Consider the following 115,343-nt stretch of genomic DNA (forward strand, 5'->3'; position numbering starts at 1 on the left):
GTGACCTGCGCTTTGTCGGCCGCGCCGTACCCGGTCACCGCCGCCTTCACTTCGTTCGGCGTGTACATCGCGACAGGAATACCGCGGGCCTGCGCCAGGTACACGACGACCCCGCTGATCTGGGCGACGCCCATCCCACTTGGCAGGTTCCGCCGCGCGAACACGCGCTGGATCGCAATGGCGTCGGGGCGACCGCCGTCAAACAACCGCTCAAGTGAGGTTCCGAGCTGGTGCAGGCGCTGCGGCAGCTCCCCGCCGGCCGGGCTCGTGAGTACCTCGACGTGTTCGAAGGTGAGCTTTCGGGATCCCTCTGAGCTCACCACACCGACGCCAAGACGTGTCAGCCCGGGGTCTATTCCGATTACACGCATGTCGGCTCCCTCCGGCTCCCAGAGTCTGACGTGTGGAGACGCGAAGGGCCCGGGGTTGCCCGGGCCCAAACGCAACTACTTACTCGTCGTTTGCGAGTTCCGCCTGGACCTCGTCGGAGAGGTCGAAGTTCGCGTAGACGTTTTGCACGTCATCGCTGTCCTCGAGAGCGTCGATGATGCGGAATACCTTGCGCGCGGTGTCTGCGTCGATGTCGACCTTGAGGTTCGGCACGAACTCGGCCTCGGCCGAGTCGTAGTCGATCCCGGCGTCGACGAGCGCGCCACGGGCCGCTGCGAGCTCGGAGGCGTCAGTGATGACCTCGAAGGCCTCGCCGTTCGGGGTCGCGTTGACCTCTTCGGCTCCGGCTTCGAGTACGGCCATGAGCACGTCATCCTCGGTCGTGCCCTCTGCGGGAACGGTGATGACGCCCTTGCGCTCAAAGTTGTACGCAACGCTGCCGGGGTCGGCCAAGGTTGCTCCGTTGCGGCTGAGCGCCGTGCGCACCTCAGCTGCCGCGCGGTTCTTGTTGTCCGTGAGGCACTCGACCATGAGGGCTACGCCGTTCGGGCCGTAGGCCTCGTACATGGTGCTGAAGTACTCGATCGACTCGCCGGTGAGGCCAGCGCCGCGCTTGATTGCGCGATCGATGTTGTCCCCGGGTACCGAGTTCTTCTTGGCCTTGTGTACGGCCTCCGACAGTGCCGGGTTGCCAGCCATGTCGGGCCCGCCGATGCGAGCGGCGACCTCGATCACCTTGATGTACTTTGCAAACGCCTTCGCGCGACGCGAGTCGAGAATTGCCTTCTTGTGCTTAGTGGTTGCCCACTTGGAGTGTCCGGCCACGGGTGCTCCTTCTTCCTACGAGATGTCTCTACGATCCTATTGTTTTGGGCGGCTGCGGGTGCGCAGCGCGTTCACGCAACGTCGGGTGGATCAGCCCACGCGGCGGCAATGAGGTCGCGGACCTCGCCGAGCAGCTGCGGCATCGCCTTCGTCTGCGCGATGATGGGAAAGAAGTTCGAGTCTGACGCCCAGCGCGGCACGATGTGCTGGTGCAGGTGCGCAGCGACGCCCGCCCCGGCGATCTCACCCTGGTTCATGCCGAGGTTGAAGCCGGCGCAGTTCAGCGCTGTGCGCGCTGCCCGCATGCCAGCCTGCGTGAGGGCGCCGATCTCGGCGACTTCCTCGGGCGTTGCGTCTTCGTAGCTGGCGACGTGCCGATACGGGCAGACGAGCATGTGCCCGCTGTTGTACGGGAACAGGTTGAGCAGCACGAAGGCGGTCTTGCCGCGGTGCACGATGAGCGACGATTCGTCGTCGTGCTCGGGCGCCGCGCAAAACGGGCAGTCGGTGTGGTCAGCCTGCTTGTGATCGGCAACGTACGCCATGCGGTGCGGCACCCAGAGGCGCTGCAGCTGGCTGGGCACCCCTACGGTGCCCAGCTCTCCTGGCGCCTCTGCGCGCTCGTCTCCGACGGTTACCATCGGACTACTCCGACCACGCCGTCGACACCTGCTCGTGGCTCTGGATCGCCGCCGTGATGCGCGCGATCGCCTCGTCGACGGGCACCCCATTGAGCTGGGTGCCGTCGCGGAAGCGGAAGCTGACTGCGCCCGCGGCGCGATCCTCTTCGCCTGCGATGAGTTGGAACGGCACCTTCAGTTTCGTGTGGGTGCGAATCTTCTTCGGCATGCGGTCGTCTGAGTGGTCGACGCGGGCGCGCACGCCCTCGGCACGGAGCCTGCTGATGATCTCGTCGAGATAGTCACCGTACTCGGCGGCGACCGGGATCCCGACGACCTGCTCGGGGGCGAGCCACACTGGGAATGCGCCGGCGTAGTGCTCGAGGAGGATCGCGAAGAACCGTTCGATCGAGCCGAGCAGGGCGCGGTGGATCATGATCGGCTGCTTGCGCGTACCGTCTGCCGCCGCGTACTCGAGTTCGAAGAGCTCTGGCTGGTTGAAGTCGAGCTGCACGGTCGACAGCTGCCACGTGCGGCCGATGGCGTCGCGCGCCTGCACGGAGATCTTCGGGCCGTAGAAGGCGGCTCCGCCCGGATCGGCGACGAGCTCAAGGCCCGACTCTTCGCCGACCTCGCGCAGCGTCTGCTCTGCGTCTGCCCACTGCTGCTCGGTGCCGACCGACTTCTCGGGATCGCGCGTCGAAAGCTCAAGGTAGAAGTCGTCGAGGCCGTACGCGCGCAGCGTCGCAAACACGAACTCGAGCTGCTTCTTCAGCTCGTCCTTCACCTGCTCGTCGGTGACGTAGATGTGCGCGTCGTCCTGCGTGAGGCCGCGCACGCGGGTGAGGCCCGAGAGCGTGCCCGACTTCTCGTAGCGGTACACCGTGCCGAACTCGGCAAGGCGCAGCGGCAGCTCGCGGTAGCTGCGGGCGCGCGAACGGAAGATGAGGTTATGGAACGGGCAGTTCATGGGCTTCAGGTAGTAATCCTGGCCCTGCTTCGTGACGTTGCCCTCGGCGTCCGTGACCTCGTCGAGGTGCATCGCCGGGAACATGCCTTCCTTGTACCAGTTGAGGTGCTGACTGGTCTCGAAGAGTGTGCCCTTGGTGATGTGCGGGCTGTTCACGACCTCGTAATCGTTCTTCAGCAGCTCGCGACGCATGAAGTCTTCGATCTCGTGGCGGATGATGCCGCCCTTCGGGTGGAAGACCGCGAGGCCCGATCCGATCTCGTCGGGGAACGAGAACAGGTCGAGCTCGACGCCAAGCTTGCGGTGGTCGCGCTTCGCCGCCTCCTCGAGGCGGGTCTGGTACGCGCGCAGCTCGTCCTTGGTGGGCCAGGCGGTGCCGTAGACGCGCTGCAGCATCGGGTTCGCCTCGCTGCCGCGCCAGTACGCGCCGCTCGAGCGCATGAGCGCCCAGCCGTTGCCGATCATCTTCGTGTTCGGCAGGTGCGGGCCGCGGCACAGGTCGCTCCACATCACCTCGCCCGTCTTCGGGTCGACGTTGTCGTAGACGGTGAGCTCGGCACCCCCGACCTCGACGTTCTCATTGTCGGAGCCTGCGTCAGCCCCGCCCTTGAGCCCGATGAGCTCGAGCTTGTACGGCTCGTTCGCGAGCTCTGCGGTTGCGTCGTCGTCGCTCACGACCCGGCGCACGAAACGCTGGCCCTGCTTGACGATCTTCTGCATCTCTTTTTCGAGCGCCTTGAGATCTTCGGGGGTGAACGGCTCGCTCGTGTCGAAGTCGTAGTAGAAGCCGTCGGTGATGGGCGGTCCGATGCCGAGCTTCGTCTCGGGGTTCACGCGCTGCACGGCCTGCGCGAGTACGTGCGCGGCTGAGTGGCGGAGAATGCTCAGCCCATCTTCGGAGTCGATGGTGACCGGCTCCACTGTGTCTGTGTCAGTGACCTCCCACGCGAGATCGCGGAGTTCGCCGTTGACGCGCATAGCGACAACGGAACGGTCAGTGAACAGTGAAAAGCCGTCGGCCACTGCGGTTCCCTTCGGAGACAATATAAAGACTCCGCAATTCTATCGGGTCGCAGTGGCCGGCGGCTCACTGAACAGGATTCTCAGCCGTTATGCGCCTGCGCCGCCCGACTTCAGCTGCGCGAGACGCGCGTCGACCTCGCTGAGCGCGCCAAGATCGTCGAGCTCATTGAACTGTGCGTCGAGCGTCGACGCTGCAAGCTCTGCCTGGCCGCGCACCATCGCCTCCTGGCGCTTCACCTTCTCCTCGAAGCGGCCGAGCTCGCTCGTTGGGTCGAGCACGTCGAGGTTCTTCACCGCGTCCTGCACCTGCGACTGCGCATCGGCGACCTTGCCGCGCGAGACGAGCTCGTCGCGCTTCGCCTGCAACTGCACGAGCTTCTCGCGCATCACCTGGAGACCGGTCTTGAGCTGGTCGACTACCTGCTGCTGAGCAGTGACGCTCGGCTCGGTCGCGGAGACCTCCTTTTCAAAGGAGATCTGCTTCGAGAGTGCGACGCGTGCAAGGTTGTCGAACTTGTCGGCACCAGCGGCGTCACCCGACGTGCGAAGCTTCTCAGCCTGCGCCGAGGCCGCAGCGGCCTTCGAGCCCCACTCGGTGACTGCCTTGCGATCCTCTTCGAGATCAGCTTCCATGAGACGCAGGTTGCCGATGGTCTGGGCGACCGAGCTCTCCGCGTCGGCGATGCTGTTCTTGAAATCGCGCTCCATCTGGTTGAGCATCTTCTCTGGATCCTCGGCGGAGTCCAGGAGCGCGTTGATGTTTGCCTTGGCGAGCTGCGTAATACGGCCAAGGATGGATTGCTTTGCCATGTTGGCTTCCTTTCCTTTTGTTCCACCGAATCAGCTCGGAGGAGGTGTTCCCGCTGCCCCGGACGGGGAGCGAAGTCTGTGATGCCCTACGGGTATTGCAAGGGAGTTCGCGAGCTAAAAACGGCCGCCTCCCCCGCGGCGTCCGCCACCGCCGCCACCGATGGATCCGCCGCCGCCCCAGCCGCCGGTGAAACCGCCGTTCGAGCCGCTCCAGCCACCGCTGGATTGTCCGCCTCCCCCGCCGCCGAGCAACCCGCCAAGGATCCCGCCGAGCACGGCTCCACCGAAGCTCCCGTTCGATCCGCCACCGTAGCCGCCGCCGTGACCGCCGCCACCGCCCCAGCCAGAAACGTCATTCACGGCGAGCTGGTACGCGGCGCGCGCATACTGGGTGGCCTGCTGCGCGGCTTGGTAGGACTGCATGGGATCCAGCTGCGCATAGTGCTCAGCCAGCTGCAGTTGCCGCTTTGCTTCAGCGAGGCGCGTGCGAGCTGGGGTGCCGACAGCGCCGCGCCTGGTCTCGATGAACTGCTCGGCCGCGAGTACCTCGCTGCGCGCAGGCACGAGTGCCTCATCACGCGCAGCGACCGCACGGCGGAGCCGCTCGGAGTTCTCGCGGGCGGATCCAATCGCGGTATCGATCTGCACGTTGGCTGCAGCCGCTGCCGTGAGCGCGGAGACTGGGTCCCCCTGGGCGCCCTGCGTCAGCACAGCATTCACCTGGTCGGCAGCACGCTGGAGGGCTTCGCGGTCGGCTGCACTTGCCGACCCGAAGAGTTGCGCGACAACTTCGAGGTCCCCGCGCAGGTCTGCCGCCGCCGCTTCAAACTGCTGGACGCTCTCCGCGAGCTCGCCAGCAAGCACTTCGGGAGACTGCGCCAGTGTGCGAGCTTGGTCGAGTGCGGCCTCGCCCGCGCGAAGCGAAACCGCGGCTGCTGACTTCTCTCCCGCGGCGAGCTCTTGCGCCGCGGAATCGACGCATTCGGCAACGAAGGTGAGCCGAGCCTCCGCCTCCTCGAGGTTGGCTTGCATCTGAGCGACGATCGCTGGAGCGTAGGTGGCAGCCAGTCCTGTCGCGCTCAGACGCGCGGCTTCGAGTTCCTGCTGCACCTGCGGCAGGAGCGAGCGAAGCTGTTCGAGCACCTCGGGCCCACGGTGCTCGACTTCGCGCAGCTGTGAGAACGACTCGGTGTGCTCGTCGAGGGAATTCTTCGCCCCTGAGCACCGCTGAATGATTTCAGCAAGCCAGGCACGGCGATCCGCGTCGGTGTCAGGGACGTTGTCGTCGAGTTTCTGTCGCAGTGCGAACGCTGCAGCAAGTTGGTCGCGTGCATCGCTGATGGCTGCCGCAAAGGGTTGAGCAGCTGCCGCACCAAACTGGGCCTCGGCAAAGCCGAGCTCCTGCTCGCTACTGCGGAGGTCGTCGTCAACGCGAACGAGGAGGGCACTCGCTTGGGCCTCGAGCTCCTCGATAGTCGGCTCTGAGTCGGCGGCTGCTTCCTCGCGATCCTTTTTGCGCTTCCGAGATATCGCTACGCCGGCGGCGACTCCCCCGACCACAACGATGCCCCCCACCACAGCAACCGCAATCCCAGTGCCGTTGGTGCTCGGGTTGAGTACGGTCTGATCGATTCCCGTCAGCGTGGCCCGACGAGCCCCTTCCAGTCGCTGCTCTTCAGCGCAGGCAGCACGTGGTCGCTCACGAGCTTGCCGTACTCTGCGTCGGTCATGAGCGCCTCGGGCGCGTTCAGATCGTACAAGCGGTCTTCCACCGCGACGCTCAGGAGAATGCCGTCATCGCCGAGGAAGTTCTTCTGCGCCGTTGCTGCGCCCCACTCCACGGGGTCCGCCGGCGCACTGAACGTGTCGACGTAGACGACGAAGAGTTGCACACCGTGTTCAGCGGCGAACTCGCGTACGTCGTCTTCAAGCGCTGCGACGTCGGAACCAATAACAGAGTCACTGGTTCCGTCAAGCACATACTGGCCGGCAAAGGCGGGCGGTGGCGTCGCAATTGCGGCGGCGGGCGCGATCCACGCCAACGCGGCGACTGCTGCACTCACAAGAATCGTTCCGACCCGCTTCATTCACGATCCCCTGTCTGCAAGGCCGCGCGGCAAGCCGCGCGTCTGAGTTAGCCACAGTTTATGAGGCGGTGCCGACCAAAGCCAGTGGTTTCCATGTGTTCCGTATGAAATCAGGCATTGCGTGGCGCTGCCAGCAGTGCAACGTCGCTCGTTCGACCGATCATATGGACTCTGCGGAACATAGGCCGCTGCGGAGGGATCCGGCACTATCTACGGGAAATCTCAGATCTCACGTGTCGGCAGTGGGCTTCGAGAGCGTCCCGCTGCGGGAAGCACTCGGCCGAATGCAAAAAACCCCCGGTTTCCCGGGGGTTTTGTCTGTGCGCGATACTGGGATCGAACCAGTGACCTCTTCCGTGTCAGGGAAGCGCGCTACCGCTGCGCCAATCGCGCCTACTAGTGAGGCTATTCAGTTTTGGTTTCGAGGTGGCGACGGGATTCGAACCCGTGTATACGGCTTTGCAGGCCGCTGCCTCGCCTCTCGGCCACGCCACCGTATTATGTTTGCCACCAAAAGCGGCCGAGATTACTCTCGGCCACTAGAGCGGATGACGAGATTCGAACTCGCGACCCCAACCTTGGCAAGGTTGTGCGCTACCAGCTGCGCCACATCCGCATTTTCGCCGCCGTGTTGGCGACGTGTATAACTTTATACAGGCCGACGCCCAGGCGCAAATTCGGCCCCTACAGCCGGGCGCGTCGCCGCATCGTTACCGCTTGGAAACGTTGTATCCAGGCGGTTTTTCGGGCTTCGAAGATACGATGACCTGTATGGCAGGAACCATTGGGAAGCGCATCGGTCAAGGTGTAGCGATCGCGCTGACGCTCGCAGTGGCCGCCGGTGGGATCATCGCTTACTCGTACCGCGAAGATATTCGAGACCATTTCCTCGCGTCGTCGTTTGCGCCCTCAGCCCGAGTGCAGCAGGTTCAGGAAGAGATCGAGCTCAACCCGAGCGGCGACCGGATCTTCCTCGCGTCGCAACCGACAATTGGTGGCCGTGAGGAATTCAATCGCTGGTGCGCGGGGGTAGACCACACAGAGGAGGGTCACGTCCTCGGCTGCTTCGCTGATCGGCGCATTCGCCTCTTCGAGGTCACCGACGAGCGACTGAACGGTGTTGTCGAGACCACCGCTGCCCACGAGCTGCTTCACGCAGCGTGGGTTCGCCTCAGCCAAGACGAGCGAGCATCGCTCTCACGCACACTCATCGCCGAGTATGACGAACTCGCTGCGCAGGACGAGTCCTTCAAGCAGCGAATGAGCGTCTACGAGAGCCTGCCCCGCTCGGCTTTCGCGAATGAGCTGCATTCGGTGTTCGGCACCGAAGTGCGCGAGCTCTCCCCCGTGCTCAGCGAACACTACGCGCGATGGTTCGTGGATCGGTCAGCCATCGTCGACCTCTACGAGGGGTACCATGGCGTCTTCGTCGAACTCAAACAGGAGGCTGACCGCCTGAGCGCGGAGCTTGAGGCGCTCCGCGCAGACATCGAAACCCGGAGCGCGAACTACGACGTCGCAGTGCAGCAGTTCAATACCGACGCTGCGGACTTCAAACAGCGCAACGAGCGGTACGAGTTCTCCGGAAAGAAGGACCTGTTCGACTCGATACGGGCACAGCTTCTCGACCGGCAGGCAGGCCTCGATCTCGTGCGCCAGGAAATCCAGGCGGACACGGATCGCTTCAATGAGATCCGCGCACACCTTCTGGAGCTCAACGACGTCAGCCTCGAGCTCAACGACGTGCTCGACAGCACACTCTCTGAGCCCACAGCCCCAGTGGAGACTGCGTAGTCGACGACTCCCGATCGCCTGTGGCGGCTCGCCATGGGCGGATCGATGTGCGTTCGAACCTGACACTGTGTATGCTTATCGAGTCGCCGCAGCACTTGCGGATCGGGCGTTTGGCGCAGTTGGTAGCGCGCTTCCTTCACACGGAAGAGGTCGTCAGTTCGAGTCTGGCATCGCCCACAAGTAAAACCCCCGGATATCCGGGGGTTTTCTGGTTTGCGATGGCAAGCACTCAAGCAGGCTTCCGGTCCAGTGCCGGTGCGGAACGCTCTCGGGCAGGTCGGCCCAACGGTACAGACCTGACCCTGGACAATCGCGACCACAGCTGCATATGCTTTCCACATGGAAAGTAAAGATCGTTTGGCCAACGCTTCTGAGCAGCTCGACGAACTCGCTCGAATGCAAGGAGGCGTCCGGCGACGCAGCCCTGCGCGCGGGTACTGGCTACTCACGCTGTGGTCGGCGGTCTTCATGGCTGCGTATTTCGGTGCCTTTCTGTTGCTGCACGGCGGGTTCACGCCGGCGGAAGCTGGCTCGCGGGCTGGTGGCTACACGGGCGCGTGGGCGTTCATCGCTCCGGTGCTGCTCTTCAGTTCGCTTGCGAGCGGGGCACGTGAGCGATTCAGCATCCAGGCCAAGCCCTCCCGCGTCCAACGCCTGGGCTATCTCTGCATGATGCTGGGCTTCGTCGTTCTGATTGGGCTGAGCTTTGCAGACATCAGCTATCCCAGCTGGCTCAACGCTGCACTCCCGCTCGTGATGCTCCTCATCCTCGCGACAGGACCTGTCCGCAACCTTCTGGCAACACCTCGGGACCCCGCTGAGGTTTGGGGCAATGCACCGCTCCCGAAAGAAGTCAGGATCATGACTGCGGGCGTCGGGCTCGTCATCGGCGTATTGCTTGCCACTGCGAGCGCTCCTCTGGCGGCCTCGATTACGGGTTTCGTGGTCTTCCTCTGCCTGTCGTTCGTCCTGCTCGCGCGAAACTCACGGTTCGGCCTCCCGCGAGTCGGCTTCGAATGGGGTTCCATCCAGTGGGCCGCATTTGGGGTGTGCGCCGCGATCGCCTTTCTGAGCATCACCCTCGGCGACATCGCGTCGTGGTTCTCACCGGGATTCAGCGTGGCCGCGGGCGCGACGGTCCTCGTCATCATGTGTGGGGTAGCAGTCTTTCCGCGTGGCCGCTCAGACTGGGATGCGTGATGGCTCATCCTCGCCACGAATTGGATTCGGCGTTTCAGACACCGCTGCGGTTTTCACTGATGGCAGCGCTGGGTGGCAGTGCTGTCATCGACTTTGGCACACTCAGAGACCTTCTTGAGTCCGAAGATTCGCCGCTGAGTAAGTCGATTGCGCACCTTGAAGCGTCAGGCTACGTTAAGGCAACCAAGGGGTACGTTGGCAAACGTCCACGCACGTGGGTCGAAGCAACACCGAGGGGCGAGCGGGCTTTCGCGCGTCACCTTGCTGCGCTCCGCGCGATTGCGGCCGGGGAGGTTGCTGGCTGACGCAGGTGGCTCGGTCATTCGCATGCGAGCCCATCGCCATCACCGTCACCCCGGTGCCCGGTGCCGTGCGCAAACCACTCGTACGCCGCTGCTTCTTCAGCGACAGTGACATTGAACGGGCCGGCAGGGTGCCCGACCGTATTGCGCTTCAGTGCGGCGCAGGAAGGATACTGTCGCCACCAATCCCCCGAGGAGCTATGCGCGATCTCGGGCAGATCGTCGCTACCCGCATGTGGTCGCACTGATCCGCCATCGCTATTGCATCGGGTGCTGACCACGGAACCTGTCTCATCGAGCGTCGCGAGTTGCGCTGCGTGGTAGGCGGCTTCGCGGGGGTGCGCAGGGTAGCCGTCGGTGGAATCGTAGCGGGCGACCGCGTGCCCCGCCTCGAGCTGCGCGAGTCCAAGGTCAGTGGTGTCGTCCGTGTGGACGTATCGGAGGAGCCGCTGATAGCGGTCGGTGTCCCGCTGCCCTGGCGGCAGCGTGAGCGTGACGCTATCGCCCGCCGCGAGGAGCGAGCGAACAGCGGCGCTCGCGTCCGCATACCCGCATTCGCCGCGCTCCGGAGTGTCGATGCCGATGAGCCGCACGGTCCCGAGGTCGGTGCGGATCGTGTCACCGTCCACCACCGAACGAAACACGGTCTGCTCCCCCACGGCAGGTTCGGGGCTGGGTTGCTGCGTCTCCGAGCTGGGCGGATCCGTGGCCCCTGGGATCACCGCGGCGCCGTCGACAGACTCGTCTGAACCGAGCACTGCGGACCACAGCGCCCAGAGGCCTACACACGCAATGAGCAGCGCCAACCATCCCTTACCGCGGCGATGCATTCCGCGAGCAGATCTCCCCATACGCACATCATATGGACCAGGCGGCCCGGCCCTGCACTGACGAGCGACTACGCTTGACGACATGCCGCAGCTCTCAACATCCCAAGTGATCATTGTTGGTGCGGGAGTACTTGGCGCCTCGATTGCCTATCACCTTGCGGCATCGGGTCGGGCGGTGACCATCGTCGAACGCGGCACCGTCGCCTCGGGAGCAACGAGCGCCTCGTTCGGCTGGGTCGGGCTCGCCAAAAGCGCTGCGCACGCGTACCAGGATCCGTTACGTGCGGAAGCTGCGGAGCACTTTGCCAGGCTTCGCCGCGACCTCTCGCACGAGATCAGCGTGGTCGGCGATGGCGCGATCTCGTGGGAGAACTCCCCTGCCGAGACGCGTGCCTTCGTCGAGGAACACCGATCGATTGGTCACGACCTCGAACTTGTCACCAGGGCTGAAGCGTTGGAGCGTGAACCCATGCTGTGCGATGCCCCCGAAGTGGTGGCGCTCGCCCGAGGTGATGTCGCTGTCAACGCTGCGGATCTCACGCGGGGCCTGCTGCGTGCCGCTGCCTCGCACGGCGCACGCCTGCTCCAATCCACGGAGGTCACCACGCTCATTCGGGACGAACGGCGCGTGACCGGGGTGCGAACCGCCGCGGGCGACATCGCCGGTTCGACCGTGGTGCTCGCCGCAGGAACTGCAACCGCAGCACTCGCTGCGCCGCTTGATGTCGCAATTGAGGTCGAGGCCTCGCCAAGCTGCTTGCTCACGTTCACCGCCCCGGGCCCGATACTGCGTGGCATTCTCTCCACGCCTGAGTTTGAGATTCGTCAGCCTGCCCCGCACCTACTGCTCGGCGCCGAGGATGTGCCGATCGGCTTTGCTGGCTCGCCGCGCGACCTGGCTGCTGAGACACTCGCCGCGATCGGCTCCGGCCTGCGTGGAGGAGATCGCGTTGCACTCCTCGACGCACGGATTGGCCGTCGACCGGTGCCTCACGGCGGGGCACCACTGGTTGGCTTCGCGGAGCGGATCGACGGCCTGTACCTTGCAGTCGCGCATCCGGGGGTCATCTTGGCTGGGGCAATTGGTGCACGCGTCGCGGGAGAACTCGCCTAGCTGACTCATCCGTGTCGGCACGGCCTGTCCCGAGCGGAGCACCGCTTTGTAGACTGGAGAAACATCCGTCCAGCGGACCGTCCGCCGAGCAAAGGAGTGTCGCATGCTCACCCTCGCCGATCTCGAAGCGGCGCAGCACCGCACCGCCGGATACGTGCGCCGCACTCCCCTGGTTCCGGCAGACCCGGCGCGCGGCGCGGACGTATGGTTCAAAGCCGAATACATGCAGCGGTGCGGTGTCTTCAAGACACGCGGCGCGTTTAACCGTCAACTCCGAGCGCAAGAACTCGGCGAGCTCGACCCCGAGGTGGGCATTGTCGCGGCATCAGGCGGCAATGCTGGGCTCGCGAACGCGTATGCGGCTTCCGTGCTGGGTGTGCCAGCCACCGTGTTCGTGCCCGAGAACGCGCCGGCGGTCAAAGTGAATCTGCTCCGTGGCTACGGGGCCACGGTCGTGCAGCAGGGCACCGAATATGCGGAGGCATACGAAGCTGCCCAGCAGCATGTCGCTGACAGCGGGGCGCTGTTCTGTCACGCATACGACCAGCAGGAGATTGTCGCGGGCGCCGGCGTCATTGGTCTCGAGATCATCGAAGATCTGCCGGACGTCGACACCATCATCGTCGCCGTCGGCGGTGGCGGACTGTATGCGGGCATCGCCGCGGCCGCCCGCGCGCACGGCGTCAGCGTCGTGGCGGTTGAGCCGCGAACGATTCCGACGCTCCGCTCTGCGCTGGAAGCGGGCCGACCGGTCGACATCGCCGTTTCCGGCATTGCACAGGACTCCCTCGGCGCTCGCCGCATCGGCGCGCAGGGCTGGGAGGCCGCGGAGGCGACCGCACCGGTGAGCGTACTCGTCGAGGACGAGGACATCGCCCATGCGCGACGGGCGCTGTGGCAGGAGTACCGCATACCTGCGGAGATGGGGGCGGCTGCGGCCTATGCGGCGTTGGCCTCCGGCGCATACGCCCCGGATGCGGGCGAGCGAGTCGCCGTCATCCTATGCGGGGCGAACACCGACCCGGCGACGCTGGATCGTCTCCCGGCTACGGTGCTCCGGTAACCAGACAGCGGCCTCGTGCTCCCCGCGAGGGAGAGCACGAGGCCGCTGCCGTTCGATCGGTTGCCCGAACTGAGAGGTGGTACTACTTCTCGTTGCCGAAGGAATCGTCGAGCTTCTGCTTGATCTCGTCGACCTTGTCAGCGTGCGAGCCGCCAGTGATCTTGTTGGCGACGTCCGCAAGCGAACCGAGCACCTTGTCGCTGAGCTCCTCAGCCTTGTCGCTGCTGAGTGCTTCCTTGACCTTGTCAGCGTTCTCAGCCATGAATTCCTTGGCCTTGCCGGCGCTGTCAGTGACGAAATCCTTCGCCTTGCCAGCGGCTTCGGACGCCTGCTTACCCAAATCTTCGTTCGCCATATGCTCTTCCTTCCCCAAGAAGCACTGAGCAGTTCAGCGCTTTGATTGAATTATGCCTCTAGATTCATAGCAACTTCAAGCTTTTGGTTGCCTCTGGGCCTGCCCGAAGCCATTACCCTGTGCTCTGATAGCGTTAACCGTGTTCAGCTGCGTCGCTGCTCTCACTCCACGCCGGGCAGTTCGGCGGGCGCCCAGCGCGGAGGATCAGCACACACGCTCACCCATGATGCATCGCCCGCGGTGCGACGTTACGGAGCTGTCGACGACGGCACTCCTCGGAGAAGGGACAGTGCAGTGCAAGAGACAGTCGACCAGCACGAACTGGAAAGCCGCATTGTGAAGCTGCTCGCTGAGGAAGACCTCAAGGAGCTCGGCCACACGGTGCAGGACGTCGCTCCCGAGGACATCGTGCTCATCATTGAGCGGCTGACCGCGAAGCAGCGGGCGATCGTGTTCCGTTTGCTGCACAAGGACGAAGCGCTCGAGGTCTTTGAGGCGCTCGATCCTTCCGTGCAGAGTGATCTCGTCCGAAGTCTCCGCGATACCGAGGTTGCCGAGATCTTCGAGGGGCTCGATCCAGATGACCGCGTGTGGCTCCTCGACGAGTTGCCTGCGACCCTCACCCCGAAGTTGCTCCACGGCCTCTCCGAACGCGAACGCCGACTGACCTCGGTTGTACTGGGCTACCCACAAGCCTCAGTCGGCCGGCGCATGACGCCGGAGTACGTCACGACCCGCATGGACTACACCGTGGCGGACACGATGGCGCGGCTCCGCGACCGGATCGAGGACGCGGAGACGATCTATCTCCTTCCCGTGCTGGACGACGCGCGTCGCGTCGCCGGGGTGGTGAGCTTGCGCGATCTCATCGCTGCCGAGCCTGAGACGATCATCGCCTCGATCATGAACGAGGCGCAGAGCGTCCAGGCGAGCGACGACGCCGAGCGCGCTGCGCGTAAGCTCACCGAGGCCGGTTTCGTGGCGATCCCGGTCGTCGACCGCGAGCGCAGGCTTGTCGGCCTCCTCACCTTTGACGACGCGATGCGGATCATCGAGCACGAGGAGAGCGAAGACTCCGCGCGACAGGGCGGCGTGGAACCCCTGCGCCGGCCGTACTTCGCGACTCCCATCATGCAGCTTGTCCGCTCTCGGGTGGTGTGGCTGCTCGTGCTCGCTGTCGGCGCGACCCTCACGGTGCAGGTGCTTGACGTCTTCGAGGACACACTTGCGCAGGTGACGGTGCTCGCACTGTTCGTACCGTTGCTCATCGGCACAGGTGGCAACACTGGCAACCAGGCTGCGACGACCGTCACCCGCGCGCTCGCACTCGGGGACGTCCGGGCGCGTGATATTGCGCGTGTGTTGGGCCGTGAGGCGCGCGTCGGGCTCATGCTCGGCCTGTTGCTTGGCACGCTTGGCTTCGGCATTGCGGGCCTCGTCTACAGCTGGGAGATCGGCGCAGTGATCGGGCTCACGCTGGTAGCAATCTGTACGGTCGCGGCAACCATCGGGGGCATCATGCCGCTCATCGCCCGCTGGGTGAAGGTCGACCCCGCTGTCTTCTCCAACCCGTTCATCTCAACGTTTGTCGATGCGAGCGGCCTCATCATTTACTTCCTCATTGCCCGAGCCATCCTCGGGCTCTAAGCACCGCCAGCGACGAGGTCTCGCAGCCGAGCGCGCACCGCGCGATGGCTGTCTGCAGGAGATTCCTGTTGCCCGCCAGTCGGCTGACCGGTCCATCGCACCCAGCCGTGCCGCCAGGTCGTCACGCCCAGGTCGGCGATGAGCTCGAGCTCGTTCATCGGCTGCCCAGGCATGAGCTCGGCGAGGCGATCACGCAGCACATCCGCAATGTCGCGATCCTGAGCGACGGCGTACGATCGGATCGCTGGGTCTCCCGCGATGAGGGCCTGGATCCGGCGATGCTCGGCCAGGTCGGGCTGCGCGTCCTCCGCGAGCACCGCATCGCCAACGGCTTCAATCGCTGCGAGTGCGTCCGCGGGGCTGCTGACCCGCAGCGGATGGGCCTGGACCGCTTCGTAGTAGCGGGTGTGGCCCGCGAGCACCGCGTCCTCCTTGTTGCGGAAGTAGCGAAAAAACGTGCGTCGTGACACGGCGGCTGCGGCAGCGACCTCGGATACCGTCACGGCCGAGCAGCCTCGAGACTCCGCCAGCTCGAGCGCGGCAAGGTGAATGCGCTGACGGGTCTCGCGCAGATGGCGCTCGCGCACCCCGGTCTCGCATGCCAAGGCTCCGGTACCTGCGTCTCTGGACACACTCTTCCCTTCATCGAGCGCCATCACCACTGCGAGGCGCTTCCCCGGTTCGACGATACCGGGAGAAGAACCGAATTACGAAATACTGGCACTGTGTGCCACAATCTACTGTTGGCCAAATGTCGCCGACCGGAAAGCGATTACCCCACGTGACTTCTCCCCAGACCGGCAGCATCCCCGTGCCGCCCCCCGCAAGCGATCAGCCCGAAGAGCCGAGCACCCGGACCATTACGGCGGTTATTGCGATCCTCGCGATTTCTGCGTTTGTCATGATCCTGAACGAGACCGTGCTGAGTGTTGCCCTGCCACCCCTCATGGCTGAGTTCGGCGTTGGCGCCACGACGATCCAGTGGCTCACCACCGGCTTCCTGCTCACCATGGCAGTGGTGATTCCCACCACGGGCTACATGCTCAGTCGCTTCTCAGTCCGCACACTCTTCATCGCGGCGCTCGTCCTGTTCCTCATTGGCACCGCCATCGCAGCGATCGCGCCGAACTTTGGGGTCATGCTTGCAGCCAGAGTGATTCAGGCCGGCGGCACCGCGATCATCATGCCACTGCTCATGACCACGACGCTCACCCTCGTGCGGCCGCAGTATCGCGGCACCGTGATGGGGCTGAACTCCATCGTCATCTCAGTCGGGCCAGCAATCGGCCCCACCCTGTCGGGCGTCGTTATCGAGGCGCTGAGCTGGCGGTGGGTCTTCGGCCTCATGGTCCCCGTTGCGATGATCGCTCTCGTAATCGGACTGTTCCTCATGCCCAAGTTGGGTGGCGGCACACGTGTGCGGCTCGATCTGCCCTCGGTCGCGCTCTCGGTGCTTGGCTTTGGCGGCGTGATCACCGCGGTTTCCTCGGCCTCGGAACTTGCTCACGGTTCACTCGTGCCGCCGGCGGCGCTTGCCATCGGCGTTGTGTCGCTGGTGATCTTCACGCTGCGTCAGAAGAAGCTCCAGGCGGCCGGTGATGCAGCGCTGCTCGATCTCTGGCCGTTCAAGGAACGAAACTTCAGCCTGTCCGTGACAATCCTCACGATCGCCTTCGGCGTGATGCTTGGCTCCGTCGTCGTGTTGCCGATCTACGCCCAGTCGGGGCTCGGGCTCACCGTGCTAGCGACCGGATTGATCATGCTGCCTGGCGGCATCACGCAGGGCGTTCTCTCACCCGTTGTCGGGCGTCTCTACGACTTGCTTGGGCCGAAACTGCTGGTGATTCCAGGCGTACTCATCCTCTGTGGAGCGCAGTGGTGGCTGAGTACAATCTCGGCGGACACAACCACGGGGCAGCTCATCGCGATGCACGTGACCTTCTCGGTTGGCATGGCGCTCGTGCAGACTCCGATGATGACCCATGCCATGAGCTCGCTCCCGTTGCCGCTCTATGGGCACGGCAGCGCGATCCTCAACACCCTGCAGCAGCTTGCTGGCGCGGCGGGCACGGCCGCCCTGATCGGAGCGCTCGCCATCGGTGCAGCGTGGGCGGGCACCGGAGATGCCGCGGCCCAGGTAGCTGGGGCAAAGCTGGCATTCGCGGTCGGTGGGGCCATCATGGTGGTGGCGGTCGTGTGCGCCCCGTTCCTCACCAAGATTCCTCGTCGGTAGCGCGTACCGCTAGTTACTGAGGCGATGGTAGGCGAGCACACCACGCACGGCTTCGGTGAAGCGCTCGCGGGCGACGACTGCGCCCTCGCGACGCATCCCGCCGTGCGTGACTCGGAGGATCCGCTCGGGCGAAACGAAGCTCTCTCGGCCTTGGGAATCCCACGCTCCGCTCCCGATGGAGATAAAGTCGCGGTGGAATTTCGAGCTGACGTAGCAGCCGAAGACGGTCGTGGCGTCGATCCGCCCGATGATCAGCACGGGTCGGTCTTTGCCGCGGCCGTCGTTCTCAACGTACGGCACCCAGGTCCAGACGATCTCGCCCGGATCGGGGTCGCCGTCCATGCTCGGCGCGTATTCGAGTTTCGCACCGCGCAGTTCACTCGCCGCGACGTCGCGCGTCGCCCCCTCGCCAAACTGGCCAGGGCTTGATTCGTACCCGCGGTCGCCGCCCGAGGACTGCGACCCGGCTGTGGGCCGCGCGGAGTCGACGCGTGGGCCGCCGGGCCTGGGGCCAACCTTCGGCTTGAGCGTTGCCGTCGGCCCCTGCGCCCGCGGCGGCGCTTGTGCCCCGCCCCGCTTGTCGAGCCCAAGGATCGACCGAAGCGCGACGCCGATCTGATACCAAATGCTGTTGTTGGCCACGGCTACCCGATTTCGTGCGAGGTGAGCGCATTCAGTCGTGATTGGCAGCGCTGATACTTCTTCCGGTAGCCGCCGTCGATCATCCCGCCACCGAAGATCTCGGTGAGCGGCAACCCAGTGGACCGGATCGGAATCTGCGCGTCGTAGACGCGGTCAATGAACGCAACGAATCGGAGGGCCGCCGACTGGTCAGTGAGCTCGTGCACACCTCGCAGGCCGATGGTCTGCACGCCCTCGAGCAGCCCGATGTAGCTCGACGGGTGCACCGTCGCAAGGTGAGCGATGAGCTCGTCAAAGCCGTCGTCGGTCATGCGCAGACCGGAAGCAGCGACGTCGGCAAGTGCGAACTGGTACTCCTCATCGGACAGGGCGACTGCCTCGCCCTGCAGATCGCGCTGGCGGTAGTCCACGCCGTCGATGCGGATCGTCGTGAACCGGTCGGACATCGCCTGAATCTCGCGCATGAAGTCAGCGGCGGCGAAGCGGCCCTCGCCGAGCGCGTTCGGTGGCGTGTTCGACGTCGCGACGAACTTCGAGCCGGTCTTCGTCAGATCCCCGATGAGGCGTGTCATGAGCATCGTGTCGCCCGGGTCGTCGAGCTCAAACTCGTCAATGCAAATAAGCTTCGCGCCCTGCAGCACGCTCACTGCGCCCGCGTATCCAAGCGCCCCAACGAGCGCGGTGTACTCGATGAACGTACCGAAGTACTTCCGGCCCTGCTGTGCGTGCCACGCTGCTGCGAGCAGGTGGGTCTTGCCAACTCCAAAGCCGCCGTCGAGATAGACGCCCGGCTTCGAGGCTGCAGCGGGGGCCGCTTCGGCTTTCTTACGGCCGAAGCCGAAGAAGCCGCCGCTCTTGCCGTTGCCGTTGCCGCGCGGTGACACGAAGGCCCGCAGCAAGTCGCGGGCTTGGGCCTGCGAATCATAGTTCTCATCGGGCACGTACGAGTCGAAGCTTGCGTTCGCGAACTGGGGCGGGGGCACGAGGGTCGCAACGAGTTCGGTGCCCGAGATCCGCGGATTGCGGTCGACAAGGCTCGCGAAACTGTGCGTTTGGGTAGCAGACATCCGCTCTAGTCTAATGCCCTCGCCAGCCCGGCTGAGGGAGTGCCGACACGAAGGTGAGCACGGTCTGTTCCCAGCGCTCAGGGTCGGCGTTCCACAGTCGCACATGCCCGCCCTCCGGGATGCTCACCAGCTGCACGAGATCGGGCTGTTCGGCTGCGATGACCTGCGAACCGTGCCACGGTACGAAGCGGTCGTTCGGGCTCGCGAGGACAAGCACAGGGACGTCGATCCCCTGCGCGAGGACCTCTGGCCGGAGGTCCTCGAAATCGACGCCCTCAGCTTCGCCCGAAGCAACGACACCGCGTGCGAGCAGCTCCATGCCGACGTCGGCGATGAGGCGCGGCAAGCCCGCCTGCCGCGCTTTGTCGCGGAGGATCCCTGGCCAGTCTGCGCCGGGCGACTCGAGAATCACGCCGTCGATGATGTCCCGGTGTGTGCCGCGCGCCAGACTGATGAGGCTCGCAGTGCCACCCATCGACCAGCCCATGAGTGTGACGCGTTCCGCACCGCGAGCCCGGGCAGCAGCGATCGCGGCATCGACGTCGCGGCTCTCGGAAATTCCCATGCCGTAACGGCCGTTGAGGCCGGCTGGCTGGCCGAGGTCGTTGCGATACTGGATGATCATGCTCGTCACGCCTGCGCGTGCGAACGGCTCTATGCCGCGGAAGGTTTCAGCGGGTGATGCCCCGCGACCGTGGACGTGGATCGCCCAGCGCTTCTTGCGTTTCCGCTTGGGATGCACGATCCAGGCGTCCATCGGGCCGTGCTCAGACTCGTATGTCGTCTGTTCGACGCGGTACCCAAGCTCCTCGGGTGACGTGTACCACCAGCCGACCATGCGGCCGGAGGCGCCAGGCACGAGTTCGCCGCTGTCGACGCCCACAACGGCGCGCAACACGTCTCGTCCGTTGCGGCCGATCACCGGCCCGAGACGGGCATGGCCCGTCGGGATCGCGCCGGTGCCTCCCCCAGGCGTGGCGCCAGGGGGATCAAAGAGCAACGAGTGCTGACCGCGGGCGCCCGATCCCTCGCCGCTGATCCACACGAGCGGCGTCTCCCCTGGCACCACGCGGCGTACCTGCACTGGGCGTTCGAGCCCTCGATCCACAGTGACCGAGAGCCGCGCCAGCATCGCGGCAAGTCCGGCGGAGATAGCCACCGCCCCGACCGCGACTCCGACAGCAGTAGCCCCCGCCACAGCGAGTGCCTGTCTCGTTTTCATCCCGACTCCGTTCGAGGGTGCGCGTATATTTCGGCTGGCCCGGCGTGGCAGCACGTCAGGGCACAACGGAAACTCTAGTCTTCGGATGTGTCCACACCGCCCACGGCGCTCCCCGCCGAATTTGCTAGCGCAGCCGAAGAGCTTCGCGGCGCAACGCTGCGTAGTGACCTCGCAGTGCGCGAAATTGCCCCGCCCGACCGCATCGCACCGCACTCCATCGCGTTTGCTGCGGGGGTGCGTGAGGCGACCGGCCCCGATCCGGAGTCGGTGCTCGACTCCCCCGCCGGCGCCGGTCGATTCGTGTTGATGCACGACCCAAACTCAGCTGACGAGTGGGGTGGTGACTTCCGCATCGTCTGCTACGCGCAAGCGCCGCTCGAGCTCGAGATCGGTGTCGATCCGTTCATCTCTGACGTCGCCTGGTCGTGGCTTGTCGACGCACTCGAATCGCGCGAGGCAACCTACAGCTATATCTCTGGCACCGCCACCAAGGTGCTGTCGAGCAGCTTCGGGGCGTTAGAAGCGCGCGGTGACGGTGCGCAGATCGAACTGCGGGCCTCGTGGACCCCGCTCGGCGGCAGCTTCGCCGCCCATGCCGAAGCTTGGTCAGAATTGTTGTGCTTGCTCGCAGGCTTGCCGCAGCAGGAGGGTGTCGCATCATTAACCCAACAGCGAGTCCGCGCGCAGCGCAGCGCGGTGACCTCATGAGCCCGGACAGCTGGACGCTCGTTACGGACGACGCGGGGCTCGCACAGGCGAGCGCCCTCATCGCCGCGGGTGACGGCCCGTTCGGCGTCGACACCGAGCGTGCCTCAGGCTTTACGTACAGCAACCGCGCCTACCTCGTTCAGGTGTTCCGGCGTGGCTCAGGCACCTTCCTCTTCGACCCCGTCGACATCACCGATTTCTCGCCGCTCGCGGCGGCACTCACCGGCGACGAATGGGTGCTGCACGCCGCTGATCAGGATCTTCCGAGCCTCGCGGAGATCGGACTCATCCCAGCACGGCTATTTGACACCGAACTCGGTTCGCGTCTACTCGGACTTGATCGAGTCGGGCTCGGCTCGGTGACCGCGGAGCTGCTCGACGTTGAGCTCGCGAAGGCGCACTCCGCGGCAGACTGGTCGACGAGGCCACTGCCCGAGCCGTGGCTCGAATACGCGGCCCTCGACGTAGCGTTGCTGCCTGATCTGCGTGACGCTGTCGCTGCGCGTCTGCTTGAGGCGGGCAAGCTCGATTTCGCCGAACAGGAGTTCGAGGCCGTGCGCGTGCGCCCGCCGAAGCCCAAGGCGCTTGAGCCGTGGCGCAAGCTGTCCGGCGGGAACCGAATGAAGGCCCCGCGGCAGCTCGCGATGCTGCGGGAGCTGTGGATTGCCCGCGACGAGCTCGCGCAGGAACTCGATGTCGCGCCAGGCCGACTCCTGCCGGACTCGTCGATCGTTGCGGCAGTGACCGCGAACCCGCGTTCGGCTGGTTCCCTCGCATCGATGAAGACATTCCGCGGCCGAGCGAGCCGCACTGAGCTCGACCGTTGGTGGCGCGCGATCCTGCGCGGGAAAACCACGGAGGATCTCCCCGGGCCAAAGAAGCGCGAGCCGGGCACGATCCCGAGCCATCGCGGTTGGTCGCAGCGCCATCCCGAGGCCGCGGATCGCCTTGCCGAGCTGCGCGCTGTGGTCACCGCGGAGGCGGAGCGGCAGCATATGCCTCCTGAGAACCTCATCGCCCCGGCGCTCGTGCGCGAGCTCGCGTGGCAGCCACCCGCAGATCCCTCTCCCGAGGGCGTCGCGAATCGGCTCGCGGACCTCGGCGCCCGGCCGTGGCAGCTTGCACTTGTTGCACCAATTCTCTCAGTCGTTTTTGTAGACTAACGCCAAGTTTTTGGAAACCTCGCGCCCCGCAGCGCGCGATCCGCGCACCCGAACTGCGCTCCCAAGGCTGACTTCGTAGGATGAGAGCATCCAACACACCACATGATGGAGGCGAAGTGGCCACAATGAGAGAAGTCGTATTCGTAGACGGGGTACGAACCCCATTCGGACGCGCCGGAGAAAAGGGCATGTACGCGGGAACCCGCGCCGATGACCTCGCCGTTAAGGCGCTCCAGGGACTTGTCGAGCGAAACCCAGAGGTTCCGCTTGACCGGATCGACGATGTTGGCATCGCAGCAACGACGCAGCAGGGTGACCAGGGGCTTACGCTCGGGCGCTCCGTTGCCATCCTTGCGGGCCTCCCGAACACCGTGCCGGGCTTCGCGCTCGACCGAATGTGCGCGGGAGCTATGACCACCGCATCGTTTATGGGCGCAGCAATTGGCGCGGGCCAGTACGACCTCGCGGTCGCCGGCGGCGTCGAGCACATGGGCAGGCACCCGATCGGTGAGGGCGCGGATCCCAACCCGCGCTTCGTCGCCGAGAAGATGGTGAGCCCCGACGCACTGAACATGGGCATGACGGCGGAGCGGCTCCACGATCGCTTCCCGCAGCTCACCAAGGAGCGCTCGGACCGATTCGGCATGCTCAGCCAGCAGAAGGTGCAGGCTGCATACGATCGCGGCGACATCCAGCCGGATCTCGTTCCGGTCGCGGTGCAGTCCGCGGCAGGCTGGGGCCTCGCTACAGAGGACGAGGGTCGTCGACCCGAGACCACGCTTGAGGGCCTCGCGACGCTGAAGACCCCATTCCGCCCGCACGGCCGCGTCACCGCCGGCACTGCATCCCCGCTCACCGACGGCGCAACGATGTCGCTGCTCGCCGGGGGCGACACCGCGAAGGAGCTCGGCCTGAAGCCGAAGATGCGCCTCGTCTCGTTCGCCTTCGCTGGCGTCGAGCCAGAGGTCATGGGCCTGGGCCCGGTCCCCTCGACGGAGAAGGCTTTGAAGAAGGCCGGTCTCTCGATCGCTGACATCGGGCTCTTCGAGCTCAATGAGGCGTTCGCCGTGCAGGTGCTGTCGCTGCTTGATCACTTCGACATTGCTGACGATGATCCCCGCGTCAACATGTGGGGCGGCGCCATCGCGGTCGGGCACCCGCTCGCGGCGACTGGCGTTCGCCTGATGATCCAGCTTGCTCGCCAGTTCGAGCAGCGCCCCGACGTGCGCTACGGCGTCACTGCAATGTGCGTTGGTCTCGGCCAGGGCGGCACCCAGATCTGGGAGAACCCCCACTACAACGGCAAGAAGGGTAAGTAACCGATATGACTGACTACTCGAAGATCGACTTCTCGCCGATCGTAAGCGCTTCCGACGACGAGGTTGTTACCGAGTCCTTCGTTCGCGACGTGAAGCTCCCCTCTGGCGGCACACTCGCGCTCATCACGCTCGACAACGGGCGCGACTACACGCGCCCGAACACCTTCGGGCCGCGCACCCTGCAAGGCCTCGGCGAGGTGCTGGATGCGCTCACGCAGCGCGCAGCAGCTGGCGAGATCCAGGCCGTAGCGGTGACCGGGAAACAGTTCATCTTTGGTGCAGGCGCAGACCTCTCAAAGGTGTCGACGCTTGCCACCGCTGAAAACGCACGCCTGATGGCACAGGCGGGGCACTTTGTGCTCGGCAAGTTCGGCAAGATCGGCGTTCCCTCGTTTGCGTTCGTGAACGGCCTCGCGCTCGGTGGCGCACTGGAGATCGCACTGAACTGCGATTACCGCACGCTCGACTCGTCGACCGCAGCGATCGCCTTCCCCGAGGTCTTCCTCGGCATCATCCCCGGCTGGGGTGGCGCGACACTGCTCCCGAACCTCATCGGCATCGAGAACGCGCTGAAGGTGATCGTCTCGAACCCGCTGCAGAACAACCGGATGCTCAAGCCCGAGCAGGCATACGAACTTGGTATCTTCGACACGATGTTCGGCGCGGCGAGCTTCCTCGAGCAGTCCATTGCCTGGGCCGACAGCGTCCTCACGGGCAAGACGAAGGTCGAGCGCCCGAACGAGCCAGGCAAGATCGAGCGCATGACGAAGTGGCCCATCGCGATCAAGGTCGCACGGGACACCGTAAAGTCACGGCTCGGCACTGCAGCGAAGTCGCCGTACGCGGCGATCGATCTGCTCGCCGCCGCAAAGGACAACGACATCGAGGCTGGCTTCGCCCGTGAGGATGAGGCGCTCGCCGAACTCATCTCCGGCGATCAGTTCGCTGCGTCGATCTACGCATTCGACCTCGTCCAGAAGCGCGCCAAGCGTCCGGCCGGCGCACCCGACAAGGCGCTCGCAAAGCGCGTGCAGAAGGTCGGCATTATCGGCGCGGGCCTCATGGCAAGCCAGTTCGCCCTCCTGTTTGCGCGCAAACTGCGCGTGCCCGTCGTCATCACTGATCTCGACCAGGGACGCGTTGACAAGGGCGTCGCCTACATTCACGGCGAGATCGACAAGATGCACGAGAAGGGCCGTCTGTCGACGGACGACGCGAACCAGGTTAAGGGGCTCGTGACCGGCACCACCGACAAGTCGCTCTTTGCTGATTGCGACTGGGTCATCGAGGCCGTGTTTGAGGAGCTCACGGTGAAGCAGCAGGTCTTCGCAGAGATCGAGCAGATCGTCTCCCCCGAGGCGATCCTCGCAACGAACACCTCCTCGCTGTCCGTCGAACAGATTGGGTCGAAGCTTGCGAACCCCGAACGGCTCGTTGGCTTCCACTTCTTCAACCCGGTCGCGGTTATGCCGCTGCTCGAGGTCGTGAAGAGCCCTGCAACGAGCGACGAGGCGCTCTCGACCGCGATGATCATCGCGAAGCAACTCGGCAAGAGTGCCATCATCACGGCAGATCGTCCGGGCTTCGTCGTGAACCGCCTGCTCGCGAAGGTCATGGGCGAGGCTGCGCGCGCGCTCGACGAGGGCACTCCGCTGCCCGTTGTCGAGCAGTCGCTGGCTCCCATCGGCATCCCGATGGGTCCGTTCGAGCTCATTGACCTGGTGGGATGGAAGGTCGCCGCCCACGTGCAGGACACGATGGTGGCCGCGTTCCCCGAGCGCTTCTACGCGTCACCGAACATGCACGCCATGTCGGAGCTCGAGGAGCCGCTCGTGAAGAACAAGATCGGCAAGGTCGAGGACCTCTCGAAGGCAGCAAAGAAGGCCCTCAAGTTTGGCAAGACCCCGGTCGCGCCAGAGGAGATCCTGCGCCGCGTCGAGGACGAACTCGCCAACGAGATCAAGATCATGCTCGACGAGGGTGTTGTCCACGCCGCCGAGGATATCGACCTTGGTCTCATCCTGGGTGCCGGCTGGCCGTTCCAGGCAGGCGGCGCGACACCGTACCTGGACCGCGTCGGCGCATCCGAGCGTGTCTTCGGCGGAACGTTCCACGATCCCCGGATCGCTGCGAAGAGCTAGTCCCTCTCGCTGAAACCACGAAACGCCCTGCAGCCTCTCACACGAAAGGCTGCAGGGCGTTTTACGTGACGGCTGGCGTTATTCGGGACGTGCAGTCGGTACGCGCTCTCCCCGCACCTGCTCAGCAACCTCCGCTGCGATCTGAGGTGCGGTCAGCCCCGCGTCCTCGAGCAGCTCTTCGCGCGTGGCGTGCTCGAGGAACTCATAGGGCGTGCCGAGCTCGCTGACGCCGGTGTCAACGCCGGCCTCGCGCATTTCTTGCCTGATCGTCGTGCCGACACCACCAACCCGAAGGCCGTCCTCGATACTCACAACAAGCCTGTGCGTTGCAGCGAGTGCGACCACGGACTTCGCGACGGGAATGACCCAGCGTGGATCGACCACTGTCGCGGTTATCCCCTGCTCGGCTAGCAGCGCAGCCGCTTCGAGCGCGATGCGGGTCATGGGGCCGACTGCAACGAACAGGACGTCCTCGTGCACGTCAACGGCACCGCCTGCCGGTTGCGATGTTGCCGCTCCGGCGTGGAGCACGTCCACCCCGTCCGCCGTGCGCCACAGCTGAGGAAGCGGCTCCCCCACGGCGCCCTTCGGATACCGGATCGCAGTGGGTGCATTATCGACAAGGACGGCCTCGCCAAGCGTTTCGCGGAGCGTCGCCTCGTCGCGAGGCGCGGCAATTCGGATGCCGGGAACGATCTGCAACATGGCCAGATCCCAAACCCCGTTGTGACTCGCACCGTCTGGGCCCGTAATGCCCGCACGGTCGAGCACGAGGGTGACGCCCGCGTTGTGCAGCGCGACGTCCATAAGGAGCTGATCGAAGGCACGGTTCATGAAGGTCGCGTAGATCGCGACGACGGGGTGGAGGCCGCCGTATGCGAGCCCGGCGGCGGTAGTGACCGCATGCTGCTCCGCGATCCCGACGTCGTAGACCCGCTGCGGGAACGCCTCAGCAAAGCCGTCGAGTCCTGTCGGGCGGAGCATGGCCCCGGTGATTCCGACGAGCTTCGGGTGTGTGTGCGCGAGCGCAACGATTTCCTCCCGGAAGACTGACGTCCAACTGCGCTCAGAAGACTTCGACAGCGGGACTCCGCTCCCGGGATCGATCTGACCGATCGCGTGGAACTGATCCGCCTCGTCATTGACCGCAGGGGCGTAGCCGCGCCCCTTCTCGGTGATGACGTGCACGAGCGCTGGGCGACCGTACCCCTTTGCCTGCTTGAGTGCGGTTTCAACCGCAGCCAAGTCGTGCCCATCGACGGGGCCAACGTACTTAATGTCAAGGTTGGCATAGAGGTCTTGGTTGCCCGAAGCGCGGCTCACGAAGCCACGGAGCGCGCCTCGCGCGGCACGGTAGACCGTGCGCCCGGCGGTGCCGAAGTTGTTAAAGAGACGCTCGCTGCCCTCCTGCAGGTCGCGATAGCCTCCCGTGACGCGCACACCGTTGAGGAAGCGGGCCATGCCGCCGATCGTCGGAGCGTACGAGCGCCCGTTGTCGTTCATGACAATGATGAGGTTACGGTCGTTGTCGTCCGTGATGTTGTTGAGCGCTTCCCACGTCATCCCGCCGGTGAGGGCACCGTCACCGACAACGGCAACAACGTGCCTGTCTTGCTTGCCCGTAGCGCTAAAAGCACGGGAGATACCGTCTGCCCAGCTCAGCGAGCTGGAGGCGTGCGAACTCTCGACGACGTCGTGCTCACTTTCCGAGCGCTGTGGGTAGCCGGCGAGACCACCGCGCTTTCGGAGGTCGGTGAAGTCTTTACGCCCGGTGAGGAGCTTGTGCACGTAGCTCTGATGACCCGTGTCCCAGACGATCGGGTCGTTGGGTGACTCGAACACGCGGTGAAGCGCGATCGTCAGCTCGACGACGCCAAGGTTCGGGCCCAAATGCCCGCCCGTCTTCGACACCTCGGCGATCAGGAACTCACGGATATCAGCCGCGAGCTCAACGCATTCCTCGAGGCTTAGCGCGTCGAGATCGCGCGGTCCAGTAATTCGCTCAAGCACCTCCCTAGTCTACTGAAGAAAGCGAAGACCCCCTCCGCTTCCCGAGTGTTCGCGGGAAGCGGAGGGGGTCTCTAGGCAGACGCCGGGCGTGTGCTACTTCGCGAGCGAGCGAAGCACGTACTGCAGGATGCCACCGTTGCGGTAGTAATCTGCCTCACCCGGGGTGTCGATACGCACCACGGCATCGAAGGTGACGACGCTGCCGTCCTCCTTCGTAGCCTTGACCGCGACGGTCTTCGGCGTGACGCCCTCGTTGAGCTGTGCGACACCTGAGATGTCGAACGTCTCGGTGCCGTCGAGGCCGAGCGAGTCAGCGCTCTTGCCGACGGGGAACTGCAGCGGCAGCACACCCATACCGATGAGGTTCGAGCGGTGGATCCGCTCGAAGCTCTCGGTGATGACTGCCTTCACACCGAGCAGGCTCGTGCCCTTGGCTGCCCAGTCACGCGACGAACCTGAGCCGTACTCCTTGCCGCCGAGCACGACGAGCGGGGTACCGGCTGCCTGGTAGTTCTGCGACGCGTCGTAGATGTACGACTTCGGGCCGCCCTCCTGGGTGAAGTCGCGGGTGAAGCCACCCTCGACGTTGTCCAGGAGCTGGTTGCGCAGACGAATGTTCGCGAACGTACCGCGGATCATGACCTCGTGGTTACCGCGGCGTGAGCCGTAGGTGTTGAAGTCACGGACAGCGATGCCGTTCTCAACGAGGTACTGACCTGCGGGGGTCTCGGCGCGGAAGCTGCCAGCAGGGCTGATGTGGTCGGTCGTGACCGAATCGCCAAGCTTTGCGAGTACGCGCGCGCCAGTAATGTCCTCGACGGGAGCGGGAGTAACCTGCATGCCGTCGAAGTAGGGAGCCTTGCGCACGTAGGTCGACTTCTCGTCCCAGGCGAAGGTGTTGCCCTCGGGCGTCGGAAGCGACGTCCAGTGCTCGTCACCGTCGAAGACCGTTGCGTACTTCTCGCGGAACATATCCGAGTCGATCGAGGCGTCAGCAATCTTCTGCACCTCGGTCGGATCGGGCCAGATGTCGCGGAGGAACACGTCGTTGCCCTCGGAATCCTCGCCGAGCGACTCGGTGTCGAAGTCGAAGTCCATCGTGCCGGCAAGCGAGTACGCAACGACGAGCGGGGGGCTCGCGAGGTAGTTCATCTTGATGTCCGGGTTGATGCGACCCTCGAAGTTACGGTTACCCGAGAGCACAGCGGTCACTGCGAGGTCGTGGTCATTGACCGCGGTCGAGATCTCGTCGTTCAGCGGGCCGGAGTTACCGATGCAGGTCATGCAGCCGTAGCCAACCAGGTAGAAGCCGAGTGCTTCGAGGTCGGTGTTCAGGCCCGACTTCTCGTAATAGTCGGTAACAACCTTGGAGCCCGGCGCGAGCGTGGTCTTGACCCACGGCTTTGCCTTGAGACCCTTGGCGACCGCGTTGCGTGCGAGCACGCCTGCCGCGAGCATCACCGAGGGGTTCGAGGTGTTCGTGCACGACGTGATCGACGCGAGCGTGACTGCGCCGTGATCGATCTCGAACTCGCGCCCCTGATCGTCCTTCACCTTGGCGGGATTCGATGCCTCGGTGTAGTTCTTCAGGTCGACCTCGAACTGCTCCTTGGCGGAGGTGAGCTCGATACGATCCTGCGGGCGCTTGGGCCCAGCGATCGACGACACCACGGTGCTGAGATCGAGCTCAAGGTACTCCGAGAAGACGGGCTCGACGCTGGGGTCGTGCCACATGCCCTGGGCCTGCGTGTAGGCCTTGACAAGCTCGACCTGCTCCTCGGTGCGGCCGGTGAGGCGCATGTAGTCGAGGGTGACCTCGTCGACGGGGAACATTGCAGCGGTCGAGCCGAACTCGGGGCTCATGTTGCCGATGGTTGCACGGTTCGCGAGCGGCACTGAGCCGACACCCTCACCGTAGAACTCAACAAACTTGCCGACAACGCCGTGCTGGCGGAGCAGCTGGGTGATCGTGAGTACGACGTCCGTAGCTGTGACGCCAGCGGGGATCTTGCCGGAAAGCTTGAAGCCGACGACGCGCGGGATCAGCATTGAGATGGGCTGGCCGAGCATGGCAGCCTCTGCCTCGATACCGCCGACGCCCCAGCCGAGCACGCCAAGACCGTTCTGCATGGTCGTGTGCGAGTCGGTACCGACCGAGGTGTCCGGGTACGCCTGAGTAACGCCGTCAACCTCGCGCGTGAACGTCACGCGAGCGAGGTGCTCGATGTTCACCTGGTGCACGATGCCGGTCCCCGGGGGGACAACCTTGAAGTCGTCAAATGCGCCCTGGCCCCAGCGGAGGAACTGGTAGCGCTCCCCGTTACGCTCGTACTCCATGGCGACGTTCTTCGCGAACGCCTCCTTGTTGCCGTACGAGTCCGAGATCACCGAGTGGTCGATGACGAGCTCTGCCGGCGCGAGCGGGTTGATCTTTGCGGGGTCGCCGCCAAGATCGGTGACGGCCTCGCGCATGGTAGCGAGGTCGACGATGCAGGGCACGCCGGTGAAGTCCTGCATGATGACGCGCGCCGGGCTGAACTGGATCTCGGTGTCAGGCTCAGCTGCAGGATCCCAGTTGCCAAGCGCCTCGATGTGCTTGGTTGTAACGTTTGCGCCGTCTTCAGTGCGGAGCAGGTTCTCGAGCAGCACTTTCAGGCTGTACGGGAGCCGCTCGCTTCCAGCGACTTCTGAAATCTTGAAGATTTCGTAGTTCTTGTCTCCGACTGCAAGCGTGTCGCGTGAGCCGAAGCTGTTGATCGATGCCATGAGGTCCCTCCAAAGTCTCTCGATGTCAAGATAAATCCTACACCCTCACGGCGTTCGCCGCTGTCACCCGGACGGGGTGTTCTCCCCCGAGATTACGCCCTTTTTGCCTGGCGAATCATCTGATGAAGATTGCAGACGGCGCACGACGAACCATGTCACAACGATGATCACTGCGAAGAGTGGCACCCCCATCACGATCCGGGCCACCCCGAGCGCCTCGACGCGTTCCGCCAAATACATCGGAAGCTGCACGGCGAGGCGCGCAACGAAGAGGCCGAGCCACATGACGGTGAGCCAGAGTGCTGTTCGCCGAACCTTCGGACTCTTCCGCCAACCACGCATGTCGCCGTTGAGCATGCCGATCAAGAGGCCCACAGCAGGCCAGCCAACGAGGATAGAGATGAGGAGCCCGGCTCCCCACGCGATGTTGACGATGAACCCGGAGAGAAAGTAGTCAACGCCGCGCCCGGTGATGAGCGTGATGATGACGGCAATGCCAACGCCCAACACTCCTGAAAGCGCCGAAACGATGGTCTCGCGCTGCACAAGCCGCATGATGACGAGCAGCAGAGCAAGACCACCGGGAACGAGCGCGGACAGCCGCGCATCCTTCGTGATGACGAACAGGACGACGAAGAGCAGACTGGGAACGACGGCTTCCATGACGCCGCGGACACCGCCGATCGCGTTGAAAACGCTGGCCGCAGAGAGATCCTCCCCCTCGGCACCCGCCCGAACAGCGCGAGCAATCCCGCCGTTGAGTGCCGCGAGACGCGGGTGAGGCGCACCCTCAGGCTGCTCGGGAGCGTGCTGCTCGTCGGCTGGCTCGTCGGGGCGCACGGTACTCACGCCTCGGTCACGCCTGGGTTCTGCGCTCCCGGCTGCACGCCAGCCGGAACTTTCAGCGGCAAGAGGTCGCCGGGAGGCATGGGCAGGTCGCCGCGCACAACGACGATCTCGCGGAAGAGCTCAATGAGCTGTTCGCGCGCGGCCGCGTCGACCGCGGCCTTCCCCATGAGGATCCCGCGCAGGATCCAGCGGGGGCCGTCCACGCCAATGAACCGTGCTGCGCGCGTGCCACCGCCCTGTTCCGCTGGCACAGGCGTTGCCGTCACGATCTCCTGACCGAGCACTCCGGCTTCTTCACTCACCTCGGCGCCTTGCGACGCGAGCTGGGTCGTGAGATCACGCCGGATCTGGTTCCACATGCCGCTGGACTTCGGTGCGGAGAACGCCTGCACCTGGAGCAGCGATTCCGCATATTCGAGGGACACCGCGACCACGCGCTGGGCCCGTTCGTCAACCTCCAGGCGCATCTGCAGCCCCTCACGCGGGGCGATCTTGATGCCCCCGAGGTCGACGTATGGGCGCATCGCGGGCACCTCAGCGAAGTCGAATGGGCCCGCCGTCTCGCGATCCGCGGGGGCAGACTTCGCCGTGTCCACGGGCTCTGCGCTCTCCGCCGATTCTGCCGACGGGGTTTCGTTCAGCTCTTGCTCGCTCATGTTCCTAGTCTCCTTGATTCTTGCGCTGCGGGCGACTCAGGCCGCGCCGCTGACTCCGGTCGAACCGAATCCTGCTGCACCGCGAACGCTGTCGCTCGGCAATTCCTCAACGGGCACAAATACTGCTCGGCTCACCGGCATGACAATGAGCTGAGCGATGCGATCGCCGACCCGCACCTCGAAGGGCTCCGCAAGGTCGGTGTTCAGGAGCGTGATCTTGATCTCACCGCGGTAGCCAGCGTCGATGGTGCCCGGTGAGTTCACGACGGTGATCCCCCGCTTTGCGGCGAGGCCACTGCGCGGCACAACGAAGGCCGCATAGCCCTCGGGCAGGGCTATCGCTACACCGGTGCCAATGAGCGCACGGTGCCCGGGTGCAATCGTCAGCGCCTCGGCAGCGCAGAGATCTGCTCCCGCGTCGTCGGCATGGGCGTATTGCGGCATCTGCTCCGCAACGATGGGTACACGTACTACGTCAGTCACCAGCACAGGCTATCGGATGAGAACACGAACGCGCGCGGACTCGCGAGGCGGGAAGCAAGTGGCGATTCACACAGCTTCCCCCGCCGATCCGCGAGATAATAGGGGCATGACCGCACAGACTACGGCAGTTCGCTATCGCGAGCGCCTACTTCCCGGGTTCGGATTCTTCGGCGCCTGGCTGCTTCTCATCCCTGCGACGGCACTCATCATGATGCCCATCAACAAGCAGGCTGCGATCCCCGTGGCGATCGGCATGTATCTGCTCGTCGCGCTCATCTTCGTAGCGCTCAGCCCGGTGGTCGAGGTGCGAGACGGAACGCTGCGTGCCGGTCGGGCGAGCATTCCAGTCGATTTGGTCGGCGACATCACGCCGTTGGGTTCAGACGCGCTCCGGGACGCTATTGGCCCCGGAGCTGACGCCCGAAACTACATGGTGGTGCGTGGGTGGATCCATCGCGGGCTCAAACTCGAAATCACTGATGTGGACGATCGGACCCCGCACTGGATCGTGACGAGCCGAAAGCCTCTTGCGCTCGCAGAAGCACTGAAGGCCGGCGCGTAGGCCTGGTTAGGCGTCGCACTCCACGCAGATGGGGCCGAGGTCGGTGTCGCGTGAACGCTGCGAACGGTGTCGCACCAGGAAGCAGCTCACGCATGTGAACTCATCCGCCTGCTGCGGGAGTACGACGACGTCTAGCTCGACATCCGAGAGGTCAGAGCCGCCGAGATCAAAACTCGGGTTGTCTGCATCCTCGGAGTCAAGTGACGACGTGCCCTTAGAGGGGCCACGCTCTTTGAGCGCTTCAATCGACTCGGCTGTTTCGTCGTCATTCTTACGAGGGGCGTCGTAATCGGTTGCCATGTTTCTCCTGCATTTCGTCGCGGCTGGCTTGGGGAGCGGCCATAGTCTGCCCGATAGATCGTTCGAACGCAAACCAATCTTGCTGAGAGCGGACAGCAATCCTGATTATCCGCCCACTCGCCAGTCTCAATACCCGCGCCGCTGCTGAAGCTGTGGCACGCTTGAGCGAACATCGAAGGGATCTGCAATGGATGAACTGCGCGTACTACGGCGCGAGGAGGGTTCCCTCATCCTCGCGAACGAGCTCGGTGAGGAGTTCCGCCTCGTCGTCGACGAGGGGGTCACCCAGGAAGTCAGGCTCGCGACGCCGCGCGCCGCGAGCGCGGTCAAGGTGCGCCCGCGCGAGATCCAGGCGCTGTTGCGTGCCGGGAAGAGCCGCGCAGAGGTCGCCGCTGAGACTGGTCTCGAAGAGGCCGACGTCGAGCGCTTCGAGGAGCCTGTTCGCGCCGAGCAGCGCTACATGCTTGACCTGGCGCACGCCATCACCGTGCGAACGGATCCAACGCAGCCTGCGTCAGGCACCGCATCAGCAGACGACGAGCAGCGGTTCGGCCAGGTCGTCTCTGAGCGACTCATCGGCCTGGGCAACAGCACGAGCTCCTGGCGTTCCTGGCGGGACGAAGAGGCTGGCTGGCTCATTGGGCTGACGTTTGATTCTCGCGATGGTGACCACGACGCCGTCTGGAGCTTCGATCACAAAAAGCGTGTTCTCAGCCCGCTCACGCCCGACGCCACCAACCTGTCAAAGCTCGGCGAAATTGGCGACCGCCTCATTCCCAAGCTCCGGGCAGTCGACAACGACCAGCGTGAGCGCTCGGACTCGGAAGCATTCGATCCCGACGGCCTCTTGGCTCCGACCGCCGAGGTACAGCCGCTCCCCTCCCAGATCTCCAGCGACAGCCCGCTCGTTGACGAGCCAACCGACAATCCCGACGCAGAGTACGAGCGCCGACGCGAGATCGACCAGCTCGCGGTGAACACTCCGATCGACGGGGAGGAAGACCTCAGCCAAACTGCGGATCTTCTTGACGCACTGCGCAGGCGGCGCGGCGAACGCTCGCTCGAGGCCGAAACCGCGGCAGACTCGGGCGAGGCAGCTGGCGAAGCAGCCCCGAACACCGACTCAGTGCGGTCTCCGGCCGCAGAGCTTGGGCTCGCACCGCGCCCCGCTGAGAAGCGTCGCACGGGCGCAGCAGCGAATATCTGGGGAACGAGTGGCGTTTCTGGGGACGGTGACAGCGCGTCGAAGTCACCGTTGTTGGACGACACCGCCCAGCTGCGCGTCGTTCCGCAGCGCCCGCCGCAGGATCGCCGCGATGACGGCCAGGCCCCAGCAGGCAAGGACAATCGTGGCGCCGATTCCGCGGGCGAAAGGGCGGAGGATCGCTCAGCGAAGGCTCGAGAGTCTGCACCCCAGCGCGATGCGAAGGGCGCAAAGCGTGGCCGCTCGTCGATCCCCAGCTGGGACGACATCCTGTTTGGGACGCGCAGCGACGACGACCCGGCCTAGCTACCGCCGGGCCTCTGCCACGAGCTCGACGGCGCGACCGAAACCGGACCCGGCAAGCGCGCCGCCAAGCAACAGCGGGATCCCCCGCTCTTCGTCGGTCCAGGAGCCATGCTGCCCCACCAGGTCGAACGAGGCCGGTTCGTCGTCGGTCGTGTAATACGCACACTGCCCTCGAGCGGCGATGATCACGTCACCGATGCGTTCGCGAACCCCTGGCCCGTAGACGTCGCCAAAGACACCGGCCGCGAACGCTTCGTCTCGGGTCGCAACCCACGCCCGTTTTCCCTGTGTGACATCGAGCCATGCAGCGAAACGCTGTGGATCCGCGCCATCCTCAAGAAAGAACGTGCGGAATCGTGGCTCGCCCGCGACTGCAACAACGTCGTGAAATTCTGGCGTGGTGAGGTCGAAGACGATCTGCTGGTGAGCTTCGACGTCGACCATCCCGTGATCGGCGGTGACGATCACGCCCACATCGGCCGCGAGCCCCGTGAGGAAGTCCGCGAGCGCGCCGTCCAGCTGCTCGAGTCGCCTCGACCAGGCGTCACTCTGCCAACCACTCTGATGTCCCGCCCGATCCAGCTCGTCCACGTACACGTATGCGAGCGTGGGCTCCCCCGAGGCGAGGTCTCGATGTGCGGCCGCGAAGCGGTCCGCTATGCGATCCCCTCCCCGATAGTCGGCGCCAGTGAGGATCGCGCGAGTGAGCCCGCTCGTGGCGTGTGCGGGCCGACCGTAGGCGCGTGCCCGCACGCCGAGCTGCTCAGCCAGGGCGAACAACGGCTCCGCGAGCTGCCAGTCACGAGGATTCTCGATGCCGTCCCAATCACGCAGCGGTGAAATAATGCCCTGCGTTGGGTGCTTGATGCGGTATCCGATGAGGCCATGCTCGGCAGGAAGTCGGCCCGTCGTCAGCGAAGTGAGAGCGGCGCCGGTCGTCGACGGCGTAACCGTCGTGATGCGTCGCTGTGCGAGCGACGAGAGCGTCGGAGCGTGCCCGCGCCTGGCCTTAAGGTTCGAGCTGCCGAGCCCGTCCACGACGAGAATCACGAGTGAGCGAAGTGGCGGCAGCAGAGAGATCGCCGGCTTGAATCGCGACGCTGAATCTTCGGAAATGGCGGCACCAGTGGCGGTCGCAAGCACAGATTCTGCGGAATGGTCGTGGCCGAGCGCGAGCGCGGCGAGCCCAGTCGGGATTATCGCGGCAAGCCTCCCGCCGTTGTCGGTGGCAGTCGGTAGCATGAACCCATTATGGCCGACGTAACCGATATGGATACTCCCGGAGCAGCACACGAGGCGCCCGGTGAACGCATTGAAGACATTGACATCTCGCAAGAGATGGAGGGTTCCTTCCTCGAGTATGCCTATTCGGTGATCTATTCACGCGCGCTTCCCGACGCGCGCGATGGCCTGAAGCCCGTACAGCGACGCATCCTCTACATGATGACCGATATGGGCCTGCGCCCCGACAAGGGCCATGTGAAGTCAGCCCGCGTCGTTGGCGAAGTCATGGGCAAACTGCACCCGCACGGCGATTCATCGATTTATGATGCACTCGTTCGACTCTCGCAAGACTTTGCGATGCGTCTGCCGCTCGTTGACGGCCACGGAAACTTCGGCTCCCTCGACGACGGTCCCGCTGCCTCTCGGTATACCGAGGCGCGGCTCGCCGGCGCCGCCCTCGGGATGACCGAATCACTCGAGGAAGACGTCGTCGAGTTCGTCCCGAACTATGACAACCAGCTCTTGCAGCCGGAGGTCCTGCCGTCTGCGGTTCCCAACCTGCTCGTCAACGGCGCCAGCGGCATCGCGGTCGGCATGGCGACAAACCTCGCACCCCACAACCTCATCGAGGCTGTCGAGGGCGCGAAGCACCTCCTGTACCATCCAGACGCTACCGTCGAAGAACTCATGGAGTTCATTCCGGGGCCCGACCTCCCTGGCGGTGGCACCATCGTCGGATTGGACGGCGTCACCGACGCGTACCGCACCGGGCGCGGCGCGTTTCGCACGCGGGCCAAGGTGTCCGTCGAGCAGATCGGGCCGCGGCGCACCGGACTCGTCGTGACCGAGCTGCCGTACCTGGTTGGCCCCGAGCGAGTGATCGACAAGATCAAGCAGGGCGTCGAAGCCAAGAAGATCACCGGGATCACGGACGTTGTCGACCTCAGCGACCGGAAGAACGGCCTGAAACTCGTCATCACGCTCAAGACAGGTTTCTCCCCCGAGGCCGTGCTCGAGCTCCTGTACAGGTACACGCCGCTCGAGGATTCGTTCAGCATCAACTCCGTCGCTCTCGTCGACGGCCAGCCGCAGACCTTGAGCCTGCGCGAAATGCTCAGGGTGTTCCTCGACCATCGGATCTCGGTGGTTACCAGACGCAGCGAGTTCCGACTCCGCAAGCGGCGTGAACGGCTCCACCTCGTTGAGGGCCTGCTCATCGCGATCCTCGATATCGACGAGGTGATCCAGGTCGTCCGCACGAGTGACGACGCTGACGAGGCGCGCACGCGGCTGCAGCAGGTGTTTGATCTCTCCGAGTTGCAGGCCGAGTACATTCTCGAGCTCAGACTACGGCGCCTCACGAGGTTCTCCCGGGTCGAGCTCGAGGCCGAACGCGACGAGCTGCAGGCCGAGATTGCTGCACTGCTCGAGATCCTTGGCAGCAAGGAGCGCCTGCGCGGCGTCGTCTCGACCGAGCTCGACGCTGCCGCGGCGGCCTACGGTACGCCACGCAGAACGCTGCTCACCGGTGCGGTGGCTCGTCCCGCCCGCACCGCGACCACCCCAGACGCCTTGCAGGTTGCCGACAGCCCCTGCACGGTGCTGTTCTCGGCAACCGGACGCGCGCTGCGTGTCGATCGTGACCCCGACGCGCCGGAGGGAACCCGAGCCGCACCACGGGCCACCAAGCATGGAGCTGTCGCCTCACGTATCGCGACCACCGTCCGTGGCGAGCTTGGCGCGATTCTCTCGGACGGCACACTGCACCGCTTCACCCCGGTGGATCTTCCGCTGGTTCCCGCAGCTTCCATTGCCTTCTCGGCTGGCGTGAAGCTCGCCGAGTACATCGGGCTCACGAACAAAAAGCTTCGAATTGTCGGCATCGTTCCGCTGGACTCAGAGGTTCCCGTTGGCCTGTTTACCGCCCAGGGCGTCGTCAAGCGTGTCGTGCTCACGGATCTTCCGGCCCGGCCCGAGTTCGAAGTCATTTCACTGAAACCGGGCGACACGCTCATGGCTGCCTTCCCGGCCCCTGATGGGACCGAGTTCGCCGCTGTTTCAAGCGATGCTCAGCTGCTTCGTTTCTCGGCAGACCTCGTGCGGCCGCAGGGCCGTCCGGCCGGGGGCATGGCCGGAATGAAACTTGCCGCGGGCGCTGCGGTGATCTTCGCCTCTGCAATTGCGGAAGATGCGGAAGCTCGGGTCGCGACCGTCGCCGAGGGCTCCGATGAGAACGCACTCCTGTCCGCGCTCGTGTCCTCGGCGAAGGTTTCCGACTGGGCCGAGTTCCCCGCCAAAGGCCGCGCGACAGGCGGCGTCCGCGCGCAGCGCTTCCTGCGTGGTGAGGACCGGCTGGCGGCCGCCTGGGTCGGCTCCGGTGAGCCGCGAGCGCTGGCGGCGGATGGCGCTGCACGCAAACTCCCTGAGGAGCTGGGCAAGCGCGACGGCTCGGGCACCCCGCTCGAGAGCGCAATCGTACACATTGGTGAGGCGCCGTAACGCGACACCACGGGCAGTCTCGGGTGCGGCGTTACAGCTCGTCTGCGGCGCGAATGGCTTCCCGACGGCTCGCGACGCCGAGCTTTCGGTAGATGGACCTGATGTGGGTCTTCACCGTGGGGTAGGCAATCTCCAACTGGCCGGCGATTTCCTGCGCCGTGAGCGTCGTGCGGAGCTGTGTGAGAATCTCGCGCTCCCGGTGCGTCAACAGGCCCGACACAAGCTGCGCGTGGGCGTCGCGCGCCGCAAAGATCGCCCGGAGGAATGTGTCGTGCGGTGAAGCACGTCGGGCGTGTGCCGAGAGCAATTCGCCGATGGGGCCCTCTGTCGAGAGGAACGGTGCAAGCACGTGTTCCCCCGCCGCGTCGCCCAGTGCGCGGTCGAGGAATTCGTGCGCCTGCGGCCCGCGACCAGCCATCGCGCTCAGACTGGCAGAAGTCACCAGGGTGCTCACCCGGGCATAGCGCGGCGCGGTCGTGACTGCGACGAGCTGCAATGCTTGGCCAGCAAGTTCGGGTTCGCCGAGCCGCTGGAAGAGCTCAGCAAGCAGTGCATGGGCCACGGGCGCCCCACTTCGCATGAGCGCGGGAGCCGCGACTCGCCTCGCGGCATCATCCTTGCCCTCCGCATGGGCGAGAATCCCCAGCGAGACGCTGCGCAGCGTGCCCCAGGGCACCCCGTGTTTATCGTCTGCGCTGATCCCGAGGAGGAGTTGCTGCGCTTCGCGATACCGGCTCTTCCGCTGCAGGGCGACGAGCGACAGGACGAGATAGAGGCGGGCGTAGGCGGCGAAGTTCGTTCCGGTTCCGCCGGCGGCAACGCCTCCATCGAGTACGCTGACTGCCCCTGCAAAGTCTCCTCGCCAGTACGCAATCGAGCCGCGTGTCGACTCGGGGAGGCCGCCCTCGAATCGGTCCCAGTCGCTCGCTTCAGACGGGTACGGGAGCTCGTCCAACAGCTCCTCGGCTTCGGTGAACCCGCCGGCCTGGGCGAGCGCGAAGGCGAGATTCGCCTGGGCGAGGCGGAACGTTTCGGCCCGCCCGTGAAGCCGGGACTCCTCGCTTGCAGACCGGAGGAGCGCGATCGCGTCGGGCAGGTTTCGGCGCAGCCGCACCTCGGCCCAGCCCAGCAAGAACAGCGCCGACGGGTAGTCGTCTTCTGGCCCGCAGGAGGCGAGCGCCAGGCGCGCCTCGTCCGCGATCGCTGACTTCGTTGGCGTGTCACGAGCAAGCAGTAGGTTCGCGAAGCACGCAACAAATTGGCCGCTCTCACCGAGCGAGCCCTGTCCGCGCAGGAACTCGGCGCCGTGCTGATCTCCTGCGAGGTCACGGCAGCATGCACGGATGAGCAGCAGGTTCGCGTCGCTCGGCTCAGGAAACGAGACGCAGAGCTGCTCAAGCTCGGCTGTGCGGGAGTCGAGAATCAGGGTGAGCCAGTGCCTCCTGAGCAACCGACGAGCCTCCTCGTGATCGCCCCCTGCGAGCGCTCGTTGGATGGCATCGATCATGTCTCACAGAATACTGCTGGGCGGGCCAAAGGACTACGCTTCAGTCGCGAACAGGTTGGGCTCCTCATCCGAAAGGGATGAGAGCACCGCACGTACTCCTCGCTGTCGGCGACGATAGCGGTAATGAACCAGCTACTGGCCGGCCTGCACCGGCGAAACATTGGACGCGAACTCCTTGCGGGGGTCACGCTGATTGCGATCGCGATCCCGCTGAACATCGGGTATGCCCAGATCGCCGGACTGCCAGCGACTGCGGGGCTCTACGCGCTCATTGTGCCCACGCTCATCTGGGCGTTCATGACGTCATCACGACAGCTCGTCGTCTCTCCCGACGCCGCTGTCGCAGCGCTCGTCGCGTCCTCCCTTCGGCGGCCTCGCAGCAGCCGGCTCTGAGAACTACGCGACGATGGCGCTCGCCCAAGCGATCCTGTGCGGCGCGCTATTCGCAGCGATGTCCGTGTTCAAGCTCGGATTTCTTGCGAACTTTCTTTCCAAACCGATCCTCGTGGGCTTTGTTGGCGGATTGGCGCTTGACATCCTCGTCTCCCAGATTGCTAAAATGCTCGGCATCTCCATCCCGGCAGGGGCTGAGTTCACGGAGAAAGTGGTGGGTGTGGTCGCTGCCGTCGGCCAGATCAATGTGGCCTCGACACTCATCGCAGCGGGTGGCGTCGCTGTCCTGCTCCTCGGAAAGCGACTGGCGCCCGCAGTTCCGTGGGCGTTGGGAGTTATGGTCCTCGCAACCGTCATCGTCGTGCTCACCCACGCAGACGCTGCCGGGGTGAGAGTCCTCGGGGAGATCCCGGGTGGTCCTCCCGTGGTGACCTGGCCCGTGCTCTCCTGGCACCAGTGGCTTGCGCTCGTGCCGTCAGCGCTTGCGCTCACACTCGTCACGTCGGCAGAGGGGCTCCTCGTAGCACGATCGTACGGCGAGACACGCGGGTACCAGACCAAGCCGAACCGCGATCTGCTCGCCCTCGGCGCCGCGAACCTCGCTGCCGGTGCAAGCGGATCGTTTGCCGTTGGTGCCTCGACGAGTCGCACCGCAGCGATGGATCAGACCGGCTCACGCACCCAGCTCCCGTCGCTCGTGTTGGCCGGAGGAACACTGCTCTTTCTGCTGTTCGGCACGGGTCTCCTCGCCAGCATCCCGATGCCAGCCATCGGCGCAATCGTCGGCGTCGCCGTGCTGCCGCTCCTCGGGATCGGTGAGTTCCGTGGCCTCTGGAGGCTGTCCCGCAGCGAATTCTGGATCGGGATCGTCTGCTTCGTCGTCACGCTTGTCGTCGGGGCAATCGCCGGGATCCTCGTCGCGTTTGTGCTCGCGCTCATCAACCTTGCACGCCGCGCCGCACGCCCGGCCATTGATGTGCTCGCGCACACCAGCAACCCCGCCGAGTCGTTACTCGACGGGCTGCCCGTGGAGCTGCTCACGTCCGATCACGGCGGCGACCCTGAGTCCTCGCGTACGGCAACCCTGCTGGGGAGCACTGGCACGCTCGTCGTGCGTATGGCGGCTCCCCTGTTCTTCGCAAACGGCGTGGTGTTTGTCACAGCCGTGAAGCAGGCAGTGGGTGAGGCTGGCGGCGCCGGCACTGTCAGGCGGCTCATCATCGATATGGAAGCCGTCACCGACGTCGACGTCACGGGAGCCGAGGCGTTCGCTGGGCTTCGCTCTTGGCTCAGCGCGGAGGGCATCGCCCTCGAGTTCAGCCGGGTCCGTGCCGGGGCGCGTGCTCGGTTCACGCGACTCAACGTGATTGACATCACCGATCGTGTCTCGGCGACGAATCGCGGGGCCGTTGCCGAACCAGCAGACGCAGCACCGGTTCCCGGCGCACGGCCCTCCCATGATCCTCGACCAGAAGGGGCCTAACGTGCTCACCACCATCATCGGCGACATCCTGCCGCTCACCCTCGGGATCGCCATCAGCCCGCTCACAATCGTCGCGGTCATGCTGATGCTGCTCTCGCCGCAGGCCCGGCGCACCGGGCCCGGGTTTCTCGTCGGCTGGGTGGCAGGCACAGCCATCCCCGTGAGCCTGTTCGTCTTCTTCGCTGGGCTGCTCCCGCCGCATGCTGACTCCACCGGCCCAAACGTCGTGCAGGCGGTGATCCACTTCGCACTCGCCCTGCTGCTCATCCTGCTTGCCGTGAAGGAATGGCGCGGGCGTCCGCAGCACGGTGAGGCAGCTCCGTTGCCAAAGTGGATGGCGGCGATCGACTCGTTCACCTTTGGCCGAGCGCTTGGCCTTGGCCTGGTGCTGTCGGTACCACGCCCAAAGAATCTGCTCATCGCAGCAAGCGCGGGCGTGCTCATTGGAGGCGCCGGGCTCTCAACCGGAGCCGAGGTCGCGGCCGTCACGGTATTCGTGCTGTGTGCCGTGTCGACGGTGCTCGTGCCGGTGGTCGCGTTCTTCGCCGCCGCGGATCGCCTCCGGGCTCCACTCGAGGCCGCACACCAGTGGCTCGCACGGGAAAACGCGGTGATCACCACTGTGCTCCTCACCGTGATCGCCGTCATCATGCTCGGCAAGGGCATCTCAGCACTCTAACTTCCGTCGCAGGCACCGTGCTTGCGACCACAGACAAAGGAACAACACATGGATTTCTGGGCAATTCTCACCTCAATGCTCTGGGCGGTCGTCTTCATCAGCTACCTCTTCGCGCTCTTCGCAATCATCACTGACCTGTTTCGTGACCATACGCTCAGCGGCTGGTGGAAGGCCCTGTGGGCGCTGTTCCTGATCTTCCTCCCGTTCGTCACCGCACTGGTCTACCTCATCGCTCGCGGCGAGGGCATGGCGGCCCGCAGCCAAGCAGCCGGCCGCGACGCCGAGGCAGCCGCAGCGACCTACATCCGCGAGACCGCAGGCAAGAGTCCCGCGGCAGAAATCACTGCGGCCGCTGAACTCCTCACCGCGGGCTCGATCACGCACAGCGAGTTCGAGGCAATCAAGGCGAAGGCTCTCGCCTAACCAGTCAGCAGCCCCGTCGTCGCTACCCCATCGTTTGAAAGGACACCCCCTTGTCTCAGATCCCCGTTAACGTCATGAACTTCAACCGCGCCGAGAGCGACGTTATGTTCTCCCGCCTCTCCGCAGGTCGTAACCTCGGCGAGTGGAACCACACGTACGAGCTGAAGCCGCTCGATGATCAGCCCATCATTCGGCAGAATCGGGACACGCTTTACAGCAGCGTTGTCGTCGACGTGCGTGACGGCGTCACGGTAACCCTCCCCGATGCCGGTGAGCGCTACATCTCGGTGTGGGTGATCAACCAGGACCACTACGGGCCGTTGATCCTCCGTGAGAGCGGCGAGCACGTCCTGACGCGGGAGATCGTGGGAAGCGACTACGCGGTGCTGGTTGCACGCATCCTCGTGGACCCCGCGAACGCCGCAGATATTGCCGAGGTGAATCGGCTCCAGAACGCGTTGGCGGTTGCCGGCGGCGGTACTGGCCAGTTCCAGCTCCCAGAGTATGAGGAGCACTCCCATACGGAGACTCGGGAGGCGATCCTCACGCTCGCGCGTGGCGTCAGCAAGTACGATCATTCCTTCGGAACCGAGGCTGAAGTCGATCCGATCATGCACCTCCTCGGGACTGCATCGGGCTGGGGCGGCCTGCCTGAGTATGAGGCGACGTACATCAGCGTGAACGAGAACCTGCCCGTCGCCGAGTACGCGCTCACGCTCACCGACGTTCCCGTTGACGCGTTTTGGTCAGTGTCCCTCTACAACGCAGCCGGCTATTTCGAAGAGAATGACCTCGGCGTGAACAGCATCAACAGTCTGACCGCGCACAAGGACCAGGACGGCGGCGTCACCGTCCGCTTCGGCGAGCAGGTTGGCGACGCCCCGAACGCGCTCCCGATCATGCCGGGCTGGAACTACGTGCTTCGGCTGTACCGCCCCCGCCCCGAGGTGCTCGACGGTAGCTGGGTCGCGCCGCGACCGGTGCAGCTGTGAGCGATGGGTTGGTGGTGCGGAGCGCACCCAATCTGCGTGATCTCGGCGGGATTCCCACCGCTTCCGGCTCGGTGAAGCACGGCGAACTCTACCGCTCCGCGACCCTCGCTGGGCTCTCTGACGCAGACGCGGTCGAGCTCGGCTCGCTCAGCGTTCGGACCGTGTACGACCTGCGTACCGCCGACGAGGCTGCACAGTCCCCCGATCGCCTGCCGACGGGCGCGCAGGCTGTCGCCCTCGATGTGCTCGCCGACAGCTCACTGAGTGTCGCCGCCACGCTCGGCGATCTCGAAACCGATCCACAGGGGTTCGCGGCCAACCTCTCGGGCGATACGGCCGTGCGGTTATTCGAGGACACCTATCGCGACCTGGTTCGCCTTCCCTCGGCGCTTGCCGCCTACCGTGCGTTCCTGCTCGGGATCGTGGACGAACGCCGTGAGGGCGCCGCGCTCTTCCACTGCACCACGGGCAAAGACCGGACGGGCTGGGCGGCGGCACTCGTCCTGTCGCTGCTCGGAGCCTCAGAGCAGGAGATCTACGCCGACTATCTGCGGACCAACGCCGATTTGTTGCCGGCCTTGGCGCCGGTCTTTGCACGGCTCGAACAGCAGGGTCTCAGCCGCGAGTCGTTGCTGCCGGTCCTCGGCGTCCGCGAGAGCTATCTCACGGCAGCGTTCGAGCAGATGCGTGCACAGTTCGGCAGCGTTGAAGACTACGCCGTGGTGGGACTTGGCTTGTCATCGGGTGAACTTGCTGCCCTGCGTGAACGTCTGACGTGAAGGTGAGCCAGACGGCGCCGGGCGGACGTTACATACCGATGAGGACAACACCACAGACAACGACCACGGCTGCGGTAAGCCGCAGCCCTGGGTTGTTCTCGTGCGAGCGAAACGCGCCGTAGAGACCGACGAGAACAACGCTGAGCTCGCGCATTGGAGCGACCAGAGAGAGCGGCGCCATGGTCGCAGCGGTAAGGACGAGGATGTAGGACAGGGGCGACAGCACACCAAAGACAAGTAACCTGCGCCAACTGACACGCAGTTCTCCGCGCAGACGGCGGATCGCCCCAGCGCCGTCCGCATCGCGGCCCGCATCGCGGCCCGCATCGCGGCCCGCTCGAACGCTTTGGGCGCCCAGCATTCCACCAAATACCACTGCCTGTGCCAAGCTCGTGCCCACCATGAATGCAACCGGTGCCAGGCCGAAGCTGTTCACCATATAGACGTCCCACAGTGTGTACACAGCGATGGCCACGCCCGTGAGAAGTCCGAATACAATTGCGGGATCCCATCTGCGGGCGCTACCAGCACGTGGTGGGGCTGCAGCGCCCGCTGCTCGGCGGCGCCCAATGAGCCCAAACGCGACGACCCCCGCTATGACGAGCGCAACCCCGCCGAGCGACACCGCACCGGGTCGCTCTCCAAACAGCACGATTGACACGAGGACGGTCAACACGGGGCCGCTCCCCCGGGCTGTCGCATAGACAGTGCTGAGCTCTCCCGAGCGATAGCCCCGTTGCAGCACGAGCATGTACAACACATGCAGCAGGCCGGAGACGACGACCGCGAGGAGGAACGGGCCGGGCCCCGAGCTTCCGATTCCCCCAGTGAACGGGACCGCAACGCCCCAAATGAGGGTGCTCAATACGGCGCCCCAGAAGAGGAACGGTACGCCCGATCCGCTGGACTTCGCTGCGACGATGTTCCAGATCGAGTGCGCGACAGCTGCCGCGAGAACGAGGACGAGCGCTGTGAGCGTCATGCCGTAAGGGGCTAAGCGTCGATGCGCTCGCGATCGAGATCATCGGCGTTCTCGATGATGAACTCTTTCCGGGGCGCAACCTCGTTGCCCATGAGGAGCTCAAACATCTGCGCCGCTGCGTGCGCGTCTTCAAGACGCACACGCCTGAGCGTGCGATGCTCACGATCCATGGTGGTCTCAGCCAGCTGATCCGCATCCATCTCGCCAAGACCCTTATAGCGCTGGATAGGCTCCTGGTGCTTCTTGCCGCGCTTCCGCAGATCAGCGAGGAGCGTCTGCAATTCTCGTTCGCTGTACGTGTAGATCACGTCGTTGGGTTTCCGGCCCGCATTCTGCACGATCACACGGTGCAGTGGCGGCACGGCGGCGTACACGCGGCCGGCCTCGAGCATCGGTCGCATGTATCGGAAGAACAGCGTCAGCAAGAGGGTACGAATATGTGCGCCGTCGACGTCAGCATCGCTCATCAGGATCACCTTGCCGTACCTGGCCGCATCGAGGTCGAAATCACGGCCTGATCCGGCCCCGATCACCTTGATGATCGCGCCGCACTCGGCGTTCGAGAGCATTTCGGCCAGAGAGGCCTTCTGTACGTTGAGAATCTTGCCGCGGATGGGAAGCAGTGCCTGGTATTCGCTGTCGCGCGCGGGCTTGGCAGTGCCGAGCGCGCTGTCACCCTCGACGATGAAGAGCTCGGAGTTCGCGACGTCTTTCGAGCGGCAGTCAATGAGCTTTGACGGCAGCGAGGAGCTCTCAAGGGAGCTCTTGCGTCTAGCAGTGTCCCGCTGCGTTCGCATTGCAATCCGAGACTTCATCTCGGACACCATCTTCTCAAGCAGCGTCCCGGTCTGCGCCTTGTCGTGCTTCTTCGGTGACTCATAGCGCTCAGCGAGCGCCTTCGTCACCGCCTTCGACACGATCTGACGTACGGCCGCGGTGCCGAGTACTTCCTTAGTCTGACCCTCAAACTGGGGCTCGGGCACCCGCACGGTCACGACCGCGGTGAGCCCCGTCAGGATGTCGTCCTTCTCAGGCTTGTCGGACCCGGCCTTCAGCTTGCGAGCGTTCGTTTCGATCTGCTTGCGGAAGAACTTGGTGAGCCCCTGCTCAAAGCCCGCAAGGTGCGTACCACCCTTGGGCGTCGCGATGATGTTGACGAAGCTCTGAATCTCCGTGTCATAGCCGGTGCCCCATCGCAGCGCGATGTCGACCTCGCATTCACGCTCCACCTCGCGAGAAACGAGGTGCCCGGTCTGCTCATCCATGACGGGAACCGTCTCGGAGAACTTGCCGGAGTCATTCACGCGCCAGGTGTCTGTGACGGGAGCATCGACGGCGAGGAAGTTCACGAACTCCGCGATACCGCCCTCATAATTGAAACTGTGGATCGTCGGGGCGCCCGACTCGTCGAGCGACTCGGGCCGCTGATCCTCAATGTCGATGGTGAGGCCGGTCACCAAGAAAGCAGTCTGGCGCGCGCGGGCAACCAACGAGTCCGCCTCGAAGCGCGCGGTGGGCAGGAAGATCTGCGGATCCGCCCAGTAGCGCACGCGGGTTCCCGTGACACCCTTCTTGACCTTGCCGATCGACTGGATGCCAGTCGCGCGATCAAACGGCGTAAAGTCGCTGTCCGGCCCCTCGCCGGCGAAGACTCCCGGCTCACCGTGCCGGAAGGACATGGCCCATGTCTTGCCGTCACGGTCAACTTCAACATCAAGACGGGACGACAGTGCGTTTACCACGGAAGCGCCGACACCGTGCAGCCCGCCCGACGAAGCGTAGCCGCCGCCGCCAAACTTACCGCCAGCATGCAGCTTCGTGAAGACGAGTTCCACGCCACTCAAGCCACTGCGTGGCTCAATGTCAACGGGGACACCACGCCCATCATCGGCAACGGTGACGCTACCGTCTGCGTGAAGAATGATTCGGATACTGCTGCCATGGCCCGCAAGCGCTTCATCGACCGAGTTATCGATAATCTCCCAGAGACAGTGCATGAGCCCGCGTGAATCGGTCGTGCCGATGTACATGCCGGGTCGTTTGCGGACTGCTTCAAGCCCCTCGAGGACAGTGAGGTGCCTGGCAGAGTAACTGGATTCAGCCACGTGAAAGTACCTGCTTTCTAGGAGACTCCCCCACTGTATGGCACACCACCGACACGGCGTGCGACCCGGCCCGGCGAGTGAGAAACCCCAGGCCATTCGCGCCGGCAACGTACGCGGTCAGCGAAACAGTGGTGGCAAACAGCGAATTATTGCAGGAGTGATGATTGGATGGAACCAATTGAACTACCGGGAGGTGGCCATGAGCACACTCGAACACACCGCTGAAGCAGCGGAAGCGTCTGCAGCGGATCGCCCGCTGAGCGGACTTGACCGCTGCGACAGCTGCGGTGCACAGGCGTATGTACGCGCCACGCTGAGCGGCAGCGAGCTGCTGTTCTGCGCACACCATGCGTCAAAGCACGAGGAAAAGCTTCGCCCTATGGCTGAGGCGTGGCACGACGAAAGCCACAAGCTCTCGGTGTAAGTCTTCGTCACTCAAACTCAGGGGTGTTATCGGCAAGTGCCGATAACACCCCTGAGTCGTTGTTAGCCCCCGAGAGGTTCTTCTCCGGGGGCCGCAGGCGGATAGACCCTGTTGTATGCGTCGAGCCACTGGGGAAGATCTGCCTTGCAGAGGTAGCTGACTCCGGCAACCATTTTCGCGGCACTGTTGCGTTCTCCGGTCCGGCGCTGCTCGCCGACGACTTCGTCGGGCACAAGAGCAGCAAAAAGCGGACTCGTTGCCAGGTGCAACATGAATAGCTCAGCGGTGATCTCGTGACCCTGCAGAATGGAGGCCTCACACGCGTCCAGGGCCAACGCGAGGTACATGGTCTCCGCTTCCTGTGACCACGCGAGCCCGTTCGACTCCACGAACTCCTTCTCGCTCAAGATGAAAGCCTGCTGCTCGTCCGTCTGGGCGGTAAGCGGACTTCCATCAAGTGGCTGCATTTGATCCGCAAAGAACTGGTCTCGCTCAGCAAACGCCGCTTCCAGGTCGACGCTTTCATCGGCCTGCCCTGTGGCCGGAGGGGACGTCACCGCCGGAGGCAACGACGTCGCCTCCGGCCGCGTCCCGGGCGAGCAGGCGGCCAACAGCAACGCTGCGATCAGAAGCACTCCACAGGACCCAGTCACCCGTTTGACGACGTTCATGCCTATCTCCTCCGCATTCGGCGTACCCACGCACCCTGCGGCAACGAGAAGACGCGGCGACCCACCAAGCATACACCTGTCGCCCAATGCGTGCGCGAAACCTGCAACACAAGGCCGGACAACAAAGGACCCGTGGTCCGACATGAATGTCGGACCACGGGTCCTCGCAACCGGCCGGCCTCCGACTCCTTGCCTCCTTCGGTACTCAGGCGAGGCTGCTGACCCCGCTACCTTCCTTGCCAGCACAACTCACGACCCCGCCTAGCGTCGGATATGATCTCCTACACAAGCACATAGAAAGAGCATAGGAGCAGTCCACTTGACGAGTGAGCCCAACAACGATCTCCATGACAGGAGCACTGTCCCATTTGTGCCCGAGGGCAATGTCCTACAGACGCCGCCTGCCGGCCTTAGCGGCAAGCGCCCTAGACGGCAGATGGGTCCGTCAAAGCGCGTGTGGATCGTTGCAGTTTCACTAGTCTCGACACTCCTAATTGTTGCCGCCATCGTAATAGTTTCAACCCTGATGCAAGAGGCGGCCGCAGAAAGAGAAGCCCTCGAAGCGCATTACTTACAGGAAGTCGAAAAACACGACGCTGCGCTACGTGATCTCGAGGATGCCATCAGATCGTCTAACAAGTACCTTCTGACCCTGGACGAGGCAGATGTCCCGGCGCCTTACGATCGACGGGAGTTCGCAATGCTAGCAAGTGTCGCCACAGGTACTCGAGATAAATTCTCATTCGATTCGCCTCCAGTTGCCGAGCTCACCAACGAAGAAACTACTCGATGGATTTCCAAACTCGAGAGAGGCTTCGCATCGCTGTCTCGCGCCAGCTCCGAACTGCAGACTACTCAAGACGAGCTAGAAGAAGCCGTGCAGACAAAACGCGAGGCCGACGAGCTTGCAAAACGCGAGGCCGAAAACGCCGCGAAAAAGGCATCTGCAAAACCCATCTCTTTCGAGGAACTATTCCGTGCCGGCAACTCGCTCTCCGGAACGTACTTTCAGTTCGAGGGCAAGATTATTCAAGATGCAGGCTCAGGGACATACCGTGTCAGCATCACGAGAACTCCGGGGTACTCTCGTGACTTCTGGGAGGACCCCATCCTCCTAGTAGTTGAGGGTGACACAGAATTGCGTCTTCTGGAGGACGACATCATTACATTCGTGGGGGTCTCAGCCGGAGTGCAGAGCTACGAGTCGATTTTCAAGCAAACTATCGAGCTACCCTTGATCATGGCCAGTTCAGAGGACACCACAGTAACAGGGCGAGACTAGAAAAGTCCGCTAATGCCAAAAAAGTGGGTGCCGACAGAGAAAATCTGTCGGCACCCACAACCGCTGTCTAGCCCTTAGTCGAGGTAATCTCGCAGCTGCTGGCTGCGCGACGGATGACGAAGCTTCGCCATCGTCTTCGACTCAATCTGACGGATTCGCTCGCGCGTCACACCGAAGGTATCGCCGATCTGGTCGAGCGTCTTCGGCATGCCGTCTCCGAGGCCGAAGCGCATCTTGATGACGCCTGCCTCGCGCTCAGAGAGCGAATCGAGGAGCTGCTCGAGCTGCTGCTGCAGCATCGTGAAGCCAACGGCATCCGCAGGAACAATCGCCTCGGTGTCCTCAATGAGGTCACCGAATTCGCTGTCGCCGTCCTCGCCAAGCGGGGTGTGCAACGAAATCGGCTCGCGGCCGTACTTCTGCACCTCGATGACCTTCTCGGTGGTCATGTCGAGCTCGCGGCTCAGCTCTTCAGGAGTCGGCTCCCGGCCGAGATCCTGCAGCATCTGGCGCTGCACACGTGCGAGCTTGTTGATGACCTCGACCATGTGCACCGGAATGCGGATGGTGCGCGCCTGGTCAGCCATTGCGCGGGTGATCGCCTGACGGATCCACCAAGTCGCATAGGTCGAGAACTTGAAGCCCTTGGTGTAGTCGAACTTCTCGACAGCACGGATCAGGCCCAGGTTGCCCTCCTGGATGAGGTCGAGGAACTGCATGCCTCGCCCGGTGTAGCGCTTCGCGAGCGACACCACGAGACGGAGGTTCGCGCCGAGCAAGTGGCTCTTGGCTCGCTGGCCGTCACGGGCAACCCACTTGAGCTCGCGCTCAAGCTTCTTGGGAAGTCCCTTTTCGGTGCCGAGCTTCTCTTCCGCGAAGAGACCGGCCTCGATACGCATCGCAAGCTCGACCTCCTCGGCGGCGTTGAGGAGCGCTACCTTACCGATCTGCTTCAGGTAGTCCTTCACAGGATCCGCTGTCGCCCCGGGAATCGCCGTCGTTACCGTCGGCACATCTTCTTCGTCCCCGGCCTTGAGAACGATTGCACCCGTCGGGAGCGGCTCTCGCTGCTCAGTTGCGGGTTGATCTTCCTCGGGCTGGTCGTCGGCGTCGGCCACGTCGGGCTCGTCGATAATTTCTTCGACGACCTTCTTCGCGCGTGTTGCGGGCTTCTTCGCAGGAGCCTTCTTCGTTGGGGCCTTCTTCACAGGGGCCTCAGCTGCGGCCGACTCAGTTGTCGCCGTCGTCGCCGAAGCTTTCTTGGCCGTTGTTTTCGCTGCGGTGGCCTTCGCCGCCGTAGCCTTCTTTGCAGGGGCCTTTTCTGCGGTGGTCTTCGCTGCTGCGGCCTTTTTTGCGGGAGCCTTCTTCACGGGCGTTTCGGCCGCGTTCTGCTCTTCGCTCTCAGCCGTCTTCGCCGCGGGAGTCTTGGTCGTTGTCGCTGCTGCCACGCAACTTCCTCTCAGATCTCGTCGGTATGCGTCCTAAAAACTGCGCACACCATGAAAACCCATGTCAAGCCCGCAGTATTCCCGCGACGATTGAAATGGGTTCGTAGGGTCTATTATTGCACGGCTGGGCCGTCGTTCGGTTCAGGTCCCTGCTGACGCTCCGCGAGGAAGCGCTCGAGCTCGCTCGCCAGCTGGTCTGCCGTTGGCATTGTGCCGTCTTCTCCCAGCAGGGAGACTCGCTCCCCCTGGGCTTCGACGTACTGGTCGAAGCGTCGCTCAAGATTCACCAGCATCTCTTTCGAGTCTTCGTTCTCGGCGATCTGACGATCCACCTGCGCCCGGAAGTCCCTGGCTCGCTCACGGGCCTCGTCTGTCGCGAACAGCAGCCCTGTGGCTGCCATGATGTTGTCAAGTGACGCCGTCAATAGCTCTGGGTATTCGTTGTTCGCCAGGTAGTGAGGGACGAGGTGGGCGAACCCAACAACTTCCTCGCCCACGCCGTGCAGGCGATACTCCAGCAGGTGGACCACGCTCGCGGGGAGACGCGTCGTTGGCTTCCACACTGAGCGCTCCAGGAGATCGTCCCGGGAACCGCTGACGGTACCGACGATGGGGCGGGTATGGGGCACGGGCCTTGGTACTGCCTGCACCCAGGTAGTTATGGACACCTCGAACTCGTGCACGAGCAACAGGACGGTGTCAACGAATACCTCCCAACGAAAGTCGGGCTCAAACCCAGACAGGAGCAGGAAGGGCGCTCCGAGTTCGTCACACGCGAGACTCAGAATGAGTTCTTCGGGGCTGTAATCAGTGAAGTGATCTTCACTAAACGTGATGAGGGGTCGACGGGCACGGTAGTCGAGCAACTGGTCTGCGTCGAAGCGGATGAGCTCCTCCGGCTTACACCGTTCCCAGAGGTACTGTTCAAGTTGCGAGACCGCATTACCCGCATCACTCGAACCTGAAAGCGCTACAACGAGCGGGAGCCCCTTCGCGACACTCGCGCGGCGCTCCTCGTACACGGCAGAGAAGAGAGAATCGGTCACCGTTCCATTGTACGAAACTCACCGCTGAACGGGCTGAAATGCGCGAAGAGCGAACACCCCAGGATCCGCACCTGGAGATTCCCATAAGTAGTAGGCTAAAAGATGCGCACCGCAATACCGCGCGGATCAGGCACAGTTATGAGAACCGAGGGAGACCCCACTTGGCCGAGCACCAGTTTGACATCGTAGTTCTTGGTGGCGGAAGCGCCGGTTACGCCACCGCAGTCCGAGCAACACAACTTGGGATGACCGCGGCGATTATTGAGAAGGACAAACTCGGCGGCACGTGTTTGCACCGTGGCTGCGTCCCGACGAAGGCACTTCTCCATTCAGCCGAGGTTGCCGATGTCGCCCGCGAGGGTGCAACGTACGGCATCAACTCCAGCGTTGAGTCAATCGACATCACCGCAGTAACGGCGTTCCGCGAAAAGCTCGTTTCGAGCAAGTTCAAGGGACTGCAGGGCCTCATCAAGGCCAACGGCATCACCGTATTCGCCGGCGAAGGCCGCCTCACCGCCACCAACACCGTTCAGGTCGGTGACGACACCGTCGTTGGCAAGAACGTCGTTCTCGCCTCGGGTTCGTACTCCCGCTCACTGCCCGGTCTTGAGATTTCCGGTCGCGTGATCACCAGCGAGCATGCACTCGAGCTCCAGGAGATTCCGAGCAAGGTCCTCGTGCTGGGCGGCGGCGTCATCGGCGTCGAGTTCGCGAGCGTATGGCGTTCGTTCGGCGCAGATGTGACAATCATTGAGGGCCTGCCCCACCTCGTGCCCAACGAGGAAGAGTCAGTCTCAAAGCAGCTGGAGCGCGCTTTCCGTAAGCGCGGGATCAACTACAAGCTCGGCATCCGCTTCCAGGGCGTCACGCAGGACGATTCGAGTGTCACTGTGACGCTCGAAGATGGCACCACGCTTACCGCCGACTATCTCCTCGTTGCCGTCGGCCGTGGCCCGGCAACGCAGGGTCTCGGCTACGAAGAAGCGGGCATCGAGATGGATCGCGGCTTTGTCCTCACCAACGAGCGCCTCGCAACCAACGTCCCCGGTGTCTACGCTGTCGGGGATATCGTTCCAGGCTTGCAGCTCGCGCACCGCGGTTACCAGCAGGGCATTTTTGTTGCCGAGGAAATCGCAGGCCTCAACCCCGTCGTGGTTGCAGACGTGAACATTCCGAAGGTCACGTACTGTGACCCCGAGATTGCTTCTGTTGGTCTCACCGAAGCAAAGGCCGCTGAGCAGTACGGCGCAGAGAACATCACAGCTTACGAGTACAACCTCGCCGGCAACGCCAAGAGCTCGATCCTCGGCACCGCGGGAACCGTCAAGGCTGTCCGCGTGAACGACGGCCCGGTCGTTGGCGTGCACATGATCGGTGCCCGTGTCGGCGAACTCGTCGGCGAAGCCCAGCTCATCGTGAACTGGGAGGCATACCCGGAGGACGTCGCACCGTTCATCCACGCCCACCCGACACAGAACGAAACGATCGGCGAAGCGATGCTTAAGCTTGCCGGTAAGCCCCTCCACGCCATCTGAGCGCGGCGTTACAAGCTAGTTACAGAAGAATCTTTTTAGAAGGAGAATCACGATGAGTGAATCGGTAGTCCTCCCCGCGCTGGGCGAGAGCGTCACCGAGGGGACGGTGACCCGCTGGCTGAAGCAGGTCGGCGAGACCGTGGCGGTCGATGAACCGCTACTCGAGGTCTCGACTGACAAGGTGGACACCGAGGTGCCTTCACCGATCGCAGGCGTTGTCGAGGAGATCCTGGTCCAGGAAGACGAAACCGCTGAGGTCGGCGCAGTGCTCGCAGTGATCGGCGATGGCAGCGGAGCTGGGGCGGCGCCCGCTACCCCAGCAGCCGAGCCTGCAGCGGCTGAGCCCGCTGCGGCACCGGAGCCCGCTGCGGCACCGGAGCCCGCTGCGGCACCGGAGCCCGCCGCGGCACCTGCAGCAGCTGCACCCGCCGGCGATTCGCAGGACATCGTGTTGCCGTCGCTCGGCGAGTCCATCACTGAGGGCACCGTCACCCGGTGGCTCAAGGAGATCGGCGACACCATCGAGGTCGACGAGCCGCTGCTCGAGGTCTCCACCGACAAGGTCGACACAGAGGTCCCCTCACCTATCGCTGGCGTCCTGCAGGAAATGCTTGTTGCTGAAGACGAGACCGTTGAGGTTGGCGGCGTGCTCGCTCGTGTCGGCAGCGGCGCTCCGGCTCCCGCAGCAGCTCCCGCTCCTGCAGCAGCCCCGGCTCCTGCAGCAGCTCCCGCTCCGGCTCCTGCAGCAGCTCCCGCTCCGGCTCCTGCAGCGGCTCCCGCTCCCGCAGCAGCCCCCGCTCCCGCAGCAGCCCCGGCACCTGCAGCAACTCCTGCACCGGCAGCTGATGCTGGCGGCTACGTCACTCCGATCGTCCGCAAGCTTGCGAACGAGAAGGGCGTCGACCTCGCTCGCGTCACTGGCACCGGTGTGGGCGGCCGCATCCGCAAGGAAGACGTGCTTGCCGCTGCGGCTCAGGCAGTTCCGGCGGCAGCGGCTCCCGCTCCCGTCGAGCTCGTGGTCTCGGAACTGCGTGGCACCACGCAGAAGATGACTCGTCTTCGCAAGGTTATTGCTGAGCGCGCAGTTGCTTCGATGCAGCAGACCGCACAGCTCACGACGATGGTGAAGGTTGACGTGACTCGCGTCGCGCAGCTTCGCCAGGCGAAGAAGGACGAGTTCCTTGCCAAGACCGGTTCGAAGCTTTCGTTCCTGCCCTTCTTCGCTGTTGCTGCCGCAGAGGCGCTCCAGACCCACCCGGTCATCAACTCGACCGTGGAAGGCGACCAGATCGTCTACCCCGCGACAGAGAACATCAGCATCGCGGTTGACACCGAGCGAGGCCTGCTCACGCCGGTCCTCCGAGATGCGGGCACGAAGAACATCGCCCAGATCTCGGGTGAGATTGCTGACCTCGCGGCACGTACGCGCGATAACAAGCTCACTCCTGACGAGCTGAGTGGCGGAACGTTCACACTCACCAACACGGGCTCGCGCGGAGCGCTCTTCGACACTCCGCTGGTGTTCCTGCCGCAGTCTGCGATCCTCGGAACCGGAATCGTGTTCAAGGAACCCGCTGTAGTGTCAACGCCCGAGGGCGATTCGATCGCGATCCGTTCCTCGGTCTACCTTGCACTGTCGTACGATCACCGCATCGTTGATGGGGCAGACGCCGCACGTTTCCTTACGCAGATGAAGTCGCGGCTTGAGGCGGGCAACTTTACGGGAGACCTCGGCATCTAGTACGAGGCTTTCACCGCAGAGCATGGGCGGGTCGGTGGTGCGTGAAGCGCCACCGACCCGCCTTTTCCTTTCTGTAGGCGGCTGACACTCACCCGTCATCCGGGCGCTGGATCAGTGAAAGACAGATTCGATTGCCTCTCGGCTCGGCACCCTGGGAGTAATTCTTGCGCTGACCACTTGTTCGAGACCAGCACCGGCTGCCGGTCCCGGTGCTCCGCCGCCACTCACTAACTCGGACACCGCCTGATCAAAGACATCCAGCAGAAACTCGGCGGCATCACGAGGCGCCCACGCATGTGCAAGGGATGCAAGCTCGGCCTCAGACACGCCCAACGCCACACAGTAGCGATCATGCCCGTGGCGGGCGTGTTCGACGGCGTGCGCTAGATCTCCATAGGCTTGGCGCCGACTCCTGGGGCTGCGCTCAACCACACGCAGCTCACGGGAACCGGGACTGTGTCTGGCGTATCTTCCCCCACCATCAAAGGCCAGGGAGATTCGACTGAGCAAAGCGCTCCCCAGGCACGCGCCCTGCAACCGAGCGGTTCGCGCCACACCGCAGACCGCGAGTAGGGAGTACGCGAGTTCTGCGGCGTTGAACCTTGACTGCTGGCTGTGCCGATGGTTCGTGATGTTCTGGCGCATGCACACATACTTCGCGTTCTCAGGCCGGATGCACGGTTGTGCACACTGCGTGAACCGCCAGAACCCGATTTCACCCTTGTCGCGGGCCTGTGAAGGAACCTTCACCGGGCCGGTACAGATACCCCACGCGCCGCGTCCACTCCGCTCCGTTTCGCTCCGCTCACCGCGAACGCTGCCCGGTTTGTCATCTGAGCCCCGCGGACGCGGTACGATGGAAGGTATGGCAGAGGCGAAGCAGAAGTCCCCGGGTCGCATCAAGCAGATGGTGCAGGTGTATCACAACACCCGCAAACATGATCGCTTGTTGACCCCGCTCATGCTGCTCTCATTTCTCGGCCCGGTCGTCGTAGCAGCGCTCCTTGCTTGGCTACTGCCTGGCAACTGGTTCAGCTGGATCCTGTGGCCGCTCACCGGCGTTCTCGCTGGCCTCCTCATCGCCATGATTGTGCTTGGCCGACGCGCTGAGGCCGTCGCGTACAGCCAGATCGAGGGCCGCCCGGGCGCCGTCGGCGCGATCGTGCAGAGCGCGCTCCGCCGCAGCTGGCGTGGCTCAGAGGTCCCGGTAGCCATGACTCGTCAGCAGGATGCCGTCTACCGCGTCATCGGCCGAGGCGGCGTTGTGCTCATCTCCGAGGGCTCGCGCCAGCGCACACAGCGCATCGCACAGGACGAAGAGCGCAAGCTCAAGCGCGCTATCTCGAACGTCCCGATCTCGCACTTGTATGTTGGACCCGATGAGGGAGCCGTTGCGTTGCCGAAGCTCTCCAAGGAACTGCAGAAGCTGAAGCGTTCGCTCAACCGGAACGAGATCGCAGCGGTCTACAACCGTCTGTCTTCGCTGCAGCAGAGCCCGGTCGGCATCCCGAAGGGCATCGACCCCAACCGCGTTCGCGCACAGCGCCCGCGCTAAGCCGTCTCGACATGTCGCAAAAGTTTGGCGATCTCGCCCCGAGCGATTTTCCCGGCGAGCGGCTTGGCCTTCCAGAAGACGGGCCCCGCTCAGTAGCACGCGTCGGTCGTAGGCTGCTTGCGGTCTGCATCGACTGGGCACTCGCGTCGATTCCGGCATACGTGCTGCTCGACACGCCGAACGCGATGTGGTGGCACCTCCTGTTCTTCGCTGTGCTGCAGATGATCTTTATTCCAACGATCGGTGGCTCACTTGGGCATCGAATTGTCGGACTCCACGTCGTGCCCATCGCTGGCGGCTGGGTGGGTATCTGGCGCCCGATCGTTCGCAGCGTACTCGTCGCGCTTGTTGTCCCCGCTCTCGTGTGGGACTCTGACCAGCGCGGCTTCCACGACAAGATTGCTGGGACGGTGTTGATTCGCGCGTAGCGCGACCACGGGATGATACGAACAGACGATGTCAACGGTGACAGCGTAGTTCCACGCGCCGCAAGACGTAACACGCCTGAAACAGTGCTTCCATGCGCTCGAAATGCTGGAAGCATAGGCTTGACCTACGAAGCGGCAGCCTGCCGCACCGAAAAGTGAGGATCCCATGTTCAAGACTCCCCAGGAAGTCATCGACTATATCCGCGAAACCGATGTCAAGTTTCTCGACATTCGGTTCACCGACCTCCCCGGCGTGCAGCAGCACTTCAATATCCCGGCGAGCACGGTAGACCTCGACTTCTTCGAGGTCGGGCAGATGTTCGACGCCTCCTCGATCCGCGGCTTCGCGACGATCGCAGAGTCCGACATGCAGCTCATCCCCGATGTCACGACCGCCTACATCGACCAGTTCCGTGCGGAGCGCACACTGATCATGGTGTTCGACATCTACAACCCCCGCACCGGTGAGATCTACTCGAAGGACCCGCGGCAGGTGGCGAAGAAGGCCGAGCAGTTCCTCGTCGCCACTGGCATTGCGGATACCGCCTTTTTTGCCCCGGAAGCGGAGTTCTACATCCTAGATTCTGTCCGCTACGAGACGACCCCGCGTCGTACGTTCTACGAGATTGATTCGGAGGAGGCACACTGGAACTCTGCGACGAAGTACGAGGGCGGCAATCTCGGCAACACTACTTCCGAAAAGGGCGGCTACTTCCCCGTCTCCCCCGTCGACAAGCAGGCTGATCTGCGTGACGATATCTCGATGCGCCTGATCGAGGCCGGGTTGCACCTGGAACGTGCCCACCACGAGGTCGGCGCTCCGGGTCAGGCAGAGATTAACTACCGGTTTGACACCATGGTGTCGGCAGCCGACGACGTACTGAAGTTCAAGTACATCGTGAAGAACACTGCAGAGCTTTGGGGCAAGTCCGCGACCTTTATGCCCAAGCCTGTCTTTGGCGATAATGGTTCAGGCATGCACACCCACATGTCGTTGTGGGCGAACGGCGAGCCGCTGTTCTACGACGAGAACGGGTATGCCGGTCTGTCTGACATGGCGCGCTGGTTCATTGGTGGCGTTCTCAAGCACGCACCTTCACTGCTCGCGTTCACCAACCCGACAATTAACAGCTACCGTCGTCTCGTCAAGGGCTACGAAGCTCCGGTCAACCTCGCGTACTCGGCGGGCAACCGCTCTGCCGCGATCCGCATCCCGCTCACGGGGTCAAACCCGAAGGCGAAGCGCATCGAGTTCCGTGCACCGGACGCGTCAGGTAACCCGTACCTCGCCTTCGCTGCGCAGCTCATGGCCGGCATTGACGGGATTCGGAACCGCATTGAGCCCGGCGAGCCCATCGATAAGGACCTGTACGAGCTTCCTCCTGAGGAAGCGGCGAACATCCCGCAGGTTCCCGGCTCGCTCGCCGAGGCACTCGCCGCGCTCGAAGCGGATCACGCCTACCTCCTCGAGGGGGGCGTCTTCACCGAGGAACTCATCCAGACCTGGATCTCGCTGAAGCACGAGACGGAGATCTTGCCCATGGCAATTCGCCCGCATCCGTACGAGTTCGAGCTCTACTACGGCGTATAGCCAGTTCGGTGGGCGGGGCTGCCCCGCCCACCGAACGCGGTTCCCGCAACGACTGCTCAACGACGAGCACGGTTGAATTTGCGTCCAAATTGGTTTTCTTCCGAACGCGGAATGGTATCGTCAAAGTGGTGGCGGCTGCCCGCTTCGACAGAACCAATTCTTCCGGTCGTGCAGCATGGGATCAGGACGTGTGCACCTGCCCACGCCGTGCCTCCGATGGCGATAAAGATCCTTCATCGATGACTCATCGGCTCCAACTGATTGTAGGTTTTGGCCGGTAGCTTCGCAGACGTATTGAGCTCAGCACACGTCCGCACGGCCGTGATTCTCGCTCCGATGTGAGGAGGGTGCCGCCGGCGCTATAGCGACTACCCGAGGGCACGCGCTCCCGCTGCACCCCGTCGAGGTCCACCGTCCTGTGCTCGGCAATCCACTCTACGCACCCCCACACAGCGGGCAACCCCGTGTTGACCAATGCCTGAGCCAATTTCAGCGCCAGCAGCATGCACTCCGCCCGGGGATTCCCCACCGGTGCTCGGCTTCGTGCGGTCGCGTTCTCCCCGATTCCGACATTCCAGTGCCTCGCTGAGTAGCGGGCGATCCGGCTCGGCACTCGCGGGGAACGTTCGGTGTTGTTTACCTACGCGCCCGTGCTTCCGTTCTTCCTTGTCGCGTCGCGTTCCGGCTGACACGGTGCTGAGCGGGCGAGACTCAGCCCCGTTGCACTCGCCCGAACGTCGCGGGCCATGCCCTTGGCCGGGGCTTCCCTGGCTCTCTGTTGCATCGAAAATGGCGAACGAACACACACACAAAGCCCTGGCCGTACTCATTATTTGCCCGATTTCCGTGGTTTTGGGGCGGAGTACACTGTGGGGAGTTCTGCTGCACCTCTGTTAGTTCTCTTGTTCCTATACGCACTCACAGCGCGGAGCGACGCCAATCCCAGGCACTGCTGAAACTTTTAGCTAGCTATGTATCCTTCTCAGGCTCAATAATTGAGGGCAACATACCAAGCACGGTGGGATCTGGGGGCCGTGTCGCACTACGTTTGGGGGGAAGAATGCTCGAGGCATACTCGGATTCACTGTTTGAGGCAGCTCACGTGCTCGTAGACTCCTCGCTCCGCAATAGCGAGCAACCCGGGCTTCGTGAGCTCGAGCTGCTGCGTACGCTGTCTTTCGCTGACGTGCGGCGGCTGGCGCACCCGCAACGGAAGCTCCTGCTCGCGGGCATGCTGATGGCGCGAATACGCGCGGACGACAACATCGCAGCATTCGAGCTGGCAGAGGTCACCGCTGAACGCGGGTTCAACAGGCTGCTCACTCCTGATCCGGCGAGTGAGTTCCACGCGCTGGAGGCCGCACTTGCAGAAGCTTACCTCGCCACCGGATACTCCACGAAGGCGGTCTTGCACGCACACCGACTTCTCGAGTCCGTTGAGGAGGGCGCATCCCCGGAATGGGAGTTACGGACTTACGGAATCTGCGCTGCCGCCCACGCAATCGACGGCGATCACCGGACTGCGCAGAGTTTTCTCGACAGAGTCGCACGCCTCAAAACCCAGCAGGGATGGCCCAGTGATCAAGTCGAGTTCATGGATGCGATCGCCGAGATCGTCATCGCGTTCACCAGCATGGATGGAGCACGAATTCGGTTGCTTCGTGATGCCACCACTCGTCTCCCGGAACGCGAACCGACAGCGCTGTCGCTCGTCCACCTCATCCAAGCCTTGGCGTTGTTCGCAGATGGGGATGTCACTGGGACGCTCGCGGGCTCGGCAATCGTCGCGCACGGCAGCGATCTACCCACTGGTCCGTCATTCATACGCATGTGTGCACTCGCAATCGAGGCAATTGTGCTCATCCAGCGCGGCACTCCCGCGCAGGCGCTCGCGTTGCTGCATGACGTCCCAGCCTTGCACGATCACTACGTGTGCTTCGACGTCGTACGCGCCTCTGCGTTCATCCTCTTGGGCGACTATCGGGCAGCGCTTCAGGTAACCGATGGCTGCATGCGTGAGCGCGCAACGCATAGCCGGTGGATGATGCCAGCTACCCTGCTGCGCCGCGCCATCGCAAACATGCGTCTGGGCAATCCCGAGGAAGCCGCGACAGACGGGGTCGACGCATTGGATTTTGTGGAGAGCGTAAGCCCGCAGCTGGGCCTCATAATGTTGCCCACGAGAGATCTGTTGTCGCTGGGGGTGCGAATCTTCGCGGAACAGCCCCGACTACTTCCTCGCCTCGGCAAGCTCCAGCACGACATCCGGCGGCTGCCCAAGTTCATCACGCCATCTTTTCCGCTCCCCAGCCTGTCTCCGAGGGAACGCATCATCGCGATCCAGTTGCGCGGAGACAAGAGCTACGCGGAGTTAGCGGCAGATTTGCACGTGTCGCCGAGCACAGTGAAGTCACAGGCGAACGCAGTCGCGAAGAAACTCGGGGCACACACCCGCGAGGAGGCGGTGGAGCGGCTCGAGCAGAGCGGCTTTTACACCATCTATGGGGAAACACCCGCGGCGTAGTTTCCCAGGGCAGACAAGCCCGGAGCTGGTCTTGAAGACCTAGGAATTACTGCTTGTCGTGCTCTCCCGATGGCTCGCCAGCCGTCCTTCCAGAGCGCCAATACCACACGGACACCGCGCCTACACCTGCTGCGAGCACCACGATCCACCAAGGAAAGCCTGGCACTAGCGGCCGGGACCCAGCGGCGTCCAGATCAGCCGAGGGGTCGGGGTCATGCGCTCTCCGGTCACCAGAATCCGGTGGGTGTTCAGGCCGAGTGGCGTACATGTCACAAGCGTCATGAGGTCTTTGCCCACGACGGGTCGAATCTCCTCAGTCTTGTCGGGATCGACGACTTGCACCTGAGTCACCCGGTACGTGAAGACCGTCCCTAGCACTTCGACGTTGAAGGTGTCACCCTCATTGACTTCGTCAAGGCGTGTGAACATTTCTGCGTTAGCAAGCCCCCGATGGCCGGTCAGCACTGATCGAGTACCCTCGCCACCAACAGGCAGGGACGTTCCTTGCAGATGCCCAATTCCTTTTAACAGCGTCGCGTCGCTTGTGCCATGGTAGACCGGCAAGTCAAGATCGATGACTGGTATGCGCAGCCTAGCCATCGTCCCAGTGGGAGAAGCACTCAACGTGGTCCAGTAATCATGTAGTCCGCCCGGTACCCCTGTCCCCTCGGCAACATTTTGGCCGCCCTCGAACAACGCGCCTGACTGGAGGAGGTCGTTGTACTCTGCAGCATCACTGAGCATTTGTTCGAGCTCTCCGGCAGCGCGTTGCGAATTCGCCAGCGCCTGATCAAACACGATATTGGATTGGTTAAATTGTGAGATCCACGCTGCTCCGTGCGGGTAGCCAAGGAGCCCAAGCCCGAGCAGTAACGAAAGCGCGATCATCAGGTTCAGACCGCCAAAACGCCAGTGTTTTTCTGGGGCAGCATGGGCCCCAGACTGAGTCGTCCGGTGATTGTCGACGAGCGACGTAATCCCGTCGTTACGTGTTGGCTCCATTGTGGAGTGCGCCTCTCGGTGAAGATGGTTCTGAAACCTGGCGGTTCTGCTGAGCAGACGCACGCCAGGTGCTCGGGTGTGCAATACCCCGGTGTGCTGCCGCTCATTGAGCAGCAGCACACCGGGGCGACAGATCCCTCGCGGGATGGAGCACACGTGTGCCTACGTGTGCATCCGTGTCACACTATGCAGAGATCTTTCCCTTACGCGCACGCACGATCACAAGGGTCGCACCGAGCACGAGCAGGGCAGCTCCACCTGCGAACATCAACACGCTGCCAGCGGCACCGGTGAGAGGCAGGTTCGGGAGATCCCCCTCGTCTGCACCAATCTGAGTGTTGAGCACGACGAGCTCAGCATCAGCACCGCTCACCTTAAATGCCATGCCGCCTTCGAGGCCCTTGTAGCCAGCAGGTACCTTTGTCTCGTAGACGCAGTAGTCTCCCTCTGCGAGCACCATGTTCGGGGTGGTGCCATCTGCACGCGAGGTCTGGCCAGCAAACACGACGTTCTCTGCCGGGTCCTGAACAGTCGGGCAAGTTGTGGTGCCAGCGGGCGCAGTCAGAATAGAGAACTCTGCACCTGCAAGCGCGACCTCAGCTGCAGCACCCTTGTTGCGTGCTTGCTTCAAAAGGTGTGCACCTGCCCAGAACTTTTCGGGATCGATAACTTCGGGGCCCTTGCCGGTCTTACCGTTCACGGTTACGTCGACCGAGTTCGAGGTGTCGCCAGAGGCAATCGCATCGGCCTGAACGTTCAGCAGCAGCTTGCCACCAATGTTGCTGTCGAGCTTTGCTAGGCCAGCGGCCTGAAAGCTCAGGACTACCGTATTGCCACCGGTCGCGGGTGACTGCGGAGAGGTCAGCGTGTAGTCGGTGCCAGCTACGAGCGACACCTCAGCGTTCGTCTTCGAGAACAACTGGACCGTGCCGCCAGTGTAGGCAAGCCCGGAGCTCAGCGCGTCGGTGAGGGTATATTCGCTATACGTCTCGCCCGGTGCAAGCGCCTTGATGGGCATCGTGATGTCGAAGCTCACCTTATCGCCGACGATCTCGCCGTCCTTCGTGGCGCCAGAGCCAAGCAGCGTGTTCTTCGGGTAGATGTGCGGCTCGTAGTTCCAGTCCGCGCTTCCTGCGGCCCCGTTACCCGGGAACGGCACAGTGACGATTGTCGGTTGCGCGGGTGCGAGGGCGTTTTCCGCCAGCGTACTTTCCCACACGACATAGGCCCGATCCGCATCAAGAGCGAAGGTCGTGCCGCCAGTTGACGCGTCAGTCATCTGTTCGCCGGCACAGGTGCCGAGCGTGAGCGCTGAGCCGTTCTCGGTGACCTCTGGTGTATCAGTGGGATCAGTTGCCAGTGTTACGCTGAGGTCCTTGAGGCGCAGCCAGTTCGCTGAATCAGCAAGGTCAAATCCGGAGATCTCGCAAACGTTGAATCCCGCGACGAGGGGAAGTGCGCCGTGACCCGTGATAGGTGAACCGTCGTTCGGGCCAATATTGCCGTCTGGCTGCTCAAGCTTGTACACGCTGAGGGACCCCGAAGTCATCGCAGGATCTCCCGGAGCTGCAAGCGCGGGGCTTGCCATCAAGCCCATGCTTCCAAGTATCAGGGCGGCGCCGCCAATGAGGGCGACGCCACGAGGGCGACGTGTTGTCTGAATAGTCAATGTGTTTCCTTTCGGCCATTCATGTGTTGGGTGTAGGTCCAGGGTTACCTTTTGGTCCCTGAAGTTGGGCGGAACGTGCGGGCGAGTGCTCAGGCTGTGGCGGTGCGGCGACGTGCGTTCATCAGGTGTCGACGACGCCACTGACCGAGCGCAGCCAGCGCGAGGGCGATGCCACCTGCGCCAAGGAACTGCCAGCTACCAAGCCCGCCAGTCAGTGGCAGCGTCGGCATATCAACAGGAGCACCGGCTACCAGGCGAAACACCTCATGAGTGCCTTGCGCTACCAAGGTGCCCGATGGCTCAGTCTCGATCCAGCAGCTTTGTGGTGCCGACAGTGGGGAGACAGCATGAGGCGCGCAACCGGCAGATGCGAGGTCCAGCTTTTGGATGCCCACAAGTGCCAGACCCGTTGGCAATGCTGCGCTCAGCTCAAACGATGCAGGCTTCGCGACGACGCTCTGTTCCTCCGGAAGCAACGAGAACGAGTCGCCTTCTGTGGAGGTCCCCGAAAGCTTCCACCCGGCCGGGGCAACTGCAGTCTGACCACCGAGCCGCTGCGTTACATAGGAGACCTGGCTGGCCTGGTTCGTCAGGCTGCACGTGATCGGCGCGGTAACGTCAGCGGTCGCCGAGACGGTGAGCTGGGACGTCGTCGGGTTGAACATGCCCACCGGCAGATTGACACCATTTCCGTCAAGGCACTCAGGTTTTCCCTGCAGCGTGTAGGCGTCGGCCGATGGCTCGGGCATTGCCCGCAGACGCTCACCGATCACATAGGTCTTGTCTCGGTCGAGCTCGATTGGCTGTGACGGGTCGCTGATGACCTCGGTGGTCGTTCCCTCAGTAGCGGTGATCTCCCAGTTCTCCGCCCCAACTGGAGCAAGCTCCGGCGCGGGGTACCTCACGTCTTGCACGACCTTCTCGCCGAGCGTGGGGACCGACGTAGAGACCTGAACTTCGCACTTGGGGCTCGAAGCAGGGGAAGTGTTGCCCGCAGAATCTTGCTGCGTGGCCCAGAACTGGTACTTGCCGTTCGGCAGTTCCGCATCGGGGGTGTACTCCCAGATCGGCCCGCTCACGCTGGCAGTGTGGCTGGTGTCCGTCGGCGGCTCCGTCGAGAGATTACGCTGGTGTACGGTGACAACAGCACCAGGCTCGACCCCGCTGCCACGCAACGTCGGCTGTGTGTCCTGTGTGGGCGACACCGGACAGGTCAACACTGGAGCATTCGGTACAACGGTGTCCACAGTGAATGACACACCCCAAGCGGTCGGCTGCGCCGCATTGTTCGGGTTCGACGGGTCACTTGTCAGGTTGAACCGCGAATCTTGCTCTGTCTGCAATGCGACCACCGTGTAGCGCCCGTCTGCTAGCGGTGTGCGCGGCTTGTAGGTGTAGCTCCATTTGCCGCTGCTGTCTACGACAACCTCGCACCCTCCGCTCGCCACACAGTTGCGGTCACCATCCACGATGGTGAGCAGCGCAGGGTCACTCGTGTTGGTGATCTTGTCGCCCTGGCGGAACTTCAAGGAGATGGAACGGCCGGGCTCGCCGGTTCCACTAATCACAACCTCATTGTTCACGGTGGTGTAAGACCCGTCTGCGGGCAACTCGATCAACGGGGCGGTCGGACGGTCGATGGTGTATTTGTAATATGCGGAGCCTGCGGTCCACTTCTGGTCCTCAGCGAGCGCAGTCATGCGTCCCGCGCCGTCAAACAGGTCACCCGCCGCAAATACTCGTTCTTTACCCGCGGCTGCAGTCGTCACAGAGGTCGGGTTACTCGTCTCGGGCCATGCCAGCAGCCGGTAATAGCCCGTGCCTCGATCCTGCAATCCTCGGAAATCGATTTCGCCGGACCGTGATACCCTCCCGCCGTTCAGGCCCTGCGCGCCGGCATCATCGGTATAGGCGAGCGTAGGCCGGCTTCCGCCGGTGTCCTCGTTCTTGGCCATGCGGGCTCCGGTCGATCCTGCGGGCCAGACGTTGCTGTTCGGCGTCATGCCATCGACCCGGATCGGGCCAGTATTGATTTCTTTGACTAACCGGCCGTCCTCGTGCACCCAGGCGTACCAGAAGCTCTTCGTAACAGAGTTCGCCGGGCCTCTTGCGGCTGTGTTGAACGCCGGGTTGACGAGGTGCACGCCTACCGAGTTTGCGGGCACCACGCCCTCTGGGACGCTTCCCGGCCTGTTGATTCCAGCAGAGTTTCCGAGTGCCAAATCGTAGTCCAACACCATCGCCCAGTTCGCCTGGCCGCGTGACCACAAGCTGTACTGGTTGTCCCAGAGCACCTGCACGATGGGGCCGGAGACTGCGCCGGAACGCGCGCTATAGATGTTGTACTCCACGTTGTAGGTGGTCAGGGGCGCACCGCGCATCCAGGCCGCACCACTCCCGGGCGCACCCCGTTCAAAGCTAAAGAACACGGGCCCCGTGGTCCTGCGTCCATCCACAACGTTGTTGACGGTGAGATTATCTCGGAAGTTCATGTCGCCCTCAATTGACATCACGAGGAAGTCGTTGTCACCGGCGGGGATCACTTTGTGAATGGTGAAGTACTGATCCACATTCTTCGCCCAGCTCAGCGCCCCGGCTGCACCTGAAGTATTGATGTACCGGTTGTCGAGGTACCCGAGAGTTCCGCTGGATTCGCCACCGTAATGGTCGTATCCGACACGGAGGTACTTACCGTCAACGGGTTTCAGCTCGAGGGTCTGCTCGTCAACGTATCCGCGGGGTACTTTCAGAACGAGCGAAAGTCGAAGCTCATCGATGAGATCGTCAATCTTCGCGTTGTATCCGTGAAAAAAGGTCACCTCAGGCGCCGCTACCGGCGCCGCTTGGGCCGGGGTCTCAAGCGCATTGGGGGCCGGCGCGATAAGGGCAGCAACAGCGATAGCTGCGGCTACGGTCATTCCGAGCCACCTGGGCAACGCGCGCCCGATGCCTGACTTCTTTGCGCCCATCGGCTGCACCGCATGAGTTGGCGTCAATTTCCGCACCACAATCACTCCGCCTTCCCCGGTACGAGCGCCGCTGTGCTTTGAACACAGCTGCAAGAGCGCTCTCATCAGGGTTAAGCCAAGCTGATGATGTGCCGGAAAATTGCTAGAAGCAACATCCTTCGACCGTTTTTCAACCGTTCGGCGTAAATATCGCCTCGTTGGCGACGCTATGTCTCGCACAGTCGAAAAATAAAATGGCGGGAAGGCCGGCGTCAGTCGACGCTTACCTTCCCGCCTGCATCAATCGGGTCCGTTTTGGGGATGGGGGCGGAACCGTTGAAGCTAGCGCGCGGCACGATTCTTGGGGGATGCCGTGCCGCGCACTCCGCTGAGACTATGTTGCCTTCGCGAGTGAGCGGCCTACGCCTGCTCCATTTCAACCACTTTTAGTCCACTGTGTCGATCCAATGACGAGACTTGCCAGTGACAGCGTCACTCAGTGTCCGCGTGCAATCCAGTCAGCGAGGTGGGGCGCCTCTGCTCCGATGGTTGTTGCTCCCCCGTGCCCGGTGTACACCACCGTGTCACTTGGCAGCGTCAGCAGCGACGCGCGAATCGACTCAATAATCGTCTCGAAGCTGCTGAAGGAGCGTCCTGTCGCACCCGGGCCGCCTTGAAACAGGGTATCTCCCGAAAACACCGCACCAAGCGCAGGCGCGACAAAGCAGCTGGATCCCGGCGAGTGCCCCGGAGTGTGCTTCGCGGTGAGATCGACACCAGCAACGGTGAACACATCGCCGTCAGCGATGTCAGCGTCGGGGGCCTCCGAGTACACCGTGTCCCAGAGCATCCGGTCTGCGGGGTGCAGATGGATCGGTGCGCCCAATAGTTCCGCGGTCTCCACGGCAGCGCGAATGTGGTCGTCGTGGCCGTGCGTGAGCAGCACCGCGAGGGTCTTGCGATCCCCCACCGCCGCCTTGATCGCCTCGGGATCGTGCGCGGGATCGATCACGATCACCTCGGAGTCGTCCCCGACGATCCACACGTTATTGTCGACATCCCAGGTTCCGCCGTCGAGCGAGAATGTGCCGCTCGTCACCAGGTTCTCAACGCGCGCGTTCACAACACCACCACCGATCTCAGTACGTTGCCCGTCGCCATCTTGGCGAAGGCTGCTTCAACTTCGTCGAGCTTGATGCGCTCGGTCACAAATCCTTCGAGATCGAGTCGTCCGAGCTTCGCCTGATCGATGAGCATCTGGAAGTCGCGGCTCGGCAGGCAGTCGCCGTACCACGACGACTTCAGCGATCCACCGCGGCCAAACACGTCGAGCAACGGCAACTCGAGCATCATCTCGGGTGTCGGCACGCCGACGAGCACCACGCGGCCAGCGAGATCGCGCGCGTAGAACGCCTGCGTGTAGGTCTCGGGCCGACCGACAGCGTCAACGACAACGTCCGCACCGAACCCGCCGGTGAGGGCCTGGATCGCTTCGACCGCGTCGGTGTGCTTCGAGTTCACCGTGTGCGTCGCGCCGAAGTGCTTCGCCTGCTCGAGCTTTGCGTCGTCGATGTCGACGGCGATGATCGTCGTCGCTCCCGCGAGCTGTGCGCCAGCGATCGCCGCGGTGCCGACACCGCCGCAGCCGATGACCGCGACGGACTCGCCGCGCTGCACGTCACCCGTGTTGATAGACGCGCCGATCCCTGCCATGATGCCGCATCCGAGGAGGCCGACTGCCGCCGCGTCCGACTCCTCATCGATCTTCGTGCACTGGCCTGCGGCGACGAGGGTCTTCTCAGCGAACGATCCGATGCCGAGCGCAGCCGAGAGCTCCGTGCCGTCTTCGAGGGTCATCTTCTGGGTAGCGTTGTGCGTCGCGAAACAGTACTGCGCCTGCCCCTTCGCGCACGCGCGACACTCGCCGCACACGGCTCGCCAGTTGAGGATCACCCGGTCACCAACAGCGACCTCGGTGACGCCCTCGCCGACAACTGCCACGCGAGCGGTCGACTCGTGACCGAGGAGGAACGGGAAGTCGTCGTTTATTCCGCCCTGTTGGTAGTGATAGTCGGTATGGCACACGCCACAGGTGAGCACGTCGACGACGACCTCACCGGGCCCGGGTTCGGGAACAATAATCGTTTCTACGGTCGCGGGTGCGTGCTTTTCGCGCACAACCACTCCCTGCACTCGATACGCCACGAGTCCACCTTTCTGCTGGAGACACCGAGGGCGGATCGCACCGCCATCGGCCTGTGGCCAGGCTATCGGGTTTACGCAGCGCGAGCCGTGAGCATTCGGCCTGGCGCGGCGTCTCTAGGAGTCGATGTCGTCTTCGAATTCGAGATCCTCGCCAGCGAAGATCGATTCAAGCATCGTTGCGAGATAGTTCATGCTGTCAGGGTACGCCGAGCGCCCGGCGCTGGCTAGAGCAGGCTCCAAATGGACGACAGCCGTTCAGCTGGCGGTCACCTCTCCCCTAGGCTTGCACCTCTGGGAAGTGTTCGTCTTCGCGATACCCAAAGAACTCTCGTTCAAAGACAACCCTGGCCCGGCGGCTGACTGTGTGCCAGCGCTCGACAAGCTCAGTGGTGCGCCCCCGCGGGTGCCCGAGCACGCCGGCAATCCCGGCGAGGTCCCGCCAGTCCCGCGGAAGCGTGTCAGACACTCGCCCGTTCCAGAGCCGCATCGCTGACCGCAGTGTGCTCGCGAGGCGCCAGGCTTCCTCCAAGACGTCGGCATCCTCGGAAGAGATCAAGCCAATTCGTGCGGCCGCACCGAGGGCGTCGAGCGTCGACACTGTCTGCAGCTCCGGATGTCTCGCTCCGTGTGCGAGTTGCAGGAGCTGCACGAGCCACTCAACATCAGTGATGCCCCCAGGGCCAAGCTTCAGGTGCATCGCGGGGTCCTGCCCCTGCGGCAGACGTTCCCCCTCGACACGCGCCTTGATGCGACGTACTTCTCGGAGCTGATCCTCACCAAACACCGCCGGGTACCTGATCGGGTCGGCCATGGCAAAGAACTCGTCACTCAGGCTGACGTCACCCGCCGCGTGTCGTGCACGCAGCAACGCCTGCGCCTCCCAGGTCACCGACCAACGTTCGTAATAGCTCCGGTAGGATTCGATGCTCCGCACCAGCGGGCCATTTTTCCCCTCGGGCCGCAGGTCAAAGTCGAGGTCGACGGGGAATCGAGGATCAGAGACGAGCGACCGCAGCGCCGTAATCATCCTCCCGGCTGGAGAGACAGGCCCAATACCGGTCGCCCCGCCGCGCGCGACCGCAACAAGGTCGATATCTGAGGCAAAGCCGAGCTCTCCGCCGCCAAACCGTCCCATGCCGATGAGAGCGATCTCCGGCGGTTCGACATCGCCGCCATAGTGCGCACGAATCGCCAACAACAATGCGTCCAGAAGCGCCGTGTGTGCGGTGTTCAGCCCACGAGCAACGTCTTCCTCGTCGAGCACTCCGACGACGCGCCCCATCGCGAGCCGTAAGATTTCGCGACGATGCACCCCACGGAGGCGTTCTGCGGCAGCGCTCAGGGAAGATCTCCGCGAGCCGAGTGACCGCATTTCGCTGAGCAGGGCCTCGGGCGCGGGCGGCTCCAGCAGGGAGTCGCGTTCGAGCCAGGCAACGCCCTCCGGGTGGCTCTCGAGCAGCGACGCGGCAAACTTGGAATTGGCGAGCAGCGTCGTGAGGCGCTCAGCAGCAAGCGAACCGTCGCGCAGCAGGCGCAGATACCACGAGGAGTTCCGGTTTGCTTCGCTGACTTTCCGGAACGCAAGCAACCCAAAGTCAGGGTCGGTGCCCTCGGCGAGCCATTGCAGCAGCACGGGCGTGAGATTGCGAAGGATCTTCGCGCTCCGTGAGGGGCCGCTGGTGAGCGCGGCGAGGTGGCGTGACGCCCCATCCGGATCCATAAAGCCAATGCTTGATAGTCGCGCTCGAGCCTGGGCAGTGCCGAGCACGAACTCCTCGTCGGGAAGCGCAGCGACAGCGCTGAGCAGCGGAGCGTAGAAGATCTTCAGGTGCAGCTCTCGCACCTCCCTGCGAACCCGATCCCAGAGAGCGCGCAGTTCTGCAGCGTTTCGCGCAAGTCCCGATGCCCGAGCAAGCACCCGCAAACTCTCATCATCACGCGGCAAGAGTGCCGTTCGCCTGAGCTCACGCAGCTGCAGGCGATGCTCGAGCACCCTGAGCGTCCGGTAATGCTCGCTGAGACGCTCCCCGTCTTTCCGGGCGACGTAGCCATCTTCGACAAGTGCGCGAAGGGCCGGGAGCGTGCCCCGCAGCTGCAGGTGCTCATCATGTTGACCATGGACGAGCTGCAGCAGCTGCACGCTGAACTCGATGTCGCGCAACCCTCCGGGCCCGAGCTTGATCTGGTAAGGAAGCTCATCGGGAGAGATGTGCTCGGTGACGCGCTCACGCATGCGTTGTACTGAGCCGACAAAGTCCTCGCGGTTGGAGGACGCCCACACGAGCGGACGAGTCAGCGCCACGAATTCCTCGCCGAGCTCCAGGTCGCCGGCACACGCGCGTGCCTTAATCAGTGCCTGGAACTCCCATGCCTTCGCCCAGCGTTCGTAGTAGTTCATCATTGACCCAAGCGTGCGAACGAGCGGTCCCTGCCGCCCTTCGGGCCGGAGATTAGCATCAACTTGCCACAGCGGCAGTTCGAGCGAGGGATCATGTATGGCGCGCATCACCTCGCGCGCGAGCGCGGAAGCCGCCCGCTCATCACCCTCCGCGATGAACATCACGTCGACATCGGACACCACATTGAGTTCTTCCGCACCGCACTTGCCCATTGCAATGATTGAGAAACGCAGCTCCTGGCGCGTCGCCGCATCGATCTGCGGTGTCGAACTCGGCTCCTGGAGGGTCGCTCGGCCCACCGCGATAGCAGTCTCGAGTGCCGCATCGGCGATGCAGGAGAGCGCGGCCGCGACGGCTTCGAACGCTGGCCGCGCGTCGGGCACATCCTCGTGCGAGCCAGGGCTGAGCAGGTCATAGAGCATGATGCCGGTGAGCAGCTCGCGGTATTTCACGCGCAGAGCATTCCAGCCCGTTTCGCCAACGAGCGTGATCCCCTGCCGCGTGACGGCAGCGAGCATCTCCTCACGTGCTTCTTCACCGCTCGGAAGCCGGCCGTCCCGACCGGTGAGCCCGGCGATGAGTTCCGGGTGACGCAGCAGGAAATTGCCGAGGGCTGGCGAGGCTCCGACAACGAGGCACAGGCGCCGCCAAGCGAACGCGTCCAACCGGACCAAGCGATCAGCGCCGGTTTCAGCGAGCCGGATGAGGAGCGCCAACGTCGCATCCGGGTCTGCAGCGGACGCGAGGCCTTCAAGAAGCGCCCCGCTGTCCGTGTCCTCGAGCAACGCGGACAGCTCCGAGATGCCGTCGCGCGCGTCGGCTAACCCTTGAAATCCGGCGCGAGCGTACGCACCGAGTTCTCCTCGCCGTCCGCCTGGAGGCGTTGCCGTTGCCGCCATCTTCGCTGTTAGATCGTGTCCAGCATCGAGTTGAGTTCGAACGGTGTCACTTGGCTCCGATACTCGTCTACCTCGCGTCGGCTGTCACGAATGAGATAGGCGAAGACCTGCTCGCCGAGCGTCTCGGCGACAAGCTCGGAACGCTCCATCACCGCGAGGGCGTGCTCGAGGCTCTGTGGGAGTGGGTCAAACCCCATCGCTCGGCGCTCACCGTCGCTCAGCGCCCACACGTTGTTCTCGGCCTCCGGAGGGAGCTCGTACTCTTCTTGGATGCCCTTCAGGCCCGCCGCGAGGAGCACGGAGAACCCGAGGTACGGGTTGACCGCGCTATCCATGCCGCGGTACTCGATACGGGCCGCCCCGCCCTTGCCTGGCTTGTACATCGGCACACGCACGAGCGCCGATCGGTTGTTGTGACCCCAGCTCACAAACGAGGGCGCCTCGTCGCCGCCCCACAGGCGCTTGTAGGAGTTCACGTACTGGTTGGTGACAGCGGTGAGCTCCGGCGCATGCCGAAGCACGCCGGCGACAAAACGTCGCGCGGTCACCGACATCTGGTACTTCGCGCTCGGGTCGTAGAAGGCGTTCTCCTCGCCCTCGAACAGCGAGACATGCGTGTGCATGCCTGAGCCCGGGTGGCCAGCCAGCGGCTTAGGCATAAAGGTCGCATGCACGCCCTGCGCGATGGCCACCTCTTTCACGACCGAACGGAACGTCATGATGTTGTCAGCCGTCGCGAGCGCGTCTGCGTATCGCAGATCGATTTCGTTCTGTCCCGGCCCTGCCTCGTGGTGGCTAAACTCAACCGAGATGCCGAGGTCCTCGAGCATGTTCACGCTCTCCCGACGGAAGTCGTGCGCGGTTCCGCCCGGGACGTTGTCAAAGTAACCAGCGCGATCCACCGGGATCGGGCCCTCCGGGCCCAGATCCTTCGATTTCAGCAAGTAGAACTCGATTTCGGGGTGCGTGTAGAACGAGAACCCCATGTCAGCGGCCTGAGCGAGCGTGCGCTTAAGTACGTTCCGCGGGTCAGAGACGGCAGGCTCACCGTTCGGGGTGCGAATGTCGCAAAACATCCGCCCCGTCGGCTCGGTTTCGCCGCGCCAAGGCAGAATCTGGAACGTGGACGGGTCGGGCACAGCAAGCAAGTCTGACTCGTAAGCTCGGGTCAACCCTTCAATGGCCGAGCCATCGAATCCGATGCCTTCGCTGAACGCGCCTTCGACCTCGGCCGGCGCGAGCGCCACCGATTTCAGGGCGCCAGCAACGTCGGTAAACCACAGGCGCACGAATTTTACTCCGCGCTCCTCGATCGTACGAAGCACGAAATCTCTCTGCTTGCTCACGCGGCAACTCCTCTCGGGGCGCGGATATGCGCCGGGACCGGCACGACTTTCAGCCTACCGCCCGGAAGCGGGACGTAGGGGGTGACCCGCTAGTCGTCCTCTTCGTCTTCTTCGTTCCATTCGCGCGCGCGGTCGGCAAGGATCTGCGGCGCGCGGGCTGCCTCTTCGCGAGTCTTGAATGGGCCCACTCGATACACAGCGAGCGACTGCGGCCCCTCTTCGACCTCACCAGTCTTCGAGTTGAACCAGTAGGTTTCTTCGGGATCGTTGATCCCCCAGTCTTGCTTGCTCATGAGCTTCCCTTCGTTGCGTTACTCCTAGACTAGAGGTATGCCTTTTGATGATCACGGCAATCTTGTCCCCGGCGTCCTGCCCGCCACCCGCTCCGTTCCGCACGCCATCACCCGGCCGCCATACGTCGGCCTCCAGGAGCCGCCGCCCTACGTCGGTGATAACACATACACCGAGGACGAGATTGCGAAGATCCGCGCAGCCGGCCGCATCGCGTCCCGTGCGCTCGACGCCGTCGGAGCAGCGGTCGTGCCTGGCGTCACCACGGCAGAGCTCGACAGGATCGGCCACGACGCGGTCGTGTCCGCAGGCGCATACCCGTCGACGCTGGGGTATCGCGGTTACCCGGCTTCCTCGTGCACCTCGGTGAACGAAGTGATCTGCCACGGGATCCCCGACGACACTGTGCTCCGCGAGGGCGACATCGTCAACGTCGACATCACCGCATACCTTGACGGGTTCCACGGCGACACGAACCGCACGTTCCGGGTCGGCGCCGTGTCCGAGGAAGTCGACCTGCTCATCGAGCGCACCCATGAAGCGATGATGCGCGGTATCAAGGCTGCGAAGCCTGGCCGAGAGGTCAACGTCATTGGCCGAGTCATCGAGACCTACGCGAAGCGCTTCGGATACGGCGTGGTGCGTGACTTCACCGGGCACGGCGTCGGATCCTCGTTCCACACCGGCCTGATTGTGCCGCACTACGACTCGGCACCGCGATTCAACGACGTCATCGTGCCCGGCATGGTGTTCACCGTCGAGCCGATGCTCACACTGGGCACCCACGAGTGGGACATGTGGGCCGACGACTGGACAGTCACGACGCGCGACAAGTCGATCACCGCGCAGTTCGAACACACGATCGTGGTGCGCGAGAACGGTTTCGAACTGCTGACGCTGTCAGAGTAGCCTCGCCCTCTTCCGGAGGGTCTGCCGCTGCTCCGAAACGAGCACGCGGTCCCCGCGCTCAGGGCTGGTGCGTGCGCGAGCCCTGAGCGCCGCTCAGAGATGGAATGGGCCAGCTGTACGCCGGGTTCTGTCCCGCTGGCCGAAACCAGCTTGGACGGTTATCTCTCTCGGGGCACTGTTGCCAGTACCCTCTAGCAGCCCACCCGCAGACTCGGCGGGGCGCGTCATCGTCTGCTGTCTGGCCTTGCTCCGAACGAGGTTTACCTGGCCGCCCGTGTTACCACGGGCGCCGGTGGGCTCTTACCCCACCCTTTCAGCCTTACCTGCCGTGGCGAACCACAACTGGCGGTCTACTCTCTGTTGCACTTTCTCGCGGGTTACCCCGGGTGGGTGTTACCCACCGTTCTCCCCTGCGGAGCCCAGACGTTCCTCGGCACGACGTCGCAAGCGACGCGTGACGCAACCGTCCACCGGCCCATTCCGTGCACCAGTCTACCGCGCATTCGGGCGACGGTGCTCGCGGCGCTCTAGGAGGCGTCTTCGATAACGCGCACGAGGATCGCGCCCGTCTCAGGGCAGAACACGATCTCGTCGTGTGCGGTATTGGTGATGGTGCTCAGGTCGGCGGGGCTCAGCGCCATGCCACTGGCCTCAGACACGTTCCCCCGGAGCTTCGCGGCTCCAATGCCGACCTGCGCACGTGTCTTTTCGTACAGGTCGAGCAGGTCACCCTGCACCTCGGCCGACAGTCCAGCACGCTCAGTCTCGGCAGCTTCGCGTTCCCGCGCCGTCGCTGATTCAGCGGCCTCGATGCGCGCGTTGATGTCAGCCCGACGCTCTTCGACGCCGGCGAGCACCCGCTCGGCCTCCGAGAACACCGCTTCTGAGGCCTCAGCAACCTCCATCGCTTCGAGCTGTCGTTCTTCAAGCTCGTCCTTGCGACGTCCGAGTGTCTCCAGTTCGGTCTGCAGCGCGACTGCTTCCTTGCTGGATGTGCTCACCGCGAGCATGTCGTGGTCGCGCTTCTCACGCTGCTCGACGACATCGACATCGGCTTCGATACGGGAGAGCTCGAGGCGGCGAGCGTCGAGCTCGCGCTGCGCTTCCATGTATCGATTGCGTACTTCCTCGCGTTCGCCTTCCAACGCCGTGAGCTCTGCACGTTCGGGGAGCTGCTCGTTGCGCTTGCGCAGACGTGCGAGCGAGTGGTCAAGCTGCTGGAGGTCGAGCAGCAGGAGCTGCTGACGAGGAGTTGCCTTCATGGTTCCAGCTTACTCTGCGCTGCGAGCGGTGCCCGGGCGCGCCCCGACTGAAAAGTCCCAGGGATCGGTTCGGATCTGGCTGACGCGGAATTCGACACCTGGCAGTCGCAGCGCAAGCTGCTCGGCTGCACCGTCAAGCCAGAGCGATTCACTGGCCCAGTGGGCGACGTCGACAAGCGCTGGCCCACCGCTCACCGCAGAGAGCTCAAGCGCTTCCTGGGCAGGGTGGTGACGCAGATCAGAGGTGAGGTAGACGTCTGCAGCTCGCACGAGCGGATGGTCAAGCAAACTATCTCCGGCCCCACCGAGCAGGGCAACAGTTTCGATGACTCGGTCGGGGTCGCCAGCAACGCGCACGCCGCTCGCGGTTTCCGGCAGGAGCCCGGCGACGAGCTCGGCGAACCCGCGCAGGCTGTGTGGCGTTGTCAGCGTGCCGACACGGCCGCTCCCGATGCTCGGGTCTTGCGCGAGTGGCGAGATCGGCACGGCTCCGTCGAGGCCGATCCGCTTCGCAATAACATCCGAGACTCCCCCTACAGGCTGGTCGGCGTTCGTGTGTGCGGCGATGAGGGCGCACTCGGCACGGATGAGGGTGGTGAGCAGAGAGCCCTTCCCCGTGTCCTCGGCAAGCGTATGGATCCCGCGCAGGAGCAGCGGATGGTGGGTGATAAGCGCGTCAGCGCCCCACTGCACGGCTTCGTCCACCGTCGACGCAACGGCGTCCACGGCGAGCAGTACGCGCCGCAGCGGTGCATCATTCCGCCCAGTGACGAGGCCAACTCGATCCCAGGATTCAGCGGTCTCCGCGGGCCACATGGCCTCTGTGGCGCGGCGAGGGTCTGCGAGCGTCAACGTAGTCATACTTCGAGGCTATCGCGAGCTGCACGGGAACTGCCGGGCCGTTGATTGCCAGGCGCCTCCCGTACCCATCCGAATTAGCGCCTGAGGAGCCTTCTGGCGAGCGTGTTGCCGAACAGTTGCACGAGTTGCACGATCACCACGATGATGAGCACCGCCGACCAGGTCACCCACGGGTTGAATTGTCGCCAGCCGTACTGCAGTGCGAAGTTGCCCAGCCCACCGGCACCGATCACGCCGGCCATGGCAGACATATCCACGACTGCGATGAAGGCAAACGTGTAGCCGAGCACGAGTGGCCCAAGGCCCTCAGGAATCAGGACGGTACCAATGATCCGCATCGGGCTCGCGCCCATCGCTCGCGCCGCTTCAATCTGCCCGGGAGGCACGGTGAGGAGGTTTTGTTCGACGAGTCTGGCGATCCCGAAGGACGCGGCAAACACGAGTGTGAAGATGATCGCTGGCGCACCGACTCCCTTGCCGGTCACGAGTCTGGCGAGCGGCTGGAGTGCCCCGATGAGGATCACGAAGGGGATCGGCCGGAAGAAGTTCACGATGAGGTTGAGCACCCAGTAGGTGGGCCGGTTTTCCAGGAGCCCGCCCTGCCTCGTCGTCGTGAGGAGCACCCCGACGACCAGGCCGATGATGCCGCCGATAACCATAGCGATGGTGACATACAACAGGGTCTCGAAGACCGCGTCGGCAAGCTTCGGAAGGAGTTCAATCAGTCGATTCATTATGCGAGCACCTCCAGCTCGGTCTGCTGGCCGAGAGCCGCGATCGCGTGCTCAACCTGTAGCTCGTCGCCGATGAGTTCAAGGGTGAGCTTGCCAAAGGTGCGTCCACCGACGTCAGAGATCCCGCCGTACACGATGTTGACGCCGACGCCGCGATCAGCGAGCGTCTGGAACACGATGGGTTGATCGACACTGCCATCGCGGAAGGTCAATGACACCAGCTTGCCGCGGTGTTTCTCGCGGAGGGCACGCAGGTGCTCTGGATTCGGCTTCGACGGCAGCGCACTCGAAACGAAGCTCTGCGTGGTTGGTGCCTGCGGGTTTGAGAACACCTCGAACACGTCGCCCTGCTCGACAGAGCGGCCACCGTCCATCACGGTGACGCGGTGTGCGATCTCACGAACCACGTCCATTTCGTGAGTGATGAGGAGGATGGTGATTCCGAGTTCTCGGTTGACGCGGCTCAAGAGTTCGAGCACTTCGCGTGAGGTGTCAGGATCGAGCGCACTTGTCGCTTCGTCCGCGAGGAGCAGACCGGGATTCGTCGCGAGCGCCCGCGCGATGCCAACCCGCTGCTTCTGTCCGCCAGAGAGCTGTTCGATATGGAAGTTTGTGTGGTCGGCGAGCCCGACGAAGTTGAGGAGTTCGTGCACTCGCGCTTCGCGCTCAGAGCGTGGAATACCCGCGACAATGAGCGGGTATTCCACGTTCCTTGCGACCGTCTTCGAATGGAAGAGGTTGAACTGCTGAAAAATCATGCCGATGCGAGACCGCACGGCGCGAAGCTGGGACTCGGAATAGGCGGTGATGTCTTCACCGTCGATGAGCACGCGCCCGCTCGTTGCGCGCTCGAGTCCGTTGACGAGCCTGAGCAGTGTGCTCTTGCCTGCCCCGGAGAAGCCAATGACGGCGTGGATTTCTCCTGGGGCGACCTCAAGTGTCACATCGTCTACGGCGATAGCTTCGGTGCCGGTCCGACCACGCGCTGGGTAGCGCTTGCCGACCGACTGCAGTTCAACGCGGGTCATGAGTTACGAGCTTACTTGGTGCGGGTGGCCTGTGGTGGCAGCCCTACTTGCTTGCGGCGTAGTCGGTCTCAGCCTGCTTGAGGATGTCAGCGAGCTCCGGCTGGGTCAGCTTGACGTGCACCGCGCCTTCGCCGACGTAGTCGTCGAGAGCGGCAATGAAGGTTTCGTTGGTCTGGTAAATCTCGACGAGCTTGAGGTAGGTCTCGTTGTCCTTGTCCTCAGCACGTGCGGCAAAGATGTTCGTGTAGGGCTCGACCGCCGGGTCGTCGGCCTTGTCTGAGCCGAGCGAATCGGCGAACTCGAGGCCAGCAGGCTCGACATAATCGTTGTTCACGACACCCGCATCGACGTCGGGCAGCGAAGCGGGGATGATGTCTGCTGCAAGTTCAGTGACCTTCACGCGCGACTTGTCCGCGATGATGTCCTCGAGGCCGGAAGTTGAGCTTCCCCCGTCCTTGAGCTCAATGAGACCAAGCGACTGCAGCACGAGCAGCGCGCGTGCCCGGTTCGACTCGTCGTTCGGCACCGCTACAGTGCCACCCTCGGGGATGTCCTTGATGTCGTCGTACTTCGCCGAGAAGACGTTGAGGGGGTACACCACAGTCGAGCCAAGCGCGACGAGATCGTCCTGCGCGTCGACGTTGTGGTTTGCCAGGTACACGATGTGCTGGAACTGGTTGAGGTCGAGGTCGCCCTCGCTGAGTGCAGGGTTGGGTACGGGGTACTCTGCGAAGTCGACGATCTCAACTTCGATGCCCTCCTTGGCTGCCTCATCGACGAAGACCTCCCAGTAGGGCTGGCCGCCCGGCACGACGCCGATACGCACGGGGCCTTCGGACGTTCCTTCGTCACCCGCGGGTGCTGACTCAGGGGCGCAACCCACGAGTGCGGTAGCGGTGATCGCGAGTGCCGCGATGGAAGCGGCAAGGGCGCCGCGCTTCTTGAGAGACATGATGTTCCTTTTCGGTCTTCGAGCGAGATCTATTCGGAGGCGTGGCAGGAATCTTGCGCAGTGGCCAGAATCACTATGTGCCGCCCGTTACTAGACAATCCTGCGCCCAACCGGCCGAATCCCCCAATCCGGGCGTCACATTGCGTCATGCGCATGGGATACTGAAAGCGAATCATTTAGCGAGTCGGGGGCGGAAAACATCGGCGCCCGATGAAGTCGGAAGGAACCGTCGGTTCACATGAATCAGCCCACCACTGACCACCTTGAGGCCTGGAACACAAAGCAGGCGCTGGCGGAGCGAATGATTCCGCTCATCGGTCAGCTGTACCGCGACCACGACATTGTGATGTCGGTCCACGGCCGCAGCCTCATCGGACGCTCGGCAATCGACATCATTCGCGCACACGGGTATGCGCGCAAGATCGATGACGCTGAGCTTTCAATCGCTGAGACCTCCGCAATCGTTGAAGCCCTCACTGCGATCCAGCCTGGCCCGGTCTCGCTCGACCTCGCACTGCTCGCGAACGGTTTCCGTGACTCGGGCGCCAGCGACCTCGAAGCATACCTGCGGGACGAGCTCGCACCCGCGCTCAACGCGAAGCCCGCCTCGGGTCGCGATGTCGTGCTCTACGGCTTCGGCCGCATCGGTCGTCTGCTCGCGCGCATCATGATCGAGCACGCTGGCAGCCACAACGGCCTGAACCTCCGCGCGATCGTCGTCCGTAAGAACGGCGAGCACGACCTTGTGAAGCGCGCAAACCTCCTGCGTCGCGATTCGGTGCACGGCCCCTTCAACGGCACGATCAAGGTCCTTGAGGACGAGAACGTGATCCTCGCTAACGGCGTGCGCATCCAGGTGATCTACCCGAGCGACCCCGCGGATGTCGACTACCAGGCATACGGCATCGAGGACGCGATCCTCGTCGACAATACGGGGCGCTGGCGCGACGCTGAGGGCCTCGGCAAGCACCTCGAGAACAGCGGAATTTCGCGCGTCGTGCTCACTGCCCCCGGCAAGGGCGACCTGCTCAACGTCGTCTACGGCGTGAACAACGACAAGATCAGCGACGCTGACACGATCCTGTCGGCCGCCTCGTGCACGACGAACGCGATCACCCCCGTACTCAAAGTCATGAACGACACCTTCGGGGTGAAGCAGGGCCACGTCGAGACGGTGCACTCGTACACGAACGACCAGAACCTCATCGATAACTTCCACTCGGGCGACCGTCGCGGCCGCTCGGCTGCGCTGAACATGGTGCTCACCGAGACTGGCGCCGCGAAGGCCGTCGCGAAGGCACTCCCCGAGTTCGAGGGCAAGCTCACGGGCAACGCGATCCGCGTTCCCACGCCGAACGTGTCGATGGCAGTGCTGAACCTCCAGCTCGAGCGCGAGACCTCGGCCGAGGAGATCAACGAGCTCCTCGAGCAGGTGTCACTCACCGGCCACCTGCGCACGCAGATCGATTTCGTGCAGTCCCCCGAGATCGTGTCGACCGACTTCGTCGGTTCGAACCGTGCGGGCATCGTAGACGGCCTCGCAACGATCGTCACGGGCTCCAGCGCAGTGCTGTACGTCTGGTACGACAACGAGTACGGTTACAGCTGCCAGGTGGTTCGCATCATCGAGCAGCTCGCAGGCGGCCACCCGCTGCAGCTTCCGGCGCTTTCCAAGTAGCGACCGGCAGAATGAACACACCCGAACAGGAAGGAACTCGCTATGTCCGAGAAGTACCTCATCGGAGTTGACGGATCCGATCACAGTCGCGCAGCACTGAAGTGGGGCCTGGCCCGCGCTGCGGACCGTGGAGCCACCGTCGAACTCATTCACGTCGCAGACGATTCCTTCCTGTCCGAGAGTGTGGCTTTCCTCTCCGAGGCACAGGCCGCTTCGGAGCAAATGCTCGCCCACGAGATCGAGCGCTCGCGCACCGAGCTCGGCTTCACCGGTGAGATCACCGGCACCGCCGTTGTCGGCCACCCGATTGCTGAGGTCGAGGCCGCATCTAAGCATGCGGACCTCCTCGTGCTCGGCGCACACTCCGGCGGCAAGTTCACCGGCTCAGTGTTCGGGACGCGCGCGGTGAAGGTTGCCGCGGTCGCGCACTGCCCGGTCGCCGTAATTCCCGCGGAGCAGGATGAGAGCGGTTCGGGCGTTGTTGTCGGCGTCGACGGCTCAGAAGCGTCGAAGCGCGCTATTGCGTTTGCCGCAGAGGAGGCGTCATTCCGCGGCGTGCCGCTTGTCGCGGTCTACGCGTGGATGCCACCGCTTACGCCCGGCCTCGAGTACCTCTGGAGCGAGGAGCTTGTGACCTCACAGCAGGCAGCTGCCGAAGAGTCAATCGCGATCGGCACCGCCGGTCTGGCCGAGCGCTACCCCGATCTCGAGGTTCGCCGGGAGATCGTGCAGGCTCCCCCCGTCACCGCCCTCCTGCAGGTAGCGGAGAGCGCCGAGATGGTTGTCGTTGGCAGCCGCGGTCGCGGTGGCATCTCGCGTCTGCTGCTCGGCTCGGTCAGCCACGGTGTGCTCAATTCGCTGCCGTGCACGACCGTGGTCACCCGCGCAGAATAGGTACGTCTCGTGAGTGACGATTTCCGCGTCCACCGCGTGGTGACCTCCGGGGTACTCGGGGCCGGGCGCCCCGGGTACCCGCCAGGGGGCATCCCGTTGGAAAACAACGTCTTCGTCGTCGGTGACGAGAAGACTGCCCTGATTATCGACGCTGCACACGATGCCGACGCTGTCGCCGACGCTGTTGGCGAGCGCGACCCGCTCGGGATCCTGCTCACGCACGGTCACGAGGATCACGTGAATGCCGCGATCGCACTGGCCGACAAGCTCGACACACACCTGTACCTCCACCCAGCGGACCTGTTTCTGTGGGAGGAGACGCACGGTGTCGAGCGGCTACCCGATTTCGAGCTTGTCGACGGCGCCGCGTTCTCGGTTGCCGGCGTTGAGCTCGTAACGATCCACACTCCGGGGCACACCCCGGGATCGGTGTCGTTCTTTGCGGGGTCGATCGGAACGCTCTTCTCCGGGGACACGCTCTTCGAAGGGGGTCCTGGCGCGACACGTTGGGAGTACTCGGATTTCACCCAAATCATCGAGTCGATCAACTCCCGGCTGCTGACGCTGCCTGCAGTTACGACGGTGCTCCCTGGCCACGGTTCAGCAACGACGATTGGCGCCGAGGCGCCGCAGTACAAGGCCTGGATCGAGCGCGGCTGGTAGCTCGCAACTCGCCAATGAGGGAGAGGCCCCGCTGCGGTGCAGCGGGGCCTCTCCCTCATTCTGCCGGCGCTCCGGCACCGTGTGACTAGATCGTGTCGCCGAGCTGCCTAAACGTGCGGTCAATGTAGCTCATAGGGTCGGCCACGTCACCGAAGTGTGCGTCGAGCACGCCCGCGACCACGATCACCGACGAGCCGACCTCAAGCTGATGGAGTGAGCGGCAGCGCAGCGCGACCCGGACGCCTCGCAGCAACGGCTCCCCCGTCGGGAGCATCTCCCACCCCTGATCCTGGGTGAAACGTTCGGTCCCCGACACAGCGAAGGTCTGCGCGATCTCAGCATGGCGTGCATCGAGCAGGTGGACGATAAACGAGTCTGCGTGGAGTACCCCGCCGGCGCTCCCAGTCGCACGCGTCACTGAGAACGAGAGCGCTGGTGGATCCACGGCGACCGAGGCAACGCTCGAGACTGTCAGCCCAACCGGCCCCTCAGGGGTCTGCGCCGTGATGAGACCGACACCCGCCGGGTGATCACGAAACGCCCGCTTCAGCGCATCGCCTGCTTCAAACTCGTTCATCGAGGACTCCATGCTTCTCTCCAGCACCGCCGGCATCGCGGCGGCGCGACAGTCGTGCCACCTACCCCAACCGGGGCGTGCGCTCGGCTATTCCCGGAGCGGCGTACGCGCCCATGGTGCGCACGAACACCATGAGCCAGGCGAACAGCAAGCTCGCCGCCATGAACTCCGTGCCGGTGAGGTTGTAGTAGCCAAAGGGAATCCAGAGCAGCACAGCAACGACGATACCGACCACCACAATGAGCGAGAACACGGCGAGGTCTCGCGGCACACCAACGATGCGTCGGAGCGCCATGAACACGAAGACCCCGAAGAGCACGAGCATGCCTGATGCGGACCCAACGTGCACAGCAATGTTCTCAGCGTCGGGCACGAACCCGGCGATCGCCATGCAGATTCCGATGCCGGCGAAGAGCCAGCTCAGGGTACGGACGAGGGCGGGATCTGCTGCGCCTCGTGCCCGAAGGCCGCTCTCGATGTCGCGTCCAATGTAGTTGGCAAGCACCGTCAGCACGAAGCCTGTGAGAATGAGCGACACGTTAAAGCGGTAGCCCGCCGCACCGCCCTCGTTGCCGAGCTGCGAGAAGTGGAGTTGCCACCACGACGTATCGGGTGAGGTCACCATGCTGGCCATGGTGCCAATAAAGAGCTGCATCGTCGCGAGTAGAGCGACCGATTCGGAGCGAACACGCGAACCGGCGAGGGCGCCAGCATAGGTCATTGCCGCTGCCGCAGCCCCAGCGAGCACCCCACCACCCAAGGGATCGACGGTCAGGCCCTGGAACCCCAGACCGAACAGGCTCGCGATCGCCATGATCGCGAGATAGGACAGCATGCTTGCCCCGAGCGTGAGCGCAAGGACATCGAACACTCGCTTTGCTCTCGGCAGCTCGCGTCGCCAGCTATCGCGCCCCCTGCGGGATTCCAGCAGAAACGCTGCCGCAAAGGCGAGCCCAGCCCCGCCGCCCGCGCACCACGCGCCGATGTTGCCCAGCGAACCGCTGCCGGCAAGCGGGAGTCTCGTGCCCGTCATGAGGATCGCTGTCAGCGCGGCCGCAATGAAGAACGCGGCGATGGCCCACTGCGTTGCTCGGGCCTCAATCGCCGAAGGCCTACTCCCCCGAGCCACGCCCGGGGTACCGCCATCGCAAGAGTCGGGCAGCGGGCGTGTTGGCTGGGCCGAGGTAGTCACAGAATCCGCGTGCGGGTCAACTTCCCCTTGAAATGACAGGCGTGTCGGATCTTCTGGCGCTGACGCAGGCACGGACTCTCCATTCGTTTCGAGCAACACGCGCCCAGCAGGATTCGTGTGCGACGCAATTCCACACTAGACTGATCGAGTTCGCTTTCGCGAGCGGAGGGCCTGTAGCTCAGCTGGTAGAGCGCCACGTTTACACCGTGGATGTCGTCGGTTCGATCCCGGCCGGGCCCACCATTTCCTACACAACGGGAGCCTCGGATAATTCCGAGGCTCCCGTTGTTCGTTGCACCAGCGAGCTCTCCGGGGAAGAGATGCCCGCGGAGAGATACCCGCGGGCTGCCCCGCCCAGGCCCGTTCTTCCCCACCGAGGCCCCGTTCTTCCCCAAAGATATTGGATCGCCTCAAGATATCCTCGCCCGGCCGTTTCCGGGCCTACGTTCGCACAATCACAGATCTTCGGGCCTTCCATTCATTCGAGGTGTGCTCGTAGACTCAGAGAACGTCTCGGCGTAGGCTGCAGGGCACACTGATCGCTGCGGCTGCTTCGACACCGAGGGGGATGGAGCACACATCATGACTGATCCGAACCGTGTGATCGGCGGGCGCGAGCGCGGACCGGCGATGGGCACCGTGATCTTCTCAGCACTCATGGTTGCGTGCGGACTCGTGCTCCTCATCACCCGCGTTGTCATGTCCGACATCAGCGTGCTGGGCCTCTCCCAAGGCGCGCTCTTCGTGATTGTCGGGTGCATGATGGGCTGGCCCGCCGTGCAGCGTGTCCGCCGCAACAAGCGTCGCGAAGCGGAAAGTTAGCCCCGGCCAGGGGGCATGGCGTTCACCCGCGCAGGCCGGCTCGCCTAGCGTCAACAGCATCGCTGTGCAAAGATAGTCCCTTGCATCGCTCAACCGAGCGGCTTGGACTCTCATATCAGTTGCACAGCATGGGAGAAGCTCCCTTGCGACGCGACGCGACACCCCGACGGAGATGATCTCGTGAGCTCACCCGAGCACACCACCCCCGATTCCGAAGGCGTCAGTCACGCCAGCGAACCCGAGGCCGCACTCTCTGCCGAGCCCATGCCTGACACGGGCGCGCTACTGCTCGAACCCGGGGACCAGGATCTTCCCGACACGGTTCACCTCCACGAGGCCGTGCAGATCTCGGATGACGACAGTGACGAGCGGATTACCGCAAAGCTGCGCACACACGGCGTGCGCATCGGCCGAGGCATGATCTCGCCTCGCGTGTTCTGGCCTGCCCTGATCATCATCCTCGCGCTCGTCGGGTACGCGGTCGCGCTGCCAGACGCCGCAGAACAGACCTTCAGCAGCGTGCAGGGCTGGATTGTGGAGCACCTCGGCTGGTACTACATGCTCGTCGTCGCAGTCTTCATCGCCGTGGCTGCGTTCATCGGGTTCTCCCGACTTGGACGTATCCGGCTTGGGCAAGACGACGACACCCCTGAGTTCGGGCTCATGTCGTGGTTCTCGATGCTCTTCGCTGCCGGCATGGGCATTGGCCTCGTGTTCTACGGTGTCGGAGAGCCTCTCACCTACGCCACGGTCGACCCGAAGCCGGGTTGGGAGGGCGGCCAGAGCGAAATTGCGGGCCTCGCCCTGGCACAGACCTTTGTACACTGGGGCATTCACCCCTGGGCTATCTACGCGATTATCGGGCTGGCGATCGCATACGCGATCCACCGGCGCGGCCGACCGGTCTCGATCCGCTGGGCGCTCGAGCCACTGTTCGGCGAGCGCGTCAAGGGCTGGACGGGTGACCTCATCGACGTGCTCGCGATCCTCGGCACCGTTTTTGGCGTTGCGACCTCGCTCGGCCTCGGGGTCCAGCAGATCTCGGCTGGCATGGTCGAGATCGGCATCGTCGACCGCGCGGACAACACGCTGCTCGTCATCCTCATCATCGCTGTCACCCTCATCGCCATGCTCTCAGTCGTTAGCGGCATCGGCGCTGGCATGAAGTGGCTCTCGAACATCAACTTGAGCCTTGCCGGCGCGCTGCTCATCAGCATGCTGCTACTCGGACCGACGCTCTTCCTCTTGCAGAACCTCACTGAGTCCTTCGGCTTCTACCTCGCCAACTTCATGCAGATGACGTTCGACGTCGGCGCGTTCCAGCGCGGCGAGGCGAACAGCTGGTTCGCGAACTGGACGATTTTCTACTGGGGCTGGTGGATCTCGTGGTCGCCGTTCGTCGGAATCTTCATTGCACGTATTTCGCGCGGCCGCACGATCCGTGAGTTCATTGCCGGCGTCATGCTCGTGCCGACCCTGGTCGGCATCATCTGGTTCTCGGTGCTCGGCGGCAGCGGGCTATTCAGGCAACTCTTCGGCGCGGGTGACCTCGTCGAAGACGGCACCGTGAACATCGACAGCGTGCTCTTCAAGATCCTTGGCGATCTCCCGTTCGGCACCATCTTCTCGATCGTCGGCATCATCCTCGTCGCGATCTTCTTCATCACGTCTTCCGACTCCGGATCGCTCGTGGTCGACATGCTCGCTTCGGGTGGCCACCCGAACCCGCCCGCCTGGTCGCGCATCCTATGGGCCGTCATCGAGGGACTCGTCGCCATCGCGCTGCTGCTCGCCGGCGGGCTGAAATCCCTGCAGGCGGCTGCACTGGCGACAGCCCTTCCGTTCAGCGTCATTCTGTTGCTGATGGCCTTCGCGACGCTCAAGGCGCTGCGGATCGACGACAAGGTACTCGAGCGTGCAGAACGGACCCAACGGCTCGAGCGCCTCACGGAGCACATGACGAGCCAGTGGGCAGGCTCGCTCGCCGACAATGCGGAGATGGAAAGCTATGTGAACGACCGCATCGACTACCGAATCTCGCGCACCCGCGGCGTCTTCCCGGTGCGGCCAACCAGTCGCCCACAGCACAAGAAGTAGCCTGACCCGCAGACACAACCGCGGCCCGGCCAGAGCGTGAAGCTCTGGCCGGGCCGCGGTTCGTCCGAGGGACCCTTAGCCGATCGCAGCAATCGCGTCGCGGTACGCGCCAAAGTCGCGAGCCTGGCCCGGGGCGGTCTCGAACGAGGCGAGCACCTTGCGGCCCTCCCCGATGACGAGCGTTGCGCGGGTGGCGATGCCAGCTTCTTCGACGAAGACGCCGTAGTCCTTCGCGACTGCGCCGTGCGGCCAGAAGTCGGAGAGGATCGAAAACTCGTAGCCTTCGGTCTCGGCCCAGGCCTTGAGCGCCCACACCGAGTCCACAGAGATCCCGAGCAGGCGCACTTTGCTGTCTTCGAAGATCTGCAGGTTGTCGCGCAGCTCGCACAGCTCACCCGTGCAGATGCCCGAGAACGCGAGCGGGAAGAACACGAGTGCCACGGGGCCCTCTGCGACGAGTTCGCTCAGCGTGAGCTCCTCGCCGTGCTGATCGGAAAGCGTGAAATCTGGCGCGACTGCGCCCACCTCTAGAACCATGTTCATCAACCTTTCGGGCGTTTTCAACGCCGCTGTGCGAATTCCCAACTTCCCCAGACTAGCCGCGAAAGGGCCTGAAGATTGTTTGGGAATGACACAGACACCCCTCTGATTCCCCGTTCGGTGGTGGATGTTCGCTAGTCTGGGAGATGCCCGCTAACCTGCGGGGCGTTTTTTGAGTTGCGTGCTCAACGGGGCTGAACCCACATGCCCATGGTTTTGCGCGTGGTGGCGAATGGAGCATTTTCCGTGGCTGTGAACACACAAGATCCTTACTCCCAGGATCACGAAGACATGGATCCCGCTGAGACCGCCGAATGGCGCGAGTCCCTCGATGGCGTCGTCGACACGCATGGCCCAGGCCGCGGTCGCGAGATCATGACAAGCCTGCTCGAGCGTTCGCGCGAGCTGCACCTGAGCGTGCCGATGGTCCCGACCACCGACTACGTGAACACGATCGCGTCTGAGAACGAGCCAGATTTCCCGGGCGACCACGATACTGAGCGCCAGTACCGGTCGTGGATCCGCTGGAACGCGGCCATGACCGTGCACCGCGCGCAGCGGCCCGGCATTGGTGTCGGCGGCCACATCTCAACGTATGGTTCAGCGGCGTCGCTCTACGAGGTCGGCTTCAACCACTTCTTCCGCGGCCAGGATCACCCGGGCGGCGGAGACCAGATCTTCGTGCAGGGGCACGCCTCCCCCGGCATGTACTCGCGCGCATTCCTCGAGGGCCGGCTGTCGGCCGACCAGCTTGACGGCTTCCGCCAGGAGAAGTCGCACGCCCCGAACTCGCTGCCAAGCTACCCGCACCCGCGCCTCGCTCCCGAGTTCTGGCAGTTCCCGACCGTGTCGATGGGTCTCGGCCCGATCAACGCAATTTACCAGGCGCAGGTGAACAAGTACCTCACCAACCGCGGCATCAAAGACGCGAGCGACCAGCACGTCTGGGCGTTCCTCGGTGACGGCGAGATGGACGAGGTCGAGAGCCGCGGCCAGCTCCAGGTCGCCGCGAACGAGGGCCTCGACAACCTCACGTTCGTCGTCAACTGCAATCTGCAGCGTCTTGACGGTCCCGTACGCGGCAACGGCAAGATCATCCAGGAGCTCGAGAGCTACTTCCGCGGTGCCGGCTGGAACGTCATCAAGGTCATCTGGGGCCGAGAGTGGGACGACCTGCTTGCCCGCGACCAGAGCGGCGCGCTGCTGAACATCATGAACACCACGCCCGACGGCGACTACCAGACGTACAAGGCCGAGAGCGGCCTGTTCGTGCGCAACCACTTCTTCGGCAAGGACGAGCGCGCGCTCGAACTCGTGAAGGATTACTCGGACGACGAGATCTGGGGCCTGCGCCGGGGTGGCCACGACTACCGCAAGGTCTACGCCGCGTACAAGGCCGCGACCGAGCACAAGGGCCGCCCGACCGTCATCCTCGCGAAGACCATTAAGGGCTACGGCCTTGGTCCGCACTTCGAGGGCCGCAACGCGACCCACCAGATGAAGAAGATGACGCTTGACGACCTCAAGCTGTTCCGCGACACCATGCACATCCCGATCACCGATGCGCAGCTCGAGGAAAACCCGGCACTGCCCCCGTACTACCACCCGGGTGAGAACGATCCGACCATCCAGTACATGCACGAGCGTCGTCGCGAGCTCGGCGGGTACCCGCCCGAGCGTCGCGCAACGCACATCCCGCTGACGCTGCCCGAGCCGAAGAGCTACGCGGTCGCCGCGAAGGGCAGCGGCACGCAGGAGGCCGCGACCACGATGGTCTTCGTGCGCCTGCTCCGCGACCTCATGCGCGACAAGGGAATGGGCGCGCGTTTCGTGCCGATCATTCCCGATGAGGCGCGCACCTTCGGCATGGACTCGTACTTCCCGACGTCGAAGATCTACAACCCGCACGGCCAGAACTACACCTCGGTCGACCGTGAGCTGCTGCTCGCGTACAAGGAGAGCCCGCAGGGTGTCATCCTCCACGTTGGCATCAACGAGGCGGGCGCGGCAGCCGCGTTCACGAACGTCGGCACCTCATACGCGACGCACGGTGAGCCGCTCATCCCGATCTACATCTTCTACTCGATGTTCGGGTTCCAGCGCACGGGCGACGCAATCTGGGCCGCAGGCGACCAGATGGCGCGTGGCTTCATGATTGGCGCGACCGCCGGCCGCACCACCCTCACGGGTGAGGGCCTGCAGCACGCAGACGGTCACTCGCTGCTGCTTGCGTCGACGAACCCCGCTGTCGTCTCCTACGACCCGGCGTACGGCTATGAGATCGGGCACATCATGCGCTCGGGCATCGAGCGGATGTACGGTGGCGAGCACGAGGACCCGAACGTCATGTACTACCTCACGGTGTACAACGAGCCGATGATCCACCCGGCCGAGCCCGAGGGCGTTGACGTCGACGGCATCGTCCGTGGTCTGCACCGCGTGAGCGAGGCCAAGGGCGGCACCCACCGAGCACAGATCCTCGCCTCCGGCGTGGCCGTGCCGTGGGCGATCGAGGCGCAGGAGATCCTCGCAAACGACTGGGGCGTTGCCGCAGACGTCTGGAGCGTCACGAGCTGGTCTGAGTTGCAGCGCGACGGCCTCGCCGCCGAGCAGCACAACTTCAACAACTTCGGTGGCGAGCAGCGCACCGCGTACCTCACCGAGAAGCTCGCAGGAGCCGAGGGCCCGAAGGTCGCAGTAAGCGACTGGACCCCCGAGGTACCCGAGCAGATTCGCCCGTACGTTCCGGGAGACTTCTCGGTACTCGGCGCGAACGGCTTCGGTTTCTCCGACACCCGCGCGGCCGCACGACGCTTCTTCAAGATCGATCGCGAGTCGCTCGTCGTGAAGGTGCTCCAGCGCCTCGCTGTCGAGGGCAAGATCGACGCGAGCGTCGCCGTCGAGGCAGCAGCGCGGTACCGCCTGGACGACGTCAACGCCGGAACGACCGGCGGCGCGGGCGGGGACGCCTAACGAGCCGTCGTATGACTACTAATAGAGCGCAGGAACTGGCCTGGCTTCGCACCATTTCGGGCGAGCTGGCAACGCTGACCGTGACGCGGCTCGAGGACACGCTCCCCTGGTACGGGAACATGCCCCCGAGCCGCCGCTCGGCGGTTGGACTGGTCGCGCAGACCGGGATCAGCTCGTTCATCCAGTGGTACGAGGATCCCGGGGCGACTCCCTGGATCGCCTCCGACGTCTTCAGCTCCGCACCGCGCGAGTTGCTCCGTTCGATCAGCCTGCAGGAAACCCTGCAGCTCATCCGCGTCGTAGTCACCGTGGTTGAGGAGCGCGTCGCCCCGCGGAGCCACTCGCTCCGCGAGGCGATCCTCCACTACTCGCGCGATGTGGCGTTTGCCGCCGCCGATGTGTATGCGCGGCAGGCTGAGGCCCGAGGGCTCTGGGATGCCAGGCTCGAAGCGCTGGTGGTCGATTCGATCCTCACGGGCGAGTCTGATGACGAACTGCCGAGCCGGATCGCGGCCCTCGGGTGGCACGGCGACGGCGAGGCTGCGGTGCTGGTGGGGAGCGCGGAACGCTCGGTAGACGTGGATCAGTTGCGCCGCACCGCCCGTCACGCGGGCGCGGATGTGCTGATTGGTCTCCAGGGGACCCGCCTCGTGCTCGTCCTCGGCCGGATGGCACCGCCAGCAGTCGATGGCGCGCCGGCGCCGACCGCCGAGGAGCCGCCTCGGACGTTCCTCGAGATTGCGGGGCGGCTCTCCGATGGCTTCGCTGACGGTCCACTCGTGCTCGGGCCGACCGTTGACAATCTCATCGAGGCGTCTAAGAGCGCGCGCGCCGCGCTCGCGGGTGTCGCGGTAGCCCGCGCCTGGCGCCACGCTCCCAGGCCGGTACTTGCGGATGATTTGTTGCCGGAGCGCGCGCTCGCTGGCGATGGCCTCGCTCGGCGGACCCTCATCGAGCAGATCTATGAGCCGCTGCTCACGCACTCCGCGGAACTCATGGAGACGCTCTGGTGCTATCTCGACAATGGTCGCTCGCTCGAGGCGACGGCACGGGAGCTCTTCGTGCACCCGAACACGGTGCGCTATCGCCTGAAGAAGGTGTCCGAGGTCATCGGTTGGAATGCAACCGGTGCCCGGGAATCGCTCATCCTGCAGTCCGCGCTCATCGCCGGTTCTATCGCTCAGCAGGGCGGCCGACGCCCTCCCAAACGGGCCTCCTAGAAGGTTCCTACAATGATTCTTCGCATTTATCGTCGACTATATGCAGACAGATGCCCCGTCATCTGAGAAACTAAATGACGTGATTGTTATCGCTTGCCCGGGTCAGGGCTCCCAAACCCCCGGTTTCCTCTCCGAGTGGATCGAAGATGCGGCCTCCCGCACCTTCCTCGAGGCTGCGTCCGATGCCTCCGGCGTCGACCTGCTCCGTCACGGAACGGAGAGTGACGCCGACACGATCCGTGCCACGGAGATCGCGCAGCCGCTCATTGTTGCTGCCTCGCTGCTGTCCTGGCGCGCGCTTGCTGCGCGGGTCGACCTCAGCACGGTTGGCGTTGCCGGGCACTCGGTTGGCGAGTTCGCCGCGGCAGCAGCCGCTGGCGTGCTGAGCGAGACCGATGCGATGCGCCTCGTTGGTGTCCGTGGCCGCGCGATGGCGGAAGCCGCAGCGGCTGAGCAGACCGGCATGTCCGCGGTCGTCGGTGGCGTCGAGTCCGACGTGCTTGCGGCAATTGAGGCCGCAGGCCTCACTGCCGCGAACCGGAACGGTGGCGGGCAGATCGTCGCCGCGGGTTCCCTCGCAGGCCTCGCCGCCCTCGCGGAGAGCGCGCCTCGCGGTGCCCGGGTCATCCAACTGCAGGTCGCCGGCGCGTTCCACACCAGCTACATGGGCTCCGCAGTCCCCGTTCTCGCCGAGGCAGCCGCTGCGACCGAGGTGAACGACCCGACGCGCCAGCTCTGGAGCAACGCCGACGGTGGTCTCGTGACCTCCGGCGCGGGCTTCCGCGACTCGCTCGTGTCACAGATCGCGAGCCCGGTTCGCTGGGACGCGTGCATGGAGTCGTTTACCGGCGCCGGCATCACAGGGCTCATCGAGCTCACCCCCGCCGGCGCGCTCACGGGGATCGCCAAGCGCGGCCTCAAGGGCGTTCCTGCTGTTGCTGTTAAGACCCCGGCTGATCTTGAGGCTGCAGTGCAGCTTCTCGCCGATGCAGCCTGATCGAAAGGATCGAATCGTGGCAACCCTCGTACAACCCACAGGACCAGCGCACACGCGCGTGCTCGCAGTTGGGGCCGCTCGCGGCGATCTGAACGTGCCGAACGACGATCTCGTCGGGCCGATCGACTCGTCTGACGAGTGGATCCGCCAGCGCACCGGCATTGTCCAGCGCCGTCGCTCCAGCAAGCACATCGGCGCGGTTGATCTCGCCGTAGAGGCGGGCGAAGAGGCGATCGCGAAGTCAGGCCTTGATCGTGCTGACATTGACGGCGTCATCATCTCGACCGTCTCAAACGTGGCGGTCACGCCTTCGATGGCCGCACTCGCCGCGCACCGCCTGGGGCTCACCCCTGCCGCTGCGTTCGACATTTCGGCCGCCTGCGCCGGGTACGTGTACGGCGTCGGCCAGGCCGATGCGCTCGTACGCTCAGGCGTCTGCAAGAACGTGCTCGTCATCGGCGCGGAGAAGCTCTCCGATGTCGTCGATCCGACGGATCGCTCGATCTCGTTCCTACTCGGCGACGGCGCAGGCGCTGTTGTTGTCGGCCCGAGCGACCACACCGGCATTGGCCCAACGGTCTGGGGTTCTGATGGCGAGAAGTGGGACACCATCAGCATGACTTCCACCTTCGAGGAGTACCGCGAGGCGCCAGGCGTCGTCGCGTGGCCGACGCTGCGGCAGGACGGGCAGACCGTGTTCCGCTGGGCAGTGTGGGAGATGGCTAAGGTCGCTCGGAAGACGCTCGAGACCTCGGGGATCGAGCCCGGAGACCTCGCGGCGTTTATCCCGCACCAGGCAAACATGCGGATCATCGATGAGCTCGCCAAGCAGCTCAAGCTTCCCGAAACCGTCGCCATTGCTCGCGATATTGAGATGCAGGGCAACACCTCTGCAGCATCGATCCCGCTCGCAATGCACGCACTGCTCGCGGAGCGCCCCGAGCTCTCTGGTGGCCTCGCGCTCACCATCGGCTTTGGTGCCGGCCTCGTCTACGGCGCGCAGATCATCGAACTTCCGTAGCTCCCGCTCTGGGCGCGCCCCGCGCGCCCTGTCGACTTCCCCGGGGAAGTTGCGAGAAACTACTGCACGAGGTTTACTACAAACCCCCATCAAATAAGGAGAATCCAATGGCATTCAGCAACGAAGAGGTCCTCGCAGGCCTCGCTGAGCTCGTCAACGACGAGACCGGAATCGCGGCCGACGTCGTCGCACTCGACAAGTCGTTCACCGACGACCTCGACATCGATTCGATCTCGATGATGACCATCGTCGTCAACGCAGAAGAGAAGTTCGACGTAAAGATCCCCGACGAAGAGGTCAAGAACCTCAAGACCGTTGGCGACGCAGTCGACTTCATCGTCAAGGCTCAGGCCTAAGCGAAGCTTTCGCGGCTGGGAAGGGTTGGCTCTGCTGAGGCAGCCCCCTTCCCTGCCGCCTGCTTCACCCCACAGACTTTTACGGGCTGTCTCTCACAAGGAGACTCCCGAAACCCACGCGGAGAGCCACACACATGAGCAAGAAGATTGTCGTCACTGGTATTGGCGCGAGTTCGCCACTCGGCGGGACCGCCCCGGAGAGCTGGGAAGCACTCCTTGCCGGCGAGTCAGGCGTGCGGACCATCGAGGCCGACTGGGTCGAGAAGTACGATCTCCCCGTCACCTTCGCTGGGCAAGCCCGCGTTCACCCGACCGAGGTACTCGAACGCCCAGTTGCCAAGCGCCTCGACCCGTCGAGCCAGTTTGCGCTCGTCGCTGCGAAGGAAGCATTCGCTGACGCCGGCTCCCCCGACGTGCACGCCGAGCGCTTGGGCGTTGACTGGGCCACCGGCATCGGTGGCATCTGGTCCCTGCTTGATGCGTGGGACACACTTCGGGAGAAGGGCCCGCGTCGAGTAATGCCGCTCACCGTGCCCATGCTGATGCCGAACGCCCCCGCAGCCGCGATCTCAATGCATTTCGAGGCACGCGCGTTCGCACGCACGGTGGCATCGGCCTGCGCCTCGAGCACCGAATCCATCTCGAACGCCTACGAGCACCTGCAGCTTGGCCTCGCTGACGTCATCATCGTCGGCGGGTCTGAGGCAGCGATTCACCCGATCACGCTCGCCTCGTTCTCGTCAATGCAGGCGCTGTCGCGTCGAAACGACTCCCCCGAGACGGCCTCGCGCCCCTACAACACGGACCGCGACGGCTTCGTCATGGGCGAGGGCGCAGCTGCGCTCGTGCTTGAGACCGAGGAGCACGCGCTTGATCGCGGCGCGAAGATCTACGCCGAGATTGCGGGCGGCGGGGTCACCGCAGATTCGTACCACATCACGGCGAATGACCCCGAGGGCCACGGCGCCATCCGCGCGATGAAGCTTGCGCTGTCGCAGGCCGGCGCCCACGCCGAGGACGTCACGCACATCAACGCGCACGCAACGTCGACGCCCGTTGGTGACATCAACGAGTACACTGCGCTGCTCGGCGTATTCGGGGATCGCGCACGCGAGATCCCCGTGTCGGCAACGAAGGCGGCCACCGGCCACTTGCTGGGCGGGACCGGCGCCCTTGAGGCACTGTTCTCCGTGCTCGCGGTGCACAACCGTGTCGCTCCCCCGACGATCAACCTCGTCGATCAGGATCCCGAGATCCCGCTGCAGGTGTCCGGCCAGGCGCAGCCGCTCGGCGATGGCCCGCAGCTCGCGATCTCGAACTCGTTCGGCTTCGGCGGGCACAATGCCGTCGTCGCAATTCGGTCATACGACGCGTAACGACACCGCGACAGCAGCACCGTTGCCCGGGTGAACCGGAGCAACACCGAGAGGCTCTGAGGTGACTGGCAGTGTGCCAGCACCATCAGAGCCTCTCGGCATTCGATGAGCGGTCGGGTCAGGCCCTGCGGGACCTACCGATAACGGTGACGATGCCCCCAAGGATAAGGAGTGAGAGCGCGCCGCCCACGAGCAGTCCGGCGTTCGATCCCGTTGCCGCGATCGCGTCAATCTGCTTCGCAGGTGCACTCGAATTCAGGCGATCCGCGCTCCCCGCGGGCTGTTGACCGTCATCGCCCGAAGCTGGGCCCTCGCCACCGGAAGTTCCATCATCCGTGCCCTGACCACCGGCGAGCTTTGCTCCGGTGAAGCACCACTCGTGCTGCGAGCCGGTAGGGAACGCGTATCCGGCCAGGGGCGTCGCGACGACGCAGAGCGTTTCTCCAACCTGCAGGGTGTAACTGCCGGGCGCCAACGGCGCTCCAGCGCCCGTGGCGTACGTGTAGCCAGTTCCGAGAGCCGGGACAGTGACAACGTTTGCTGAGGCAGCCTTCGCTGCGGCCAGCGGGGTCACGAGCGTATGTTCTTGCGTTGGCTTCTGGAAGCGGTACGTGGTTGCGAACTCCTGCCCCCAAACTGCCTGCCCCGGTGACACATACAGGCCGTGAATGGCAATGTCGTACGTCCCGTAGTCGCCAGGCACGAATGTCTCGAAACGCCCATCAGCGGTGACCTGCATCGGATCGGGCTGCACAGGCTCGCCGTTGATCAGCAGCCGGATTGCCCCCTCGCTCACGCCCTCAGCGAGGTAGTACGAGAAGCCAAGCTCGAACCCACCTCTGCGCTCGCTTGGGCCAATATTGATGCCATCGACCCTCACCGTTCGCGTCTCCTCGCTCGCTTCTGGGGCGGGCACGTCGACCGTGTGCGTGTCGAACTCTTTCCAAGCGCTCCCCGCCTCGGTGTTGTACCAGCCCCGAACGACGACCGTGTGCGAGCCAGTCGACAGCGGAATGAACTCGTCGTATGAGCCCGGCCCGAAGAACTCGTTGAAGAGCTCCCCGTGGACCTCGCCGTCAACGAGGACACTGTAGTAGCCCTGCCGGAACTTTGGCGCCCGGTCGTAGTCGAAGCTCACGTGGACGCCGCCCGATACCGGGCGCGTGTCCAGGTTCGACACTTCAGCGGTCAAGAGCTGATCGAACGGGAGGGCCTCGGGGATTTCCTTCCAGAAGCCGTCTGCATCGAGGTACTCGGCGAAGTCGTCGTTCTGCGCGAGCGGCGCGGCGGCAAGCTGCTTCCCCGTCGGAGCGACCGGGCTTTCGCTGTGCGCGTCTGTCGCGTGTGCGGCGAGGGGCGTGAGCAGCAGCGCCCCCGTGACGAGGAGCGCACCGAGCGCCGAGGTCTGCAGTTTCATAGTTCTCCTTAGCGAGAGCAAGATAGAAGATGCGAATCTGCCCTGCGTGAGGCGGCGCGCCGCTGCTCGACACAGAACGCTCTCACTATGCCATTGCTATGAAGATTCGTGTGGCGCTTTCGGACGGACCCGGATCTTCAGGAAAGACCGGAAATCGCGTACCCGCACAACGGGCGCCTCGGTAGGGCGGACGGGACTTGAACCCGTGACCGAACGATTATGAGTCGTGTGCTCTAACCAACTGAGCTACCGCCCCGAAACAACTGCACCAGCTTATCGCAGCACACAGCCCGATGAGTAACGCAAACGCCCGAAGGCGAACGGCCGCTACCGCCACTCCTGTCGGATCACGTTCGCGTTACGTTCACGCGCGTCGGATCGGATGACGGGTATGGTCTTGGACAGGGCTGCTGACAACGGCGTCGCCAGCCCTACCATTCAGCGCGCTAGTCCTCCGGGTCAACCGGGGTCACGACAGGCATCTTCCCCGTGTGATCGAGCACCGATTTCCCCGACTGCGGATGGAAGCGTGAGATTCCGATGACGCCGACCATCGCGGTCGCTCCCGTGATCACGAACACGACGGAGACCCACGCGGGCGCGTGCGCAGCCTCACCGAGAATGAGGATGCCGATGAACACGGCGACCATCGGATCGATGACTGTCAGGCCAGCCACGACGAGGTCCGGCGGCCCCGAAGAGTACGCGTTCTGCACGAAGAGCATTCCGAGCAATCCGCCGGCTGCCAGCGCGGCAACACACGTCCAGGTCAGCCACTCGAAGTCGCCCTGCTGGAGCCGACTGATCACGACCTTGGCGAAGGTCGCAACAAAGCCGTACAGCACGCCAGCGCCGACGATGTAGATGAGCGCGATCCCGCGGTGCCGGTACAGCACGAACAGGATGCGCGCGAGAATGAGCACCACCCCAAACGTGATGAGGATCGCGAGCAGCTTTGCGTCAGTCACGACCTGGTCGCGCACGTTCGTTGCCGCAACGAAGACGAACACGGCAACGCTGCCGACCGCGAGCGCGATCGACGCCGTGACGCGTTTACCGAGTCGCACTCCCGAGATCCGGGAATTCAATACGGAGGTAATGATGAGCCCGACAACGCCGATCGGCTGCACGATGGTGATCGGCGAGAGTGCGAGCGACCCGAGCTGAAACACGACTGCGAGACCGAGCAGCACCGTTCCGACGACCCAAGACGGCCGCCGCAGAAGGCTCAGCATGTGCCGGAGCGACAGCCCGGCATGTGCGCTCACCCCGACAATGCGTTCGACCTTGTTCAGACCGCGTGACTGATACTGGGCGCCAAACGCGAGCAGCGCCGCACCGACGAGCGCAAGCGGGATCCCCCAATACTGGCGCGGATCGAGCGGGATGCCCTCAGGCAGCTCCAGCAAGAAGCCGCCGGCCCCGAATAATTCCATCACCATGCAAAGCTACCCGACTGATCGCCGCTTTGCCGTGCCGCCGCGCCTGAAAGACCACCTGCGTCGAACTGTCTCGACCCGTTCACACGCGTTCTCCAGTGCTAGTCGTTACCGTGCATCAAGTCGACGAGCCGATCCGCCGCGGACGCAACCTCGTCATTGACGATGATTTCGTCGAATTCATCAGCCGCGGCGAGCTCGATCTTGGCTGTCTCGAGTCTGCGCGTGCGCTCTTCCTCGTTCTCGGTACCGCGCCCCACCAGTCGGCGCACCAGCTCGTCCCAGCTCGGCGGGGCAAGGAACACAAGCCGAGCGTCTGGCATGCTCTGCCGCACCTGGCGGGCGCCCTGGAGATCAATCTCGAGCAGTACGAGTTCGCCGCGCGCGCTCGCATCAACGACGGGCCCGCGGGGCGTGCCATAGCGATGCTTGTTGTGCACCGTCGCCCACTCGAGCAGTTCGTCTGCGGCAAGCATGCGGTCAAAGTCCTCGTCCGAGACGAAGTAGTAGTGCACGCCCTCGATCTCGCCGGGCCTGGCTGCTCGGGTCGTAGCCGAGACGGAGAGCCGAACCTCAGGGTGGTGATCGCGGACATACGTTGCGACGGTGCCCTTGCCAACTGCCGTCGGACCTGCCAACACCGTCAGCGGGGGGCGCTCGCCGCGCGGGAGGGCGCCTGAGCGATCACGCACGAACACCTCGAGCCGCTCTCGCTGCAGGGTGCCGAGACCGCCGAGGCGTTTCCGCTCGGAGATCTGCAGGTCATCCCGAATCCGCTCGGCCTTCACCTGGCCGATCGACGGGAACGACAGCAGGTAGTCGGTGATCCGAAGGGTCGAGGCTGCGTGGCCAGGCACCTTCGAATACTCGAGCACCTTCAGCGGCGACATCTCGCCACCGCGCAACTTGCGCTTGAGTTCAGCGCGCGCCTGGCGCGCTGCCACCGCAGCGCGGTTGGCTGCGACCCGGTCTACCTCCGGCATTCCTGCCTGCTGCTTCGTCATGATCTCCCGTAGAGCGCCTCAGTGATGAGCCTGGCCCGTTCGCGAACGCGATCGGTGAGGCCTTCGCCTCCACCTGTAAGGATACTGCGCGATTCATTGGCAAGCACTGCATGCCCGATTCCGCCGAAGATTTCAGCAGCATCCTCGATCCTCGCCCCCTGATGACCGAAGCCGGGCGCGAGCACGGGCAGCGCGGGTTCCGCGCGCACCGAGGTATCAATGCCGAAGTCTCCGAGCTCAACCGTCGCACCAAGCACAACGCCCACGGAGCCCACGGTCTCCCCCGCGTGCTCACGCGCATTCCACGCGTTCGCGCTCGCGACCATCGACGCGGCGAGCGTCTGGCCGTCGCCGCGCACCGCGGTCTGCACCTCGCGGGCCTCCGGGTTCGAGGTCGCGGCGAGCACGAAGAGCCCCTTGCCGTGCTCGCGCACGAACGGGAACGCCCCGGAGAGCGTCTCGAAACCCATGTAGGGCGCGACGGTCATCGCGTCGACCTCGAGCGGTGAGCCAGGCGCGAGCCACGCCTCGGCGTAGGCGGCAAACGTGGACCCGATGTCCCCACGCTTCACGTCGCCAACAACGATGAGCCCTGCCGCACGCGCGTCCGCGAGCACCCGCTCCAGCGCCACGAAACCAGCGGATCCGAAGCGCTCGAAGAAGGAGATCTGCGGCTTGAGCGAGGCCGCGACGCCGGCGGCGGCCGCGACCACGTCGCGGCCCATCCGCTCGGCGCCCGCGGCGGAGTCCTCAAGTCCCCACTCGGCGAGGAGCCCCGCGTGCGGGTCGACGCCGACGCAGAGGTGCCGGCCCGCGGCGAACTCCGCCGCGAGCCTGGCACCAAACGATGACACGGTCATACTGCTCCTCAGACCGCGGCAGCAGCGAGTGCTGCCTGGCGATCCGATTCGTACTCCTGCAGCGACTTCACGTCGAAGCCCTTGTTCAGCGCGGAGAGCGCGCCGACGGCCGCAGACAGCTCGGAGACGGTCGTGAAGATCGGCTTGTCTGCCGCCACGGCCGCAGCGCGGATCTCGTAGCCGTCCGCGCGGGCGGAGCTCCCGGACGGCGTGTTCACGACCATGTCGATCTCACCGTTGTTGATGAGATCCACGATCGTCTCGCCCTCGGCCTGCAGCGAGTGCTTACGCACCGTCGTCGACGTGATGCCGTTACGCGCGAGCACGACCTGCGTGCCCTGCGTCGCGAGCAGCGTGTAGCCGAGCTCCTGGAGGCGGAGCGCCGGAAGCACGATCGAGCGCTTGTCACGATCCGCAACCGACAGGAACACGGTTCCCGAGGTCGGCAGCGAGCTGCCTGCCGCGGCCTGGCTCTTCGCGAACGCGGTCGGGAAGTCCTTGTCCATGCCCATGACCTCACCGGTCGAGCGCATCTCGGGCCCGAGCAGCGAGTCGACGACGAGCCCCTCGTGGGTGCGGAAGCGCTTGAACGGCAGCACCGCCTCCTTCACGGCGATCGGCGCGTCGATCGGCGCGCGCGAACCGTCGCGCTCGGGCAGGAAGCCCTCGTCGATGAGCTGCTGGATCGTCTCGCCGGCCATGAGCCGCGAGGCGGCCTTCGCGAGCGGGATGCCGAGCGCCTTCGACACGAACGGGACGGTACGCGAGGCGCGCGGGTTGGCCTCGAGCACGTAGAGCACGCCCTGGCCGATCGCGAACTGCACGTTGAGCAGGCCGCGCACGCCGACGCCCTCGGCGATGCCGAGCGTTGCCTCGCGGACCTTTGCGATCTCGTCGTGGCCGAGCGTCACGGGCGGCAGGGTGCAGCTCGAGTCACCCGAGTGGACGCCCGCCTCCTCGATGTGCTCCATCACGCCGCCGATGTACAGCTGCTCGCCGTCGTAGAGCGCGTCGACGTCGATCTCGATCGCGTCGTCGAGGAAGCGGTCGACCAGCAGCGGGTGGCCGGGGCCAACGAGGGCGTGGCCCTCGATGCGCTCGAAGTAGCCGTGCAGCGAGTCGGTGTCGTAGACGATCTCCATGCCGCGGCCGCCGAGCACGAACGACGGGCGCACGAGCACGGGGTAGCCGATCTCCTCGGCGACGCGGATCGCGCCCTCCTTGTCGATCGCGGTGCCGTTGCGCGGGGCAAGCAGGTTCGCGCGGTCGAGGATCGCGGAGAATGCGCCGCGCTCCTCGGCGAGGTCGATGGCCTCGGGCGTGGTGCCGAGGATCGGGATCCCGGCGTCCTTCAGCGGCTGCGCGAGCCCGAGGGCGGTCTGCCCGCCGAGCTGCACGACCACGCCGAGGAGCTGGCCGGAGGCCTGCTCAGCGTGGATGACCTCGAGCACGTCCTCGAGCGTGAGCGGCTCGAAGTAGAGCCGGTCGCTCGTGTCGTAGTCGGTCGAAACCGTCTCGGGGTTGCAGTTGATCATGATCGTCTCGTAGCCCGCGTCCGACAGCGCGAACGAGGCGTGCACACACGAGTAGTCGAACTCGACGCCCTGGCCGATGCGGTTCGGGCCGGAGCCGAGGATGACGACCTTCTTGCGGTCTGACGGCGTGACCTCGGTCTCAAGGTCGTACGACGAGTAGTGGTACGGCGTGAGCGCCGGGAACTCGCCCGCGCAGGTGTCGACGGTCTTGAAGACCGGGCGGAGGCCGAGCCCGTGGCGCAGGCCGCGGATCTCCGACTCGGAGACGCCGCGGATGCCGGCGAGCTGCACGTCGGCGAAGCCGTGATCCTTCGCCTCGCGGAGTACCTCGAGCGTGAGCTGCGGTGCGGCCGCGACGCGCTCGGCGATCTCGTTGATGAGCACGATCTGGTCGAGGAACCACGGATCAATCGCGGTCTCAGCGAAGACCTGCTCGATCGTGGCACCGAGGCGCAGCGCCTGCTGCACGTCGACGATGCGGCCGTCAGTCGGGCGACCGATCGTGCCGAGCAGCTCGGCGACGCGCGCCTCCACGGCCTCCGGAGCAACCGGATCCCAGTGGAACGACGTGCCGCGCTTCTCGAGCGAGCGCAGCGACTTCTGCAGCGCGGTCGTGAAGTTGCGGCCGATCGCCATCGACTCGCCAACCGACTTCATGGTCGTCGTGAGGGTGTCGTCGGCGGCCGGGAACTTCTCGAACGCGAAGCGCGGGGTCTTCACCACGACGTAGTCGATCGACGGCTCGAAGCTCGCCGGCGTCACCTCGGTGATGTCGTTGGTGATCTCGTCGAGGCGGTAGCCGAGCGCGAGCTTCGCGGCGATCTTCGCGATCGGGAAGCCGGTGGCCTTCGACGCGAGTGCCGATGAGCGCGAGACGCGCGGGTTCATCTCGATGACGATGACGCGGCCCGTCTTCGGGTCGATCGCGTACTGAATGTTGCAGCCGCCCGTGTTCACGCCGACGCGACGGATGATGTCGATGCCGATGTCGCGGAGGTTCTGGTACTCCCGGTCGGTGAGGGTGAGCGCGGGTGCGACCGTGATGGAGTCACCCGTGTGCACGCCAACAGCGTCAACGTTCTCGATCGAGCAGACGACCACGGTGTTATCCGAGGTGTCGCGCATGAGCTCGAGCTCGTACTCCTTCCAACCGAGGATCGACTCCTCGAGGAGCACCTCGGTCGTCGGGCTGTAGTGCAGGCCGTCGGTGACGATGCGCACGAGCTCTTCCTCGCTGTAGGCGAAGCCCGAGCCGAGGCCGCCCATGGTGAAGGAGGGGCGCACGACGAGGGGGTAGCCGAGATCCTTCGCGTACTCCTTCGCCTGCTCAACGGTGTGCGCGATGTGCGAGCGGGCGACGTCCGCGCCCGACTCGAGCACGAGCTCCTTGAAGATCTGGCGATCCTCGCCGCGGTTGATCGCCTCGATGTTCGCGCCGATGAGCTCGACGTTGTACTTCTCGAGGATGCCGAGCTCGTCGAGCTCCATCGCCGCGTTCAGCGCGGTCTGGCCGCCGAGCGTCGCGAGGATCGCGTCGGGCTTCTCCTTGGCGATGATCGACTCGATGACCTCGGAGGTAATGGGCTCGACGTAGGTCGCGTCGGCGAAGTCGGGGTCGGTCATGATCGTCGCGGGGTTCGAGTTCACGAGGATGACGCGCACGCCCTCCTCGCGGAGCACGCGGCACGCCTGGGTTCCTGAGTAGTCGAACTCGCAGGCCTGACCGATGACGATCGGGCCGGAGCCGATAACGAGGACAGAGTTAATGTCTGTACGTTTGGGCATTCTTCTTAGGCTCCCTGGGTGGTCGAGTCAGCGGCTTCTGCGCGGTTCTGCACCAGCGAGCGGAAGCGGTCAAACAGGTAGATGGTGTCGTGCGGGCCGGCTGCGGCCTCAGGGTGGAACTGCACCGAGAACGCGGGGATGTCGAGGCACTCGAGGCCCTCCACGACGTTGTCGTTCAGGCTGTAGTGACTCACCTGCACGCGGCCGAAGCCGGCGGGCGAATCGATCTCGCCCTCGATGGGCACCTCGACGGCGAAGCCGTGGTTCTGCGCGGTGATCTCCACCCGGCCGGTGCGTTTGTCGAGCACGGGCTGGTTGATGCCGCGGTGGCCGAAGGGCAGCTTGTAGGTGTCGAAGCCGAGCGCGCGGCCGAGCAGCTGGTTGCCGAAGCAGATCCCGAAGAACGGCATGCCGTCGCGCAGCAGCGCAGCCAACATCTCGACCTGGGCGTCGGAGGCCGCCGGGTCGCCGGGGCCGTTCGAGTAGAAGAGCGAATCCGGCGCGAGGGCGCGGATCTCGTCGAGCGTGGTGCCCGCGGGCAGCACGGTCACGTCGAAGCCGTGCTCAGCCAGGTACTGCACCGTCGAGCGCTTCACGCCGAGGTCGAGTACCGCGATGGATCCGACGCGCTCGACGCCGTCAGCAACCGCGACGTCATAGCGCTCCTGGGTCGTCACGACGGCCGAGAGGTTCTTGCCCGCCATGCTCTCCTGCTCGCGCACGATGGTGAGCTGCTCGTCGTCGGAGAGCTCAAGCTCGGCTCCCGAGAAGACGCCACCGCGCATCGCGCCAGCGTCGCGGATGCGGCGGGTGACCGCGCGGGTGTCGATGCCGGAGATGCCGACGACGTCGTGGCTCACGAGATCCTCATCGAGCGAGCGCTCGGCGCGGAAGTTCGAGATACGGCGCGCAGGATCGCGCACGACAAAGCCGTCGACCCAGATACGGTCGGACTCCATGTCGGCGTCGTTCACGCCCGTGTTGCCGATGTGCGGCGTCGTCATGACGACGATCTGGCCGGCGTAGGAGGGGTCCGTAAGGGTCTCCTGGTAGCCGGTCATGCCCGTCGAGAAGACGAGTTCGCCGAGCGTACGCCCGGTCGCGCCGTATGCTCGGCCGACGTAGCGGGTGCCGTCTTCAAGTACGAGCACGGCGGCTCCCTCTGGGCGTGCTGATGCCGGCGGCACCGTCACTTCGTTGGTCGTCGCGGTCACGCGTCCTCCTGGCTCGAGTGGTTGGTCTGGGAAGTATTCTGGGAAATCTCGCTCACGGCCGCAGCGAATCGTCGCTGCTCGGTTGGCGAGGAAAAGCGGAAGCTGGATTCGAGCTCGCGTGCGCCCGCTGCCTGGCTCTGCCACTGCAGCAGCGAAAGGCCGTCGCGCTCGACGATCTTGCCGATGCGGCCAGCGGCTGCGTCGGTGCCACGCAGCTGCGCGCTGGCGATCTCGACGGGGCGCTCGCCCTGCACTGCGATCTCGACGCCGTCGCGGCGCACCGTGACATCCGCCCAGCCTTTGAAGGTGAGGCCGGGGATCGCAACCCGCTCAAGCGGTGCACCCTTCGGCGTCGTGGACACGTAGCTCACGTGCGCGAATTCCGCCGCGACATCGCCCGCGAGGCCAAGCTCGGGCAGGGCGAGTGCCGCGTCTCGTCGCTTGCGCCCGCGCCACGCAACCGCCATGAAGGTCAGCAGGCCTCCGGCAATAACGATCCAGATGACGAGAAACATGGTGCGAGTCATGCGTGTGCTCCGTTCTGGTGGGCCGCGGCGGCGACACGCTCCGCAGCAACAAGTTCGCCGCCCTCAAGCGTAAGGTACCCGCGCCGGATCGTGTGCGTGACGCGGCCGGGCAGCTCCATGCCGAGGAACGGCGAGTTCTGGCTCTGGCCGTGCAGCCGGTCGAGGTCGAAGACGCTCGTGCCCGAAGGGTCGACGAGCACGATGTCGGCGGGCTGGCCTGCGTCGAGCGCGCTCGGATGCTGCCCGTCGGCACCGACCGGAAGCCGGCCGATCTCGGCTGGCTTCTGCGAGAGCAGCGTCTCGAGCTCAGCCCAGCTCGCGTGACCCGGCTCGATGAGCGAGGTAAGCGCGATCGGGAAGGCCGATTCGAGGCCGACCATGCCGAACGCGGCTGAGTCCCACTCGCACTCCTTTGCCTCGACCGGGTGCGGGGCGTGGTCGGTTGCGATGATGTCGATGAGGCCATCAGCGACGGCCTGCCGAAGCGCCCGCACGTCTTCGTCGCGACGCAGCGGCGGGTTCACCTTGTAGCGGGCGTCGTAGCTGCGCGCGAGCTCCTCGGTGAGGATGAGGTGGTGCGGGGTGACCTCGGCGGTGACCTGGATACCGCGGGCCTTCGCCCAGCGGATCACCTCGACCGAGCCGGCAGTCGACAGGTGGCAGATGTGCAGGCGCGCGCCGACGTGCTCGGCGAGCAGCACATCGCGGGCGATGATCGACTCCTCGGCGACCGCGGGCCAGCCTTTCAGGCCGAGCTCGCTCGAGAGCGCCCCCTCATTCATCTGTGAGCCCTCGGTGAGGCGGGGATCCTGCGCGTGCTGCGCGATCACGCCATCAAAGGTCTTCACGTACTCGAGCGCGCGGCGCATGAGCAGCGGGTCGTGGACGCACTTGCCGTCGTCGGAGAACACGCGCACCTCGGCGCGCGACTGCGCCATAGCGCCGATCTCGCTGAGCCGCAGCCCCTCGAGATCCTCCGTGACCGCGCCAATCGGGCGCACGGTCGCGTACCCGGCCGCGTCTCCCAGTGCCTTGACCTGCTCAACGACGCCCGCGGTGTCCTGCACCGGCAGCGTGTTCGCCATCGCGAACACTGTCGTGAAACCGCCTGCCGCGGCCGCGCGGGTGCCCGTGAGCACCGTCTCCGACTGTTCAAAGCCGGGCTCGCGCAGGTGCGTGTGGAGGTCGACGAAGCCGGTGAGCGCGACGAGGCCGTCGGCTTCGATCACGCGCTCCCCCGCCTGCGGTGCGAGCTCACCGGCTGCGGCGCGCTCGACGATCCGGCCGCCTGCAACGCGCAGATCCACCGGAGCTGCGGTCGCGACATCGGCCCCGCGCTCGGTGAGATCTGCGGCAAGTCGAGCACCGCGGATGAGAATACCTTCAGACATGATTTCTCCTTCAGCCTTCAGTTCGTTCGCCAGACAGCAGCAAGTACAGGCAGGCCATGCGCACGGACACGCCGTTCGCGACCTGCTCAAGCACGGTCGAGCGCGGCGAATCGGCGGCGCCCGATGAGATTTCGAGCCCGCGGTTCATGGGGCCCGGGTGCATCACGATCGCGCGCTCGCTCAGGGTGGCAAGCCGGCGGTCGTCAAAGCCCCAGTTGCGGGCGTACTCGCGCTCGTTCGGGAAGAACGCGGCGTGCATCCGCTCGGTCTGGATGCGCAGCATCATCACCACGTCGGGGTTCTCGGCGCGCAGGGCGTCGTCGAGCGAGTGGTAGATCGAGACCGGCCAGTCGCGCACGCCGAACGGCAGGAGCGTCTCGGGAGCGACCAGGCTCACCTTCGCACCGAGCCCGGTGAGCAGCCAGAGGTTCGAGCGGGCGACGCGCGAGTGCGCGATATCGCCGACAATGACGACCGAGACGCCGTCGAGGCCGGCCCCCCGGCTCGCGTCGCCGTGCAGCCGTCGGCGCATCGTGAACGCGTCAAGCAACGCCTGCGTCGGGTGCTCGTGCATGCCGTCGCCAGCATTGAGCACGCCGGCGTCGATCCAGCCGCTCGAGGCGAGCCGCGAGGCCGCCCCGCTCGCCGGGTGGCGGATGATCACGCCGTCTGCACCGATCGCCTGCAGTGTCTGCGCGGTGTCCTTGAGCGACTCGCCCTTCGAGACCGAGCTGCCCTTCGCGCTGAAGTTGATGACGTCGGCCGAGAGCCGTTTCGCGGCCGCCTCGAACGAGATGCGGGTGCGCGTCGAGTCCTCGAAGAAGAGGTTGACGACGGACTTGCCGCGCAGCGTCGGGAGCTTCTTCATCTCGCGCTGCTGCGTGGCCGCCATGTCCTCGGCGGTGTCGAGGATGAGGATCGCGTCGTCTCGGCTCAGCGTGCGTGTGTCGAGCAGGTGTCTCACGAGATTGTCACCGAGTCCTCCCCGTCGTGCTCCGTGAGCTTCACGGAGATGCGCTCCTCACGGGAGCTCGGGAGGTTCTTACCGATGTAGTCGGCCCGAATCGGAAGCTCCCGGTGCCCACGGTCGATGAGCGCGGCGAGGCGCACGGCCTTCGGGCGGCCGTGATCCCCGAGCGCGTCGAGCGCGGCGCGCACGGTGCGACCGGAGTAGGGCACATCGTCGACGAGCACGACCGTCTTGCCGTCGACGCCGAAGGGCATCTCGGTCGGGTGCGGTGTGCGCGTCGGGTGCTGCGCGAGGTCGTCGCGGTACATCGTCACGTCGAGACTACCGACGGGAACCTCGACGCCCTCAATGCGGGAGATGTTCTCGGCGATGCGGCGCGCGAGCATCGAGCCGCGGGTCGGGATACCGACGAGCAGGAGATCGCGAACGCCCTTATTCGCCTCAATAATTTCATGCGAGATTCGGGTCAAGGCCCGCGAAATCTCGGCTCCGTCAAGAACCATTCGCGTGGTCATTCACCGCCCCCCTTCCGCGCCTCACGGGACGCTGTTAAAGAAAAGCTGTTATGGCTAGAGTCTAGCGCACCGCCAGGCTCGCTCGCGCGCCCGACACGGGGTCGGCGCGCGCGAGCGGCCGCAGGCTGTGCCGCGGTGGCTGCCTAGGCTTTCGCGTGTTCCGCGATCTTGCCGAGCACACCGTTGACGAAACGGCTCGAGTCGTCGGTCGAGTACTCCTTGGCAAGCGTGACAGCCTCGTTGATGGCCACTGGGGCCGGAACCTCCGAGTTGTGGAGCATCTCCCACGACGCGATCCGCAAGATCGCGCGATCGACGTTTGGCATGCGGTCGATCGTCCACCCCTGCGCGTAGCTCGCGATGAGGTCGTCGATCTCCGCCTGATGGTCAGTCACTCCGTCGACAATCTCGCGGGCGTACAGCCAGGAAGCGGCGCGGTCAGGCTCGCTGAGCGCACGCTTCGCTTCACTGGCAACAACCTCCATGACCGGAACGTCGAGGACGTCGGCCTGGAAGAGCATGTCGAGGGCGCGCTTACGCGCCTTCGTCCGAGCTGACACGCCTAGTCGTTTACGCGGCCGAGGTAGTCACCCGTGCGGGTGTCAACCTTCACGCGGGTGCCGGCGTCGAGGAACAGCGGCACGTGGATTTCGGCGCCGGTCTCGACGGTTGCGGGCTTGGTGCCGCCGGTCGAGCGGTCGCCCTGGAGGCCCGGCTCGGTGTAGGTGATCTCGAGAACGACCGAAGCCGGGAGCTCGAGGTAGAGCGGGTCGCCCTCGTGAAGGCCAATCTGTACCTGCTGGCTCTCGAGCATGTACTTGTATGCGTCACCGACGACCGTTGCAGACACGGTGATCTGGTCATAGTCGGTGAGGTCCATGAAGACGAAGTCTGCACCGTCCTGGTACAGGTACTGGAAGTCGCGGCGATCGACCGTTGCGGTCTCGATCTTCGTGCCAGCGTTGTAGGTCTTGTCGATGATCTTGCCCGACACGATGTTCTTCTGCTTCGTGCGGACGAACGCGCCGCCCTTACCGGGCTTCACGTGCTGGAACTCGAGGACGCTCCAGAGCTGGCCTGCCTCCTTGATGACGGTGCCATTCTTGATATCGTTCGAGGTTGCCATGCGGTGATCTCCAAAGCCTGAGTGAAAAGTTCATGCGCCGTGCGCGCCGATCTATCCTACACCTTGCCAGTGAGGCGGCTCCGCACGAACTTCGCAGGCTCTCGCCGCGCCAGGCTTGCATCGTTCCGACAAACATTGCACGCCCGCTCCGCCGATCTCCTATGATCGCAGGCATGCACATGCTTCCTCGCACGCTCTGGCACCAGCTGTTCGTCGGCCCGCGCGGCCCCAAGCTCGGTTTCTCAGACGTCTCGCGCTCCACCTTTCGGGTGTGGCCAACCGACCTCGACATTCTGCGACACATGAACAACGGGAAGTACCTCTCGCTCATGGACGTCGGCCGATACGACCTGATGCAGCGCAACGGCGTGCTCGCCCTGTTCAAGGAGCAGGGCTGGTATCCGGTCGTCGTCAACCAGACCATCTCATACCGCAAGTCCTTGAACCCGTGGATGAAGTTCACCATGGAGTCACGGATCCTCGGGATCGACGATCAAGCGGTCTACATGGAGCAGCGATTCGTGCGTCCCGCCCCCAGCTCTTCCGGGATCCCCGGCGAGCCCGAGATCTACGCCCGCGCCATCGTCCGGGCACGGATCCTCCGGCGCTCCGGCGGTGTCGTCCCGATGCACGAGATCATCGAGAAGAGCGGCGTCGACCCGGCGACACTGCACGTTCCCGAGGAGTACCTTGAGTGGGGTTCAACGACCAAGCTGCCGTCGACGCGTGCAGACACTCCGAGCGTCTGGGCGTAGTCCCCAGCGAGCAGCACCGCTGACATGCCATGACCTCAGCGAGGTCATGACGATTTTACTGCCGATCACTCCTGACCTCGCTGAGGTCATGTCTTCTGAGCGCTAGTCAGGGTGAGCTTGCTTTGCACCCTGTTGCGACGAGCCGGTTAGCCGATCGGTGGGCGCGCGCCGAGGTACGGGCCTTGGTTGCCCACCTCACGCGTGTTGACTCTCACGCCACGGTCGGTCGCGTCGAAGAGCTCCCTGGCCGCGAACCGGCCACCACCGACGGCGCCGTGCACCCACGTGAAGCTGCTGCTGTCGATGGGCTCCTCGCCCCCGGCGATGAGCATGAGCTGCAACATGAGCAGCTCAGACAGCGTCGCATGTGGGCCGTGCGCATGACTGAGACCGACAAGTGCAGGCTTCTGGCCAGCTGGAATGAGCCGCAGCGTCCACTCCTGTCCGCCCGAGCGCACACTCGCGACGCCGCGCGGCACCGCGTCGAGCTGGCCGAATTCTGCGACGACCTCGGGCGCAAGCACGAGGGGTGCGGCAAGCGAGAGCGGGCTTGCCGGTTGACGGGCGACCGTGCGGAACAGGATCGTCCACCGCGCTGCACCGAGACCGTACGGCGCAGGGACGGGAACCAGGCTGGGGTCGGCCATCAGCGCACGCGCGAGTGTCGCGTGATCGACGCCCTGTTCCCAGAACGCCTCGGGTTCTGGGACCGTGAGTCCCGCCCAGCCGGCAACCGTGCTGGCGAGCGCGAACGCCCGCTCGAGACGGTCCGCTTCCTGCCCCTCGACGCCGGCGAAGGCAGCCCGGCCGAAATCGCCCTCCCGCGCGGCTCGTGCCGCGTCCTCAAGCAGCTGCTCAGCCTGACTCGAGGGCGGAACACCGCCCGCTGCGTGCTGCGAATCAGCGAGTGCGCCGTCGAGCTCCTCCGCCAAGTCGGCGAAGAGCAGCCGCGCGAGCTGTGGGTGTTCCCCGGGTACTGATGCCATGGTGGTTCCTCCGAGACTGAGCTTAGCGGGCCGCGTCGAACGCCGTCACTCGGTGATGCCGGCGTTCGTCACCAACTGTTCGAGCACGCCGGGAAGCTCCGCAGCGGTATCGAGCCGCATGCCGTCAGGGGCGAAACGTTTCGCGATGTCGTCGGTCCGAATGCCGATCCCGATCACCGTCACGCCCGAGTGACGCAGCCGCGCGAGCTCGATGGCAGCGGCGTCGGCGTCGTTCGAGCCGCCGTCGCTCACGAGAATGGCGACGCGCCGCCGCGCGATTCCGCCCGCGCCACCCGTGCCCCCGTTAGCGAGCCCGAACTCCCGCGCAGCGGCATTGAGCGCCGCGGCATCGTTGGTCGATCCCTGCGGGGAATGGATGGCGGCGTCGAGGGTGCGCCGAGCAAGATCGTCGAGCGCTCCGGCCAGCGGCTTCACCACGAGCGGCGCGGAGTCAAACACGATCAGCGCAGTCCGCAGGCTCAACTCAAGGTCGATGCCCAGGGCACGCTCCTCGGCGGCAATGTCTCGCTCGACGCCGGCAAGCGCTTCCAACATGATGAGCGCCGCGGTAGCCGCGGCCTCCGCTGGCGGCCCCTGCATGGACGCCGAGCGGTCAATCAGGAGGACATAGTCGGTGCTCCCCTCCCGCCGGCTCTTACGCGGCCGACGCTGCCGTGCCAGGAACGCGCGGGGGCGTTCAACCCCGGCTGCCACGTCCGCGACGACACGCACGAGCGAGTCACGGTCAAGCAGATCCCCCTCGGCCTGCGGCAGCCGCGAGAAAGCACGTTCCTCCCGGACACGCTCCGAGACGATCTGCCGCCACACCTCACGCACCTGGTCGATACTCCTTGCGTGTTCGCGAGCACGCTCCCGGTAGTTGAGCAGCGCGGTCGCTCCCGAGCCACCCGTACCAAGCGCCCCGGCCTCGCGCGGGCGATCAGCATTGTCGTCGGGCTCATCACTCGCGATCATCTCGGGAAGCTCAAGCCCTTCCGCCCAGACGCCGGCGGCAGGAAGCGGCGTGGACAGCACCGTGCCCACGAAGCCCGCCTGCTCCGCGGCGAACAGATCGGCGCCCTCAGAGCCCTCACGCTTATCACCGGCGCGAGCCGCCTCCGTCTCACCGTCGGTGGTGGCGTCCCCGCCCTCACCCCCGTCAGCTGCATCCTCGTCCGCGCTACCTCCCGCGGAGTCAAAGCCGGCCTGCTCATCGCCCGCATCATCCTCCGGTTGGCTGCTCCCGCGCTCGCCGCCAAGATCGGCCTGCAGGCCCCGCTCGCTCGCATCGAGCGCGAACAGCCGCTCGTACGGGGGCGCAAGCAGTCCGAAGGCTCGCTCGAAACGCTGCATGGGTGACCGCCGCGGATCGGCGGACACCGCAAGCAGCAGTGCCCCGGCGGTCTCACCGGACACGCCATCAAGCGCGGCGAGCTCGGCGCGCACCTCGGGCGCGAGCGATGCAACGTGCTCGGGCACTGCGGGCACCCCACTCGCCCAGCGCAGCGCCACGGTGTTGAGCACCGCTACAATCCACTGCAGGTGTCGCGGTAGCTCCCCGGGCGCGCTCGCCGTCTGTGCGACCACGGCACGCGCGATCGGAAGCCGCAAGCTCGGCATGACCGCAAGCAGCTCCCCCGCGGCCAGCACACGATCCACCGCGGCGAGCAGCGGCTCTAGCCGCGGAGTGTGCGCACTCAACGCGAGCCTGCGTCGGCGTCGCGCAGGCGCAACACGCACTTCGCGCACGGACTCCCACAGCAGCAGCAGCACGCGAGCGACCATCTCATCGTCAGAGAGCCGCTCGTCAGACACCACCTGCAGCCCAACGTGCGCCACACCATCGCGGACCCACCACTCGGCGCCCTCGTGCAGCTCAACGGGCACACCCACCACAGCGGCCGCAGCCGCAATAGCCCCGCGAACCCCAGACTCGCCATGCGCGTGCACCATACCCACCACACTAGCGAGTGATAGCGTGACCGTATGCTCCCGTTCGACGCACACCCGGTTCTCGCGGAGGCCGTAGAAGTACACCGGGAGCTCACGCGCACCCGCCGTGTTGCCCGTTCCTCCGACTCCCCACGCGCGGCGCTCGCCGCCGACGCCCAGCGCGCACTCGCTGCCCGACTTGCAGCGCTGCATGCTGACCCAGAGACTGGGGAGATCCTCGACCGTGCGCTCACTGAGCGCGCGGCGCTGCTCCGAGCCGCGGTCGAAGCTTGGCGGATCACGCTCGCGCAGCGTGAACTCCGTGAGCAGGCAGCCGCAGTGGCGACGGATGCGGCCCGGGAGCATCGCTCACTCATTCAGGCAGAAGAGCTCCTCATCGGTAACCTGCGAGCGCAGGCAGATCGGTTCGGTGAGCGCCGCAGCGCGCTCCTCGCCGAACGTGTCGACACCGAGGCAACCCGCGACGACCTCCTTGCGGCGCTCGGCGCGCTACGCGTCAGGGAGGCGCGCACACAGTTGCGGCGAGGGCTCCTCCTCACCGGCCAGATGCGCGACATCATCGCGGAGGCGCTGCCCGCGCTGACGCGTGGCGAGCCGCTGCTGCTGCTCGGGGAGACCGGCGGAGCGAAGACCGCGCTTGCTGAGTACCTGTCGCGGGTGATGCTCGGACGTGAGCCGGAGCTCGTCTCGGGCTACGGTGACATCACGAGCTCACAGCTCATCGGCAGTCACGAACTGCGTTCCGATCAGGGCGCCACGGTGAGCGTGTTCGTCGCTGGCCCACTGCTGCGCGCCATGACCGAGGGGCGCCCTGTCATCCTCGACGAGGTGAACGCGATGCCGGCAGAGTTCCTGAAGCGGCTGAACCGGATCCTGCAGCTGCGCCCCGGCGATCGCTTCGCGGTGCAGGAGAACAGTGGCATCGCGATCACCATCGAGCCCGGGTTCGCGATTCTGGCCACGGCGAACGAGCAAACACCCCA

General features: G+C 64.5%; 99 protein-coding genes, 6 tRNA genes and 1 other RNA gene (1 of these 106 running past the window's edge). 44 read left to right on the top strand and 62 right to left on the bottom strand.

The features are described 5' to 3' along the window. From AUL38_RS07520 to AUL38_RS07565, 10 genes are all read right to left on the bottom strand, one after another. On the bottom strand, positions 1-371 hold a 371-nt coding region (locus AUL38_RS07520), incomplete at its 3' end, for a crossover junction endodeoxyribonuclease RuvC (protein ID WP_201023710.1). 79 nt (positions 372-450) lie between these two features. Further along, entirely contained in the window at positions 451-1,215 is a 765-nt protein-coding gene (locus AUL38_RS07525) for a YebC/PmpR family DNA-binding transcriptional regulator (protein ID WP_059060707.1), read from the bottom strand. Positions 1,216-1,286: 71 nt separating this feature from the next. Further along, positions 1,287-1,856: an HIT domain-containing protein gene (locus AUL38_RS07530; RefSeq protein WP_059060709.1), complete on the bottom strand. Its 570-nt coding sequence runs from the start codon at positions 1,854-1,856 to the stop codon at positions 1,287-1,289. Between the two features lie 4 nt (positions 1,857-1,860). Beyond that, positions 1,861-3,828: a threonine--tRNA ligase gene (gene thrS / locus AUL38_RS07535; protein ID WP_059060711.1), complete on the bottom strand. Its 1,968-nt coding sequence runs from the start codon at positions 3,826-3,828 to the stop codon at positions 1,861-1,863. Positions 3,829-3,915: 87 nt separating this feature from the next. Then, entirely contained in the window at positions 3,916-4,638 is a 723-nt protein-coding gene (locus AUL38_RS07540; protein ID WP_059060712.1) for a PspA/IM30 family protein, read from the bottom strand. Between the two features lie 114 nt (positions 4,639-4,752). Beyond that, a complete protein-coding gene (locus tag AUL38_RS17365; protein ID WP_161937419.1) occupies positions 4,753-6,216 on the bottom strand; it encodes a TPM domain-containing protein in 1,464 nt (487 codons plus the stop codon). 59 nt (positions 6,217-6,275) lie between these two features. After that, complete coding sequence (locus tag AUL38_RS07550) at positions 6,276-6,725, bottom strand: YgcG family protein (RefSeq protein ID WP_059060716.1); 450 nt, start codon at positions 6,723-6,725, stop codon at positions 6,276-6,278. A 321-nt stretch (positions 6,726-7,046) separates the two neighbouring features. Then, positions 7,047-7,118 (bottom strand) — tRNA-Val (locus AUL38_RS07555). A 31-nt stretch (positions 7,119-7,149) separates the two neighbouring features. Continuing rightward, a tRNA-Cys gene (locus AUL38_RS07560) sits at positions 7,150-7,220 on the bottom strand. Between the two features lie 48 nt (positions 7,221-7,268). Next, positions 7,269-7,341, bottom strand: a tRNA-Gly gene (locus AUL38_RS07565). Between the two features lie 155 nt (positions 7,342-7,496). Here AUL38_RS07565 and AUL38_RS07570 point away from each other — a divergent pair. The 4 genes from AUL38_RS07570 to AUL38_RS07585 all read left to right on the top strand — a co-directional run bounded on the left by AUL38_RS07570 (position 7,497) and on the right by AUL38_RS07585 (position 10,024). Then, positions 7,497-8,519: a hypothetical protein gene (locus AUL38_RS07570; protein ID WP_235590648.1), complete on the top strand. Its 1,023-nt coding sequence runs from the start codon at positions 7,497-7,499 to the stop codon at positions 8,517-8,519. A gap of 104 nt (positions 8,520-8,623) precedes the next feature. Further along, a tRNA-Val gene (locus AUL38_RS07575) sits at positions 8,624-8,696 on the top strand. A 162-nt stretch (positions 8,697-8,858) separates the two neighbouring features. After that, complete coding sequence (locus tag AUL38_RS07580; protein ID WP_153006512.1) at positions 8,859-9,719, top strand: hypothetical protein; 861 nt, start codon at positions 8,859-8,861, stop codon at positions 9,717-9,719. Continuing rightward, positions 9,719-10,024: a transcriptional regulator gene (locus tag AUL38_RS07585; protein ID WP_059060722.1), complete on the top strand. Its 306-nt coding sequence runs from the start codon at positions 9,719-9,721 to the stop codon at positions 10,022-10,024. Before AUL38_RS07580 ends, AUL38_RS07585 begins: the two co-directional genes overlap by 1 nt. Before the next feature lie 14 nt (positions 10,025-10,038). On the opposite strand, the gene AUL38_RS07590 is transcribed toward AUL38_RS07585, so the two are convergent. Next, on the bottom strand, positions 10,039-10,872 hold the full coding sequence (locus AUL38_RS07590; RefSeq protein ID WP_153006513.1) for a thermonuclease family protein: 834 nt from the start codon (positions 10,870-10,872) through the stop codon (positions 10,039-10,041). A gap of 61 nt (positions 10,873-10,933) precedes the next feature. On the opposite strand from AUL38_RS07590, the gene AUL38_RS07595 reads away from it, so the two are divergent. Continuing rightward, a complete protein-coding gene (locus AUL38_RS07595; RefSeq protein ID WP_059060727.1) occupies positions 10,934-11,965 on the top strand; it encodes an FAD-binding oxidoreductase in 1,032 nt (343 codons plus the stop codon). Positions 11,966-12,068: 103 nt separating this feature from the next. Then, positions 12,069-13,028, top strand: coding sequence for a threonine/serine dehydratase (locus AUL38_RS07600; protein WP_059060728.1), 960 nt, complete (start codon positions 12,069-12,071; stop codon positions 13,026-13,028). Between the two features lie 82 nt (positions 13,029-13,110). Here the strand turns inward: AUL38_RS07600 and AUL38_RS07605 are convergent, their stop codons facing one another. Continuing rightward, complete coding sequence (locus AUL38_RS07605) at positions 13,111-13,383, bottom strand: Rv0909 family putative TA system antitoxin (protein WP_059060730.1); 273 nt, start codon at positions 13,381-13,383, stop codon at positions 13,111-13,113. A 294-nt stretch (positions 13,384-13,677) separates the two neighbouring features. On the opposite strand from AUL38_RS07605, the gene mgtE reads away from it, so the two are divergent. After that, the gene (gene mgtE / locus AUL38_RS07610; protein WP_059060732.1) at positions 13,678-15,030 is read left to right on the top strand and encodes a magnesium transporter; all 1,353 of its coding nucleotides are present in this window, start codon (positions 13,678-13,680) and stop codon (positions 15,028-15,030) included. On the opposite strand, the gene AUL38_RS07615 is transcribed toward mgtE, so the two are convergent. Next, the gene (locus AUL38_RS07615) at positions 15,027-15,662 is read right to left on the bottom strand and encodes a TetR/AcrR family transcriptional regulator (protein ID WP_161937420.1); all 636 of its coding nucleotides are present in this window, start codon (positions 15,660-15,662) and stop codon (positions 15,027-15,029) included. The genes mgtE and AUL38_RS07615 overlap by 4 nt on opposite strands. A gap of 149 nt (positions 15,663-15,811) precedes the next feature. On the opposite strand from AUL38_RS07615, the gene AUL38_RS07620 reads away from it, so the two are divergent. After that, the gene (locus AUL38_RS07620) at positions 15,812-17,263 is read left to right on the top strand and encodes an MDR family MFS transporter (protein ID WP_235590649.1); all 1,452 of its coding nucleotides are present in this window, start codon (positions 15,812-15,814) and stop codon (positions 17,261-17,263) included. 9 nt (positions 17,264-17,272) lie between these two features. Here the strand turns inward: AUL38_RS07620 and AUL38_RS07625 are convergent, their stop codons facing one another. Genes AUL38_RS07625 through AUL38_RS07635 form a run of 3 tightly spaced genes read right to left on the bottom strand, consistent with a single transcriptional unit; the run spans position 17,273 to position 20,194 of the window. Further along, positions 17,273-17,905: a type II toxin-antitoxin system PemK/MazF family toxin gene (locus AUL38_RS07625; protein WP_153006515.1), complete on the bottom strand. Its 633-nt coding sequence runs from the start codon at positions 17,903-17,905 to the stop codon at positions 17,273-17,275. Positions 17,906-17,907: 2 nt separating this feature from the next. After that, positions 17,908-18,972, bottom strand: coding sequence for a cell division protein ZapE (gene zapE, locus AUL38_RS07630; RefSeq protein WP_059060735.1), 1,065 nt, complete (start codon positions 18,970-18,972; stop codon positions 17,908-17,910). Between the two features lie 10 nt (positions 18,973-18,982). After that, complete coding sequence (locus tag AUL38_RS07635) at positions 18,983-20,194, bottom strand: S9 family peptidase (protein WP_059060737.1); 1,212 nt, start codon at positions 20,192-20,194, stop codon at positions 18,983-18,985. Between the two features lie 87 nt (positions 20,195-20,281). Here AUL38_RS07635 and AUL38_RS07640 point away from each other — a divergent pair, with 87 nt between their 5' ends. The 4 genes from AUL38_RS07640 (at position 20,282) to AUL38_RS07655 (ending at position 25,525) form a co-directional block, all read left to right on the top strand. Next, positions 20,282-20,902: a DUF3000 domain-containing protein gene (locus AUL38_RS07640; RefSeq protein WP_059060739.1), complete on the top strand. Its 621-nt coding sequence runs from the start codon at positions 20,282-20,284 to the stop codon at positions 20,900-20,902. Then, positions 20,899-22,065, top strand: a complete 1,167-nt coding sequence (locus tag AUL38_RS07645) for an HRDC domain-containing protein (protein WP_059060741.1) — start codon at positions 20,899-20,901, stop codon at positions 22,063-22,065. The genes AUL38_RS07640 and AUL38_RS07645 overlap by 4 nt, the downstream gene beginning before the upstream one ends. Positions 22,066-22,190: 125 nt before the next feature. Continuing rightward, on the top strand, positions 22,191-23,384 hold the full coding sequence (locus tag AUL38_RS07650; RefSeq protein WP_369795299.1) for an acetyl-CoA C-acyltransferase: 1,194 nt from the start codon (positions 22,191-22,193) through the stop codon (positions 23,382-23,384). Positions 23,385-23,389: 5 nt separating this feature from the next. Next, the gene (locus tag AUL38_RS07655) at positions 23,390-25,525 is read left to right on the top strand and encodes a 3-hydroxyacyl-CoA dehydrogenase NAD-binding domain-containing protein (protein WP_059060755.1); all 2,136 of its coding nucleotides are present in this window, start codon (positions 23,390-23,392) and stop codon (positions 25,523-25,525) included. A 78-nt stretch (positions 25,526-25,603) separates the two neighbouring features. Here the strand turns inward: AUL38_RS07655 and dxs are convergent, their stop codons facing one another. From dxs to dut, 5 genes are all read right to left on the bottom strand, one after another. Beyond that, the gene (dxs, locus tag AUL38_RS07660; protein WP_059060756.1) at positions 25,604-27,535 is read right to left on the bottom strand and encodes a 1-deoxy-D-xylulose-5-phosphate synthase; all 1,932 of its coding nucleotides are present in this window, start codon (positions 27,533-27,535) and stop codon (positions 25,604-25,606) included. A gap of 93 nt (positions 27,536-27,628) precedes the next feature. After that, complete coding sequence (gene acnA / locus AUL38_RS07665; protein WP_059060758.1) at positions 27,629-30,301, bottom strand: aconitate hydratase AcnA; 2,673 nt, start codon at positions 30,299-30,301, stop codon at positions 27,629-27,631. A gap of 63 nt (positions 30,302-30,364) precedes the next feature. Next, the gene (locus AUL38_RS07670; protein ID WP_059060761.1) at positions 30,365-31,150 is read right to left on the bottom strand and encodes a DUF3159 domain-containing protein; all 786 of its coding nucleotides are present in this window, start codon (positions 31,148-31,150) and stop codon (positions 30,365-30,367) included. Then, positions 31,147-31,806 carry a DUF3710 domain-containing protein gene (locus AUL38_RS07675; RefSeq protein ID WP_059060763.1) on the bottom strand — a complete coding sequence of 220 codons (660 nt, stop codon included), beginning with the start codon at positions 31,804-31,806 and terminating at the stop codon, positions 31,147-31,149. The genes AUL38_RS07670 and AUL38_RS07675 overlap by 4 nt, the downstream gene beginning before the upstream one ends. Before the next feature lie 36 nt (positions 31,807-31,842). Beyond that, positions 31,843-32,289, bottom strand: coding sequence for a dUTP diphosphatase (gene dut, locus AUL38_RS07680; RefSeq protein WP_201023711.1), 447 nt, complete (start codon positions 32,287-32,289; stop codon positions 31,843-31,845). Positions 32,290-32,395: 106 nt separating this feature from the next. On the opposite strand from dut, the gene AUL38_RS07685 reads away from it, so the two are divergent. Beyond that, complete coding sequence (locus AUL38_RS07685; protein WP_059060768.1) at positions 32,396-32,851, top strand: DUF3093 domain-containing protein; 456 nt, start codon at positions 32,396-32,398, stop codon at positions 32,849-32,851. A 6-nt stretch (positions 32,852-32,857) separates the two neighbouring features. On the opposite strand, the gene AUL38_RS07690 is transcribed toward AUL38_RS07685, so the two are convergent. After that, entirely contained in the window at positions 32,858-33,151 is a 294-nt protein-coding gene (locus tag AUL38_RS07690) for a DUF4193 domain-containing protein (protein WP_059060770.1), read from the bottom strand. A 187-nt stretch (positions 33,152-33,338) separates the two neighbouring features. On the opposite strand from AUL38_RS07690, the gene sepH reads away from it, so the two are divergent. Beyond that, complete coding sequence (sepH, locus tag AUL38_RS07695; RefSeq protein ID WP_059060772.1) at positions 33,339-34,661, top strand: septation protein SepH; 1,323 nt, start codon at positions 33,339-33,341, stop codon at positions 34,659-34,661. Here sepH and AUL38_RS07700 read toward each other — a convergent pair whose 3' ends face one another. Beyond that, positions 34,662-35,903: an alkaline phosphatase family protein gene (locus tag AUL38_RS07700; protein ID WP_059060774.1), complete on the bottom strand. Its 1,242-nt coding sequence runs from the start codon at positions 35,901-35,903 to the stop codon at positions 34,662-34,664. A 9-nt stretch (positions 35,904-35,912) separates the two neighbouring features. Here AUL38_RS07700 and AUL38_RS07705 point away from each other — a divergent pair, with 9 nt between their 5' ends. Beyond that, positions 35,913-38,384: a DNA topoisomerase (ATP-hydrolyzing) subunit A gene (locus AUL38_RS07705; protein WP_083506699.1), complete on the top strand. Its 2,472-nt coding sequence runs from the start codon at positions 35,913-35,915 to the stop codon at positions 38,382-38,384. Between the two features lie 31 nt (positions 38,385-38,415). Here AUL38_RS07705 and AUL38_RS07710 read toward each other — a convergent pair whose 3' ends face one another. Continuing rightward, positions 38,416-39,891 (bottom strand): LuxR C-terminal-related transcriptional regulator, encoded by a 1,476-nt coding sequence (locus AUL38_RS07710; protein ID WP_059060775.1) that lies wholly within the window; start codon positions 39,889-39,891, stop codon positions 38,416-38,418. A 123-nt stretch (positions 39,892-40,014) separates the two neighbouring features. Between AUL38_RS07710 and AUL38_RS17870 the strand changes: the two genes are divergently transcribed. The 6 genes from AUL38_RS17870 to AUL38_RS07735 are packed head-to-tail and all read left to right on the top strand — an operon-like array spanning position 40,015 to position 44,640. Next, positions 40,015-40,284 carry a SulP family inorganic anion transporter gene (locus tag AUL38_RS17870; protein WP_255355604.1) on the top strand — a complete coding sequence of 90 codons (270 nt, stop codon included), beginning with the start codon at positions 40,015-40,017 and terminating at the stop codon, positions 40,282-40,284. 13 nt (positions 40,285-40,297) lie between these two features. Then, on the top strand, positions 40,298-41,767 hold the full coding sequence (locus AUL38_RS17875; protein ID WP_255355605.1) for a SulP family inorganic anion transporter: 1,470 nt from the start codon (positions 40,298-40,300) through the stop codon (positions 41,765-41,767). A gap of 1 nt (position 41,768) precedes the next feature. Next, on the top strand, positions 41,769-42,446 hold the full coding sequence (locus AUL38_RS07720) for a GAP family protein (protein WP_235590650.1): 678 nt from the start codon (positions 41,769-41,771) through the stop codon (positions 42,444-42,446). 48 nt (positions 42,447-42,494) lie between these two features. After that, a complete protein-coding gene (locus AUL38_RS07725) occupies positions 42,495-42,869 on the top strand; it encodes a PLDc N-terminal domain-containing protein (RefSeq protein ID WP_059060779.1) in 375 nt (124 codons plus the stop codon). 50 nt (positions 42,870-42,919) lie between these two features. Beyond that, positions 42,920-43,861: a DUF1214 domain-containing protein gene (locus AUL38_RS07730; protein ID WP_059060780.1), complete on the top strand. Its 942-nt coding sequence runs from the start codon at positions 42,920-42,922 to the stop codon at positions 43,859-43,861. After that, positions 43,858-44,640 carry a tyrosine-protein phosphatase gene (locus AUL38_RS07735; RefSeq protein ID WP_059060783.1) on the top strand — a complete coding sequence of 261 codons (783 nt, stop codon included), beginning with the start codon at positions 43,858-43,860 and terminating at the stop codon, positions 44,638-44,640. The genes AUL38_RS07730 and AUL38_RS07735 overlap by 4 nt, the downstream gene beginning before the upstream one ends. 28 nt (positions 44,641-44,668) lie before the next feature. Here the strand turns inward: AUL38_RS07735 and AUL38_RS07740 are convergent, their stop codons facing one another. Then, the gene (locus tag AUL38_RS07740) at positions 44,669-45,622 is read right to left on the bottom strand and encodes an EamA family transporter (RefSeq protein ID WP_059060784.1); all 954 of its coding nucleotides are present in this window, start codon (positions 45,620-45,622) and stop codon (positions 44,669-44,671) included. Positions 45,623-45,633: 11 nt separating this feature from the next. Beyond that, complete coding sequence (locus tag AUL38_RS07745) at positions 45,634-47,727, bottom strand: type IIA DNA topoisomerase subunit B (RefSeq protein WP_059060786.1); 2,094 nt, start codon at positions 47,725-47,727, stop codon at positions 45,634-45,636. A 199-nt stretch (positions 47,728-47,926) separates the two neighbouring features. On the opposite strand from AUL38_RS07745, the gene AUL38_RS07750 reads away from it, so the two are divergent. Then, positions 47,927-48,151: a hypothetical protein gene (locus AUL38_RS07750; protein ID WP_059061212.1), complete on the top strand. Its 225-nt coding sequence runs from the start codon at positions 47,927-47,929 to the stop codon at positions 48,149-48,151. A 62-nt stretch (positions 48,152-48,213) separates the two neighbouring features. On the opposite strand, the gene AUL38_RS07755 is transcribed toward AUL38_RS07750, so the two are convergent. Next, entirely contained in the window at positions 48,214-48,822 is a 609-nt protein-coding gene (locus AUL38_RS07755) for a hypothetical protein (protein WP_059060788.1), read from the bottom strand. A gap of 319 nt (positions 48,823-49,141) precedes the next feature. On the opposite strand from AUL38_RS07755, the gene AUL38_RS07760 reads away from it, so the two are divergent. Continuing rightward, on the top strand, positions 49,142-50,104 hold the full coding sequence (locus AUL38_RS07760; protein ID WP_153006516.1) for a hypothetical protein: 963 nt from the start codon (positions 49,142-49,144) through the stop codon (positions 50,102-50,104). 74 nt (positions 50,105-50,178) lie between these two features. Here AUL38_RS07760 and AUL38_RS07765 read toward each other — a convergent pair whose 3' ends face one another. Further along, a complete protein-coding gene (locus AUL38_RS07765) occupies positions 50,179-51,552 on the bottom strand; it encodes an RNA polymerase sigma factor (RefSeq protein ID WP_059060792.1) in 1,374 nt (457 codons plus the stop codon). Positions 51,553-51,665: 113 nt separating this feature from the next. Further along, positions 51,666-52,598 carry a PAC2 family protein gene (locus AUL38_RS07770; RefSeq protein WP_059060794.1) on the bottom strand — a complete coding sequence of 311 codons (933 nt, stop codon included), beginning with the start codon at positions 52,596-52,598 and terminating at the stop codon, positions 51,666-51,668. Positions 52,599-52,759: 161 nt separating this feature from the next. On the opposite strand from AUL38_RS07770, the gene lpdA reads away from it, so the two are divergent. The 6 genes from lpdA (at position 52,760) to AUL38_RS07800 (ending at position 61,972) form a co-directional block, all read left to right on the top strand. Next, complete coding sequence (gene lpdA / locus AUL38_RS07775; protein WP_059060797.1) at positions 52,760-54,133, top strand: dihydrolipoyl dehydrogenase; 1,374 nt, start codon at positions 52,760-52,762, stop codon at positions 54,131-54,133. A gap of 52 nt (positions 54,134-54,185) precedes the next feature. Further along, positions 54,186-55,874: a 2-oxoglutarate dehydrogenase, E2 component, dihydrolipoamide succinyltransferase gene (sucB, locus tag AUL38_RS07780; RefSeq protein ID WP_059060798.1), complete on the top strand. Its 1,689-nt coding sequence runs from the start codon at positions 54,186-54,188 to the stop codon at positions 55,872-55,874. An 865-nt stretch (positions 55,875-56,739) separates the two neighbouring features. Continuing rightward, positions 56,740-57,429: a DUF4191 domain-containing protein gene (locus tag AUL38_RS07785; RefSeq protein ID WP_059060800.1), complete on the top strand. Its 690-nt coding sequence runs from the start codon at positions 56,740-56,742 to the stop codon at positions 57,427-57,429. A gap of 11 nt (positions 57,430-57,440) precedes the next feature. Then, positions 57,441-57,857 (top strand): RDD family protein, encoded by a 417-nt coding sequence (locus AUL38_RS07790; RefSeq protein WP_059060801.1) that lies wholly within the window; start codon positions 57,441-57,443, stop codon positions 57,855-57,857. Positions 57,858-58,023: 166 nt separating this feature from the next. Further along, positions 58,024-59,448, top strand: a complete 1,425-nt coding sequence (gene glnA, locus AUL38_RS07795; protein ID WP_059060804.1) for a type I glutamate--ammonia ligase — start codon at positions 58,024-58,026, stop codon at positions 59,446-59,448. Positions 59,449-60,508: 1,060 nt separating this feature from the next. Then, the gene (locus tag AUL38_RS07800) at positions 60,509-61,972 is read left to right on the top strand and encodes a LuxR family transcriptional regulator (protein ID WP_059060807.1); all 1,464 of its coding nucleotides are present in this window, start codon (positions 60,509-60,511) and stop codon (positions 61,970-61,972) included. Between the two features lie 165 nt (positions 61,973-62,137). Here AUL38_RS07800 and AUL38_RS07805 read toward each other — a convergent pair whose 3' ends face one another. The 9 genes from AUL38_RS07805 to AUL38_RS07840 form a co-directional block, all read right to left on the bottom strand. After that, positions 62,138-62,974, bottom strand: a complete 837-nt coding sequence (locus tag AUL38_RS07805) for a class C sortase (RefSeq protein WP_201023713.1) — start codon at positions 62,972-62,974, stop codon at positions 62,138-62,140. Positions 62,975-63,158: 184 nt separating this feature from the next. After that, positions 63,159-64,643: a SpaH/EbpB family LPXTG-anchored major pilin gene (locus tag AUL38_RS07810; protein ID WP_161937421.1), complete on the bottom strand. Its 1,485-nt coding sequence runs from the start codon at positions 64,641-64,643 to the stop codon at positions 63,159-63,161. 89 nt (positions 64,644-64,732) lie between these two features. Beyond that, positions 64,733-67,651, bottom strand: coding sequence for an Ig-like domain-containing protein (locus AUL38_RS07815; protein WP_153006518.1), 2,919 nt, complete (start codon positions 67,649-67,651; stop codon positions 64,733-64,735). A gap of 436 nt (positions 67,652-68,087) precedes the next feature. Continuing rightward, positions 68,088-68,714: an MBL fold metallo-hydrolase gene (locus AUL38_RS07820; protein ID WP_059060814.1), complete on the bottom strand. Its 627-nt coding sequence runs from the start codon at positions 68,712-68,714 to the stop codon at positions 68,088-68,090. Further along, positions 68,711-69,796, bottom strand: a complete 1,086-nt coding sequence (locus AUL38_RS07825) for an S-(hydroxymethyl)mycothiol dehydrogenase (RefSeq protein ID WP_059060815.1) — start codon at positions 69,794-69,796, stop codon at positions 68,711-68,713. The genes AUL38_RS07820 and AUL38_RS07825 overlap by 4 nt, the downstream gene beginning before the upstream one ends. Before the next feature lie 114 nt (positions 69,797-69,910). After that, complete coding sequence (locus tag AUL38_RS17880) at positions 69,911-70,036, bottom strand: hypothetical protein (protein ID WP_255355606.1); 126 nt, start codon at positions 70,034-70,036, stop codon at positions 69,911-69,913. 37 nt (positions 70,037-70,073) lie between these two features. Beyond that, the gene (locus AUL38_RS07830) at positions 70,074-73,094 is read right to left on the bottom strand and encodes a bifunctional [glutamine synthetase] adenylyltransferase/[glutamine synthetase]-adenylyl-L-tyrosine phosphorylase (protein ID WP_059060817.1); all 3,021 of its coding nucleotides are present in this window, start codon (positions 73,092-73,094) and stop codon (positions 70,074-70,076) included. Positions 73,095-73,102: 8 nt separating this feature from the next. Next, complete coding sequence (locus AUL38_RS07835; RefSeq protein ID WP_059060819.1) at positions 73,103-74,440, bottom strand: glutamine synthetase family protein; 1,338 nt, start codon at positions 74,438-74,440, stop codon at positions 73,103-73,105. Positions 74,441-74,529: 89 nt separating this feature from the next. Beyond that, positions 74,530-74,733, bottom strand: a complete 204-nt coding sequence (locus AUL38_RS07840; RefSeq protein ID WP_083506701.1) for a methionine aminopeptidase — start codon at positions 74,731-74,733, stop codon at positions 74,530-74,532. 37 nt (positions 74,734-74,770) lie between these two features. Here AUL38_RS07840 and map point away from each other — a divergent pair, with 37 nt between their 5' ends. After that, positions 74,771-75,640 (top strand): type I methionyl aminopeptidase, encoded by an 870-nt coding sequence (map, locus tag AUL38_RS07845; protein WP_059060821.1) that lies wholly within the window; start codon positions 74,771-74,773, stop codon positions 75,638-75,640. Positions 75,641-75,740: 100 nt separating this feature from the next. On the opposite strand, the gene rnpB is transcribed toward map, so the two are convergent. The 6 genes from rnpB to AUL38_RS07870 all read right to left on the bottom strand — a co-directional run bounded on the left by rnpB (position 75,741) and on the right by AUL38_RS07870 (position 80,477). Further along, positions 75,741-76,119: RNase P RNA component class A (rnpB, locus tag AUL38_RS08965), an RNA gene on the bottom strand. Between the two features lie 48 nt (positions 76,120-76,167). Beyond that, on the bottom strand, positions 76,168-76,902 hold the full coding sequence (locus AUL38_RS07850; RefSeq protein ID WP_059060824.1) for a zinc ribbon domain-containing protein: 735 nt from the start codon (positions 76,900-76,902) through the stop codon (positions 76,168-76,170). Between the two features lie 9 nt (positions 76,903-76,911). Continuing rightward, positions 76,912-77,763: a Nif3-like dinuclear metal center hexameric protein gene (locus tag AUL38_RS07855; RefSeq protein ID WP_059060826.1), complete on the bottom strand. Its 852-nt coding sequence runs from the start codon at positions 77,761-77,763 to the stop codon at positions 76,912-76,914. Between the two features lie 74 nt (positions 77,764-77,837). Then, the gene (locus AUL38_RS07860; RefSeq protein ID WP_059060828.1) at positions 77,838-78,497 is read right to left on the bottom strand and encodes a methionine ABC transporter permease; all 660 of its coding nucleotides are present in this window, start codon (positions 78,495-78,497) and stop codon (positions 77,838-77,840) included. Beyond that, complete coding sequence (locus tag AUL38_RS07865) at positions 78,497-79,525, bottom strand: methionine ABC transporter ATP-binding protein (RefSeq protein WP_059060831.1); 1,029 nt, start codon at positions 79,523-79,525, stop codon at positions 78,497-78,499. Before AUL38_RS07865 ends, AUL38_RS07860 begins: the two co-directional genes overlap by 1 nt. A gap of 43 nt (positions 79,526-79,568) precedes the next feature. Further along, complete coding sequence (locus AUL38_RS07870) at positions 79,569-80,477, bottom strand: MetQ/NlpA family ABC transporter substrate-binding protein (RefSeq protein WP_059060833.1); 909 nt, start codon at positions 80,475-80,477, stop codon at positions 79,569-79,571. A gap of 238 nt (positions 80,478-80,715) precedes the next feature. Here AUL38_RS07870 and AUL38_RS07875 point away from each other — a divergent pair, with 238 nt between their 5' ends. From AUL38_RS07875 to AUL38_RS07885, 3 genes are read left to right on the top strand one after another with little or no spacing between them, the layout of a single operon-like run. Beyond that, on the top strand, positions 80,716-82,155 hold the full coding sequence (locus tag AUL38_RS07875; protein WP_059060835.1) for a glyceraldehyde-3-phosphate dehydrogenase: 1,440 nt from the start codon (positions 80,716-80,718) through the stop codon (positions 82,153-82,155). A gap of 42 nt (positions 82,156-82,197) precedes the next feature. Continuing rightward, positions 82,198-83,049, top strand: a complete 852-nt coding sequence (locus AUL38_RS07880) for a universal stress protein (RefSeq protein ID WP_059060837.1) — start codon at positions 82,198-82,200, stop codon at positions 83,047-83,049. 9 nt (positions 83,050-83,058) lie between these two features. Beyond that, on the top strand, positions 83,059-83,712 hold the full coding sequence (locus AUL38_RS07885) for an MBL fold metallo-hydrolase (RefSeq protein ID WP_235590651.1): 654 nt from the start codon (positions 83,059-83,061) through the stop codon (positions 83,710-83,712). Positions 83,713-83,797: 85 nt separating this feature from the next. On the opposite strand, the gene AUL38_RS07890 is transcribed toward AUL38_RS07885, so the two are convergent. Both AUL38_RS07890 and AUL38_RS07895 read right to left on the bottom strand, forming a co-directional pair. After that, the gene (locus tag AUL38_RS07890) at positions 83,798-84,289 is read right to left on the bottom strand and encodes a flavin reductase family protein (RefSeq protein WP_153006519.1); all 492 of its coding nucleotides are present in this window, start codon (positions 84,287-84,289) and stop codon (positions 83,798-83,800) included. A gap of 61 nt (positions 84,290-84,350) precedes the next feature. Then, positions 84,351-85,418 (bottom strand): DUF998 domain-containing protein, encoded by a 1,068-nt coding sequence (locus AUL38_RS07895; protein WP_059060842.1) that lies wholly within the window; start codon positions 85,416-85,418, stop codon positions 84,351-84,353. A gap of 230 nt (positions 85,419-85,648) precedes the next feature. Between AUL38_RS07895 and AUL38_RS07900 the strand changes: the two genes are divergently transcribed. The 3 genes from AUL38_RS07900 to AUL38_RS07910 all read left to right on the top strand — a co-directional run bounded on the left by AUL38_RS07900 (position 85,649) and on the right by AUL38_RS07910 (position 88,400). After that, positions 85,649-85,724 (top strand) — tRNA-Val (locus AUL38_RS07900). 339 nt (positions 85,725-86,063) lie between these two features. Then, positions 86,064-86,303 carry a hypothetical protein gene (locus AUL38_RS07905; RefSeq protein WP_059060844.1) on the top strand — a complete coding sequence of 80 codons (240 nt, stop codon included), beginning with the start codon at positions 86,064-86,066 and terminating at the stop codon, positions 86,301-86,303. A gap of 264 nt (positions 86,304-86,567) precedes the next feature. Further along, positions 86,568-88,400 carry a BCCT family transporter gene (locus tag AUL38_RS07910; protein ID WP_083506724.1) on the top strand — a complete coding sequence of 611 codons (1,833 nt, stop codon included), beginning with the start codon at positions 86,568-86,570 and terminating at the stop codon, positions 88,398-88,400. A 75-nt stretch (positions 88,401-88,475) separates the two neighbouring features. On the opposite strand, the gene AUL38_RS07915 is transcribed toward AUL38_RS07910, so the two are convergent. Continuing rightward, positions 88,476-88,937 (bottom strand): peroxiredoxin, encoded by a 462-nt coding sequence (locus AUL38_RS07915; RefSeq protein WP_059060846.1) that lies wholly within the window; start codon positions 88,935-88,937, stop codon positions 88,476-88,478. Positions 88,938-89,186: 249 nt separating this feature from the next. On the opposite strand from AUL38_RS07915, the gene aceE reads away from it, so the two are divergent. The 6 genes from aceE (at position 89,187) to AUL38_RS07945 (ending at position 96,883) form a co-directional block, all read left to right on the top strand. Next, complete coding sequence (gene aceE, locus AUL38_RS07920; RefSeq protein WP_059060848.1) at positions 89,187-91,913, top strand: pyruvate dehydrogenase (acetyl-transferring), homodimeric type; 2,727 nt, start codon at positions 89,187-89,189, stop codon at positions 91,911-91,913. A gap of 11 nt (positions 91,914-91,924) precedes the next feature. Next, positions 91,925-93,133 carry a CdaR family transcriptional regulator gene (locus tag AUL38_RS07925; RefSeq protein WP_059060850.1) on the top strand — a complete coding sequence of 403 codons (1,209 nt, stop codon included), beginning with the start codon at positions 91,925-91,927 and terminating at the stop codon, positions 93,131-93,133. Positions 93,134-93,212: 79 nt separating this feature from the next. Then, entirely contained in the window at positions 93,213-94,130 is a 918-nt protein-coding gene (locus AUL38_RS07930; protein ID WP_059060852.1) for an ACP S-malonyltransferase, read from the top strand. Continuing rightward, positions 94,120-95,151, top strand: a complete 1,032-nt coding sequence (locus AUL38_RS07935) for a beta-ketoacyl-ACP synthase III (RefSeq protein WP_059060854.1) — start codon at positions 94,120-94,122, stop codon at positions 95,149-95,151. Before AUL38_RS07930 ends, AUL38_RS07935 begins: the two co-directional genes overlap by 11 nt. 107 nt (positions 95,152-95,258) lie before the next feature. Further along, positions 95,259-95,507, top strand: a complete 249-nt coding sequence (locus AUL38_RS07940) for an acyl carrier protein (RefSeq protein WP_010157098.1) — start codon at positions 95,259-95,261, stop codon at positions 95,505-95,507. Positions 95,508-95,641: 134 nt separating this feature from the next. After that, on the top strand, positions 95,642-96,883 hold the full coding sequence (locus AUL38_RS07945; protein ID WP_059060856.1) for a beta-ketoacyl synthase: 1,242 nt from the start codon (positions 95,642-95,644) through the stop codon (positions 96,881-96,883). Positions 96,884-97,001: 118 nt separating this feature from the next. On the opposite strand, the gene AUL38_RS07950 is transcribed toward AUL38_RS07945, so the two are convergent. The 13 genes from AUL38_RS07950 to efp form a co-directional block, all read right to left on the bottom strand. Continuing rightward, positions 97,002-98,300: a hypothetical protein gene (locus AUL38_RS07950; RefSeq protein ID WP_059060858.1), complete on the bottom strand. Its 1,299-nt coding sequence runs from the start codon at positions 98,298-98,300 to the stop codon at positions 97,002-97,004. Between the two features lie 182 nt (positions 98,301-98,482). Continuing rightward, positions 98,483-98,556: transfer RNA gene (locus AUL38_RS07955), tRNA-Ile, on the bottom strand. A 190-nt stretch (positions 98,557-98,746) separates the two neighbouring features. Continuing rightward, complete coding sequence (locus AUL38_RS07960) at positions 98,747-99,742, bottom strand: multidrug DMT transporter permease (protein ID WP_235590652.1); 996 nt, start codon at positions 99,740-99,742, stop codon at positions 98,747-98,749. Between the two features lie 98 nt (positions 99,743-99,840). Beyond that, positions 99,841-100,743 carry a guanylate kinase gene (gene gmk / locus AUL38_RS07965; RefSeq protein WP_059060859.1) on the bottom strand — a complete coding sequence of 301 codons (903 nt, stop codon included), beginning with the start codon at positions 100,741-100,743 and terminating at the stop codon, positions 99,841-99,843. Beyond that, positions 100,740-101,603: an orotidine-5'-phosphate decarboxylase gene (gene pyrF, locus AUL38_RS07970; RefSeq protein WP_059060861.1), complete on the bottom strand. Its 864-nt coding sequence runs from the start codon at positions 101,601-101,603 to the stop codon at positions 100,740-100,742. The genes gmk and pyrF overlap by 4 nt, the downstream gene beginning before the upstream one ends. Positions 101,604-101,611: 8 nt before the next feature. After that, complete coding sequence (gene carB / locus AUL38_RS07975) at positions 101,612-104,923, bottom strand: carbamoyl-phosphate synthase large subunit (protein WP_059060863.1); 3,312 nt, start codon at positions 104,921-104,923, stop codon at positions 101,612-101,614. A 5-nt stretch (positions 104,924-104,928) separates the two neighbouring features. After that, the gene (carA, locus tag AUL38_RS07980) at positions 104,929-106,137 is read right to left on the bottom strand and encodes a glutamine-hydrolyzing carbamoyl-phosphate synthase small subunit (RefSeq protein WP_201023714.1); all 1,209 of its coding nucleotides are present in this window, start codon (positions 106,135-106,137) and stop codon (positions 104,929-104,931) included. Continuing rightward, positions 106,134-106,664 carry a hypothetical protein gene (locus AUL38_RS07985; RefSeq protein ID WP_059060865.1) on the bottom strand — a complete coding sequence of 177 codons (531 nt, stop codon included), beginning with the start codon at positions 106,662-106,664 and terminating at the stop codon, positions 106,134-106,136. Before AUL38_RS07985 ends, carA begins: the two co-directional genes overlap by 4 nt. Further along, positions 106,661-108,055 carry a dihydroorotase gene (locus AUL38_RS07990; protein WP_059060867.1) on the bottom strand — a complete coding sequence of 465 codons (1,395 nt, stop codon included), beginning with the start codon at positions 108,053-108,055 and terminating at the stop codon, positions 106,661-106,663. Before AUL38_RS07990 ends, AUL38_RS07985 begins: the two co-directional genes overlap by 4 nt. 10 nt (positions 108,056-108,065) lie before the next feature. Next, positions 108,066-109,019 (bottom strand): aspartate carbamoyltransferase catalytic subunit, encoded by a 954-nt coding sequence (locus AUL38_RS07995; RefSeq protein ID WP_059060869.1) that lies wholly within the window; start codon positions 109,017-109,019, stop codon positions 108,066-108,068. Then, positions 109,016-109,540 carry a bifunctional pyr operon transcriptional regulator/uracil phosphoribosyltransferase PyrR gene (gene pyrR / locus AUL38_RS08000; RefSeq protein ID WP_059060872.1) on the bottom strand — a complete coding sequence of 175 codons (525 nt, stop codon included), beginning with the start codon at positions 109,538-109,540 and terminating at the stop codon, positions 109,016-109,018. Before pyrR ends, AUL38_RS07995 begins: the two co-directional genes overlap by 4 nt. A gap of 143 nt (positions 109,541-109,683) precedes the next feature. After that, positions 109,684-110,100, bottom strand: coding sequence for a transcription antitermination factor NusB (nusB, locus tag AUL38_RS08005; protein ID WP_059060874.1), 417 nt, complete (start codon positions 110,098-110,100; stop codon positions 109,684-109,686). A gap of 2 nt (positions 110,101-110,102) precedes the next feature. Next, positions 110,103-110,666, bottom strand: a complete 564-nt coding sequence (gene efp / locus AUL38_RS08010) for an elongation factor P (RefSeq protein WP_059060877.1) — start codon at positions 110,664-110,666, stop codon at positions 110,103-110,105. A 173-nt stretch (positions 110,667-110,839) separates the two neighbouring features. Here efp and AUL38_RS08015 point away from each other — a divergent pair, with 173 nt between their 5' ends. Then, positions 110,840-111,421, top strand: coding sequence for an acyl-CoA thioesterase (locus AUL38_RS08015; RefSeq protein ID WP_201023715.1), 582 nt, complete (start codon positions 110,840-110,842; stop codon positions 111,419-111,421). Positions 111,422-111,567: 146 nt separating this feature from the next. Here the strand turns inward: AUL38_RS08015 and AUL38_RS08020 are convergent, their stop codons facing one another. Both AUL38_RS08020 and AUL38_RS08025 read right to left on the bottom strand, forming a co-directional pair. Then, positions 111,568-112,407: a hypothetical protein gene (locus tag AUL38_RS08020; protein WP_059060881.1), complete on the bottom strand. Its 840-nt coding sequence runs from the start codon at positions 112,405-112,407 to the stop codon at positions 111,568-111,570. Positions 112,408-112,452: 45 nt separating this feature from the next. Further along, entirely contained in the window at positions 112,453-114,360 is a 1,908-nt protein-coding gene (locus AUL38_RS08025; RefSeq protein WP_059060883.1) for a VWA domain-containing protein, read from the bottom strand. A gap of 33 nt (positions 114,361-114,393) precedes the next feature. On the opposite strand from AUL38_RS08025, the gene AUL38_RS08030 reads away from it, so the two are divergent. Beyond that, positions 114,394-115,343, top strand: the 5' portion of a protein-coding gene (locus AUL38_RS08030; RefSeq protein ID WP_059060885.1) for an AAA family ATPase. The gene runs 475 nt beyond the window's last position; 950 of the gene's 1,425 nt are visible here — the first part of the coding sequence; its start codon is at positions 114,394-114,396; its stop codon lies off the right edge, out of view.

Origin of the sequence: Leucobacter sp. G161 (genome assembly GCF_001482305.1) — a bacterium.
Lineage (GTDB): Bacteria > Actinomycetota > Actinomycetes > Actinomycetales > Microbacteriaceae > Leucobacter.

What these genes read in the sequence shown, in the direction of transcription:
- AUL38_RS07935 (WP_059060854.1), top strand. Translation starts at nt 94,120, where the DNA reads ATGCAGCCTGATCGAAAGGATCGAATCGTGGCAACCCTCGTACAACCC.
- pyrR (WP_059060872.1), bottom strand. Translation starts at nt 109,540, where the DNA reads ATGACCACGCGAATGGTTCTTGACGGAGCCGAGATTTCGCGGGCCTTG.
- AUL38_RS07865 (WP_059060831.1), bottom strand. Translation starts at nt 79,525, where the DNA reads ATGACCCGCGTTGAACTGCAGTCGGTCGGCAAGCGCTACCCAGCGCGT.
- AUL38_RS07690 (WP_059060770.1), bottom strand. Translation starts at nt 33,151, where the DNA reads ATGGCAACCGATTACGACGCCCCTCGTAAGAATGACGACGAAACAGCC.
- AUL38_RS07550 (WP_059060716.1), bottom strand. Translation starts at nt 6,725, where the DNA reads ATGAAGCGGGTCGGAACGATTCTTGTGAGTGCAGCAGTCGCCGCGTTG.
- AUL38_RS07635 (WP_059060737.1), bottom strand. Translation starts at nt 20,194, where the DNA reads ATGAAAACGAGACAGGCACTCGCTGTGGCGGGGGCTACTGCTGTCGGA.
- AUL38_RS07650 (WP_369795299.1), top strand. Translation starts at nt 22,191, where the DNA reads ATGAGAGAAGTCGTATTCGTAGACGGGGTACGAACCCCATTCGGACGC.
- sepH (WP_059060772.1), top strand. Translation starts at nt 33,339, where the DNA reads ATGGATGAACTGCGCGTACTACGGCGCGAGGAGGGTTCCCTCATCCTC.
- efp (WP_059060877.1), bottom strand. Translation starts at nt 110,666, where the DNA reads ATGGCAACCTCGAACGATATCAAGAATGGCACCGTCATCAAGGAGGCA.
- AUL38_RS07890 (WP_153006519.1), bottom strand. Translation starts at nt 84,289, where the DNA reads ATGAACGAGTTTGAAGCAGGCGATGCGCTGAAGCGGGCGTTTCGTGAT.
- AUL38_RS17870 (WP_255355604.1), top strand. Translation starts at nt 40,015, where the DNA reads ATGAACCAGCTACTGGCCGGCCTGCACCGGCGAAACATTGGACGCGAA.
- AUL38_RS07790 (WP_059060801.1), top strand. Translation starts at nt 57,441, where the DNA reads ATGTCGCAAAAGTTTGGCGATCTCGCCCCGAGCGATTTTCCCGGCGAG.
- AUL38_RS07985 (WP_059060865.1), bottom strand. Translation starts at nt 106,664, where the DNA reads ATGACTCGCACCATGTTTCTCGTCATCTGGATCGTTATTGCCGGAGGC.
- AUL38_RS07570 (WP_235590648.1), top strand. Translation starts at nt 7,497, where the DNA reads ATGGCAGGAACCATTGGGAAGCGCATCGGTCAAGGTGTAGCGATCGCG.
- zapE (WP_059060735.1), bottom strand. Translation starts at nt 18,972, where the DNA reads ATGTCTGCTACCCAAACGCACAGTTTCGCGAGCCTTGTCGACCGCAAT.
- AUL38_RS07530 (WP_059060709.1), bottom strand. Translation starts at nt 1,856, where the DNA reads ATGGTAACCGTCGGAGACGAGCGCGCAGAGGCGCCAGGAGAGCTGGGC.
- AUL38_RS08020 (WP_059060881.1), bottom strand. Translation starts at nt 112,407, where the DNA reads ATGGCATCAGTACCCGGGGAACACCCACAGCTCGCGCGGCTGCTCTTC.
- AUL38_RS08025 (WP_059060883.1), bottom strand. Translation starts at nt 114,360, where the DNA reads ATGGTGCACGCGCATGGCGAGTCTGGGGTTCGCGGGGCTATTGCGGCT.
- AUL38_RS07855 (WP_059060826.1), bottom strand. Translation starts at nt 77,763, where the DNA reads ATGACTACGTTGACGCTCGCAGACCCTCGCCGCGCCACAGAGGCCATG.
- AUL38_RS07850 (WP_059060824.1), bottom strand. Translation starts at nt 76,902, where the DNA reads ATGAAGGCAACTCCTCGTCAGCAGCTCCTGCTGCTCGACCTCCAGCAG.
- AUL38_RS07725 (WP_059060779.1), top strand. Translation starts at nt 42,495, where the DNA reads ATGGATTTCTGGGCAATTCTCACCTCAATGCTCTGGGCGGTCGTCTTC.
- AUL38_RS07710 (WP_059060775.1), bottom strand. Translation starts at nt 39,891, where the DNA reads ATGATCGATGCCATCCAACGAGCGCTCGCAGGGGGCGATCACGAGGAG.
- AUL38_RS07675 (WP_059060763.1), bottom strand. Translation starts at nt 31,806, where the DNA reads ATGAGCGAGCAAGAGCTGAACGAAACCCCGTCGGCAGAATCGGCGGAG.
- pyrF (WP_059060861.1), bottom strand. Translation starts at nt 101,603, where the DNA reads ATGACCGTGTCATCGTTTGGTGCCAGGCTCGCGGCGGAGTTCGCCGCG.
- carB (WP_059060863.1), bottom strand. Translation starts at nt 104,923, where the DNA reads ATGCCCAAACGTACAGACATTAACTCTGTCCTCGTTATCGGCTCCGGC.
- AUL38_RS07945 (WP_059060856.1), top strand. Translation starts at nt 95,642, where the DNA reads ATGAGCAAGAAGATTGTCGTCACTGGTATTGGCGCGAGTTCGCCACTC.
- AUL38_RS07915 (WP_059060846.1), bottom strand. Translation starts at nt 88,937, where the DNA reads ATGGTTCTAGAGGTGGGCGCAGTCGCGCCAGATTTCACGCTTTCCGAT.
- AUL38_RS07600 (WP_059060728.1), top strand. Translation starts at nt 12,069, where the DNA reads ATGCTCACCCTCGCCGATCTCGAAGCGGCGCAGCACCGCACCGCCGGA.
- AUL38_RS07870 (WP_059060833.1), bottom strand. Translation starts at nt 80,477, where the DNA reads ATGTCTCTCAAGAAGCGCGGCGCCCTTGCCGCTTCCATCGCGGCACTC.
- map (WP_059060821.1), top strand. Translation starts at nt 74,771, where the DNA reads ATGCCTTTTGATGATCACGGCAATCTTGTCCCCGGCGTCCTGCCCGCC.
- AUL38_RS07655 (WP_059060755.1), top strand. Translation starts at nt 23,390, where the DNA reads ATGACTGACTACTCGAAGATCGACTTCTCGCCGATCGTAAGCGCTTCC.
- AUL38_RS08015 (WP_201023715.1), top strand. Translation starts at nt 110,840, where the DNA reads ATGCACATGCTTCCTCGCACGCTCTGGCACCAGCTGTTCGTCGGCCCG.
- acnA (WP_059060758.1), bottom strand. Translation starts at nt 30,301, where the DNA reads ATGGCATCGATCAACAGCTTCGGCTCACGCGACACGCTTGCAGTCGGA.
- glnA (WP_059060804.1), top strand. Translation starts at nt 58,024, where the DNA reads ATGTTCAAGACTCCCCAGGAAGTCATCGACTATATCCGCGAAACCGAT.
- AUL38_RS07830 (WP_059060817.1), bottom strand. Translation starts at nt 73,094, where the DNA reads ATGGCGGCAACGGCAACGCCTCCAGGCGGACGGCGAGGAGAACTCGGT.
- sucB (WP_059060798.1), top strand. Translation starts at nt 54,186, where the DNA reads ATGAGTGAATCGGTAGTCCTCCCCGCGCTGGGCGAGAGCGTCACCGAG.
- AUL38_RS07940 (WP_010157098.1), top strand. Translation starts at nt 95,259, where the DNA reads ATGGCATTCAGCAACGAAGAGGTCCTCGCAGGCCTCGCTGAGCTCGTC.
- AUL38_RS07605 (WP_059060730.1), bottom strand. Translation starts at nt 13,383, where the DNA reads ATGGCGAACGAAGATTTGGGTAAGCAGGCGTCCGAAGCCGCTGGCAAG.
- AUL38_RS07950 (WP_059060858.1), bottom strand. Translation starts at nt 98,300, where the DNA reads ATGAAACTGCAGACCTCGGCGCTCGGTGCGCTCCTCGTCACGGGGGCG.
- AUL38_RS07925 (WP_059060850.1), top strand. Translation starts at nt 91,925, where the DNA reads ATGACTACTAATAGAGCGCAGGAACTGGCCTGGCTTCGCACCATTTCG.
- AUL38_RS07905 (WP_059060844.1), top strand. Translation starts at nt 86,064, where the DNA reads ATGACTGATCCGAACCGTGTGATCGGCGGGCGCGAGCGCGGACCGGCG.
- AUL38_RS07540 (WP_059060712.1), bottom strand. Translation starts at nt 4,638, where the DNA reads ATGGCAAAGCAATCCATCCTTGGCCGTATTACGCAGCTCGCCAAGGCA.
- AUL38_RS07960 (WP_235590652.1), bottom strand. Translation starts at nt 99,742, where the DNA reads ATGGTGATGGAATTATTCGGGGCCGGCGGCTTCTTGCTGGAGCTGCCT.
- AUL38_RS07800 (WP_059060807.1), top strand. Translation starts at nt 60,509, where the DNA reads ATGCTCGAGGCATACTCGGATTCACTGTTTGAGGCAGCTCACGTGCTC.
- AUL38_RS07590 (WP_153006513.1), bottom strand. Translation starts at nt 10,872, where the DNA reads ATGGGGAGATCTGCTCGCGGAATGCATCGCCGCGGTAAGGGATGGTTG.
- AUL38_RS07755 (WP_059060788.1), bottom strand. Translation starts at nt 48,822, where the DNA reads ATGAACGTCGTCAAACGGGTGACTGGGTCCTGTGGAGTGCTTCTGATC.
- AUL38_RS07785 (WP_059060800.1), top strand. Translation starts at nt 56,740, where the DNA reads ATGGCAGAGGCGAAGCAGAAGTCCCCGGGTCGCATCAAGCAGATGGTG.
- AUL38_RS07990 (WP_059060867.1), bottom strand. Translation starts at nt 108,055, where the DNA reads ATGTCTGAAGGTATTCTCATCCGCGGTGCTCGACTTGCCGCAGATCTC.
- gmk (WP_059060859.1), bottom strand. Translation starts at nt 100,743, where the DNA reads ATGACGAAGCAGCAGGCAGGAATGCCGGAGGTAGACCGGGTCGCAGCC.
- AUL38_RS07805 (WP_201023713.1), bottom strand. Translation starts at nt 62,974, where the DNA reads ATGGAGCCAACACGTAACGACGGGATTACGTCGCTCGTCGACAATCAC.
- AUL38_RS07580 (WP_153006512.1), top strand. Translation starts at nt 8,859, where the DNA reads ATGGAAAGTAAAGATCGTTTGGCCAACGCTTCTGAGCAGCTCGACGAA.
- AUL38_RS07685 (WP_059060768.1), top strand. Translation starts at nt 32,396, where the DNA reads ATGACCGCACAGACTACGGCAGTTCGCTATCGCGAGCGCCTACTTCCC.
- AUL38_RS07860 (WP_059060828.1), bottom strand. Translation starts at nt 78,497, where the DNA reads ATGAATCGACTGATTGAACTCCTTCCGAAGCTTGCCGACGCGGTCTTC.
- AUL38_RS17875 (WP_255355605.1), top strand. Translation starts at nt 40,298, where the DNA reads ATGGCGCTCGCCCAAGCGATCCTGTGCGGCGCGCTATTCGCAGCGATG.
- AUL38_RS07880 (WP_059060837.1), top strand. Translation starts at nt 82,198, where the DNA reads ATGTCCGAGAAGTACCTCATCGGAGTTGACGGATCCGATCACAGTCGC.
- AUL38_RS07840 (WP_083506701.1), bottom strand. Translation starts at nt 74,733, where the DNA reads ATGAGCAAGCAAGACTGGGGGATCAACGATCCCGAAGAAACCTACTGG.
- AUL38_RS07910 (WP_083506724.1), top strand. Translation starts at nt 86,568, where the DNA reads ATGCCTGACACGGGCGCGCTACTGCTCGAACCCGGGGACCAGGATCTT.
- AUL38_RS07700 (WP_059060774.1), bottom strand. Translation starts at nt 35,903, where the DNA reads ATGCTACCGACTGCCACCGACAACGGCGGGAGGCTTGCCGCGATAATC.
- AUL38_RS07645 (WP_059060741.1), top strand. Translation starts at nt 20,899, where the DNA reads ATGAGCCCGGACAGCTGGACGCTCGTTACGGACGACGCGGGGCTCGCA.
- AUL38_RS07585 (WP_059060722.1), top strand. Translation starts at nt 9,719, where the DNA reads ATGGCTCATCCTCGCCACGAATTGGATTCGGCGTTTCAGACACCGCTG.
- AUL38_RS07875 (WP_059060835.1), top strand. Translation starts at nt 80,716, where the DNA reads ATGAATCAGCCCACCACTGACCACCTTGAGGCCTGGAACACAAAGCAG.
- AUL38_RS07595 (WP_059060727.1), top strand. Translation starts at nt 10,934, where the DNA reads ATGCCGCAGCTCTCAACATCCCAAGTGATCATTGTTGGTGCGGGAGTA.
- AUL38_RS07740 (WP_059060784.1), bottom strand. Translation starts at nt 45,622, where the DNA reads ATGACGCTCACAGCGCTCGTCCTCGTTCTCGCGGCAGCTGTCGCGCAC.
- AUL38_RS07705 (WP_083506699.1), top strand. Translation starts at nt 35,913, where the DNA reads ATGGCCGACGTAACCGATATGGATACTCCCGGAGCAGCACACGAGGCG.
- AUL38_RS07750 (WP_059061212.1), top strand. Translation starts at nt 47,927, where the DNA reads ATGAGCACACTCGAACACACCGCTGAAGCAGCGGAAGCGTCTGCAGCG.